The organism is Nonomuraea sp. NPDC059194 (assembly GCF_042754765.1).
Lineage (GTDB): Bacteria > Actinomycetota > Actinomycetes > Streptosporangiales > Streptosporangiaceae > Nonomuraea.
In genome coordinates this window covers 246,821-357,956 of record NZ_JBHZBH010000004.1, presented here as the reverse complement: position 1 = coordinate 357,956, position 111,136 = coordinate 246,821, and the positions used below count along the sequence as shown (strand labels likewise).

The 111,136-nt window shown below is 70.2% G+C and carries 107 protein-coding genes and 6 pseudogenes (1 of these 113 only partly in view); 52 read left to right on the top strand and 61 right to left on the bottom strand.

Translation table 11 applies throughout. The features are described 5' to 3' along the window. From ACFXJ8_RS08960 to ACFXJ8_RS08930, 7 genes are all read right to left on the bottom strand, one after another. Positions 1-1,178: the 5' portion of a cytochrome bc complex cytochrome b subunit gene (locus tag ACFXJ8_RS08960; RefSeq protein WP_379643266.1), read on the bottom strand. It extends 460 nt beyond the left edge of the window; 1,178 of the gene's 1,638 nt are visible here — the first part of the coding sequence; the start codon lies at positions 1,176-1,178; its stop codon lies off the left edge, out of view. Further along, positions 1,171-1,701 carry a hypothetical protein gene (locus tag ACFXJ8_RS08955; protein ID WP_379643265.1) on the bottom strand — a complete coding sequence of 177 codons (531 nt, stop codon included), beginning with the start codon at positions 1,699-1,701 and terminating at the stop codon, positions 1,171-1,173. Before ACFXJ8_RS08955 ends, ACFXJ8_RS08960 begins: the two co-directional genes overlap by 8 nt. Positions 1,702-1,775: 74 nt before the next feature. Further along, positions 1,776-2,690, bottom strand: a complete 915-nt coding sequence (locus tag ACFXJ8_RS08950) for an HAD family hydrolase (protein WP_379643264.1) — start codon at positions 2,688-2,690, stop codon at positions 1,776-1,778. After that, positions 2,687-3,694: a formylglycine-generating enzyme family protein gene (locus ACFXJ8_RS08945; protein WP_379643263.1), complete on the bottom strand. Its 1,008-nt coding sequence runs from the start codon at positions 3,692-3,694 to the stop codon at positions 2,687-2,689. The genes ACFXJ8_RS08950 and ACFXJ8_RS08945 overlap by 4 nt, the downstream gene beginning before the upstream one ends. After that, on the bottom strand, positions 3,691-5,223 hold the full coding sequence (locus ACFXJ8_RS08940; protein ID WP_379643262.1) for an arylsulfatase: 1,533 nt from the start codon (positions 5,221-5,223) through the stop codon (positions 3,691-3,693). The genes ACFXJ8_RS08945 and ACFXJ8_RS08940 overlap by 4 nt, the downstream gene beginning before the upstream one ends. 172 nt (positions 5,224-5,395) lie before the next feature. After that, the gene (locus ACFXJ8_RS08935) at positions 5,396-7,198 is read right to left on the bottom strand and encodes an LCP family protein (protein WP_379643261.1); all 1,803 of its coding nucleotides are present in this window, start codon (positions 7,196-7,198) and stop codon (positions 5,396-5,398) included. A 135-nt stretch (positions 7,199-7,333) separates the two neighbouring features. Continuing rightward, a complete protein-coding gene (locus tag ACFXJ8_RS08930) occupies positions 7,334-8,347 on the bottom strand; it encodes a neutral zinc metallopeptidase (RefSeq protein ID WP_379643260.1) in 1,014 nt (337 codons plus the stop codon). An 815-nt stretch (positions 8,348-9,162) separates the two neighbouring features. Between ACFXJ8_RS08930 and ACFXJ8_RS08925 the strand changes: the two genes are divergently transcribed. Both ACFXJ8_RS08925 and folP read left to right on the top strand, forming a co-directional pair. Continuing rightward, complete coding sequence (locus ACFXJ8_RS08925; RefSeq protein WP_379643259.1) at positions 9,163-10,032, top strand: LysR family transcriptional regulator; 870 nt, start codon at positions 9,163-9,165, stop codon at positions 10,030-10,032. 308 nt (positions 10,033-10,340) lie between these two features. Then, positions 10,341-11,198 carry a dihydropteroate synthase gene (folP, locus tag ACFXJ8_RS08920; RefSeq protein ID WP_379643258.1) on the top strand — a complete coding sequence of 286 codons (858 nt, stop codon included), beginning with the start codon at positions 10,341-10,343 and terminating at the stop codon, positions 11,196-11,198. Here folP and ACFXJ8_RS08915 read toward each other — a convergent pair. From ACFXJ8_RS08915 to ACFXJ8_RS08905, 3 genes are read right to left on the bottom strand one after another with little or no spacing between them, the layout of a single operon-like run. After that, a complete protein-coding gene (locus tag ACFXJ8_RS08915; protein WP_379643257.1) occupies positions 11,190-11,777 on the bottom strand; it encodes a TetR/AcrR family transcriptional regulator in 588 nt (195 codons plus the stop codon). The genes folP and ACFXJ8_RS08915 overlap by 9 nt on opposite strands. Before the next feature lie 30 nt (positions 11,778-11,807). Next, entirely contained in the window at positions 11,808-13,160 is a 1,353-nt protein-coding gene (locus tag ACFXJ8_RS08910; protein WP_379643256.1) for a sensor histidine kinase, read from the bottom strand. Continuing rightward, on the bottom strand, positions 13,150-13,824 hold the full coding sequence (locus ACFXJ8_RS08905) for a response regulator transcription factor (RefSeq protein WP_379643255.1): 675 nt from the start codon (positions 13,822-13,824) through the stop codon (positions 13,150-13,152). The genes ACFXJ8_RS08910 and ACFXJ8_RS08905 overlap by 11 nt, the downstream gene beginning before the upstream one ends. A gap of 129 nt (positions 13,825-13,953) precedes the next feature. On the opposite strand from ACFXJ8_RS08905, the gene ACFXJ8_RS08900 reads away from it, so the two are divergent. The 3 genes from ACFXJ8_RS08900 to ACFXJ8_RS08890 are packed head-to-tail and all read left to right on the top strand — an operon-like array spanning position 13,954 to position 16,995. Further along, positions 13,954-15,084 (top strand): outer membrane lipoprotein carrier protein LolA, encoded by a 1,131-nt coding sequence (locus ACFXJ8_RS08900; protein WP_379643254.1) that lies wholly within the window; start codon positions 13,954-13,956, stop codon positions 15,082-15,084. Positions 15,085-15,086: 2 nt separating this feature from the next. Beyond that, complete coding sequence (locus ACFXJ8_RS08895; protein WP_379643253.1) at positions 15,087-16,034, top strand: ATP-binding cassette domain-containing protein; 948 nt, start codon at positions 15,087-15,089, stop codon at positions 16,032-16,034. After that, a complete protein-coding gene (locus tag ACFXJ8_RS08890) occupies positions 16,021-16,995 on the top strand; it encodes an ABC transporter permease (protein ID WP_379643252.1) in 975 nt (324 codons plus the stop codon). Before ACFXJ8_RS08895 ends, ACFXJ8_RS08890 begins: the two co-directional genes overlap by 14 nt. Before the next feature lie 64 nt (positions 16,996-17,059). Here ACFXJ8_RS08890 and ACFXJ8_RS08885 read toward each other — a convergent pair whose 3' ends face one another. Further along, positions 17,060-17,797, bottom strand: a complete 738-nt coding sequence (locus ACFXJ8_RS08885; RefSeq protein ID WP_379643251.1) for a YcnI family protein — start codon at positions 17,795-17,797, stop codon at positions 17,060-17,062. Positions 17,798-17,839: 42 nt separating this feature from the next. After that, a complete protein-coding gene (locus ACFXJ8_RS08880) occupies positions 17,840-18,406 on the bottom strand; it encodes an MFS transporter (RefSeq protein ID WP_379643250.1) in 567 nt (188 codons plus the stop codon). A gap of 108 nt (positions 18,407-18,514) precedes the next feature. Between ACFXJ8_RS08880 and ACFXJ8_RS08875 the strand changes: the two genes are divergently transcribed. Beyond that, entirely contained in the window at positions 18,515-18,994 is a 480-nt protein-coding gene (locus tag ACFXJ8_RS08875; RefSeq protein ID WP_379643249.1) for a hypothetical protein, read from the top strand. A 120-nt stretch (positions 18,995-19,114) separates the two neighbouring features. On the opposite strand, the gene ACFXJ8_RS08870 is transcribed toward ACFXJ8_RS08875, so the two are convergent. From ACFXJ8_RS08870 to ACFXJ8_RS08860, 3 genes are all read right to left on the bottom strand, one after another. Continuing rightward, a complete protein-coding gene (locus ACFXJ8_RS08870) occupies positions 19,115-19,885 on the bottom strand; it encodes a class I SAM-dependent methyltransferase (protein WP_379643248.1) in 771 nt (256 codons plus the stop codon). Positions 19,886-20,041: 156 nt separating this feature from the next. Next, a complete protein-coding gene (locus ACFXJ8_RS08865; RefSeq protein WP_379643247.1) occupies positions 20,042-20,704 on the bottom strand; it encodes a response regulator in 663 nt (220 codons plus the stop codon). Next, positions 20,697-22,700, bottom strand: coding sequence for a histidine kinase (locus ACFXJ8_RS08860; RefSeq protein WP_379643246.1), 2,004 nt, complete (start codon positions 22,698-22,700; stop codon positions 20,697-20,699). The genes ACFXJ8_RS08865 and ACFXJ8_RS08860 overlap by 8 nt, the downstream gene beginning before the upstream one ends. Before the next feature lies 1 nt (position 22,701). On the opposite strand from ACFXJ8_RS08860, the gene ACFXJ8_RS08855 reads away from it, so the two are divergent. Then, the gene (locus tag ACFXJ8_RS08855; protein WP_379643245.1) at positions 22,702-23,382 is read left to right on the top strand and encodes a hypothetical protein; all 681 of its coding nucleotides are present in this window, start codon (positions 22,702-22,704) and stop codon (positions 23,380-23,382) included. Between the two features lie 68 nt (positions 23,383-23,450). On the opposite strand, the gene ACFXJ8_RS08850 is transcribed toward ACFXJ8_RS08855, so the two are convergent. Next, positions 23,451-24,395, bottom strand: coding sequence for a helix-turn-helix transcriptional regulator (locus ACFXJ8_RS08850; RefSeq protein ID WP_379643244.1), 945 nt, complete (start codon positions 24,393-24,395; stop codon positions 23,451-23,453). An 83-nt stretch (positions 24,396-24,478) separates the two neighbouring features. Between ACFXJ8_RS08850 and ACFXJ8_RS08845 the strand changes: the two genes are divergently transcribed. Then, positions 24,479-25,177, top strand: a complete 699-nt coding sequence (locus ACFXJ8_RS08845; RefSeq protein ID WP_379643243.1) for an alpha/beta fold hydrolase — start codon at positions 24,479-24,481, stop codon at positions 25,175-25,177. Beyond that, the gene (locus tag ACFXJ8_RS08840) at positions 25,174-26,241 is read left to right on the top strand and encodes an epoxide hydrolase family protein (RefSeq protein WP_379643242.1); all 1,068 of its coding nucleotides are present in this window, start codon (positions 25,174-25,176) and stop codon (positions 26,239-26,241) included. Before ACFXJ8_RS08845 ends, ACFXJ8_RS08840 begins: the two co-directional genes overlap by 4 nt. Before the next feature lie 163 nt (positions 26,242-26,404). Here the strand turns inward: ACFXJ8_RS08840 and ACFXJ8_RS08835 are convergent, their stop codons facing one another. The 3 genes from ACFXJ8_RS08835 to ACFXJ8_RS08825 are packed head-to-tail and all read right to left on the bottom strand — an operon-like array spanning position 26,405 to position 28,669. After that, positions 26,405-27,154 carry an ATP-binding cassette domain-containing protein gene (locus ACFXJ8_RS08835; RefSeq protein WP_379643241.1) on the bottom strand — a complete coding sequence of 250 codons (750 nt, stop codon included), beginning with the start codon at positions 27,152-27,154 and terminating at the stop codon, positions 26,405-26,407. A 2-nt stretch (positions 27,155-27,156) separates the two neighbouring features. Further along, entirely contained in the window at positions 27,157-27,945 is a 789-nt protein-coding gene (locus tag ACFXJ8_RS08830; protein WP_379643240.1) for an ABC transporter permease, read from the bottom strand. After that, the gene (locus tag ACFXJ8_RS08825) at positions 27,938-28,669 is read right to left on the bottom strand and encodes an ABC transporter permease (protein ID WP_379643239.1); all 732 of its coding nucleotides are present in this window, start codon (positions 28,667-28,669) and stop codon (positions 27,938-27,940) included. The genes ACFXJ8_RS08830 and ACFXJ8_RS08825 overlap by 8 nt, the downstream gene beginning before the upstream one ends. Positions 28,670-28,871: 202 nt before the next feature. Between ACFXJ8_RS08825 and ACFXJ8_RS08820 the strand changes: the two genes are divergently transcribed. The 3 genes from ACFXJ8_RS08820 to ACFXJ8_RS08810 all read left to right on the top strand — a co-directional run bounded on the left by ACFXJ8_RS08820 (position 28,872) and on the right by ACFXJ8_RS08810 (position 32,402). Then, the gene (locus ACFXJ8_RS08820) at positions 28,872-29,837 is read left to right on the top strand and encodes an alpha/beta hydrolase (protein WP_379643238.1); all 966 of its coding nucleotides are present in this window, start codon (positions 28,872-28,874) and stop codon (positions 29,835-29,837) included. Between the two features lie 47 nt (positions 29,838-29,884). Continuing rightward, positions 29,885-30,694: a siderophore-interacting protein gene (locus ACFXJ8_RS08815; protein ID WP_379643237.1), complete on the top strand. Its 810-nt coding sequence runs from the start codon at positions 29,885-29,887 to the stop codon at positions 30,692-30,694. 193 nt (positions 30,695-30,887) lie between these two features. Further along, the gene (locus ACFXJ8_RS08810) at positions 30,888-32,402 is read left to right on the top strand and encodes a protein kinase (RefSeq protein ID WP_379643236.1); all 1,515 of its coding nucleotides are present in this window, start codon (positions 30,888-30,890) and stop codon (positions 32,400-32,402) included. Positions 32,403-32,589: 187 nt separating this feature from the next. On the opposite strand, the gene aceA is transcribed toward ACFXJ8_RS08810, so the two are convergent. Further along, positions 32,590-33,870 carry an isocitrate lyase gene (gene aceA, locus ACFXJ8_RS08805; RefSeq protein WP_379643235.1) on the bottom strand — a complete coding sequence of 427 codons (1,281 nt, stop codon included), beginning with the start codon at positions 33,868-33,870 and terminating at the stop codon, positions 32,590-32,592. Between the two features lie 258 nt (positions 33,871-34,128). Between aceA and ACFXJ8_RS08800 the strand changes: the two genes are divergently transcribed. Next, positions 34,129-35,601, top strand: a complete 1,473-nt coding sequence (locus ACFXJ8_RS08800; protein ID WP_379643234.1) for a helix-turn-helix domain-containing protein — start codon at positions 34,129-34,131, stop codon at positions 35,599-35,601. Positions 35,602-35,731: 130 nt separating this feature from the next. On the opposite strand, the pseudogene ACFXJ8_RS08795 reads toward ACFXJ8_RS08800, so the two are convergent. The 3 genes and pseudogenes from ACFXJ8_RS08795 to ACFXJ8_RS08785 form a co-directional block, all read right to left on the bottom strand. Next, positions 35,732-35,803 (bottom strand): annotated as a pseudogene (locus ACFXJ8_RS08795) (2OG-Fe(II) oxygenase); the annotation flags it as partial. Between the two features lie 60 nt (positions 35,804-35,863). Then, positions 35,864-36,037 (bottom strand): annotated as a pseudogene (locus ACFXJ8_RS08790) (methylated-DNA--[protein]-cysteine S-methyltransferase); the annotation flags it as partial. A 44-nt stretch (positions 36,038-36,081) separates the two neighbouring features. Continuing rightward, on the bottom strand, positions 36,082-37,401 hold the full coding sequence (locus tag ACFXJ8_RS08785; protein WP_379643233.1) for an RNA-guided endonuclease InsQ/TnpB family protein: 1,320 nt from the start codon (positions 37,399-37,401) through the stop codon (positions 36,082-36,084). A 23-nt stretch (positions 37,402-37,424) separates the two neighbouring features. On the opposite strand from ACFXJ8_RS08785, the gene tnpA reads away from it, so the two are divergent. From tnpA to ACFXJ8_RS08770, 3 genes are all read left to right on the top strand, one after another. Further along, complete coding sequence (tnpA, locus tag ACFXJ8_RS08780) at positions 37,425-37,853, top strand: IS200/IS605 family transposase (protein ID WP_379643232.1); 429 nt, start codon at positions 37,425-37,427, stop codon at positions 37,851-37,853. Between the two features lie 444 nt (positions 37,854-38,297). Continuing rightward, positions 38,298-39,224 carry a glucosyl-3-phosphoglycerate synthase gene (locus ACFXJ8_RS08775; protein WP_379643231.1) on the top strand — a complete coding sequence of 309 codons (927 nt, stop codon included), beginning with the start codon at positions 38,298-38,300 and terminating at the stop codon, positions 39,222-39,224. Between the two features lie 457 nt (positions 39,225-39,681). Further along, complete coding sequence (locus ACFXJ8_RS08770; RefSeq protein ID WP_379643230.1) at positions 39,682-40,272, top strand: class I SAM-dependent methyltransferase; 591 nt, start codon at positions 39,682-39,684, stop codon at positions 40,270-40,272. A gap of 267 nt (positions 40,273-40,539) precedes the next feature. Here the strand turns inward: ACFXJ8_RS08770 and ACFXJ8_RS08765 are convergent, their stop codons facing one another. Beyond that, a complete protein-coding gene (locus ACFXJ8_RS08765; protein ID WP_379643229.1) occupies positions 40,540-41,115 on the bottom strand; it encodes a TetR family transcriptional regulator in 576 nt (191 codons plus the stop codon). 222 nt (positions 41,116-41,337) lie between these two features. Here ACFXJ8_RS08765 and ACFXJ8_RS08760 point away from each other — a divergent pair, with 222 nt between their 5' ends. From ACFXJ8_RS08760 to ACFXJ8_RS08750, 3 genes are all read left to right on the top strand, one after another. Continuing rightward, the gene (locus ACFXJ8_RS08760) at positions 41,338-42,549 is read left to right on the top strand and encodes an acyl-CoA dehydrogenase family protein (protein WP_379643228.1); all 1,212 of its coding nucleotides are present in this window, start codon (positions 41,338-41,340) and stop codon (positions 42,547-42,549) included. A 333-nt stretch (positions 42,550-42,882) separates the two neighbouring features. Then, complete coding sequence (locus tag ACFXJ8_RS08755; RefSeq protein ID WP_379643278.1) at positions 42,883-43,194, top strand: multicopper oxidase domain-containing protein; 312 nt, start codon at positions 42,883-42,885, stop codon at positions 43,192-43,194. 72 nt (positions 43,195-43,266) lie between these two features. Further along, complete coding sequence (locus tag ACFXJ8_RS08750) at positions 43,267-44,088, top strand: SAM-dependent methyltransferase (protein WP_379643227.1); 822 nt, start codon at positions 43,267-43,269, stop codon at positions 44,086-44,088. Positions 44,089-44,633: 545 nt separating this feature from the next. Here ACFXJ8_RS08750 and ACFXJ8_RS08745 read toward each other — a convergent pair. Genes ACFXJ8_RS08745 through ACFXJ8_RS08735 form a run of 3 tightly spaced genes read right to left on the bottom strand, consistent with a single transcriptional unit; the run spans position 44,634 to position 45,756 of the window. Next, on the bottom strand, positions 44,634-44,954 hold the full coding sequence (locus tag ACFXJ8_RS08745) for an aldehyde dehydrogenase family protein (protein ID WP_379643226.1): 321 nt from the start codon (positions 44,952-44,954) through the stop codon (positions 44,634-44,636). Then, positions 44,951-45,343 (bottom strand): hypothetical protein, encoded by a 393-nt coding sequence (locus tag ACFXJ8_RS08740; RefSeq protein WP_379643225.1) that lies wholly within the window; start codon positions 45,341-45,343, stop codon positions 44,951-44,953. Before ACFXJ8_RS08740 ends, ACFXJ8_RS08745 begins: the two co-directional genes overlap by 4 nt. Next, on the bottom strand, positions 45,340-45,756 hold the full coding sequence (locus tag ACFXJ8_RS08735; RefSeq protein ID WP_379643224.1) for a nuclear transport factor 2 family protein: 417 nt from the start codon (positions 45,754-45,756) through the stop codon (positions 45,340-45,342). Before ACFXJ8_RS08735 ends, ACFXJ8_RS08740 begins: the two co-directional genes overlap by 4 nt. 91 nt (positions 45,757-45,847) lie before the next feature. Here ACFXJ8_RS08735 and ACFXJ8_RS08730 point away from each other — a divergent pair, with 91 nt between their 5' ends. From ACFXJ8_RS08730 to ACFXJ8_RS08680, 11 genes are all read left to right on the top strand, one after another. Next, complete coding sequence (locus tag ACFXJ8_RS08730) at positions 45,848-46,366, top strand: MaoC family dehydratase (RefSeq protein WP_379643223.1); 519 nt, start codon at positions 45,848-45,850, stop codon at positions 46,364-46,366. Beyond that, a complete protein-coding gene (locus tag ACFXJ8_RS08725) occupies positions 46,363-47,370 on the top strand; it encodes an LLM class flavin-dependent oxidoreductase (protein ID WP_379643222.1) in 1,008 nt (335 codons plus the stop codon). Before ACFXJ8_RS08730 ends, ACFXJ8_RS08725 begins: the two co-directional genes overlap by 4 nt. Further along, positions 47,367-48,566, top strand: a complete 1,200-nt coding sequence (locus tag ACFXJ8_RS08720; RefSeq protein ID WP_379643221.1) for a CaiB/BaiF CoA transferase family protein — start codon at positions 47,367-47,369, stop codon at positions 48,564-48,566. The genes ACFXJ8_RS08725 and ACFXJ8_RS08720 overlap by 4 nt, the downstream gene beginning before the upstream one ends. Next, positions 48,563-49,903, top strand: coding sequence for an MmgE/PrpD family protein (locus tag ACFXJ8_RS08715; protein ID WP_379643220.1), 1,341 nt, complete (start codon positions 48,563-48,565; stop codon positions 49,901-49,903). The genes ACFXJ8_RS08720 and ACFXJ8_RS08715 overlap by 4 nt, the downstream gene beginning before the upstream one ends. Then, a complete protein-coding gene (locus ACFXJ8_RS08710) occupies positions 49,900-50,922 on the top strand; it encodes a Rid family hydrolase (protein WP_379643219.1) in 1,023 nt (340 codons plus the stop codon). The genes ACFXJ8_RS08715 and ACFXJ8_RS08710 overlap by 4 nt, the downstream gene beginning before the upstream one ends. After that, positions 50,919-51,401 (top strand): MaoC family dehydratase N-terminal domain-containing protein, encoded by a 483-nt coding sequence (locus ACFXJ8_RS08705; RefSeq protein WP_379643218.1) that lies wholly within the window; start codon positions 50,919-50,921, stop codon positions 51,399-51,401. Before ACFXJ8_RS08710 ends, ACFXJ8_RS08705 begins: the two co-directional genes overlap by 4 nt. Continuing rightward, positions 51,398-51,784 (top strand): MaoC/PaaZ C-terminal domain-containing protein, encoded by a 387-nt coding sequence (locus tag ACFXJ8_RS08700; RefSeq protein WP_379643217.1) that lies wholly within the window; start codon positions 51,398-51,400, stop codon positions 51,782-51,784. Before ACFXJ8_RS08705 ends, ACFXJ8_RS08700 begins: the two co-directional genes overlap by 4 nt. A gap of 67 nt (positions 51,785-51,851) precedes the next feature. Continuing rightward, positions 51,852-52,994, top strand: coding sequence for an acetyl-CoA acetyltransferase (locus ACFXJ8_RS08695; protein WP_379643216.1), 1,143 nt, complete (start codon positions 51,852-51,854; stop codon positions 52,992-52,994). Next, the gene (locus ACFXJ8_RS08690; protein ID WP_379643215.1) at positions 52,991-53,374 is read left to right on the top strand and encodes a Zn-ribbon domain-containing OB-fold protein; all 384 of its coding nucleotides are present in this window, start codon (positions 52,991-52,993) and stop codon (positions 53,372-53,374) included. The genes ACFXJ8_RS08695 and ACFXJ8_RS08690 overlap by 4 nt, the downstream gene beginning before the upstream one ends. Before the next feature lies 1 nt (position 53,375). Then, complete coding sequence (locus tag ACFXJ8_RS08685; RefSeq protein ID WP_379643214.1) at positions 53,376-54,539, top strand: acyl-CoA dehydrogenase family protein; 1,164 nt, start codon at positions 53,376-53,378, stop codon at positions 54,537-54,539. Between the two features lie 29 nt (positions 54,540-54,568). Beyond that, positions 54,569-55,384, top strand: a complete 816-nt coding sequence (locus tag ACFXJ8_RS08680) for an HpcH/HpaI aldolase/citrate lyase family protein (protein ID WP_379643213.1) — start codon at positions 54,569-54,571, stop codon at positions 55,382-55,384. Positions 55,385-55,686: 302 nt separating this feature from the next. On the opposite strand, the gene ACFXJ8_RS08675 is transcribed toward ACFXJ8_RS08680, so the two are convergent. The 3 genes and pseudogenes from ACFXJ8_RS08675 to ACFXJ8_RS08665 form a co-directional block, all read right to left on the bottom strand. Further along, on the bottom strand, positions 55,687-57,099 hold the full coding sequence (locus tag ACFXJ8_RS08675) for an MmgE/PrpD family protein (protein ID WP_379643212.1): 1,413 nt from the start codon (positions 57,097-57,099) through the stop codon (positions 55,687-55,689). 42 nt (positions 57,100-57,141) lie between these two features. Further along, positions 57,142-57,936 carry a cyclase family protein gene (locus tag ACFXJ8_RS08670; protein ID WP_379643211.1) on the bottom strand — a complete coding sequence of 265 codons (795 nt, stop codon included), beginning with the start codon at positions 57,934-57,936 and terminating at the stop codon, positions 57,142-57,144. Between the two features lie 186 nt (positions 57,937-58,122). Beyond that, a pseudogene (locus ACFXJ8_RS08665) lies at positions 58,123-58,281 on the bottom strand (CoA transferase); the annotation flags it as partial. A gap of 103 nt (positions 58,282-58,384) precedes the next feature. Here ACFXJ8_RS08665 and ACFXJ8_RS08660 point away from each other — a divergent pair. From ACFXJ8_RS08660 to ACFXJ8_RS08650, 3 genes are read left to right on the top strand one after another with little or no spacing between them, the layout of a single operon-like run. Then, positions 58,385-58,591 (top strand): hypothetical protein, encoded by a 207-nt coding sequence (locus ACFXJ8_RS08660; RefSeq protein WP_379643210.1) that lies wholly within the window; start codon positions 58,385-58,387, stop codon positions 58,589-58,591. After that, positions 58,588-59,439: an IclR family transcriptional regulator gene (locus tag ACFXJ8_RS08655; protein WP_379643209.1), complete on the top strand. Its 852-nt coding sequence runs from the start codon at positions 58,588-58,590 to the stop codon at positions 59,437-59,439. Before ACFXJ8_RS08660 ends, ACFXJ8_RS08655 begins: the two co-directional genes overlap by 4 nt. After that, the gene (locus tag ACFXJ8_RS08650; protein WP_379643208.1) at positions 59,381-60,820 is read left to right on the top strand and encodes a dihydroorotase family protein; all 1,440 of its coding nucleotides are present in this window, start codon (positions 59,381-59,383) and stop codon (positions 60,818-60,820) included. The genes ACFXJ8_RS08655 and ACFXJ8_RS08650 overlap by 59 nt, the downstream gene beginning before the upstream one ends. 213 nt (positions 60,821-61,033) lie before the next feature. On the opposite strand, the gene ACFXJ8_RS08645 is transcribed toward ACFXJ8_RS08650, so the two are convergent. Then, the gene (locus ACFXJ8_RS08645; RefSeq protein WP_379643207.1) at positions 61,034-62,278 is read right to left on the bottom strand and encodes a DUF4437 domain-containing protein; all 1,245 of its coding nucleotides are present in this window, start codon (positions 62,276-62,278) and stop codon (positions 61,034-61,036) included. A 147-nt stretch (positions 62,279-62,425) separates the two neighbouring features. Beyond that, positions 62,426-63,994 carry a class I adenylate-forming enzyme family protein gene (locus tag ACFXJ8_RS08640; protein ID WP_379643206.1) on the bottom strand — a complete coding sequence of 523 codons (1,569 nt, stop codon included), beginning with the start codon at positions 63,992-63,994 and terminating at the stop codon, positions 62,426-62,428. 124 nt (positions 63,995-64,118) lie between these two features. On the opposite strand from ACFXJ8_RS08640, the gene ACFXJ8_RS08635 reads away from it, so the two are divergent. Beyond that, positions 64,119-64,814, top strand: coding sequence for a FadR/GntR family transcriptional regulator (locus ACFXJ8_RS08635; RefSeq protein WP_379643205.1), 696 nt, complete (start codon positions 64,119-64,121; stop codon positions 64,812-64,814). Between the two features lie 36 nt (positions 64,815-64,850). Here the strand turns inward: ACFXJ8_RS08635 and ACFXJ8_RS08630 are convergent, their stop codons facing one another. From ACFXJ8_RS08630 to ACFXJ8_RS08615, 4 genes are read right to left on the bottom strand one after another with little or no spacing between them, the layout of a single operon-like run. Then, the gene (locus ACFXJ8_RS08630; RefSeq protein ID WP_379643204.1) at positions 64,851-65,450 is read right to left on the bottom strand and encodes an isochorismatase family protein; all 600 of its coding nucleotides are present in this window, start codon (positions 65,448-65,450) and stop codon (positions 64,851-64,853) included. Continuing rightward, positions 65,447-65,872, bottom strand: coding sequence for a hydantoinase/oxoprolinase N-terminal domain-containing protein (locus ACFXJ8_RS08625; protein WP_379643203.1), 426 nt, complete (start codon positions 65,870-65,872; stop codon positions 65,447-65,449). The genes ACFXJ8_RS08630 and ACFXJ8_RS08625 overlap by 4 nt, the downstream gene beginning before the upstream one ends. Positions 65,873-65,910: 38 nt before the next feature. Next, positions 65,911-67,107, bottom strand: coding sequence for a CaiB/BaiF CoA transferase family protein (locus ACFXJ8_RS08620; protein ID WP_379643202.1), 1,197 nt, complete (start codon positions 67,105-67,107; stop codon positions 65,911-65,913). Next, the gene (locus tag ACFXJ8_RS08615; protein ID WP_379643201.1) at positions 67,104-67,733 is read right to left on the bottom strand and encodes a GntR family transcriptional regulator; all 630 of its coding nucleotides are present in this window, start codon (positions 67,731-67,733) and stop codon (positions 67,104-67,106) included. The genes ACFXJ8_RS08620 and ACFXJ8_RS08615 overlap by 4 nt, the downstream gene beginning before the upstream one ends. A 66-nt stretch (positions 67,734-67,799) precedes the next feature. On the opposite strand from ACFXJ8_RS08615, the gene ACFXJ8_RS08610 reads away from it, so the two are divergent. The 4 genes from ACFXJ8_RS08610 to ACFXJ8_RS08595 are packed head-to-tail and all read left to right on the top strand — an operon-like array spanning position 67,800 to position 70,416. Beyond that, on the top strand, positions 67,800-68,699 hold the full coding sequence (locus tag ACFXJ8_RS08610; protein WP_379643200.1) for a hydroxymethylglutaryl-CoA lyase: 900 nt from the start codon (positions 67,800-67,802) through the stop codon (positions 68,697-68,699). Positions 68,700-68,731: 32 nt separating this feature from the next. Next, positions 68,732-69,013 carry a Dabb family protein gene (locus ACFXJ8_RS08605; RefSeq protein ID WP_379643199.1) on the top strand — a complete coding sequence of 94 codons (282 nt, stop codon included), beginning with the start codon at positions 68,732-68,734 and terminating at the stop codon, positions 69,011-69,013. Beyond that, on the top strand, positions 69,010-69,594 hold the full coding sequence (locus ACFXJ8_RS08600) for a hypothetical protein (RefSeq protein WP_379643198.1): 585 nt from the start codon (positions 69,010-69,012) through the stop codon (positions 69,592-69,594). Before ACFXJ8_RS08605 ends, ACFXJ8_RS08600 begins: the two co-directional genes overlap by 4 nt. Before the next feature lie 33 nt (positions 69,595-69,627). Continuing rightward, the gene (locus ACFXJ8_RS08595) at positions 69,628-70,416 is read left to right on the top strand and encodes an IclR family transcriptional regulator (protein WP_379643197.1); all 789 of its coding nucleotides are present in this window, start codon (positions 69,628-69,630) and stop codon (positions 70,414-70,416) included. Positions 70,417-70,473: 57 nt separating this feature from the next. On the opposite strand, the gene ACFXJ8_RS08590 is transcribed toward ACFXJ8_RS08595, so the two are convergent. After that, entirely contained in the window at positions 70,474-71,175 is a 702-nt protein-coding gene (locus ACFXJ8_RS08590; protein ID WP_379643196.1) for a hypothetical protein, read from the bottom strand. An 81-nt stretch (positions 71,176-71,256) separates the two neighbouring features. On the opposite strand from ACFXJ8_RS08590, the gene ACFXJ8_RS08585 reads away from it, so the two are divergent. After that, the gene (locus ACFXJ8_RS08585; protein WP_379643195.1) at positions 71,257-71,847 is read left to right on the top strand and encodes a DUF1579 family protein; all 591 of its coding nucleotides are present in this window, start codon (positions 71,257-71,259) and stop codon (positions 71,845-71,847) included. 161 nt (positions 71,848-72,008) lie between these two features. Here ACFXJ8_RS08585 and ACFXJ8_RS08580 read toward each other — a convergent pair whose 3' ends face one another. Together ACFXJ8_RS08580 and ACFXJ8_RS08575 are read right to left on the bottom strand one after the other, a co-directional pair. Then, positions 72,009-72,890 carry an alpha/beta hydrolase family protein gene (locus ACFXJ8_RS08580; RefSeq protein WP_379643194.1) on the bottom strand — a complete coding sequence of 294 codons (882 nt, stop codon included), beginning with the start codon at positions 72,888-72,890 and terminating at the stop codon, positions 72,009-72,011. 64 nt (positions 72,891-72,954) lie between these two features. Continuing rightward, the gene (locus tag ACFXJ8_RS08575) at positions 72,955-73,563 is read right to left on the bottom strand and encodes a hypothetical protein (protein ID WP_379643193.1); all 609 of its coding nucleotides are present in this window, start codon (positions 73,561-73,563) and stop codon (positions 72,955-72,957) included. Between the two features lie 160 nt (positions 73,564-73,723). Between ACFXJ8_RS08575 and ACFXJ8_RS08570 the strand changes: the two are divergent. Further along, positions 73,724-75,048: pseudogene (locus ACFXJ8_RS08570) on the top strand (MFS transporter). Positions 75,049-75,050: 2 nt separating this feature from the next. Here ACFXJ8_RS08570 and ACFXJ8_RS08565 read toward each other — a convergent pair. The 15 genes from ACFXJ8_RS08565 to ACFXJ8_RS08495 form a co-directional block, all read right to left on the bottom strand. Continuing rightward, the gene (locus tag ACFXJ8_RS08565) at positions 75,051-75,791 is read right to left on the bottom strand and encodes an arylmalonate decarboxylase (RefSeq protein WP_379643192.1); all 741 of its coding nucleotides are present in this window, start codon (positions 75,789-75,791) and stop codon (positions 75,051-75,053) included. Next, positions 75,788-76,483, bottom strand: a complete 696-nt coding sequence (locus tag ACFXJ8_RS08560) for an SDR family oxidoreductase (protein ID WP_379643191.1) — start codon at positions 76,481-76,483, stop codon at positions 75,788-75,790. The genes ACFXJ8_RS08565 and ACFXJ8_RS08560 overlap by 4 nt, the downstream gene beginning before the upstream one ends. Further along, entirely contained in the window at positions 76,468-77,382 is a 915-nt protein-coding gene (locus ACFXJ8_RS08555; RefSeq protein ID WP_379643190.1) for a hypothetical protein, read from the bottom strand. Before ACFXJ8_RS08555 ends, ACFXJ8_RS08560 begins: the two co-directional genes overlap by 16 nt. Then, positions 77,375-78,073, bottom strand: coding sequence for a hypothetical protein (locus ACFXJ8_RS08550; RefSeq protein WP_379643189.1), 699 nt, complete (start codon positions 78,071-78,073; stop codon positions 77,375-77,377). The genes ACFXJ8_RS08555 and ACFXJ8_RS08550 overlap by 8 nt, the downstream gene beginning before the upstream one ends. Next, a complete protein-coding gene (locus tag ACFXJ8_RS08545; protein WP_379643188.1) occupies positions 78,048-79,181 on the bottom strand; it encodes a Rieske 2Fe-2S domain-containing protein in 1,134 nt (377 codons plus the stop codon). Before ACFXJ8_RS08545 ends, ACFXJ8_RS08550 begins: the two co-directional genes overlap by 26 nt. Beyond that, positions 79,174-80,082: an alpha/beta hydrolase family protein gene (locus ACFXJ8_RS08540; RefSeq protein ID WP_379643187.1), complete on the bottom strand. Its 909-nt coding sequence runs from the start codon at positions 80,080-80,082 to the stop codon at positions 79,174-79,176. The genes ACFXJ8_RS08545 and ACFXJ8_RS08540 overlap by 8 nt, the downstream gene beginning before the upstream one ends. Continuing rightward, entirely contained in the window at positions 80,079-80,879 is an 801-nt protein-coding gene (locus ACFXJ8_RS08535) for an oxidoreductase (protein WP_379643186.1), read from the bottom strand. Before ACFXJ8_RS08535 ends, ACFXJ8_RS08540 begins: the two co-directional genes overlap by 4 nt. Next, positions 80,876-82,402, bottom strand: a complete 1,527-nt coding sequence (locus tag ACFXJ8_RS08530; protein ID WP_379643185.1) for a carbon-nitrogen hydrolase family protein — start codon at positions 82,400-82,402, stop codon at positions 80,876-80,878. The genes ACFXJ8_RS08535 and ACFXJ8_RS08530 overlap by 4 nt, the downstream gene beginning before the upstream one ends. 42 nt (positions 82,403-82,444) lie before the next feature. Further along, entirely contained in the window at positions 82,445-83,887 is a 1,443-nt protein-coding gene (locus tag ACFXJ8_RS08525) for an aldehyde dehydrogenase family protein (protein WP_379643184.1), read from the bottom strand. After that, positions 83,884-84,972: an FAD-dependent oxidoreductase gene (locus tag ACFXJ8_RS08520; protein WP_379643183.1), complete on the bottom strand. Its 1,089-nt coding sequence runs from the start codon at positions 84,970-84,972 to the stop codon at positions 83,884-83,886. The genes ACFXJ8_RS08525 and ACFXJ8_RS08520 overlap by 4 nt, the downstream gene beginning before the upstream one ends. Continuing rightward, positions 84,969-86,384 (bottom strand): aldehyde dehydrogenase family protein, encoded by a 1,416-nt coding sequence (locus ACFXJ8_RS08515; protein ID WP_379643182.1) that lies wholly within the window; start codon positions 86,382-86,384, stop codon positions 84,969-84,971. The genes ACFXJ8_RS08520 and ACFXJ8_RS08515 overlap by 4 nt, the downstream gene beginning before the upstream one ends. Then, positions 86,384-87,658, bottom strand: a complete 1,275-nt coding sequence (locus ACFXJ8_RS08510; protein ID WP_379643181.1) for an acyl-CoA dehydrogenase family protein — start codon at positions 87,656-87,658, stop codon at positions 86,384-86,386. The genes ACFXJ8_RS08515 and ACFXJ8_RS08510 overlap by 1 nt, the downstream gene beginning before the upstream one ends. Before the next feature lie 20 nt (positions 87,659-87,678). Continuing rightward, positions 87,679-88,851 (bottom strand): flavin reductase, encoded by a 1,173-nt coding sequence (locus ACFXJ8_RS08505; RefSeq protein WP_379643277.1) that lies wholly within the window; start codon positions 88,849-88,851, stop codon positions 87,679-87,681. Between the two features lie 236 nt (positions 88,852-89,087). Beyond that, a complete protein-coding gene (locus tag ACFXJ8_RS08500) occupies positions 89,088-90,047 on the bottom strand; it encodes an alpha/beta hydrolase (protein ID WP_379643180.1) in 960 nt (319 codons plus the stop codon). 121 nt (positions 90,048-90,168) lie between these two features. Further along, positions 90,169-91,410, bottom strand: coding sequence for a cryptochrome/photolyase family protein (locus tag ACFXJ8_RS08495; protein ID WP_379643179.1), 1,242 nt, complete (start codon positions 91,408-91,410; stop codon positions 90,169-90,171). A gap of 77 nt (positions 91,411-91,487) precedes the next feature. Here ACFXJ8_RS08495 and ACFXJ8_RS08490 point away from each other — a divergent pair, with 77 nt between their 5' ends. Beyond that, on the top strand, positions 91,488-92,411 hold the full coding sequence (locus ACFXJ8_RS08490) for a MerR family transcriptional regulator (RefSeq protein WP_379643178.1): 924 nt from the start codon (positions 91,488-91,490) through the stop codon (positions 92,409-92,411). Here ACFXJ8_RS08490 and ACFXJ8_RS08485 read toward each other — a convergent pair. From ACFXJ8_RS08485 to ACFXJ8_RS08465, 5 genes and pseudogenes are all read right to left on the bottom strand, one after another. Further along, positions 92,367-93,696: pseudogene (locus ACFXJ8_RS08485) on the bottom strand (SDR family oxidoreductase). The gene ACFXJ8_RS08490 and the pseudogene ACFXJ8_RS08485 overlap by 45 nt on opposite strands. A gap of 3 nt (positions 93,697-93,699) precedes the next feature. Next, positions 93,700-94,659, bottom strand: a complete 960-nt coding sequence (locus ACFXJ8_RS08480; RefSeq protein WP_379643177.1) for a YbgA family protein — start codon at positions 94,657-94,659, stop codon at positions 93,700-93,702. Next, positions 94,656-95,135, bottom strand: coding sequence for an RNA polymerase sigma factor (locus ACFXJ8_RS08475; protein ID WP_379643176.1), 480 nt, complete (start codon positions 95,133-95,135; stop codon positions 94,656-94,658). The genes ACFXJ8_RS08480 and ACFXJ8_RS08475 overlap by 4 nt, the downstream gene beginning before the upstream one ends. A gap of 161 nt (positions 95,136-95,296) precedes the next feature. Then, positions 95,297-95,914: a fasciclin domain-containing protein gene (locus tag ACFXJ8_RS08470; protein ID WP_379643175.1), complete on the bottom strand. Its 618-nt coding sequence runs from the start codon at positions 95,912-95,914 to the stop codon at positions 95,297-95,299. A gap of 31 nt (positions 95,915-95,945) precedes the next feature. Next, entirely contained in the window at positions 95,946-97,397 is a 1,452-nt protein-coding gene (locus ACFXJ8_RS08465) for a molybdopterin-dependent oxidoreductase (RefSeq protein ID WP_379643174.1), read from the bottom strand. Between the two features lie 28 nt (positions 97,398-97,425). Between ACFXJ8_RS08465 and ACFXJ8_RS08460 the strand changes: the two genes are divergently transcribed. The 11 genes and pseudogenes from ACFXJ8_RS08460 to ACFXJ8_RS08410 all read left to right on the top strand — a co-directional run bounded on the left by ACFXJ8_RS08460 (position 97,426) and on the right by ACFXJ8_RS08410 (position 108,245). Next, complete coding sequence (locus tag ACFXJ8_RS08460; RefSeq protein ID WP_379643173.1) at positions 97,426-97,725, top strand: hypothetical protein; 300 nt, start codon at positions 97,426-97,428, stop codon at positions 97,723-97,725. Positions 97,726-97,866: 141 nt separating this feature from the next. After that, positions 97,867-98,001 (top strand): hypothetical protein, encoded by a 135-nt coding sequence (locus tag ACFXJ8_RS08455; RefSeq protein WP_379643172.1) that lies wholly within the window; start codon positions 97,867-97,869, stop codon positions 97,999-98,001. 276 nt (positions 98,002-98,277) lie between these two features. Continuing rightward, positions 98,278-98,442 carry a hypothetical protein gene (locus ACFXJ8_RS08450; protein ID WP_379643171.1) on the top strand — a complete coding sequence of 55 codons (165 nt, stop codon included), beginning with the start codon at positions 98,278-98,280 and terminating at the stop codon, positions 98,440-98,442. Positions 98,443-98,454: 12 nt separating this feature from the next. Continuing rightward, positions 98,455-98,796 (top strand): annotated as a pseudogene (locus ACFXJ8_RS08445) (DNA alkylation repair protein); the annotation flags it as partial. A gap of 551 nt (positions 98,797-99,347) precedes the next feature. After that, entirely contained in the window at positions 99,348-100,409 is a 1,062-nt protein-coding gene (locus ACFXJ8_RS08440) for a LacI family DNA-binding transcriptional regulator (protein WP_379643170.1), read from the top strand. Continuing rightward, positions 100,406-101,665: a sugar ABC transporter substrate-binding protein gene (locus tag ACFXJ8_RS08435; RefSeq protein ID WP_379643169.1), complete on the top strand. Its 1,260-nt coding sequence runs from the start codon at positions 100,406-100,408 to the stop codon at positions 101,663-101,665. The genes ACFXJ8_RS08440 and ACFXJ8_RS08435 overlap by 4 nt, the downstream gene beginning before the upstream one ends. Before the next feature lie 2 nt (positions 101,666-101,667). Beyond that, positions 101,668-102,612: a carbohydrate ABC transporter permease gene (locus ACFXJ8_RS08430; RefSeq protein WP_379643168.1), complete on the top strand. Its 945-nt coding sequence runs from the start codon at positions 101,668-101,670 to the stop codon at positions 102,610-102,612. After that, positions 102,609-103,430 (top strand): carbohydrate ABC transporter permease, encoded by an 822-nt coding sequence (locus ACFXJ8_RS08425; protein WP_379643167.1) that lies wholly within the window; start codon positions 102,609-102,611, stop codon positions 103,428-103,430. Before ACFXJ8_RS08430 ends, ACFXJ8_RS08425 begins: the two co-directional genes overlap by 4 nt. Before the next feature lie 33 nt (positions 103,431-103,463). Next, complete coding sequence (locus ACFXJ8_RS08420; protein ID WP_379643166.1) at positions 103,464-104,987, top strand: glucoamylase family protein; 1,524 nt, start codon at positions 103,464-103,466, stop codon at positions 104,985-104,987. 37 nt (positions 104,988-105,024) lie between these two features. Next, positions 105,025-106,824 (top strand): hypothetical protein, encoded by a 1,800-nt coding sequence (locus tag ACFXJ8_RS08415; protein WP_379643165.1) that lies wholly within the window; start codon positions 105,025-105,027, stop codon positions 106,822-106,824. Next, complete coding sequence (locus tag ACFXJ8_RS08410) at positions 106,824-108,245, top strand: sulfatase (RefSeq protein ID WP_379643276.1); 1,422 nt, start codon at positions 106,824-106,826, stop codon at positions 108,243-108,245. Before ACFXJ8_RS08415 ends, ACFXJ8_RS08410 begins: the two co-directional genes overlap by 1 nt. A 350-nt stretch (positions 108,246-108,595) precedes the next feature. Here ACFXJ8_RS08410 and ACFXJ8_RS08405 read toward each other — a convergent pair whose 3' ends face one another. Both ACFXJ8_RS08405 and ACFXJ8_RS08400 read right to left on the bottom strand, forming a co-directional pair. Beyond that, positions 108,596-109,819 (bottom strand): MFS transporter, encoded by a 1,224-nt coding sequence (locus tag ACFXJ8_RS08405; RefSeq protein ID WP_379643164.1) that lies wholly within the window; start codon positions 109,817-109,819, stop codon positions 108,596-108,598. A 393-nt stretch (positions 109,820-110,212) separates the two neighbouring features. Beyond that, positions 110,213-111,136 (bottom strand): CAP domain-containing protein (locus ACFXJ8_RS08400; protein WP_379643163.1); only part of this gene is annotated, 924 nt, incomplete at its 5' end.

The following is a 111,136-nucleotide window of genomic DNA, read 5'->3' as shown; positions in this document are numbered from 1 at the left end:
ACGCCGTAGAACGTGACGGCCGCCATGCCGATCGAGGTGCGGTGCGGGTTGTTGCGGGGACGGTCGGCGACGTGGTGCTCGCGCCGGTCGCCGGTGATCCACTGTTCGAGGAACGGATACAGGGCGAGCCCCGTCATGATGATGCCCATCGGCAGCAGCGCCGGGATGATCACGCTCAACGGCAGCGTGCCGAACTCGTTGGTCCCGAACAGGTTGATCTCCCACGCGGGCATCAACCGCAGCGAGCCCTCCAGGAAGCCCATGTAGAAGTCGGGCTGCGAACCCGCCGAGATGTCGGCCGGGGTGTAGGGGCCGAATGCCCAGATCGGGTTGATCTGCGCGAAGGTCGCCAGCCCCGTGATGACCGCGAAGGTGAACATGAAAAATGCTCCGGCCTTGAGCATGAACGCCGGGAAGAACGGCGCGCCGACCACGTTGTGGTTGTTACGGCCCTTGCCGGGCATCTGGGTGTGCTTCTGCACCCACATCAGCACCATGTGCGCCGAGATCAACGCCAGCAGGATGCCGGGGATCAGCAGGATGTGCAGCGAGTAGAACCGGGCGATGACATCCTCGCCCGGATACTCCCCGCCGAACAGGAAGAAGGAGAGGTAGGTGCCGATCAGCGGCAGCGAGATCATCACGCCCTGGGTGATGCGCAGACCCGCGCCGGACAGCAGGTCGTCCGGCAGCGAGTAGCCGGTCAGGCCCTCGAACAGCGCCAGCGTCAGCAACATCACGCCGATCAGCCAGTTGAGCTCGCGCGGCTTGCGGTACGCGCCGGTGAAGAAGACGCGCAGCATGTGCACCATCATGCCGGCCACGAACAGCAACGCCCCCCAGTGGTGGATCTGCCGCATCAGCAGGCCGCCGCGGATCTCGAAGCTGATGTCCAACGTCGAGGCGTACGCCTCCGACATCATGACGCCCCTGAGCGGCGCGTACGCGCCGTCGTAGATCACGTGCTCCATGCTCGGCCTGAAGAAGAACGTCAGGAACGTGCCACTCAGCAGCAGGATGATGAACGAGTAGAGCGCGATCTCGCCGAGCAGGAACGACCAGTGGTCGGGGAAGACCTTGCGCAGGTTCCGTCGCAGGAAGGCGCCCGTGCCCGTCCGGTCGTCGACGAACTCCGCGGGAGCGCCGATGGCTTTGGGGACCTTCGTCAGTTCATCCATCGTCCTGCGCCTTCCTGCGCCCGGACACGGCGCGGTGGTATCGCCAGGCCACCCAGAAGCCCACGCCCACGCCGACGCCCGCGGCCAGCGCGTTGATGGTCCAGTACACGACGTCGGAGCCGTACCCGTAGCCGTTGCCGAGCACGAGGATCGCGATGACGATCGCGGCCAGCACGCAGGCGCCCACGCCCGAGGCCACGCCGACGGCGATCGTGCGGACCAGCCGGGAAGCCCGCGAACGCGGCCGCGGCGGCGTCGCCGCGGGCACCGCCAGGCGGCTGACGATGGCCTCCGGCGCCTCACCCACCCGGCCGAGGCAGCGCTGCGAGACCATGCCGGACCGGTCCTCGCCCACACAGATCCACTGATCCCCCGACACGTACAGGATCGAGCGCGTGGAGTCGGGAAGGCCCAGGCGGAGAAACTCCTCCCCCTCGGGGAAGTGCCTGATCCGGTACGGCACGGCAGGCAGCTGGGCGTCCAGCGCGTCGAGGAGTTCGGTCAGCTGGTGCATCCGGGTCATCGCCCCCTCACCCTCTTTCTCCCATCTTCGCGCGGCAACCTTCTGTGGAGGCACTTCCAGCCGTCAAAGATGCATCAGCCGGGGAAGACGGTCTCCCAGTCGTTGGCCACGCTGACGACGCTCCACCCGGCGCGGAGGGCGGTCTCGGTGATCGGCTCGGATTCCGTCAGGGTCCCCGCCTTGCCGGCGTAGGCGTACTCGCGCTCGGCGTCGTCATGGTCGACGAGCAGCGCCAGACCCGGCCGGTCCGCGCCAACGGCCCATTCGAGCATCTCGCGGTCACCGCCGGAGTTCCCCGCGGCCAGGATCGGGCGCCTCCCGAGCTGCGTCTGGATGTTGGTGACCTTGGCCGGTCCCTCGTTGGCGTCTCCGAGCACCCGGCCGGTACGGCGCAGCCCAGGACGCCCGGAGCGGTCGCGCTCGAAGTCGTAGGCGATGAGCGTGCCCACGACGAGCTCGGCCGGCACTCCGTAGAGGTCCTCGCTGACCGCGCGGACGAACTCGGTCCCGCCTCCGGTCACGATGCCGACGGTGAAGTCCTGCCGGCGCAGTTCGCCGATCAGCTCGAGCATGGGCTGGTAGACGGTCGCGCTCATCGGCCGGCCGAGCGCGGCGTGGGTCGCCTTCGCCAAGAAGGATCGGACCTCGGCGGCGAACGCTTCAGGGGTGAAGCCCTCGAACAGGCCGGCGAGGGCGAGCGCGACACGCACCAGGCCGAGTTCGCCGACCCGGCCCTGATCGCCGCTGAGGAGCGCGGCGAACTCGGCTCGCTCGCCGATCGACGGGTCGTCCGCCACGCGCCGCCGCAAAGCGCTCAGAAAGAACTCGAGCTGGACGTATGCCGGCCGCTCGCACCACAACGTGCCGTCGTTGTCGAAGTAGGCCACCCGATCGGCCCGCGGCACCGAGCGGGCGGCGTCGAGGAACTCGAGGAGCGTGTCCCTGGTCGCGCCCGGCCGCCACGATGGCAGCCGGGTGTCGGCGGTCACGACTCGACCTCCGTCACCTGCCCGGCCGTGGACGAGTCCCAGACGCACCGGAAGCCGATGTGGCTCATGCCGGTGTCGATCATCTGCGGCCGACGAGCGGCGGGCCGGTACCGCAGGCAGTAGGTGTCGGCGCACAGGTGGGATCCGCCCTTGATCACCTTGCGCGGAATGCGGAACTGGGGCTGCGCCCTGTCGTAGCTCGCATCGTGGTCACCGCCGCGCGGGTTGCGGGGGACGCAGCACGGTGCCGCGGCCTCGTCAGGGTGCCGTTCGCTCCACCAGTCGGAGGTCCATTCCCAGACGTTGCCCGCCATGTCGAACAAGCCGTAGAGGTTCGGCGGAAAGGAGCCGACCGGCGCGGTCCGCGACCAGCCGGACTCGCCCGTCGAGCGCCAGGGGAAGTCGTCTCCGTCCCAGGTGTTGGCCATGATGCGACCCTCAGGGCGCGGCTCGTCGCCCCAGGTGAACGCGGCGCCCTCGAGGCCGCCGCGAGCGGCGCACTCCCACTGCGCCTCGGTCGGCAGCGCGGCGCCGATCCAGGTCGCGTAGGCGGCGGCGTCTTCGTAGGCGACGTGCACCACCGGGTGGTCGAGGCGGTCGCCGATGTCCGAGCCTCTCCCCTCGGGGAAGCGCCAGCACGCGCCCGGCGTCCACCTCCACCAGAGGCTGAGATGCCGGAGGTCGACCGGTCCTGGCGTGGGCACGAACACCATCGACCCGGGCACCAGATTCTCGGGGGGAGCGCCGGGGAACTCGGCCGGGTCCAGCGGCCGTTCGGCCACGGTGACGTGGCCGGTCGCCGCCACGAACGCGGCGAAACGGCGGTTGGTGACGGCGAACGGGTCGATGGCGAACCCGTCCACCCGAACCCTGTGGGCCGGCGCCTCCTCGCGATAGTGGTCGTCGGAGCCCATCGTGAAGACCCCGCCGTCGAGGCGGATCGCGCCGTCGGCGCCGTGGGTCATCCATGCCGCGCGATCGCCGACACGTCCGGTGTCGCTCACGTGCTCGCTAGCCCGGCGCGCAGCTTGTCCATCACCCGGTCGATGCTGAAGCTCGCCGGCGCCTGTCGCGGCGGGAAGTCGGCGAAGGTCGAGAGCAGGCCCGCGACGTACGCCTGCGCCGGGACCAGCGCCCACGCCCGATCGAGCAACCAGTCGTAGTAGGTGTTGGAGGTGGTGTCGGCGCGCTCGTAAGGGTCGGTGCGCAGATTGAAGATCTTTGGGACCCGCAGCTCCGTGTACGGCTCGGCCCACACCCGCAGCGTTCCGACGGCACGCTGCTCCAGGAACACCAGCTTCCAGTTGGAGAACCGCAGCGCGGTGAGGTCTCCGTCGTCGGAGACGTAGAAGAAGTGCCTGCGCGCGCTCTCGTCCACCTCGCCGGTGAGGTAGGAGAGCTGGTTGTGGCCGTCCAGATGCACCCTGAACGAGGTGCCGCCGAGCTCCGTCCCCGCCTTGAGCTTGTCGGCGATGTCCGGCGCGCCCGCCGCGGCCAGCAGGGTGACGAACCAGTCGGTGTGGCTGACGATGCCGTTGAGCACGACACCCGCCGGGATCCTGCCCGGCCACCGCACGGCGGCGGGAACGCGGTATGCGCCCTCCCAGTTCGAGTTCTTCTCGTTGCGGAACGGTGTCATGCCGCCATCGGGCCAGGTGTTCATGTGCGGGCCGTTGTCGGTGGAGTACACGACGATCGTGTCCTCGGCGATGCCGAGTTCGTCGAGGACGGCGAGCAGGTCCCCGACGATGTCATCGTGGTCGAGCATCGTGTCGTGGTACTCCGACTGCCAACGCCCCGCGCGGCCTCTGCTGTCTGGCTTGCAGTGCGTGCGGAAATGCATGTGCGTGGAGTTGAACCACACGAAGAAGGGCGTGTCGGCCTCGGCCTGGCTGCGGATGAAGTCGATCGCCGCGTCACGGAACTCCTCGTCGCAGGTCTCCATCCGCTTCCTGGTGAGTGGTCCGGTGTCCTCGATGCGCTGGCCGCCGTCCTCCTTGGCCCATGAGCGGATCACCCCTCGCGGCCCGAACCGCTTTCTGAACTCGGGGAACTCCTCCTCGCTCGGGTAGTCGACGTGTTCCGGCTCCTCCTCGGCGTTGAGGTGGTACAGGTTGCCGAAGAACTCATCGAAACCGTGCGCCGTGGGGAGGAACTCGTCACGGTCGCCGAGATGGTTCTTGCCGAACTGGCCGGTGGCATACCCCTGAGCTTTGAGCGCGGTGGCGATCGTCGGGTCCTCGTGGCGCAGCCCGATGTCGGCGCCGGGCATGCCCACCTTGGTCAGCCCCGTCCTGTAGGGGTTCTGACCGGTGATGAACGCGGCTCTGCCCGCCGTACAGCTCTGCTCGCCGTAGTAGTCGGTGAAGCGCACACCCTCGTCGGCGATCCGGTCGATGTTGGGAGTGCGGTATCCCATCAGGCCGTCGCTGTAGCAGCTGAGGTTCGAGATCCCGATGTCATCTCCCCAGATGACCAGGATGTTCGGTCGCTCCGGCATGCGTTCCCCCAGGTCGACATCGCCGAGAGCCACGACACGCGGCTCCGTTCGACCAGCATCACCCGCGAGCCGGAACATCCGGACCATTGAGCGGTCAAGATTCCACAGTCCGTCGACGGACCGTGGACGGCAGGACCCGACCCGCTGGGGGTGCTCGACTGCGGCCCCGCCTCACATCAGCGTGGGCGGGGCACCGGCGGCCAGGTCAGAGGCCGCACAACTCCGACAGGCTCTTGGCCGAGCCGTTGTTGGCCGACTGCCCGTTCCTCGTCGGCGTCTGCGAAGGCGTGGCGGTACGGCTGGCAGGCGGCGTCGAGGGACGGCTGCCCGACGGGGTGGTGGTCGCCCCGGGAGAGGCCGTCACGTGCGCCGCCAGCGCCCGCCGCGACGGCTTCGCCGAGTCGTTCAGCGCCTTCACCGTCGCCCTGCGGATCTTCGGCCAGTCCGGCGAGCCCGTGTAGAAGTGCGGCGGCACGAACTGCAGGCTGGTGATCCGCGCGTCCTTCACCTTGAGCGCCAGGTTGGCCAGCGGCTCCAGCAGCTCCTGCGGGATGTTCGTCTGCGCCATGCGCTTGGCCGCGTGGGCGATTCCGGTGAAGTTGGTGAGGATCTTGTCAGGCGTCGCCTGCTGGGCGAACGCGCCGATCACGCACCGCTGCCTGCCCATGCGGCCGAAGTCGTCGTCGACGACGCGGGAGCGCCCGTACCACAGCGCCTCCTCGCCCGACAGCCGCTGGAAGCCCGCCTTGATCGTGCCCGCCGTGCCGAACTTGCCGCCCCACGGGATGTCCTTCTCCACCCGCAGCTTGATGCCGCCGATCGCGTCGACCAGGTCGACGAAGCCGTACATGTTGATCATGGCGTAGTAGTCGAGCCGCAGGCCGAGCGTGTGGCCGATCGCGTCCATCAGCGCGCGGGGGCCCTTGTTCTTGCCGCCCATGATCTGCGGGTTGTCGTTGGCGAACTTCCAGACCTCGTTCAGCAGGCCGCCGTTGGGCAGTTCGGCCATGAAGCCGTTGGGGAAGTGCTTGGCCAGCGGCGAGGAGGCGGGGAACCGTACGTGCTGCAGGTTCCTGGGCAGGCTGAACAGCACGGTGTTGCCGGTCTTGATGTTGACGCTGGCCACGGTCATGCTGTCGGTCCGCACGCCCTCGCGGTTGCCTGCCCCGTCACCGCCGATGAGCAGGAAGTTGACCCGGTCCTTGCCGTTCCACGGGTCCTCCTCCTTGATCGGCTGCACGTCCGGGTCGGCGGTCGAGGGAAAGATCCCCTTGACGGTCTCGCGGACGGTCAGCACCGTGCTGGCGGTCCACGCGAACGGCGCCATCACCGACACGCACAGCAGGCCGACCATGATTCCGGAAACGATCTGGCCCCGGCCGTTCAGGCGGTCGGGGCCGAGCGTGATGTAGGAGGTGAGCACGAGCGCGAACCACGCCAGCGCGGCGATCCCGGCGGCCACCGACACGGTGAGCATGGTGCTCTCCCGTGCGACGGCGCCGACATTGCCCAGGAAGGACAGGCCGTAGACGAGCACCGTGATCAGCAGCGCGCCGAAGGCGCCCATGAGGATCAGTCCGGTACGGCGCCGCCCGGCCCGCAGGTGCGCGGCGCCGGGGACGAGCGCCGACAGCGCGGTCCAGCCGACGATCGAGCCGACGCTCATCTTCGCGGCGAACCTGGGCGCCTGGACGGCCTTCGGCGCCCTCGGGGCCTTGGGCTGCTTGCCGATTCTGGGCCTGGGGTTGCTCGGATGCGTCGCACGCTCCTGGACCGGGTTGCCGTCCGCGGATCCGGCACCGGTCCGCCTGCGGCCCGCGCGACCGGACTCGGTGTGGCCCTGAGCCCGTTCCTGAGGGGCCTGACCCTGCGCCGCCCGGTCCTCTGCGGTGGGATCCGGGGCGGTGGGGTCCTGGGTCGAGCGGTCCTGCGGGGAGGACTCGGCACGCCGAGGAGCACGCCGTTTTCTGCCGCGCTCGGCGGAGTCTCCTCCAGGGCGCTTCGACACACTGGCTCCTTCGCACGTCGTACCAGGCCAAACCGTAGGGTTTGCCCCCCGTTGGTCACGAGATTGCCAGGATTCTAGCCCCCATATCGGGACATCAATGACAGATGACCAATGTGGGATGAACAGCCCATGAAGCTATGACGTTGTGGAAGCGGGAGCAAGCCACGTGTTGCACTGGAAGGTCTTGTTCTTCAGCCAGCCCTGCCGGAACCAGACATTGTTATTGGCCGGAGTGCCGTGGTCGCGGGGATATCCGGGATGATCGCCCACTCTCGAATAGAACCAGAAGAGCACGTCACGTTGGCGGGAATTCACCGGATACGTCCCGGACACCGCGCGCATGAACATCCCGCCGAAACACGTTGCCTGGAGCTCCAGTTTTCTGCTGAGCGCCAGCCGTCCGCTCTGGCTCGATGACTGGAGGTGCTTCTTCCAGTGCGAGTCCAGGATGCCGGTGATCTGCTGGATGTGGTGACCGTACTCGTGGGCCATCATGCTGATCGTCGCACCGTGCCACGGGACCATCTCGCCGTAGCCGATGGCGTTGCCATTGCCCCTGGCCAGCGCCGAGGTGGAGGCGTAGATGGTGTTGTTGCGCGGGCAGTAGTACGGCACCATGTTGCCCGGAGACGGGTAGTCGCCGCACGCGCCCCTGCCGCGCCTGGCGGCGATCGCGTAGTTCGGCGGGCTCCACGGCATGCCCTTCTTGCGCAGGATCGGACCCCACGCGGCGTCCATGCACTTGCCGGTCTTCAGGATCAGCGCCTTGAGCTGGCTGTGGCTGAACAGGCTGGCGTTTCCCGCCCTGCAGTTCGTGCGGGGCAGCCCGCCCGTGAAGTAGAGCGTGTTGGCCTGCAGGCTCGTGTTGAGCGTGACCTTGGCCTGCTGCTCCTGCGCGGGCTGCTCCTGCTGTGAGGGCCGTTCCGAGGCGGTCGGCCGTTCGGAGGCCGTGGGCTGATCGGAAGCGGTCGGCTCGGCGGAGGATGACGGCCGGTCGGTGGGCTCGATCGGCTCGTCGGTCTCCTCGTTCCACGGCGTGTACGTGGGCGGGGCGAAGGTCGGGATCGCCACCGGCGAGGTGGTGTCGGTCTTCGAGGAGCTCTTGAAGACGGCCGAGCCGATCACGAGCAGCACGAAGATCGCCGCCATGGCGCCGAACACCGCGCCGATGACCGCGCCCGCGTTCGACTTCCTACGATGCGGCGGCCGCTGCCACGGGCCGTACGGACCCTGTGGCGGCCCCTGGCGCGGCCCGTGCGGCCCCCCGTAGCCGGGACCCTGCCCCTGCTGCGGAGGCCAGCCCGGCTGCGGGTGGCCGTTCCCGTGCGGGTACGGCCCGCCCTGCCCAGGCCCACCGGGCCCCTGAATGCCGGGCCCGTGAGTGGGCCCATGAGTCCCGGGACCATGCGTCCCGGGCCGCTGAACGCCGGGCCCGTGAACGCCGGGCCCCTGCATCGGTCCTGGCGGCATGGTCGGCGGTGGCGGGTGCGGCTGACCGTAGGGCTGGGGACCTCCGGGCGGAGGCGGCGGTGGCGCGCCGTACGGGGGAGTGTGCGGGGGACCAGAGGGTGGCGCGTGGGGGTGCCCCTGCGGCGGTCCCGGGGGAGGGGGCGGGGCAGGCCGGTATCGCCGGGTGGAAGGCTCCTCGTACGGCTGGCCGTACCCCTGCTGCTGCGGAGGCGGGGGCGACTGGGGCGGCCATGGCGGAAAGGGAGGTTCGGGCTGTCCCTGATGTCCGGGAGGCGGCGGTGGGTATTGCCCGTTGCCTGTCACCCTGTCTCCCCCTTGGCCTGGTTGTCCGAAACTGGACACCCATTCCGGATCTTTGCCGAATTTGGGGCAGAAGCATACTGATTTATCACCCGTCACGGATGTCGCCGTACTCGGTCACAGTCCGAAATCATTCGAGGTGATCTCCGCTATGTCGCCGTCCGAGCGGCGGCCGTTGTCCTAGCTTCAATGCCATGAATCTGCAGCAGCTCCGCTACGTGGTCGCGACTGCGGAGCACCGCACCATGACCGACGCGGCCAGGTCGCTCTACATCGCGCAGCCTGCGCTTTCGCGCGCGATCCGAGACCTGGAGCGCGAGCTCGGGATGACCCTCTTCGCCCGCTCGGGGCGCGGGGTGGTCGTCACCGCGCAGGGCCGCAGGGTCGTCAAACTGGCCAGAGAGGCACTCGGCGCGGTGGGGGAGATCGAGGCGCTCTCCAGCCACGGCGGTGTCTCCGACGCCGAGCTACGCATCGCATCGACGGCCAACCTCGAGCCCGGCCTGGCGGGGCGGCTGCTTCCCGCCTACGCGGCCGAGCATCCAGGTGTCCGCGTGCACATCATCCGCTGCGACGGCCGTGAAGCGGTCGTCAACGCCATCAGGGACCAGCGGGCCGATCTCGGCCTCACCGACCTGCCGGTCCCGACCGACCTGATCACCCACCCGCTCGAACGGCAGGAGATCGTGCTCATCTCCCCGCCAGGGCTCGACCTGCCCGACCCCGTCCCGATGACCCGCCTCGACGGACTGCGCCTGGCCCTGCCCGCAAGGGGAAGCGTCAGAAGAAGGGAGCTCGACGCGATGTTCGGCAAGTACGCGGTCAACCCGATCATCGTGCTGGAGACCGACGAAAGGAACGGCTGGCTCAACGCGGTCCGCGCGGGCCAGGCGTCACTGCTGTGGTACCGCGGCATGGCCGAGCAGGCGGCGAGGGCGGGGCTGGTGGTGCGGTCACTCGAACCGGCCGTCCGCCGCGTGATCGCCGTCGTCCACGCCCGCCGGCGACTACCGCTGATCGCCCAGGACTTCCTTGCGACCGCCGAAAAGGGCTCGGCCGCCTAGGAACGTTCCCACATCCACCGATCCGTCCGCCCGGGGGCCACGCGCCACCCCCGGGACCCACCGGCGAATCGGTCACCCGCGAGATCCCCGCGAGATCACCCTCACCCGATGGGCCACCGCGACGGGCCGCCCCCATGAGATCGCCTCTCACCGGATCGACCACCGCGACTGGCCGCCCTACGATCACCCCTCGCCGGATCGACCACCCGCGGCCGACTCGCTTCGGGTGACCACTTCGCGTGACCGCCCCTCAGCGAGCCGGGCGGGCGATGTGCCAAGCCGGGGGATCTTCCGTAGGCTCGGAGGCGATGAGCATCTTGCGACTGCGCGGCAGGGAGTTCGGCCCCGGCGACTACGCGGTGATGGCCGTGGTCAACAGGACCCCCGACTCCTTCTTCGACAAGGGGAAGACCTACGGCTTCGGCGCCGCGCTCGAAGCGGTCGACGCCGCCGTCGAGGGCGGCGCCGACATCGTCGACATCGGCGGGGTCAAGGCAGGCCCCGGCGACACCGTCGACGCGGGCGAGGAGATCAGGCGGGTGGCCGACCTGGTCGCCGCCGTCCGCGAGCGGCATCCCACGCTGATCATCAGCGTCGACACCTGGCGGTCCGAGGTGGGCGACGTGGTGGCGGGAGCCGGGGCCGACCTGCTCAACGACACCTGGGGCGGCGTCGACCCGCTGCTGGCGGAGGTGGCGGCCAAGCACGGCGTCGGGCTGGTGTGCGCCCACGCGGGCAGGGTGGAGCCGCGCACCCGGCCGCACCGCATCGCCTACGCCGACGTGGTCGCCGACGTCATCGGCTACACGGTCGACCTGGCCGAGCGGGCGGTCGCGGCGGGCGTGCCGAGGGAGTCGATCCTCATCGACCCGGCGCACGACTTCGGCAAGAACACCTTCCACTCGCTGGAGGTCAGCCGCAGGCTCGACGAGATGGTGGCGACGGGCTGGCCGGTGCTGGTGGCGGTGTCCAACAAGGACTTCGTGGGGGAGACGCTGGGCGGGCTGCCGGTGGAGGAACGGCACGCGGGCACGATCGCGACGCTGGCGGTGTCGGCACTCCATGGCGCCAGGGTGTTCAGGGTCCACGACGCCGCCTCGGCCCGTACGGCGCTGGCGGAGGTCGCGCGGCTCACCCCCCTCGGCGAAGGGCGCCCGTCAGGCTGACGGCGGATCCCCGGGGAAGCCGAGCGAGCGGTGCAGCACCAGATGCATGCAGGAGCGGAAGCGCCGCAGCGCCACCCGGTCGTCGGCGCCCCTGCGCCTGCCCTCCTCGTCGAGGATGCCGCCCCTGACGAACCCGTTCACGCACCACACGACCATCCACAGCGCCATCTCGGTGTCGGCGCCCGTCACCTCGCCGACCAGTGACAGCAGTGGCCTGATGTACTGGCGTTCGAGCTCGGTGACGTCGCTGGCGTCCAGCAGCCACCGGTGCAGCCACAGGGCCGACACGTCGGGATTGTCGACGAAGAAGTCGAGGTAGCGGTCGGCGATCCGGTGGATGCGGTCGGGCAGTTCCATGCCCTCGGTCTCGGCGATGGCCTGCTCCAGCATCGCCCGTTCGCCCTGGTGGGCGCGCTCCATCACCGCCAGGTAGAGCTCGCGCTTGCCGCCGAGGTGGGCGTTGACGGTGGCGAGGTCGAGGCCGGCCGCCTCGGCGATCTGCGAGGTGGAGGTGCCGTCGTATCCGAGGGCGGCGAACAGCTGGGTGGCCGCCCTGAGGATCGCCTCGACCTGGTCCATAAGCCGAAACTACACTGCGCTCGGTCACGATCACTTGATGGAGGGCAGCGACACGACCGCGCGCAGGCCGGGCGCCGCGTCCTCCAGGTGGACGGCCCCGCCGTGCGCCATCACGGTCTCGCGGACGATCGCCAGGCCCAGGCCCGCACCGCCCTCGTCCCTGCTGCGGCCGTGGTCGAGCCTGGTGAAGCGGTTGAAGACCCGCTCCCTGTCCTCCTCGGGGATGCCGGGACCGTCGTCGGCCACGGTCAGCACGCCGTCACGGGTCAGCGCCACCTCGACCTTGGCGGCGGCGTGCCGTACCGCGTTGTCCATCAGGTTGGTCACGACCCGGCTCAGGTCGAGGGCGTCGCCGCGCACCATGACCGGGTCGCAGACGGTCAGCCTGGCCTCGCCGTATCTCTCCACGACCTGCCTGACGACCCCGTCCAGGTTGACGGGCTCGTTCCTGGCCAGCCTGCCGCCGCGCTCGTCGAGCCTGGCCAGCGCGAGCAGGTCCTCGGCCAGGCGCGACAGGCGCAGCGTGTCCTCGAGCACGCCCTCGGCCGTCTCCGGCCAGTCCTGGCCCTCGGGGTGGCCGAGCGCCACCTCCAATTGCAGCCTGATGCTGGCCAGCGGGCTGCGCAGCTCGTGCGCGGCGTCGGAGACCAGCGCGCGCTGGCGCGACTCGGCCTCCTCCAGCCTGGCCAGCATGTCGTTGAGGGTGACGGCCAGCGAGTGCACCTCGTCCCTGGCCTCGGGCACCGGCAGCCGCCGCGACCTGGCGGTGTGGGTGATGTCGGCCGCGCCCCTGCGCAGCGCGGCGATCGGCCGCAGCGTCCTGCCGATGATCAGCCAGCCGCCGCCCGCCAGGAACGCCACCAGCAGCGGCGTCCCGAACAGCAGCACCCGGCCCGCCGTGATCAGGCTCTTCTCGATCTCCCGTACCGGCCGCGCGGCCAGCACGGTCATGCCCTTGTCGCCGCTGACCACGACCACCCGCAGCGGTCCGGGGATCCCGTACGGCTCGCCGTCCAGGAACCACGCCTCGTCATGGCGCAGCGCCTTGCGCCGGTCCTCGGCGTCCAGCAGCGGCACCAGGCGGTCGGCGCCGTAGGTGCCGTGGGTGATCCGGCCGTCGGCGGCGACGACCTGCACGATCGTGCCGTCCTGCGTGGTGATCGGGTCGGTCAGCGTGCCGCTGTCGGCCTGCGCGCGTACGGCCTGCGCGTGCTGCGTGGTGGTCTCGTCCACCGTGTCCATCAGCGACCTGCCGAGCACCAGCATCAGCACCGAGGCCGACACGGCGAAGGCGAGCGTCAGCCCCACGGCCGACAGCGCCGTCAGTCGAAACCGGAGGCTCTTGCGCCGCCACCACTCGTGCCGCCACCGGTCAGCCGCCATCGCCGGCCAGCCGGTAGCCCGCGCCCCGCACGGTCTGCAGCGCGTTCCTGCCGAACGGAGCGTCGATCTTGCGCCGCAGGTAGCCGACGTACACCTCGACCACGTTCGGATCGGTGTCGAAGGTGTCCCACACGTGCTCCAGGATCTCCGCCTTCGACACCACCTCGTCGTGGCGGCGCATCAGGTACTCCAGCAGCGCGAACTCGCGGGGCGTCAGCTCCACCGCCTCCTCGCCGCGCTGCACCCTGCGCCTGGCCGGATCCAGCGACAGGTCGCCCGCCGTCAGCACCGCCGGACGCCGCCCCGCGTCGCGCCGCAGCAGCGCGCGGAGCCTGGCCACCAGCACCACGTAGGAGAACGGCTTGGTGAGGTAGTCGTCGGCGCCCAGGTCGAGCCCGTCGGCCATGTCGTACTCGCCGTCCTTGGCCGACAGCATGAGGATCGGCACCCAGTTCTCCTCCGCGCGCAGGTGCTTGCACACGTTGTAGCCCGACAGCCTGGGCAGCATGATGTCGAGCACGACCACGTCGTAGTCGCCGTGCCGGGCCAGGTGCAGGCCCTCCTCGCCGTCGTGGGCCAGATCCACGGCGAACCCCTCGGCCTGCAGCCCCCGCTGGAGGGCGGCGGCCATCCGCCGTTCGTCCTCGACGACCAGCACTCTCATCGGGCACCCAGAACTCTCATAGGGCACATAGTGCACCATCAGCGCTGAGAGGCCTCTCAGCTCGTCTCAGGATCGCCACAGCACTCTTCACGCACTGTTGAGACGTACGCAATACCGTGAAGGAGTGAGATGTCCAGAGGCAAACTCGTGAGGTGGGGCGTCCCCGTCGCGGCCGTCGCCGTGATCGGCGCCGCCATCGGCGCGGGCCCGGTGATCGCCGCAGTCAGCGGGAACCCGGTCCTTCCCGAACGCTCGGCGCAGCAGCTGCTGGCCGACGCGGCCGCGGCGGTGCAGAAGGACGGCCTGCCCCCGATGTCGGGGACCGTCCTGGAGACCGCCTCCCTCGGCCTTCCCGCCCTCCCGCAGGGCGCGGGCGCCGCTTCCCCGTTCAGCCTGCTGTCGGGCTCCCACGAGGCGAAGGTCTGGTACGGCTCCCGCGACCAGTTCAGGCTGGCCGTACCGGGGCCGATGAGCGAGACCAACGTCATCGTGAACGGCGACCAGGCGTGGCTGTGGGAGAGCCAGTCCAACAAGGCCACCCGCATCAAGCTGGCCCCCGGCACCGCCGACCGGCCCGACCGGACGCACGTGCCCGCCGCCCCCGCCATGACCCCGCAGCAGGCCGCCGAGCAGCTGCTGGCCAAGGTCGGCGAGCACAGCGTGGTCAGCGTCACCAACACCACCCAGGTGGCCGGGCGCTCGGCCTACGAGCTGGTGCTCGCGCCCAAGGAGGGCGGCTCGCTGATCCAGGACATCCGCCTGGCGCTGGACGGCGAGACCTACGTCCCGCTGCGCGTCCAGGTGTACGCCAAGGGATCGGCCGAGCCCGCCTTCGAGGTCGGGTTCACCCAGGTCACCTTCTCCGCCCCCGCGCCGGAGAACTTCGCCTTTACCCCGCCTGCGGGCGCCAAGGTGGAGGAGAAGACGTTCGGCCCCTTCAACGAGCCCGAGGAGCGCAGGGAGGACTTGAGGGGGGACTTCCGCGAGGGCGAGGTCAAGACCGTCGGCGAGGGCTGGACGACGGTCGCGGTCCTGCCCACGCCCAAGGCCGACGCGCCGAAGCCCCAGGCCGAGTCCGGCGGCCCGCAGATGCCGTCGCTCGAGACCATCCTGCGCTCCGCCACCCCGGTGAGCGGATCGTGGGGCAGCGGCAAGCTGATCACGACCAAGCTGGTCAACGCGCTGTTCACCGACGACGGCCGGCTGCTGGTCGGCGCGGTCACCCCGGAGGAGCTCACGAAGGCGGCAGGCGCCAGGTGAGCATGACGATGGAAGCGGGGGCGCCCTTCGGGGCGTCCCCGCCCTCCGATGACCACGCGATCGTCACGGAGGGCCTGACCAAGCGCTTCAAGGGCGGGCAGATCGCGGTCGACGCCCTCGATTTGACCGTGCCGCGCGGCTCGGTCTACGGCTTCCTCGGCCCCAACGGGTCGGGCAAGACCACCACCATCCGCATGCTGCTCGGCCTCGTCGCCCCCACCTCGGGCACCTACACGGTGGTGCCGCTGCCGCGGGTCGGCGCGCTGGTCGAGGGCCCGGCCTTCTACCCCTACCTGTCAGGCGAGGCCAACCTGCTGCGCTACGACGCCGCCGACCCCACCGCCTCGGGCCGTACGGCCCGCGCCAGGGTCGCCGCCGCGCTGGAGCGGGTGGGCCTGACGGCCGCCGCCGGCAAGCGCTACCGCAACTACTCCCTCGGCATGCGCCAGCGCCTGGCCATCGCCTGCGCCCTGCTCGGCCCGCGCGAGCTGCTCATCCTCGACGAGCCGACCAACGGGCTAGACCCGCAGGGCACCCGCGAGGTCCGCACGCTGGTCAAGGAGATCGCCTCCGACGGCACCACCGTGTTCGTCTCCTCGCACCTGCTGGCCGAGGTCGAGCAGATGTGCACGCACGCGGCGATCATGCGCACCGGCAGGCTCGTCGCCGACGGCACCATCGCCTCGCTGAGCGGCGGCCGCGCCCCGCGCCTGCGGGTCGAGACGCCCGACGGCGCCGACGCGGCACGCGTGCTGCGCGAGCTCGGCCTGACGGCCGTCACCCGCGAAGGGGTGGAGGTGGGCGCCGAACTCGGCGGCCACGCCCCCGAGCGGCTCAACGCCGCGCTGGTCGAGGCCGGCGTCGCGGTCAGGGGCCTGTCCGTCGTACGGCCCAGCCTGGAAGAGGTCTTCGTGGGCCTGACAGGGGAGGGGTTCGATGTCGAAGGTTGAGCCTGAGGTGGCGCCGGCGGTCAGGAGGACACCGGGCCTGGTGCCGGTGAGCGAGTCGAGGCGCACGGCCGAGCACGGCCCGCGCGCCGACCTGGCCGACACCGCCATCCACCAGGAGCGGACGGCTCCCGCCGCGGGCCCGGTCGGAGCCTTCCTCAGGTTGCTCGGCTCCGAGCTCGGCCTGACCTTCCGCAGACCGCGCAACCTGGCCATGCTCGCGGTCCTCGCCGTCGTGCCGGTCATCATCGGCGTGGTCCTGCGCATCGTGGGCGACGACCTGTCCGACGGGCCGGGCGGCATCCTCCAGCAGGTCACCGGCAACGGCTTCTTCCTGGCCTTCATCTCGCTGGGCGCGCTGGTCCCGCTGCTCATGCCGGTCGTCGTGTCCGTCGTCGCGGGCGACGCGCTGGCCGGCGAGGCGGCGGGCGGCACGCTGCGCTACCTGCTGGCCGCGCCCGCCGGCCGTACCAGGCTGCTGGCGGTCAAGTACGTCAACGCCGTGCTGTTCTGCCTGGCCGTCGCCTCGGCCGTGGCGCTCGTGGCGGTGGTCACCGGCCTGGTGCTGTTCCCGTCGGGGCCGGTCACGCTGCTGTCGGGAGTCGCGATCCCGCTCGGCGACGCGCTGCTGCGCATGCTGATCGTCATCGGCTACGTCACTGCCGGCATGGCCGCACTGGCCGCCGTCGCGATCGCGCTGTCGACGCTGACCGAGGTCCCGATCGGGGCCGTCGCGGCGACCGTCGTGCTGGTCATCGTCACGCAGGTGCTCAGAGCGTTCCCGCAGCTGGAGGCCGTCCAGCCGTACCTGCTGCCGAACCGGTGGGGCGACTTCGACGCGGTCCTGCGCGATCCGATCGCCTTCGAGGACCTCACCTCGGGGATGCTGGCCTTCGGCGCCTACATCGTGCTGTTCGGCTCGTTCGCCTGGGCCCGCTTCACCAGCAAGGACATCACGTCCTGAGGGATCTCCTGGGGCGCCGACGGACCCCGGCCCGTGAATGCGGAGGGCCGGGGTCGTCGATGCGTCAGGCGCCGCGGCGGCGCAGCCCCAGGAAGCCGATCACGACCCCGATGACCCCCACCACCAGCCCGGCCCCGCCGAGCAGCCGGGCCGTGCCGTCCGACGACGAGTCAGAGCCGGCGGCCACCGGCGCCACCTCGGGCGTGCCCGACGACGAGGCGGGCGCCGCCGACGGTGCGGCCGAGGCCGTCCCGTGCTGGTCGCCGTCGGCCGCCGCGGGCGTGAGCTTCAGCAGCGGCGCGGGGCGCTCCGCCTCGGTCCCGTCCGTCTTCGGCTCGTCGGCCCACTTCACCACCTCACCGCCCGAATAGGTCTGCGTGGTCGGGAACAGCAGCCGGTCGGTGTCGGTCGGCAGCTGCCCCATCGACACCTCGAACTCCTGGAACTGCCCGGGCTTGATCTCGCCGCCCGACCAGACGACCTTGGTGACCGCCTCGGTCAGGTCGCCGTACTCGGTCTTGACCGGCTTGGGCAGCTTGCCCTCGGTGACCTTGACCTCCCAGCCGGGCACCGGCTTGACCGAGACGAAGGCCAGCGGATGGTCGACGGGGAAGGCCACCTCGATCCTGGTCGTCGAGGCGTCGTCACGCTCGTTCGGCACGCGGAAGGCGACCTTGGTGAAGCCGCCCTGCTCGGCGGTGCCGGGGTTGACGGTGACGTGGGCGAAGGCGGGGATCGCCAGGCCGAGGGACAGGGCGGTGGCGGCGGCGAGCACGCCCGCCGTACGACGGAACTTGGACATGCGAAAACTCCACTTGACTGGAAAGAAGAAGGGGAAAGAGCGTCAGCAGGCGGGAAGCGGAGGACCGCGCCTGCTGACGATGTGGCGAAGGAGCGCGCCGCGGCCGGTGAGGCGGCGGGCCGCGCGCGCCGGCGCCTGCCGTAGCGGGGCGACGGCGGGCAGCGGCGGCAGCAGCCTGAGCAGGTGATGTCCGAGGCGGCGCAGCAGCGACCACAGCGCGGCCTCGCCGCGCGCCAGCCACCAGCCGGTGATGAGCGTGGCCGTCAGGTGGGCCAGCAGCATGCCCAGGCTCTCCCCGAGCCCGGCGTTCTGGGCGTGGCCGTGGGCCAGAGTGAGGACGGGGCCGCTGCCGTCGAGGCCGAACAGCTCGTGCAACCCCGTCTGCAGGGCCACGAGCGTGAGGTTGATGGTGGGGGCCGAGCGCTCCCTGCCCGACAGGGCCAGCGACACCGCCATGACGGCGGCGCCGCCCAGCGCGAACGCCCAGGTCTCGGGGCCGGTGCCGCCCGCGGCGCGGTGGCCGAGGGTAGCCAGCAGCACGCAGACGGCGGAGAAGGCCGCCGCCCGCGTCAGCCGGAGGGGAAGGTCGGCGCGCATGGGTGAGGACATGTTCTCACGGCAACGCCTGTTCGAGGCCCGGCCGATGTCATACGGCTCTGGTCAATATCTGGCTCAAATATCTGGTTTGTCGCTATGGTCGGGGCCGAGGTGATGTGAGTGCGGCATTTCGCGGGTTTGCTGCTCGGCGTGATCGTGGTCGGCGTCCTGCTGGTCGGAGGCGGCTGGGCGGTCCAGCAGGCGTCCATGGTCGCGCCCGGGACGGCCGCCCCGGCCGCGGGGCCGAAGCTGTGGATCGCGCTCGGCGCCATGGCGCTGATCGGCCTGGTGGTCGGTCTGGTGGTGGCGGGCAGGGTCTCGCCGCTGGCCACGTTCGTGCCCTCGCTGGTGCTGCTGTCCTGGACGGTCGTCTACGCCCTCGACGTCAACCGGGCGCTGTCGTTCGTTCCCGACGAGCCCTCCATGCACCAGATCGTGCTGGAGGCGGGCGCGGGAAGCAGGACACTGCTCACCACCGGCGTCTACGCGATGCTGGGCGTGGCGCTGTTCCTGCCGGTGCTGATGCCGTCCCGCTGGGCTGGCCAGCGGGACGACGAGGAAGACGACTACGACGAGGCCGAGCAGGGCGGCTACTACTGACAGAGATGATGTGGGTGAGCACCGCGAGGGCCTGACCGGCCATCTGACTGACTTCGGGTCTTCAACGGGATCTGTCGGCCTGGGGCGGGAGGTGCTTGGTCGGCGGCGCTCGCCGGAGGGTTAGTCGGCTTCAAGAACGAAGAACAGGAAGCACAGGAACCTCGTGCGGGTGAGCTCGATCTCGCGGAGCTCCTCGGGGAACAGTTCGCGGGCTTCCGGCACAAACGGCGGTTCGCTGATGACGCTGATGCGAAAGCCAGCCGCGGTGAAGGCCTCGGTCATCGCGTGCAGCGGCCGGTCCCAGAATCTCATCTGGGCGGTCTGCCCACCCATGGTCCATTCGTCGGTCCGGTTACGGGTTCCGAAATAGTTGGGCTTTTCCCCGGCCATGTGACGCATGAGGGGGATCACGAAAGGATGCTCGACCGAGATGAGGAGTCGGCCGCCAGGTCTCAGCACGCGTCGCAGCTCGGCCAGTGTCGGTCCCCAGTCTTTCAGGTAGTGCAGCACCAGGGACGCGATGACGTCGTCGAACGCGTCGTCGGGGAAGGGCAGTGGGCTGGTCAGGTCGGCGACCCGCAGGTCGGCATCGGCGCCCAGCCGCCGTCGGGCCAGCTCCAGCATTCCGGCGCTCGCGTCGACGCCGGTCACGATGGCGTCTCGATCGCGCAGTGCGGAGAACAGGGGACCCGAGCCGCAGCCGGCGTCGAGGATGCGTCGGCCGGTCACGTCCCCGGCGAGCTCCAGCATCGCGGGCCGCTCGTAGTAGGCGTTCAGGAGGCTGGCCTCGTTCTCGGCCGCGTACCCTTCGGCGATCCTGTCGTAGTCGTTGAATCGCGACGAATATCCGGTCTCAATAGGATTTTCGGGCGTCGTAGTCATGCGGGCCATTTTGTCCCACCGTTCACGGGCTGCGCAGACGTACGGCCCGTTTGCCGTGGCTGAGCGCTTCGAATGGCGGAAATCGCCACCTTGTTTAGTAACGGTCTGCTCCCTGAGCCCCGCCATCAGTGGCTTGCGGAGACCGGCCTGACGCGCCCGAGAACGCTACCTGGACGTCTCGGAGCGGCCGAGTCCTGCTTCGCGGGCCCGCACGATGGCCTCGGCGCGGTCGGCCACGTGCAGCTTGGCGAAGATGTTCGAGACGTTGTTGCGCACCGTCTTCGGCGACAGGAACAGCGCCGAGGCGATGTGCGCGTTCGGCCGACCGGCGGCGATCAGCGAGAGTATCTCCCGCTCGCGCGGCGTGAGCTGCGGGAAGACGGAGTCGGCCGCGGCCTTGCCGGCGAAGAAGTCGGCGACGCGGCGGGCGACGGCCGGACCGAAGATCGCCTCTCCGTGCGCCACCGCCGTGATGGCGCGGACGATCTCCGCCTGGTTCGCGCCCTTCAGCAGGTAGCCGCGCGCGCCCGCCCGCATCGCGGCGAACAGCGTGGCGTCGTCCTCCGACATGGTCAGCACCACCACGCCGATGTGCGGGCTGTCGGCGGCGATGCGCCTGGTGGCCTCGATGCCGTCGAGCCCGGGCATCCGCACGTCCATCACGACCACGTCCGGCTGCAGGTAGGCGGCCTGCTCGACGGCCTCGAGACCGTTCGCCGCCGTGCCGGCCACCTCGATGTCAGGCAGGGAGCCGAGCAGCACCGCCAGGCCGTCCCGGTAGACCGGGTGGTCGTCGGCGAGCAGCACCCGGATGACCTCGTCAGACAACCGCCACCTCCATGGGGAGCCGCGCGCTGACCAGGGTGCCGCCACCGGGCGGGCAGGCGACCCGACAGTCGCCGCCCAGCTCGGCCGCGCGCTCGCGGAGCGAGAGCATGCCCACCCCGGCGACCCTGTCCGGGGCGATGCCGGTGCCGTCGTCGCGTACCGCCACCTCGAGCCTTCCCTCCCGCACGCCCAGCGTGATCTCGCAGCGGGCCGCGCCGGAATGCCTGGCCACGTTGGCCAGTGCCTCCGACACGATCCGATAGGCCGCCACCTCGACCGCCGCGGGCAGCATATCCAGCGCCTCGTCGCCGGTGACCACGACGTCGAGCGCGGGCGAGCGGAACCTGTCGGCCTGCTGCTCGATCGCCCGCAGCACGCCCAGCTCGTCCAGGGCCGGTGGGCGCAGGTCGTGCACCAGCCGGCGGACGTCGGCCAGCACGCCGGTGACCTCCTCGGCTGTCTGGGCCAGGATACGGTCGGCCTCGTCCGGCCTGGCGCCCGCCAGGTTTCTGGCCGCCTGGATGCGCAGCGCCACCGCGCCCAGGCTGGGGCCGAGCCCGTCGTGCAGGTCTCGGCGCAGCCTGCGGCGTTCCTCCTCGCGGGCCAGCACCAGCCGGGCGCGGATGCGCTGCAGGTCGGTGCTGAGCTCGACAGCCCGCGCGGCCGCGGCGGCCTGCCGGACGAGGTCGCCGAGCAGGCGCTGGTCACGGTCGGTCAGGTCGGTACGGCACAGCACCAGCCGTCCCACCACCTCGTCACGGTAGGCGACGGGCAGCGACACGGAAGGCCCACGCGGCGAGCCGTGCTCCACCACGGACCGCTCGCCGCCCGGCCGCTCGATCTCCACCCGCAGGTAGGACAGCCGGAACGACTCGACCAGCGTCGTGGCCACCGCGAGCAGCTGCTTGTCCGGGTCGGTGGCCAGCTCCAGCCGCTCGGCCAGCGTCGAGACCGCGGCGTACGGATCGTCGCGCCTGCCGCGCACCAGCAGCCGCACCACGCGCCACAGCCGCGCCCGCAACGGAGCGTAGAGCACCGCCACGATGGCGACCGCGGCCAGCGCGGAGTCCCGCTCGCCCAGGACGCTGCCGGCCAGCGTGAACACCGCCACGTCGACCAGCACGACCAGCGCGGCGAGCACGCCGTACGTGACCGTGGCCGACAGCAGCCCGTCGATGTCGTACAGCCGGTACTTGGTCACCGCCACGACCACGGCGGCGGAGGTGAGCCCGATGGCCAGCCCGAGCAGCACGGCGGGGATCCGCGGCGGCAGGGTGAGCGGCATCAGCAGCACGATCATGTCGACCAGCGCCGCCCACATCAGCCACCGGATCTGCGCCCGCCGTTCGGAACCGGCCGCCCGGTGGCGACGGACCATCACCAGGAACGGCACCACCAGGCTCACCAGCACGGACGCGTACGCGACCCGCAGTACCGCCTCCCACACCGGATAGGGCAGCTCGACGGAGAAGGGGTCGAGTCCGAGCCGCATGATCTCCGGCGGCGGTGAGATCCCGTGAAAGCGCGCGAGCACGGCCACCGGCGCCACGACCAGCAGCGCCGGCAGCAACGCGGTCAGGCCGAGGCTGACGACCGACAGCCACCGCCAGACCCGCGCCGCGGGCAGCCGCCCGTCCGGGAAGAGCAGGATCAGCGCGGGCAGCCCGAGCAGCAACGTCGCCCCGAAGCGGGCGTAGAACCAGTACGCGGCGGCGGCCCCCGGCGCTCCGGGGGACACGTAGACGGCGTAGATCGCCCAGCTCGTGGCGAGCCCGTCCACCAGCCAGAGCAGCCCGAACCCGGCCAGCACCCAGGCCACGGGATGGCGGGGCAGCCGGCGCAGCAGCAGTATCCCCGGCACGAGCAGGGCCAGCCCGGACAGCGCGGACGACCACCCTGCCTCGAGCTCGGAGGCCGCCGGAACCGCCACTGCGGCGCTGCGGACGTCCAGCGCCACCGTCGCGGCGGCGATCGCCAGCGCGACGACGGCCGGCACCGTGGACGCGCACCTCAGCACCACCCCGGCCAGAGCCCGCACCGACGTGCCGGCCGACCAGCCCGCCCGCGCGGAGCCTCCCATCGCCCTGGCCACCGTCCGCCGCCTCGGCCTCGCGCTCACCGCGGGGACCGTCGCGTGGGCGACGAGCATCTACCTGTACGGCACCGTCAACGACGGCTTCGAGGGGCGTGTCGGAGATCTGACCGGTCTGGCGTTCCAGCTCGGCGTGTTCGCCCTGCTGACCGTCCAGTACCGCACCATGGCCACGGGCGTCACCCGGGCCTCCCGGATCATGCTCAAGGTCGAGGCCGTGCTGCTCGGGCTGGCGAGCGCCTGGTCGCTGCTGCACGGCGTGCTGCCCGAAACGGTCCAGGACGACACGTGGCTGGCCGTCCTGGACGTCTTCTGGCCGCTGTCCATGCTCGGCATGTTCGTGATCGGCGTGAAGCTCGCCGTGGCCGGCCGCTGGCGCGGCCTGCTGCGCTGGTGGCCCCTGGTCGCCGAGAGCTGGGCCCCGGTGACGGTCCCGCTGTTCGCCGTGGCCAGCGAGGAGGCCGGCCGCTGGGTCGGGGCCACCCACCTGCTCATCGGGTACGCCACCCTCGGCATCCTGCTCGCCCGGCACCCCGAGTGGGCACTCAGCACCGGTCCGGCGCGGCTTTCGCGGCCCACGACCTGAGTGGCTCGTCTGCTGCCATCAGGCCCCCGCCGCCCGAGCAGGAAGTGCTGAGCGAGAGGCGCCGGCAGCTATGGTGCGGGCTGGGAGCGGGCGACGGCTTGGGTGAGAGTGGCGACGTGCTCGGCGAGCGCCGTGGCCAGGGCAGGTGGGTTTCTGATGGTGAAAGGCCAAGGCAGGCCGGTAAGGATGCGCGCCATGGCCGGCAGGTCTTCTGCTCCGCAGACCAGAAGCACGCCGCCGTCGGGACAGGGACGCAGGTCGCCGAAGGTGACCGGCAGGTGGTCGCGGGCGGTCTGCAGGTCGGTGTCGAGCCACACCTCAGTGCGGTGGGTCCAGGCGCCGAGCGTCAACGTGTGCAGGACGTGGGTCACAGGGTCGAATCCCTCAGGCGGGGTGAACCGGCCGGGCAGTTCGGCGGCGCCACTGATCCTGTCCAGGCGGTACATGCGGACGGCGTCGCGCAGGTGGTCGTGTCCGACGAGGTACCAGCGGCGTGCATGCACGACGAGCCCGTACGGGTCCACCTCGCGTGCGCCGCGGGTGTGCTGGATCCGTACGGTGTGGCGCGCATGGACGGCTGCGGCCAGCGCCAGGATCAGGTGCGGTTCGGGGGTCAGCGGACCTGCCGTCGCGGAGGTGGCGCTGATCAGCGCGCTGACGCGCCGGCGCAGCGGTGCGGGCAGGACACGGTTGAGCTTGACCAGCGCCCGGTCGGCCGGGCCGGGCTCGCCCGCCCGCTGATCCTTGCCGGTGGCCAACGCGACCGCGACGGCGACCGCTTCGTCATCGGCGAGCATCAGGGGCGGCAGGCGTACGCCGCGGGCGAGCCGGTAGCCGCCGTGACGTCCCCGGACCGACTCGACGGGGATGTCCATGTCGCGCAGGGCGGTGACGTACCGGCGGACGGCGCGGGCGTCGACGCCCAGCCGCCGGGTCAGTTCGCCGGCGGGCACCAGGCCGCGGTCTTGGAGGATCTCCAGCAGTGCCAGGACACGGGTCGCCGGACGGGACACGATCACGATTCTAATGAGGGCAGAAAACGTCCACAATCCTTCCTAGCCTTGCGCCGCAGGAGATCGACGAAAGGAGTCGGCTGGTGTCGACCATCGTTCTTGTCGGCGGTTCGTTCCTTGGCGCGTGGGCATGGGAGCGGGTCACGCCGTTGCTCACCGCCTACGGCCACCAGGTGCATCCGCTGACGCTCACCGGTTTCGGTGATCGCGCGCATCTGGGCTCGCCGGCCACGACGCTCACCACGCACGCCCGCGACATCACGAACGCGATCGAGTACGCCGGACTGACCGAGGTGGTGCTCGTGGCGCACTCCTACGGCGGAGCCCCGGCCACGATCGCCGCCAACACGATTCCTGAACGGATCGCCCGCGTGGTCTACCTCGCCGCGCTCCTGCCCGAGCCGGGCAAGAGCCTGTTCGACATCACTCCCGCGCCCGTCGTCGAGGCGATCATGCAGACCGTGCAGGACGGGCGGATCCCCGTGATGAGCGACGAGATCATCGACGCCGGTTTCGGCGAGCACGGCCTCACCTCTGAGGACCGTGCCTGGCTGCGGGCGCGTGGCGTCGGCCAGCCCATCGGCACCTACCAGGATCCGGCACCGGCCGACCTCATTGCGGTGCAGAGGCTGCCCCGCGCCTACATCGCCTGCGCGGGTGACCCGGGCGGCCCGCCGCGCCTGCCGGACCTCGGCCTGATCAGGTTGGCGGCCGGACACTGGCCGATGATCACCGAGCCGGCGAAGCTGGCCCGGGTGCTGGACGAGGCGGCCCGGTCATGATGCGGCCATACCGAGTGAGTATTCCGCAGGAGAGCCTGGACGACCTGACCGCCCGGCTGGCCAGGACCCGCTTCACCCACCCGCTGGCCGGCCGCGGGCTCGGCGTGCCCGTCGACCGCGTCCAGCAACTGGTGCAGTATTGGCGCGACGGCTACGACTGGCGCGCCTGGGAACGGCGGATCAACGCTCATCCCCAGTTCACGACCGAGCTCGACGGAATCGACGTGCACTTCCTGCACATCCGTTCGACCCGGCCGGACGCCTTGCCGCTCATCCTTACGCACGGCTGGCCCATGTCGGTCGTGGAGTATCTGCCGCTGATCGAGCGACTGAGCGACGCCTTCCACCTCGTCATCCCCTCGGTGCCCGGCTTCGGGTTCTCCGCCGTGCCGCGAGAGCCGGGCTGGAACCGCCGCAGGGTCGCCGCGGCGTGGGCGGAGCTGATGCGCCGGCTGGGCTACGAGCGTTACGGCGTGCACGGCAACGACGTCGGCTCTCTGATCTCCATCGAGCTCGGACGCCTGGATCCGCACCGCATCGTTGGGGTGCACGTCACCCAGATCTTCTCCCTGCCCTCCGGCGATCCAGCCGAGCGCGCCCTGCTGCAGCCGGAAGACCTGGCGAAACTGGCCGCGCTGGAACGCTTCATGACCGACAGGAGCGCCTACCTCAGCCTCCAGTCCACCCAGCCGCAGACCCTCGCGCACGCGCTCGCCGACTCCCCGGCCGGTCAGCTCGCCTGGAACCTGCAGCTCTTCAGCGACTCGGTGAGCGACGACTACATCCTCACCAACGCCACGATCTACTGGCTGACCGACACCGCCGGCAGTTCCGCTCTGATCGGCTATCACGGAAACCGGCCGCCGACCGAGCCGTCATCCTTCCCCTTGGGCCTGGCGCACTTCGCCGACGACTTCTTCCCCTCCATCCGCCCGCTCGCCGAACGCGACCACAGCGCCGTCGCGCACTGGAACGAGTACGGCAAAGGCGGGCACCATGCCGCGCAGGAGCAACCGCAACTCCTCGCCGACGACATCCGCACGTTCTTCGCCGCCCGCCGATGACATCGCCAGGGACGCTCGCGCCGGCAGCAGCGTGCCCGAGGCGTCGGCGGCCACGGTGGCGGACCTGGTCAAGCGCGGAGTTGATGGTCGACGCATTGCGAGCCGCCGCCCGCGAGCTCTACCAGGTCATCGCCAAGAATGATCAAGACCTCGCCGCTTGACGTCAATACGAGCGTCCTGAGTGGGTGTAGAGCCTGGTCACGACCTCCTCGAGGCTCTCGTCGGGAGCGGTGGCCATCAGGTCGTCGAGTGAGCCGTCGAAGGTCAGCCTGCCGTGGTCGATCAGCATCACTCTGCGGCACAGGCGCTCGATGTCGCCGAGGTCGTGCGTGGTCAGCAGGACCGTGGTGCCGCGCTCGGCGTTCACCCGCCGCAGGAACGCGCGGATGCTGTTCTTGCTGACCACGTCGAGCCCGATCGTGGGCTCGTCCAGCACCAGCACGTCCGGCGCGTGCAGCAGCGCGGCGGTCAGGTCGCCGCGCATGCGCTGGCCGAGACTGAGCTGGCGCACCGGCGTGCGCATGAACGCGGCCAGGTCGAGGGTCTCGACCAGCTCGTCGAGCCGCTCGGCGAACACCTTGCGATCTACTTTGTAAAGGAGCCGGATCAGGTCGAAGCTGTCCCTGAGCGGCAGGTCCCACCACAGCGTCGTCCGCTGCCCGAACACCACGCCGATCCGCCTGGCCAGCGTCGTCCTCTTCCGCGACGGATCGAGGCCCGCGACGCGGACCCTGCCCGAGGTCGGGGTGAGGATCCCGCACAGCATCTTGATCGTGGTCGACTTGCCCGCGCCGTTCGGGCCGAGGTAGCCGACGAACTCTCCAGGCGCCACCCTGAAGGACAGCTCCTGTACGGCGTGCACGACCGTCCGCTTGACCTTGAACGAGCGCCCCGCGCGCTCCAGTTCGATCATTGCTAACTCCCCGTCGATCGGTAGCGGCGAATGCCCTGACGCCAGGCGAAGGCGGCCAGCAGGGCCAGAAGCAGGGCCGCGACGGGCCCGAGGAAGCGCAGGAACCCCGGCGTCCCGAAGGGGTCGTCCTTGCCCAGGACGTACAGGCCCGGCTGCCAGTTGATGAAGGCGAGCGGCAGCACGTAGGTCACGCCGCGCACCAGGTCGCGCCCGTAGACGCTGAAGGGGTACTGGGTGAGCTGGCCGCCTCCGTAGGTGAAGGCGTTGACCACCTCGGGGGCGTCGGTGAGCACGAACTGCACGGCCCCGGCCAGGGTCCACAGTGAGGCGAAGATGACGATCGCGGTGGCGATCATCACGGGGATCATCCAGGCGCGCTCCCACGGCACGTCGATGCCGGTCAGGGCCACGGCCAGGACCACGACGGCCTGCAGCACGCGGCCGATCCTGGTGGGGGTGAACCTGTCGACGGCGGCCTGCACCCAGGCCGAGGCCGGTCGGACGAGCATCGTGTCGAACGTGCCCGCCTTGATGTGCTGGCTGATCTTGTCGAGGTTGCCGACGCACATGTCGACCAGGGAGAAGGCGGTGTTGGCCGCGCCGTACAGGAAGAGGACCTCGTCGCGGGTGAAGCCGGCCAGCGCGGTGGTGTTGGCGAAGACGACCAGGATCACCGCGACGTCCACGGCCGCCATCAGGAAGCCGAAGGCGACCATGAGCGCGAAGGAGACGGGGTAGGCGGCCGCGGCGCGGGTCCAGGTCCACGCCAGCATGGCGTAGGTCCTAACCACCCTGGATCACCACCTTGTGCCTGATCGCCCGGGTGCCGGCCGCGCCGAGAGCGAGCAGCGCGGCGGCCCAGAGGGCCTGGAAGAGCACGGCGTCGAGGACGTCTGTCGTGCCGAGGTAGACGTCGGCGGGCACCTGCACCATCGCTGCCCAGGGCAGCGCGGCGGCCAGGTCGCCGAGCCAGCCGGGGAAGATCGTCAGGGGCAGCATCATGCCGCTGAAGAACGTGGTGAGGACCAGCGACACGGTGACGACGCCGCGGTCGTCGGTGAGCCAGCACACCGACAGCGCCACCAGGTAGCGCCAGGCGAAGCTGACCAGCACGCCGAGGGCGAAGCTGACGGCGAAGGCCGCCCACTGCCCGGCGCCGGACGGCACGACGATGCCGAACAGCAGCGCGCCGATGATCGTGGGCGGGATGCCGCGGACGAGGAAGAGGTAGCCGGCCCTGCCGAGGTCCTCCGACAGGGCCCAGGCCTGCAGGGAGGCGGGGCGGACGAGGTCGAGGGCGATGTCGCCGGTGCGGATGCGTTCGGGAATGGTCAGGCCGCCGCCGAACAGCTGCATCGGGCCGATGAAGGCCTGGGTGATGAAGCAGAACGTGACGGCGTCGATCACGTCGTAGCCGGCCAGGCCCGGTCTGGCCTGCCAGAGCGCGATCAGGACGTAGGCGCGCAGGATGCCGAAGACGCTGTTGGTGAAAGCGCCCGCGATCGCGGCCCACACGTAGGTGGCGTGTTTGCGGAAGCCGAGCCGGACGAGCCGGAGATAGAGAGGAATGCGTCACCTCCGCTGAGTGATGGCATGGCGACAGCCCGTGACCGAGGGGCGGCACGGGTGTTCGGAGCGGTAATTATCCGCTCAGGGATCATCGGTCAGCAAGGCGATAAAGACGGTAGAACGATGCTCTGGAGGGAATTACCTAAGTGTGCGGCACGAGATCGACCTGGACGTCGTCCCCGACTATCCGTTCAGCTGGCAGTCCCGCGCGCTCAACGGCCTGCTGCGCGGCACCCTGAAGCCCGCCTCCAGCCTGTTCCTGCGCCACCCCCTGGCCATCACGGCCTGCTCCCGTCTCGGCGAGCTGACCAGGCTCGTCCCGATGCGACCGCCGAGCCACGTCGGAATCGTCCCGCACCGGGCGGGGGAGTGGGTGCGGGCGGGGCAGGGCCTCGACGAGCGCAAGGCGCTGTTGTACTTCCACGGCGGCGGCTACTTCAGCTGCTCGCCCGCCACCCATCGGCCGATCACGTGGCGGCTGTCGGTGGTGGCCCGCCGTCCCGTCTTCGCCCTCGACTACCGGCAGGGCCCCGTCCACTCCCTGGCCGAGTCGTTGCAGGACGCGCTCGACGCCTACGGCGAGCTCATCGAGCGCGGCCACGACCCGGCCGACATCCTGTTCGCGGGCGATTCCGCGGGCGGCCACCTCACGCTGGCCACGCTGCTGGCGCTGCGCGACCGGGAGCTGCCGCTGCCGGCCGCGGCGATCTGCCTGTCGCCGTGGACGGACCTGAGCGACACCCCACGCACGGCCAACCGCTGGCAGGACCCGATGCTGCCGGTCGGGCGGGTCGAATGGCTGGCCAAGCGGTGGACGTCGGGTCTCGATCCGCGCGACCCGCTCGTCTCGCCGGTCTTCGGCGACTACACGGGCCTGCCGCCGTTGATGATCGTCACCGGCTCCACGGAGGTGCTGCGCGACGAGGGCCGCAGGGTGGCGTTGCGGGCCCGGGCGGCGGGCGTGCCGGTGACCTACGAGGACTGGCCGCGCATGCCGCATGTCTTCGCCATCCTGGCCGACGTGCTGCCCGAGGCCAGGCTGGTCTACCGGCACATGGCTCGCTTCCTGGCCGCCGTACGCGCCTCGGGTGAGGAATCTTCTCTCGCGGCCTGACGTTCCAGCTGTAGGTTAGGTTCGCCTAACTACATCTGGAGGGTTTCATGTCGGAGCATCGGGGCGTCGTGCTGAGGACCGAGCGGATCACCCCGCACATGGTGCGGGTGGTGGTCGGCGGCGAGGGGCTGCGCGACTTCGCCACGGAAGGGCTGACCGACCACTACGTGAAGCTGGTCTTCCCCTGTGAGGGCGTGCAGTACCCGACGCCGTTCACCGTGGCGAGCTGCCGGGAGAGCCTGCCGCGCGAGCAGTGGCCGAAGCTGCGCACCTACACCGTGCGGGCCTGGGACGCGGCGGCCAGGGAGCTGACGCTCGACTTCGTCGTCCACGGCGACGAGGGGCTGGCCGGCCCGTGGGCCGCGGCCGCGCGGCCCGGCGACGTCATCCACCTGCTCGGCCCCGGCGGCGGCTACGCGCCGAGCCCGGAGGCCGACTGGCATCTGCTCGTCGGTGACGAGAGCGCTCTTCCCGCGATCGCCGCCTCCGTCGAGGCGCTGGCGCCGGGCGCCAAGACGCACGTCTTCATCGAGGTCGAAGGCCCCGAGGAGGAGCAGAAGCTCGACGTGCCCGTGGTGTACGTGCACCGCGAGGGCGCCCCGCGCGGCGGCAAGCTCGTCGAGGCGGTGCGCGGCCTCGACTTCCCCGAGGGCAGGGTGCACGCGTTCGTCCACGGGGAGGCCGCCTTCGTCAAGGAGCTGCGCGGCTTCCTGCGCGTGGACAAGCAGATCCCGCTCGACCAGCTGTCGATCTCCGGCTACTGGCGGCTCGGCGTCGACGACGAGGGCTGGCGCGCGGTGAAGAAGGACTGGAACCGTCAGGTCGAGGTCGAGGAGAGCGCCGCCCTCGACGGGTGAGCCCCTTCTTCACCTGAAACCCCAGGTACCTCACTTCTTTCTCACTCCTGCGGAAGATTCGCCTTACCTTCGATACCCCTTGTGACAGTCCCGGAGAAATGCCTCACCCGCTCCGGTCACAGTGTGCTGTGGCCGTGTCCCAGAGCGAGAGGCGACCCGGATGGCACGTGGTTCGAGCGGAATGCCACCAGGCGTGCGACCGCTGACGGTGGGCGACCCGGTGATCATCGGCAGGTACCTGCTGCTCGGCCGCCTGGGCACCGGCGGGATGGGCGTGGTCTACCTGGCCGAGCAGCCGCGCGGCGGGCTCGTGGCGCTGAAGACCCCGCACGCCGTCCACCTGCGCGACGCCACGCTGCGCGCCAGGTTCGCCGAGGAGGTACGGCTCTCGCGCAGGGTGGTGCCGTTCTGCACGGCGGCCGTGATCGAGGACGGCACCGACCGGGACCGCCCCTACCTGGTCTGCGAGTACATCAAGGGTCCCGCGCTGTCGCAGGTCGTGGTCGCGCGCGGCCCGCTGACGCCCGACCTGGCCTACGGCGTGGCGCTCGGCGTGGCCGCCGCGCTGGTCGCCGTCCACGACGCGGGGCTGGTCCACCGCGACCTCAAACCCGGCAACGTGCTGCTGTCGCCGGACGGGCCGCGCGTCATCGACTTCGGCATCGCCCGCGACATCGACACCGCCGCCGCCCACACCCAGGCGGGGCAGGTGATGGGCAGCCCCGGCTGGGTGGCGCCCGAGCGGCTGACCGGCGGGCCCGCGCTGCCCGTCTCCGACGTGTTCGCCTGGGGGTGCCTGATCGCTTTCGCCGCCACCGGGCACCACCCGTTCGGCGCCGGCGAGGCCGACGTGCTGACCAGGCGCATCATGCTGGAACCCCCGCGCGTCGACGGCGTGCCCGCGCTGCTGCGGCCCGCGGTGGAGGCGGCGCTGGCCAAGGACCCGGCCGGCCGTCCCTCCTCGGCCGAGCTGCTGCGGGCCCTGCTGGCCGCGGGCGGCGTGGGCGATCCGTGGGACCTGCGCGAGGCGGTCGCCGGGGTGCTGTCGGAGATCTGGACGCCGGTGCCGTACCCGCCGGGCGGGGGCAGGGTGCGTCTGACGGACCCGCCGCGCGACGGCGCCGAGACCGAGGCGCCGAGGCCCGCCGCGCGCCGCCGCCGCGCCAGGGCGGGCGCGCAGTTGTCGCACGCCAGCTTCGCAGCGCTGGCGACGGTGTCGATCGCGGCGCTGACGGTCGCCGCGGCCGGCGGGGGAGCGGGGGTGCGGGCCGGCGGCACGGGGCTGCCCGAGCCCGTTCCGGTCGTCGTCCCGAACGGCACCGCCGCGTCCACGATCAATCCGGCCGCCACGCCGACGAGGTCCAGCGTCGAGCCGTTCCGCGCCGGGCCGTCGATCACCCCGACCGTCGTCGTCACCCACACCAGGACGGTCGAGCCCGCCCGGCTGCGTCCGACGCGCTCGAAGCTGGAGGAGCGGACCTGGCCCGAGCGCCGCGGCAGGGCGCCCGACCTGCCGGGCAACGGTGATCCGGGCGACTGCGTCAACCCCGCGAGCAGGAAGCGGGCGCGCGACTGCCCGCAGCCGTCCTCCAGCGTCACCACGATCCCGCAGGAGGGGCCGGGCGAGACGCCCGATCCCACGGCGTCGGCGTCCGTCACCCCCACCGACCCGGCGTCCCAGACGCCCACGGGGTCGTCATCGGGTTGACGGGCGACGTCGGGGGCGGGGGCGTCGCGGCTGGAGCGGCGTGATGGACGGGCGGTCAGCGGTGACCACGGTGGCCTTGACCCGGCGTGCCGTACAGAAGAAGAAGACGCCCCGGTCCCGCGGGCGCGCGGGGCCGGGGCGGTCGCCGGGGAACCCTCCCATGCCCATAGGAGGAAACGGCGAGTCTTTAGTGGAACTGCTCCTCTTCGGTGGAGCCCTTGAGGGCGGTCGTCGAGGAGTCGGGCGCGATCGCCGTGCTGACCAGGTCGAAGTAGCCGGTGCCGACCTCGCGCTGGTGCCTGGTGGCGGTGTAGCCGCGCTGCTCGGCCGCGAACTCGGCCTCCTGCAGCTCGACGTAGGCGGTCATGCCGTCGGCGGCGTAGCCGTGGGCCAGGTTGAACATCGAGTAGTTCAGCGAGTGGAAGCCCGCCAGCGTGATGAACTGGAACTTGTAGCCCATGTGCCCGAGCTCGCGCTGGAACTTGGCGATCGTGGAGTCGTCCAGGTGCTGCTTCCAGTTGAAGGAAGGCGAGCAGTTGTAGGCGAGCATCTGGTCCGGGTACTTCGCCTTGATCGCCTCGGCGAACTCGCGGGCCACGTCGAGGTCCGGCGTGGAGGTCTCCATCCACAGCAGGTCGGCGTAGGGAGCGTAGGACAGGCCGCGGTCGATGCAGGCCTCGACCCCGTTGCGGACCCGGTAGAAGCCCTCGGCGGTACGGTCACCGGTGACGAAGCGCTGGTCGCGGGGGTCCACGTCACTGGTCAGGAGCGTCGCGGCCTGTGCGTCGGTCCGCGCGATGATCAGTGAGGGGACTCCTGCCACGTCGGCGGCCAGGCGGGCGGCGTTGAGGGTCTTGATGTGCTGGCCGGTCGGGATCAGCACCTTGCCGCCGAGGTGGCCGCACTTCTTCTCCGAGGCGAGCTGGTCCTCCCAGTGCACGCCCGCGGCGCCTGCCGCGATCATGCCCTTCATCAGCTCGAAGGCGTTCAGCACGCCACCGAAGCCGGCCTCGGCGTCGGCCACGATCGGAGCGAGCCAGTGGGTCTCGTCCGACCCCTCCGACCAGGTGATCTGGTCGGCGCGCAGCAGGGCGTTGTTGATGCGGCGCACGACGGCGGGCACCGAGTTGGCCGGGTACAGCGACTGGTCGGGGTAGGTCTGCCCGCCGAGGTTCGCGTCCGCCGCCACCTGCCAGCCGGACAGGTAGATCGCCTTCAAACCGGCCTTCACCTGCTGCACGGCCTGGTTACCGGTCAGCGCGCCGAGCGCGTGCACGTAGTCCTCGGTGTGCAGCAGGTCCCACAGCCGCTCGGCGCCGAGCCTGGCCAGCGTGTGCTCCTCCTGCACGCTGCCGCGCAGCCTGACGACGTCTTCGGCGGTGTAGGTGCGTTCGGTGCCCTTCCAGCGGGGGTCGTTCTTCCAGGTGTGCCGCAGCTGCTCAGCCGCTCCCTTGAGGCGATCGTTCATTTTTCACTCCTTTGTCGTCCCCTGGGGTGCTTGCACTTGAGTGTCTGCCCGGGTGGAGCTGTCCTAGTAGGGGCAGGGGAGGAGAAGAATGCTGAAATTTCCGTTTCTGGGGATACTGGCCGGTATTCGATGCAGAAGAAATCGCGACTTTTCTCTATGGACTAGACCAATGGCCGTATGCGCCGCCGTGTCGCGGATCTTGGGCGTGGCGAGGCCCGGCTATAGAAAAAACATGATTCTTCCGCCTATGATGCGCACATGGCCCCCTTGCTCAGCGAAGAACCGCTTTCTTTGACGCAGGAGCTCGATCTCATCGCCTTCGGCCAGAGGCTGCGTCACCTGCGCAAACAACGCGGACTCACCCTGTCCGACCTGGGCGAGCGCGTCAGCAGGGCGCCCAGCCAGCTCTCCCTGCTGGAGAACGGCAAGCGCGAGCCCAAGCTGTCACTGCTGAAGTCACTGGCCACCGCGCTCAACGTGCCGATCGAGGAACTGCTGCGCCGCCAGCCGCCCAACCGCCGCGCCCAGCTCGAGATCGCGCTCGAAGAAGCCCAGCGCGACCCGCTCTACGCGGGGCTCGGCCTGCCGCGGCTGAAGGTCTCCGCCCGCGTGCCCAACGACGTCCTCGAACACATCCTCGGCCTGTACGGCGAGCTGCGCGCCAGGCAGGCCCGCGGCACCGCCACCCCCGAGGAGGCCAGGGCCGCCAACGCCGAACTCCGCCGCAGGCAGCGCGAACAGGGCAACTACTTCCCCGACATCGAGAAGGCCGCCGCCGAGGCGCTGGCCGCCGTCGGCTACCGCTCCGGCGCCCTGTCCCAGAGCACCGTCCAGGCGCTGGTGACCCACTTCGGCTACACCGTCCACACCGTGCAGGACCTGCCGCGCTCCGTGCGCTCCATCACCGACCTGCGCAACCGCCGCATCTACGTCAAACACGAGCAGCTCGGCATGCACACCCCCCGCACGATCCTGCTGCAGACCCTCGGCCACCTCGCCCTCGGCCACGGCAAGCCGCGCGACTTCGCCGACTTCCTGCTGCAGCGCACCGAGGCCAACTACTTCGCCGCCGCCGTCCTCGTGCCCGAGCGCACCGCCACCCAGTTCCTCCAGGAGGCCAAGCACGACCGCGCCCTGTCGGTGGAGGACCTGCGCGACGTCTTCGCCGTCTCCTACGAGATGGCCGCCCACCGCTTCACCAACCTGGCCACCCACCACCTCGACCTGGTCTGCCACTTCGTCCGCAACGACGCGGGCGGCACCATCTACAAGGCCTACGAGAACGACGGCATCGTCTTCCCCGCCGACGAGCAGGGCGCCATCGAGGGACAGCGCATGTGCCTGCAGTGGTCGGGCCGGCAGGTCTTCCAGTCACCCGACCGGTTCTCCGTCTTCTACCAGTACTCCGACTCGCCGACCGGCACCTACTTCTGCGTGGCGCACGTCGACCCGTCCCGCGAGCGCGACTTCGCGATCACGCTGGGCGTGCCGTACCGGGAATCGCGGTGGTTCCGCGGGCGCGAGACCACCAACAGGACACGCTCGAACTGCCCGAACGGCGACTGCTGCCGCCGCCCGCCCACCGAGCTGGCACAGCGCTGGGAGGGTTACGCGTGGCCGTCGGCGCGCGCCAACTCCCACGTGCTGGCCGCGCTTCCGCCCGGGTCGTTCCCCGGCGTGGACGAGGCCGACGTCTACACCTTCCTCGAACGGCACGCGACCCTGGGCTGACGCGCCTTCTTCTTGTACGGCCCGCCGTCCCTCTTGCCCTCTTGTGCCGCCCGCCGTCCTCGACAATGTGGGCGGGCGCCCCCGGGGCTGGGCTCGGTGTCCTCATCGACGTGGTGTGCGCGCGCATGGCTCAGGCGGCGTCGTGGAAGACCAGACCGAGAGTGTGCCGCGGGCCGCGCCGTACCGTGCTGACGCCGTGCCTGACCGGGGCTGTTTCGCCGGGCTGAGGGCTGTGTTCACTGGGCTCAGGGGCTGGCCGGGCTCAGGCGAACAGCGGCTGCAGGGCGCTTTCATGGGTCAGCAGGTACCGCTTGCGTTCCACGCCGCCCGCGTATCCGGTCAGCGACCCGTTCGCGCCGATCACCCGGTGGCACGGCCTGACGATCAGCAGCGGGTTGGCGCCGATCGCCCCTCCGACCGCGTGGTGGCTCTGCTCTTTGACGTGCTCTCCGCCATGAATGACGGAGATTCCTGTGCTGCTTACGCAGCAGCTCGCGGCGCGGATGCGGGCGAAACTATGGGACAGGATGCTTGACGCTTCACGGACCCGCCTACCGGCGAGTCTCCACGTCCTGTGACCGCCCGTCCGGCGGCAGAGTTGTACCGGTGGAGCTGGTTTCTGGCGGCGTTGGTATCGGCGTTGCCGATCCAGCCGCACGCCGGGTTCTTGCACGCGAACCGTGACTGTGTTTCGCGTGAGCCGGGGATGGTGGTGTGACAGCGGTGGCATTCCTGGGAGGTGCCGTGCGGTGCGACCTTCTCGACTTGGCCGCACCGGTCGGCGCTCTTGTAGGTGAGGAAGTCCACCGTGCGGCCCCAGGCTTCCCCGGCGATGGCCCGGTTCAGGCCCCGCTTCTGGGCGACGTTCTTGCCCGGTTCCTCGATCGTCCCGGACGCCGATGCCATCATGTTGCCGATGTTCAGGTCCTCCACCACGATCACGCTGAATCGTCGCGCGAGATCGGTGGTGGTCTGGTGCTGCCAGTCGAGGGCTCGGCGCTTGGCTGTCGCGCGGAGTTTCGCGATCTGGTCGTAGGTGCGCTTCTCCCGGTTGGAGGGCGGGGTGCCCCTCTTGCGGGTGGCGCGCTGGCGGGCAGACTTACGTTCCAGCCGCAGGAGCCGGGCCGCTTCGCTGTCGGTGAGCCACTGGTCATGCTTGAGGTGCTCACCGGTGGAAAGCGCGAGGGGGACCGCGATGCCCCGGTCAATACCGATCTCCGGCCCGGCGTGCGGGGCGGGGGCGGGGGCGGGGGCGGGCAGTTCGGCACGGAAGACGATGTGCCAGCCCAGCGCGTCCTTGACCAGTCGCGCCCCAGTGATCCGCCCTTGCGGGCCACCCTTGGTCACGCCGGGCAGGTTTTTGGTCCACCGGAACCTCACCCGGCCGACCTTGGGCAGGTTCACCGAGCCCCACCGCCGGTTGATCCGGATGATGTTCAGGTCCCGCGCCTGGGGGACATCGATCGCCATCCGGGACCGGAACCGGGCCTTGAAGGCAGGCCGCTCGGCGGGGTGATCGGGGTTGAAGAAGTTTGCCCACGCCTGCCGGTAGGTCTTCAGTACCGCCTGGGCGGCTTGGGCGGGCAGGCCGCCCAGCCAGTCGATCTCGCGGCGTGCGGTCCGGATCGCCTCATCGCACTGCTTGAGTGAGGCGAGCCGGTCCGGACGGAAGGTCGTGTACTCGTGGAGCAGGTTCCACAGGGCGCGCGCGGTGTGCGCCTGGGCGTCCAAGGCGGCGGACTGCCGCTTGTCCAGGTCCAGGCGCGCGACGTGCGCACGCACCCGCTTCACCGTCTCCACATCGCGATTGTATCGTTTGGTTTATGTCACCGCGATGGAATACCAATCCCGATGTGCGCATGGGACGCCACGTCGTTTACCACCTTCATGCGCATTTGGTTTTCGTCACCAAGTACCGTCGTGGAGCGTTCACCGACGCGATGCTGGTGCGCTGCGAGGAAATCATGCGAGAGGTGTGCGCCGACTTCGAGGTCGAGCTACGCGAGTTCAACGGCGAGCACGACCACGTCCACCTGCTCGTCCACTACCCGCCGAAAGTCGCCCTGTCCAAGCTGGTCAACTCCCTCAAGGGCGTCTCGGCCCGCTACCTGCGCCAGGAATACGACGCACACGTGCGCGAGCATCTGTGGGGCGGGCACTTCTGGTCCGGGTCCTACTTCGCCGGATCGGTGGGCGGCGCACCCATCTCGGTCCTGCGCCAGTACATCGAGCAGCAAACCCGACCTGTTTAGAGCACGCTCAGGCGCCAGAGCGCCTTCTCGCGTGGGCCTTCACCCTCCGGCGTAGACGCCGGAGCACTGGCCCACATCTCGGTAGAACACCGGAGGCGCGCAAACGGTTGGCGGTTTTCGGACCTCGCGCTGAGCCGCCCTACCGGACGCCATTGCAGCGCCCTTCGCCATGCAGCGCCCTTCGCCATGCGGGGTCCTTCTCCGGGCGGGGCCCGCTCGTCACCTGGAGTCCCTTGCCGGGCGGGGCCGTTTGCCCGCCATACCGGGTCCGTTGCGAGGCGGGGCCGCGTGGCATGGGGTCCTTTGCCGCGCGGGCCCTTGACGTGCGCGCTCTGTTGCCGACGTGGGAATCCTTTGCTGAGCGGGGATCGCGTACCCGTCGTCTGGCCGTCCCGCCCAGGGACTCTAAGCTGATGACCGGTGACAATGACGGGGGAGGGGCTTGTGCTGCCTGAGGTAGAGGCGTGGCTGCGGAGCCGTACGTCCTCGGTCGCCGACTGGCCGCTCGACGCCCTCCTGGAACGCAAGGGCGGCACCACCATCAGCGTCGTCCTCCCCGCCCGCGACGAACGCGAGACCGTCGGCGAGATCGTCGGGATGATCAGGCGAGAACTGCACGCCCTGGTGGACGAGATCGTCGTGATCGACTCCCGTTCGACCGACGACACCGCGGCTGTGGCGGGCAGGGCGGGCGCCGCCGTCCACGCCCAGGACGAGATCCTCCCCGACCTCAAACCCCTCGACGGCAAGGGCGAGGCGCTCTGGAAGTCGCTGGCGGTGACGTCAGGCGACCTGCTGACGTTCATCGACGCCGACCTGCGCGACTTCCGCGCCTCGATGGTCACCGGCCTGCTGGGCCCGCTGCTGTCCGACCCGTCCGTCGTCTACGTCAAGGGCAGCTACGACCGTCCCCTGCTCGGCGCTCCCACCGGCGGCGGCAGGGTGACCGAACTGGTCGCCCGTCCCCTCATCAACCTCCACTGGCCCGAGCTGGCGGGTTTCGTCCAGCCGCTGGCCGGAGAGTACGCGGGCCGCCGCTCCGCACTCGAACGCGTCCCTTTCCTCACCGGCTACGGCGTCGAACTCGGCCTGCTGCTCGACCTGCACGACCTCGCCGGTCTCGACGCCCTGGCCCAGGTCGACCTCGGTTCCCGTGAACACTCCCACCAATCCACCGAGGCCCTCGGCGGCATGGCCGGCCAGATCATGCTGGCCGCCTGGTCCCGCCTGGAACGCCAGGGCAAGATGATCCCCATGCACGAGCCCTCGGTACGGCTGGCACAGTTCCACCGCACGGAGGTGGGCCACCAGGTGCGGACGAGAAACGTCTCGGTCGGCGAACGCCCCCCGATGATCACCGTGACCACCTGACGGCCACCGCCCCCTCCCGCCCCCTCACGTCTCATGTCCCGGCGGCTCCGCCGTGATCACGCTCAGCCCTTCCCGGTGTCGCCGCCCTAATCACGGCCCGCCCGGATGGTGACGGCCGGTGTGGCCACGCCTGCCCTTGCTGGTGGCGGCTGCGTGGCCATGCCTGCCCCTCCCGGTGGCGATCGCGGGCCCATGCACAATCCTTCCGTCGCACAGCGGGCCTCGCTCTCCCGGAATCACACCCGCCGACGGCGACCCTGTCGCGCGACGATCCAGCCCACCAAGATCGGCGTCACACACAGGGCGGCGGCCAGGTGGTGCGGGGTCTGTCGAGTGGCGGCGGGTCGCCTGGCGCAGTGTCGCCCGCTTGGCGGCGGCGAGTGGGACGGCGTTCCTCGCTCGAAGGCGGCCAGGGGTGGCGTCCGTTGCGTGGCGGCGGGCCGTACAGAATGGGCGCATGAGCAGATGGAGTGACCTGACCGGTGGAAACCTGGGCAAAACCTACGACGGCCGGTTCGCCGCGCTGGCCGCCAGTGGTGCCGACGTTCATGGAGAGGCCCGTTTCTGCGCCGCCCTCGTCCCGCCTGGGTCGCGGGTCCTGGACGCGGGGTGCGGCACGGGCAGGGTGGCGATCTGGCTGGCCGAGCAGGGCTACGACGTGGTGGGCGTCGACCTGGACTCGTCGATGCTCGCCGTCGCCAAGGACCGCGCTCCCCACCTGACCTGGATCGAGTCCGATCTCGCCGCCCTCGACCTCGAGCCGATCTTCGACCTCGTCGTCGCGGCAGGCAACGTGATCCCGCTGCTCGCCGAGGGCACCGAGCCACAGACCATCCGGAACCTCGCGAACACGCTGGCGCCAGATGGCGTGCTGGTGGCCGGGTTCGGACTCGACGCCATGCATCTGCCGGTCCGGCCGACCTTCACCTTGGACGAATACGATGCCTGGTGCGAGGCCGCCGGGCTGCGGCTGGACGAGCGCTTCGCCACCTGGGACGGCGTGCCGTACGAGAACGGGGGCTACGCGGTCAGCGTCCACCGCCGCTGACGTCGGGCGGCTGCCCGATGAGATCAGGCGGCTGCCGGATGGGGTCAGGCGACCGCCCGGTCAGGCACCACACGGTCAGGCGACCGCCCGGTCAGGCACCACACGGTCAGGCGACCGCCCGGTCTGGCGCCGTCTGGTTAGGGGACCGCGAGGTCAGGCCGCCACACGGTCAGACGACCGCCAGGCAGACGATCGCCCACTCGGACGATTGCCCGGTCGGATGACTGTCCGGTCGGGCACCCCCCGCCTGGGCAGGGAAGCGCCGGGTCAGGCGCCGCCTTTGAGTGCAGCGGCGACAAAGGCGGCGGTCTGGTCTCGCCCCGCCTCCGCGTCATCCACGGCATCTCCCAGGAAGATGCGCCCGAGCTGCGTCATCATCGACGGCCACAACGCCAGCCCCGTGAGCGTGAACAGCAGCCGCGCCACCTCCGGCGAGGCTTTTCTGCCCAACCCCGCGGCCAGCGACTCGGTCTTCTGGCCGCAGCGCTCCACCCGCGCGTCGAAGCCCGGCAGTTCGGGGCCGCGGAAGTTCAGCGCCTCCCACATCAGCAGCCGCACCAGGTCGGGGTGCTCGCGGTAGTAGTCGGTCAGCTTGGCCACGTACTCGACCGGATCACTGGGCAGCGCGATCCGCTCGGTAAGGTCGTTGAGCGCGTCACCGACCACGGCGTCGAACAAGTCCACCTTGGTGCCGAAGTGACCGTAGATGCGCTCCTTGTTGACGCCCGCCCGTGCGGCGATACGGTCAACGCGCGCTCCTGCCAGGCCGTGCGCGGCGAACTCCTCTCGCGCGGCCTTCAGCAGGGCGGCGCGGGTGGCGGCGGTCGAGTCCTTCGTTGCCATGTCCCGCATCCTACCTCGACCAACTGGTTGGTTGGCTTGTTGCGCAACAGGCGCTCGACCTCGGCGAACGTCGCGGAATCCGACCGTCCCTCCGTCGTCGGCGCATGGGGCCGGGATCGACCGCCCGCGTGGTGGCGGCTCCGCCGTACCGAAGAGTAGAGTCAATCGGTGTTACCACCGGTAACGCGCCCGGAAATATCATTATGTGAGCGGAGTAGTGGTATGAGCGGCTTCTGTCCAGAACCCAGCGCCGACGTGCTCGACGTGCGCGACTGGGTCCACGCGTTCGCCCGGGACGTCATCCGCCCTGCCGGTGCCGAATGGGACGAACGCGAACAGACTCCCTGGCCCGTCATCCAGGAAGCCGCCAGGATCGGCCTGTACTCCCTCGACTTCTTCGCCACCCAATGGTTCGAGGAAAGCGGCCTGGCCCTGCCCGTGGCGTTCGAGGAGATCTTCTGGGGCGACGCGGGGATCGGCCTGTCGATCGTCGGCACCGGACTGGCCGCCGCCGCCCTCTCCTCGGGCGGCACGCCGGAACAGATGGGGGAGTGGCTGCCTCAGATGTTCGGTACGGAGAACGACGTCAAGCTCGGCGCCTTCTGCGCGTCCGAGCCCGAGGCCGGTTCCGACGTCGGCGCGATCCGCACGCGTGCCGTACGGGATCCATCGGGTGACTGGGTCCTGAACGGCGTCAAGACCTGGGCCACCAACGGCGGCATCGCCAACGTGCACGTCGTCGTCGCCACGGTCGACCCGGCCCTCGGCACGCGCGGCCAGGCCTCGTTCATCATCCCGCCGGGCACGCCTGGCCTGTCGATGGGGCAGAAGTTCCGCAAACACGGCATCCGTGCCTCGCACACCGCCGAGGTCGTCCTCGACAACGTCCGCGTTCCCGCCTCGTGCCTGCTCGGCGGCCAGGACAAGCTCGACGCCCGCCTTGCGCGCGTCCGCAACGGCGAGCGAGCGGGCGAGCAGGCCGCCATGCGCACGTTCGAGACGACCCGCCCGTCCGTCGCCGCCATGGCCGTCGGGATCGCCCGCGCGGGTTACGAATACGCCCGCGACTACGCCCGTGAACGCGAGCAGTTCGGCCGCAAGATCGGTGAGAACCAGGCCATCGCGTTCCTGCTCGCGGACATGGCGACCCGCGTCGACATGGCCCGGTTGATGACGTGGCGCGCGGCGTGGATGGCTCGCAACGGCAGGCAGTTCGAGCGCGCGGAGGGCTCGATGTGCAAACTGGTGGCGGGCGAGACGGCGGTGTGGGTGACGGAACAGGCGATCCAGGTGCTGGGCGGGGCGGGATACACGCGCGAGCACCCGGTGGAGCGCTTCCACCGCGACGCCAAGATCTACACCATCTTCGAGGGCACGTCGGAGATCCAGCGGTTGATCATTGGGCGGGCGGTCACCGGCCTGCAGGTTCGCTGAAAAGTCAACGCCGGTGCCGACACCGCGTTCCGGGTGGCCACTCGTTCACCGTCACCCACACCGACGGATTCCCGGTCGTGCCGGTGCAGGCGGACACGGTGCTGATCGGAGCGCTACGACGTGCTTGCCACGTTGAAGGACGGGTTGTTCGCTGAAGGAAGGGGCGGCCGGGCCTTCGCTGTGGTGCGGACCGGTCCGGGCGCCGCCCCCGCCCCCACCGTCACGGTGCCCGAACTGTCCGGTCGGCGGCCTGCCCTCGCCGATCTCGCCGCGGCGCCCGCGGTCGATCTCCCCGTCCGGACTCCGGCGCGTACCGTCGACCTGTTCCTCGGTATGGGACCGCTGCGCATGACCTGGAGTCTGGGTACCACGCCCAGCGGCACGACCGCAGATGTCCGGGTGCGCGTGGAAGCCGGTGAGCGAAGCCGGTCGAGATGCATCAACGCGACGCCCATCTGGCATCCGATGCACGTGCACGGTCACACCTTCCGAGGGCAGGGGTCCCCGCGAGGACACCGTGATCGTGCGGCCCAACGAGACCGTCACTCCGACAACCTGGGGGCGTGGATGATGCACTGCCACAACCTCTACCACAGCGAGCTCGGCATGATTGGCCACGGTGGGCTGTGGAGCCGCTCCGGCTGACCAAGATCGATACAGGGATCCCGCTCTGGCGTTGATCGCAGTACTATTCAACGAGGGTTGATGAGAGGCCTGATGGACGCTGAATCCGCTCCCCCCGGCGTGGACCCGACGGTGCCGAACGCCGCACGTATGTACGACTACTTTCTCGGTGGCAAGGACCACTTCCAAGCCGACCGTGACCTGGCCGAGCTCGTTCTCAGCGTGCTGCCGGAGACCAAAGTGGGCACACGCGAGAACCGCAAGGTGATCGGCCGGTTCGTGGAGTATCTGGTCCAGCAGGGCGTGCGGCAGTTCCTCGATCTCGGATCGGGACTGCCCGCCCAGCAGAACGTGCACGAGGTGGCTCTCCGGCTGGCTCCTGAGACCCGGGTGGTGTACATCGACCGTGATCCGGTCGTGTGCGCCCACGGCCGGGCGCTGCTGGCCGAGCCGGAACGGGTGGCCATGGTTCAGGGCGATGCCGCCCGGCCGTCGGAGATCCTCAGCCATCCAGAGGTGACCAAGCTGCTGGACTTCGAGCAGCCGGTGGCGGTGCTGATGATGTTCATTCTCCATCTGGTGCCCGACAGCGACGATCCGCAGGGGTTCGTGGCCGCTTACCGCGAAGCGCTGGCGCCGGGCAGCTACCTGGCCCTGTCCCATGTGGGTAGCGATGCGGCTCCGGAGCGAGTGGCCCAGGTGAGCAAGCTCTACGGGCAGGCCAACGCGCCATTTTGCCCGCGCACAGGCACCGAGATCGGCCGCTTCTTCGGTGATCTTGAGCTTGTGCCCCCCGGCCTGGTCACCGGGGACATGGAGGATGTCGGCTGGCCGTTCGCCGATCCCGAGACGCAGCCTTTCGTGGATCGGGAGATGGCGCGCATGGCTTATCTGGGCATCGCGCGGAAGACGTGAACCTCGGCGGGCCTTCAGGGCCTGGACGCGTTCGAGGTCTGACCGGCTGTCCCTCCAGGTCGTCGGCCATCTTGGCGACGGCCTGGAGGTACTCGGCGCCATAGGTATCGGCGAACGGCTTGACCGCGCCTGTTCTCGGCGTTCCAGATCTCCGCCACAGCCTTTCTTGGCGCCCAGGGTGGTCGACGGAGCCAAACGGCGCGCCAGTCAGCGGGTCAACGCTGCTGCGGGCGTTGCCCGATCCGGAGAAAGGGCGGTGCTGGGTGTCGACTACTTCGCGAAGAAGTGCGGAAACTCCGATCGGCTGGACGGCCGGACCGCAGACGACCCGGCGCGGTTCAACCACGTCCTGGAAGTGAATCCAGCCGCCCGGGTGCCGCCGCACGGTGGCGGGGACAACAGCCGACGCGAGCGACCGCCCTCATTGATGAGCGTGCGCTGGAAGCAGACGCCGTCCTTCACCCACTGCCAAACCCGGCTGCGGTTGTCGCCGTCATCGCTCAGTACGATCAGCTCGAACAGCCGCAGGTCGGTGCCCTCGGCGCCTAGTAGGTGAGCACGATCGCGGGGTTCTTGCCGCCCAGCTCCAGGAAGGCGGGGATGAACGCCCGACTCGCCGCCTCGGCGACCAGTCGCCCGGTGGGCACCGAGCCGGTGAAGGCGACGGCATCGATCAGCCCCACCATGGCCGCCCCCGTCGAACCGTCGCCCTCGATCACACGCAGCGGCAGCTCCGGCGGGACCAGGCGCGTCAGCGGCTCGATGAAGCGCGGGGTGACCTCGCTGGGCTTGACCAGCACGGCGCAGCCCGCGGGGATCGCGTCGATGAGGCCGAGCAGCAGCGGGAAGTTCCAGGGGCTGATCACGCCGGCCAGCTCGTAGGGGCTCCAGGAGCCGCGCAGCGCCACCGACGGCAGGCCTCCGGCTCAAGCATCGCGGGCGCCAGCCGTACCCATCGCTCGATCATGTCGACGACGAGCCGCCGCTCCAGCTCCGACTCCACTCGTCGTCCGGTGTCGGCGGTCAATGCCTCGACCACCGCGGTGTCCGAGGCGAGCGCCCTGGCGAGCTCGACGGCGCGGGCGCGGCGGGCGACGGCCTTGCGGCAGCACGACCAGGCGCAGGTCGGGCCCGATCCAGGCCCGTGCCCCCGCGAGGTGGCCGTCCACCCGCCCGATCGCCGCGCGCGGATCGGCCGCCCGGTGACGGCCCGTGTGGCGACCTGCAGGGCCAGGGCCCGGAACGCGGCGGTCATGAGCGGTGCAGCCAGTCGCCGCCGATGCCCCACGGATCGGGAACGGGCTGGGAGGCATGCTCATGCACCACCAGCCAGCGGTCCTCGGCCCTGGTGAGCACCCAGGTGATCCGGAGCCGCGTCGCCTCCTCGTCGCGGCCGAGATGCACGATGCCGTTGACGACGGCGAGGTCGCCGTCCTGGCGGACGTTCGGACCCGAGACCCAGGAGTGGCCGGTCGTCGCGGGAGAGTCGGCGAAGGCCCGCCATCCCTGGGCGACCGCCTCCTTGCCGACCGGCTGCCAGCGCGGTCCCTCGATGAAGACGAGCGTGTCGCCGGCGGAGCCGGAGATCCGAGCGGTCGACGACGGCGCGGCAGAGCGTCTCGGCCGTGTCCAGAGGGTCAGGCATGCTCGCTCCCTATTTGAAACCATGTTTCGCAAAATGGAACATAGAGCATTGACCCCTGAAACATCAGACCATTAGCGTAATGGTCTGACGTTTCAGTGAGCCGGGGAGACACCCGTGACCGTGCACGAAGCCCGCATCGGCCGTTACTACGAGGACTTCGCGGTCGGCGACGTCTACCAGCATCCGCTCGGCCGCACGATCAACGACGCCGACAACACCTGGTTCACGTTGCTGACCATGAACACCAACCAGAACCACTTCAACGTCCACTTCGCCGTACGCGCCCCCTACGGAAAGATCATCGCCAACTCCGGTCTGACCGTGGCGATCGTGCTGGGCCTTTCGGTCATCGACATGAGCCAGACAGCGATCATGAATCTCGGCTGGGACGAGATCAAGCTCATCCATCCGGTGTTCGTCGGTGACACGATCTACGCCGAGTCGCTCGTGCTCGACAAGCGCGAGTCGGGCTCGCGGCCCTACGCCGGCATCGTCACCTGCCGCACCCGCGGGCTGAACCAGGACGGTGACGAGATCATGTCGTGGAAGCGGACCGTCATGGTCTACCGGCGCGACGCGCCCCACGACAAGGACTACTTCCCCCAGGCCAAGAACGGACCGCTCGCGTCATGAGGATCACCTACGGTCCCTGGGGCGAGACGCTGGAGGAGCTGGCCGCCGCCGCCCGGGCAGCCGAGGCCGCCGGTGCCGAAGTGATCTGGCTGCCCGAGTTGCACCGCAGCGCCACCGTCAGCGCCGCCGCGGTCGCCTCCGCCACCTCCCGGGCGGGCGTGGGTACGGCCATCGCCCTCGCTTTCACCCGCAGCCCGATGATCATCGCTCTGGAGGCCCTTGACCTCGACGAGCTCACCGGCGGCAGGTTCACGCTCGGCCTCGGCTCCGGAGCCAGACGCCTCAACGAGAACTGGCACAACGCCCGATGGGAGAAGCCGCTCGCGCAGCTCCGCGAAACGGTCGAGGTGATCAGGACGATCGTCGCCAAGGCGCACACCGGGGAGCCACTGGAGTACGACGGGGAGTGGCAGCGCCTGCGCGTGCGCGGCTTCCGCCGGCCGTACCAGCCGGTTCGCGAAGCGATCCCGATCTACCTTGCCGCCGTCGGCCCGCAGCTCACCCGGCTCACCGGGCAGATCGCCGACGGGTGGATCTCCCATGAGCTGTCGTCCCCCGCCTATCTGCGGCAGCACGTGCTGCCCAACCTGCTCCACGGCCTGGAGCGGGCCGGGCGGGACCGCGACCGGCTGGACGTCGTCGTCTCCGGCTGCTGCTCGATCGACCCAGATCCGGCTGTCGCCCGGCGGCGGGCGGCCGGCGTGCTCGGGTTCTACGCCTCGGTCGCCACCTACAAGGACTTCTTCGCCTTTCACGGCCTGGCCGAGGAGCACGCCAAGGTGGTGGCGGCCTTCCGCGCGGGTGAGCCGCCCGTCGTGCCGGATCACCTGATCGACCCGCTCGTCCTGGCGGGGACACCCGAGCAGGTGGCCGAGCGGTTGGCCGCCTACCGAGGACTGGCCGACACGGTCAAGCTCACCCCCGCGGGGTACGGCAACGCCCCCGAGGAGATCCGCGCCAACCAGTCCCGCATCATCGCCCTCATCAGGGAGCTGACCTCATGAGACCGCTGGAGGACGTCCGGATCGTCAGCCTTGAGCAGTACGGCGCGGGCCCGTTCGGCAGCGTGCACCTGGCCGACCTGGGCGCAGAGATCATCAAGATCGAGGACCCGCGAGCCGGTGGCGACGTGGGCCGCTACGTCCCGCCGTACGCCGAGGGCGAGGACTCGCTATTCTTCGAGACCTTCAACAGGAACAAGAAGTCGATCTCGCTCGACCTGGGCACCGCCGCGGGCCGGGAGGTCTTCGAGGACCTGGTACGGCACGGCGACGCGGTCTACTCCAACCTCCGCGGAGACGTGCCCGCCAAGATGCGCATCACCTACGCGGACCTGGCGCACCTGAACCCCAGGATCGTCTGCTGCTCGCTCACCGGCTTCGGCATGAGCGGGCCGCGGGCGAAGGAGCCGGGCTACGACTACATCCTGCAGGGCCTGGCTGGATGGATGGACCTCACGGGGGAGCCCACCGGGCCGCCCGCCAAGTCGGGTCTTTCGGTGGTGGACTACTCGGGCGGGTTCGTCGCCGCGATCGCGCTGCTGGCCGGGGTGCACGCGGCCCGTCGCGACGGGGTGGGCATGGACTGCGACCTGTCGCTGTACGACACCGCGATCAGCATGCTGACCTACGTCGGCACCTGGGCGCTCAACAGCGATTATGAGCCCGCCCGGATGCCGAACTCGGCCCACCCGTCGCTGGTGCCGTTCCAGAACTTCGAGGCCAAGGATGGCTGGCTGGTGGTCGGCTGCGCCAAGGAGAAGTTCTGGCAGCGGCTGGCCGCGATCCTCGGCCCGGAGTTCACCGAGGATCCGGGCTACGCCACCTTCGCCGACCGCCGGCGCAACGCCGGCACGCTGCTACCCAGGCTGGCCGAGATCTTCCGCACCCGGACCGTGGCCGAGTGGCTGGCCGTCCTCTACCCGGCGGGCATCCCCTGCGGGCCGGTCAACGACGTACGGCAGGCGCTCGCAGAGGAGCACACGACCGCTCGCGACCTGGTGGTGGAGACCGAGCATCCGCGCTACGGCACCGTGCGTCAGCTCACCTCACCGGTGCGAGTAGGCGCCGAGTCGGTTGTACACCGGCGGGCTCCCCGGCGCGGTGAGCACTTCGAGGAGATCGTCCGCGGCCTGCTCGGCTACTCCCCGGAACGGGTGGACGAACTGGCCGCGGCGGGCGCGTTCGGAGCGCCACGATGACGGCTGCTGACGTTCTGGCCGAGTGGGGGCTGGGGCTCACTCTGGATCACGTGCCCGGCGCCGCCCGCGACGCCGCGCTCCGCCACCTGCTGGACGGTCTCGGTTGCGCCGTGGCCGCCGGGCCGGACATCCCCGCTGTCGAAGTGGCGCGCGGGCTGGGCGGACCGCCCGAGGCGACGATCATCGGCACCTCCTGCCGGGTCGGCGCGCCTGCCGCCGCCCTGGCAGGCGGCGCGCTGGCGCACATGCTCGACTTCGACGACACTCATGCGGGCGGGCTCGTCCACGCCACCGCCCCGGTGCTGCCCGTGGCGCTGGCCGTGGGGGAGGAGACCGGGGCGAGCGGCGCCGAGGTGCTGACGGCCGCCCTGGTGGGGTACGAGACGATCTGCCGTCTTGGCGCCGCCGTACCGCACGGTTTTCACTCGCGGGGCCTGCACGCCACGTCGGCGTGCGGGGTGTTCGCCGCCGCCCTGGTGGCCGCGCGGCTGTACGGCCTGAGCCATGGCCAGGCCGTCCATGCGCTGGGCATCGCGGGAAGCCAGGCCGGTGGGCTGCTGGAGTTCCTGCACACCGGATCCTCCACCAAGCAACTCCACCCCGGACTCGCCGCGCACTCCGGGATCCTCGCCGCCCGCCTCGCCCGAGCCGGGGCAACCGGGCCCGCGAGCGTGCTGGAGGGCGAGTACGGCCTGTACGGAGCGCTGCTCGGACGGCCGGGCACGGATCCCGCGCGGGGGTTGGGGGAGCGCTGGGAGGTCACCCGCATCACGATCAAGCCGTACCCCGCCTGCCAGCTCGTGCACGCCTCTCTCGACGCCGCCAGGGGCCTGGCCGGCCGCGCCTGGAAGATCGAGGAGATCGTGGCCGAGGTGCATCAGGACACCGCGCCGATCGTCTGCGGGGCGGGCAAGGCGCGACCGCGCACGCCGTACGAGGCGAAGTTCAGCCTGCCCTGGAGTGTCGCCGCGATGATCGTCGACGGCGACGTCACCGTGCGTACGTACCAGGACATGAATCGCCCGGAGGTGGCCGAGCTGGCCGAACTGGTCGGGCACCAGGTGGTGCCCTTCCCCGGCGTCGCGGCCGACCAGCCGGGACGGCTGCGCGTACGGTTCACCGACGGCTCGCACGCCGTGACAGAGGCGCCGCGCAGCGCGGGCGGCCCGGACGATCCGGACCTCGACCACCTGGCCCGGACGAAGGCCATGGGCAACGGCCTGAGCGAGCGGACGGTCGAGCGGGCCCTCGGCCTCGCCGGTCTGAGCGACCTGGGGCCGCTGATGGCGGACTTGGTGGACGTATCCGATGACGTACGGGAGGAGTTGCAGAGATGACCGTATCCGTCGCACACGGCACCGCGCGGCTGTCCGCCGTGGCCGGCGCCACCGCCGGTGACGCGTATGTGCGAGCCCGGGAGGCCCTGACAGCGGCAGGGCTGTCGGAGGACGACATCGTCCAGGTCGTGGAGTACGTGACGGACCCGGCGGCCGGCTGCGGCGAAGCGCGCCCGGCCGGTGTGACGGTCTCCACCGTGGCCGTCGAAGGACTCCCTGAACCAGGGGCCACGGTCGCGGTCGAGGTGACCGCTTACCGGGGAGGCGGCGAGCGGATCGCCACCGGCAGCGGCGTGGTCACGGTGGCTGACGAGATCGTGTACGTGCCCGGCATCCTCCCTGCCGACCTGTCGGCGGGCTTCCGGGAGCAGTACCGCTCATGCCTGGAGGTCGCAGGGGAGTTGCTCAAGGCGGCCGGTCTGGGCCTGGACGCGCTGGTGCAGACGACCGACTACACCGCCACGGCCACCCGCGCCGAGTACCCGCACTGCGGCCGCCCCCGCAGGGAACTCCTCGGCGGCACCGGCGCCGACGGGCGGCCGGTGCACCCGGGCGCGGCGGGCATCCTCGTCGACCGGCCGCTGACCGAGGGCGCCATGGTCTCGCTCGACGCGATCGCGTCTCGACGCCCCCTCCGTACGGTCAACCCCGGCTGGCGACGCTACGAGACCCTGACCTACAAGCCGGGCATCGCCGCGGGAAACACGCTGTTCATGTCCGGGTTCGGCGCGTTGGAGCCCGCCACGCAGCGGGCGATCTTCGACGGCGACCTGCTCGCCCAGGCCGAATACACCTACGCCGCGATCGCGGCCGTGCTGCGCGAGGCGAGGCTGGCCGGGAACGCAGTGGTGCGCCTGGTGGAGTACGTGACTCCGGCCGGAATCGCGGACTACGACAAGGTAGCCGAGATCAGGGCGAAGTACTTCGGTGGTCCGGTCGCGCTGACGTCGGTGGTCTGCTCGGCGCTGCTGCGGCCGGAGTTCCTGATCGAGGTCGTGCCCACGGCGGTGTTCCCGTGACGCTGCTGACCGACGAGATCAAGGCGCTGATCGGCCGGGAGATGTCCTACACCGCCCCCGAGGAGCTGGGCCGGGCCTCGATCCGCTACTTCGCGCTGGCGGTCGGCGACGACAACCCGCTCTACACCGACGACGCCTACGCGCGGGCGCACGGCTACGACGGGATCGTCGCCCCGCCCACGCTGATCTGCGAGAGCAACCAGTACGCCGGGCTGCCCAGGAACGAGGACGGCTTCGCGGGACACGTGTGGCACCTCGACATCCCGAAGACGCGGCTGGTCCGGGGCGGCAACGCCTACGAGTTCCACGAGCCGGTACGGCCGACCGACGTGATCACCGCGACCTGGCGCGTCGAGGACGTCACCGAGAAGGCCGGCAAGCTCTTCGTGATCTCCTGCGCCACCTACGTCAACCAGCACGGCGACTTGCTCGCCGTGAATGAGGAAACCCTGATCTACGTGCCCCTGGAGTCGTTGTGATCGAGGTAGGCGCCGAGGTTCCGGCGCTGGAACGGCGCATCGAACTGCCCGACATGATCGCTTATGCCGGAGCCACCTGGGACTGGCACCGGCTGCACTACGACCCCGCCTACACCGCGGGCCTGCCCGGCCCGGTAGTGGACGGCCAGGTGTTCGGCGCGCTGCTGGCCGAGCAGCTCCAGGACTGGCTCGGCCCCCGAGCCCGGATCGTCCGGCTGCACTTCCGCTTCAGGAGCATGGTGTTCGCCGGCGAGACCGTGCGCTGCACTGGCCGGGTCACCGCCGTCGAGGACGGTGTGCTGGCAGTGGAGCAGCAGGTCGAGGTGACCGGCGACGGGCGCGTCGCGGTCGCCTCGGCCGGGGCCACGGTGGTGGTCCGATGACCGGCGCGGCCCGCATGGGCCGGGACTGTGGTGGTCCGATGACGCGCTCGGAAGGCGGGTGGTGGCCGTGACCGTGGCGATCGTCGGGGCGGCCGAGTCCGACCTCGGGGTGACGAACAAGTCGATCCTGCACCTGCAGGCCCAGGCCGTCACCCGGGCGCTGGCCGACGCCGGGCTGGCCCTTTCGGACGTGGACGGCCTGGCCACCGCGGGGGTCTCCCGCTTCTCGGCCACCCAGGTGGCCGAGTACCTCGGGATCGAGCCCGCCTGGACCGACTCCACGTTCGCCGGGGGTTCGGCGTTCGAGATGTACGTGGCGCGGGCCGTGCAGGCGATCGAGGCCGGGCAGTGCTCGACCGTGCTGATCTCCTACGGCTCCAACCAGCGCAGCGCCCGGTCCCGGTCGCTCGCCGGAGTGCTGGAGACGCACACGCCCGAGGCCCAGTTCGAGACGCCGTACGGCCCACTGTTCCCGCTGTCGTACTACGCGATGGTGGCCCAGCGCTACCTGCACGTGTACGGCGTGGGGCGCGAACACCTGGCCGAGGTCGCGGTCGCCGCGCGCGCGTGGGCGCAGCGCAACCCCGCCGCGTTCCGGTACGGGGCGGGGCCGCTCACCGTGGACGACGTGCTGGCCGCGCCCATGGTGTCGGCGCCGCTGACCGTGGCCGACTGCTGCCTGGTCACCGACGGCGGCGGGGCGATCGTGCTGACGTCGCTGGAACGCGCCCGCGACCTGCGCCGCGATCCGGTCGTGGTGCTCGGCTACGGCGAGTCGACGACCAACACCGGCATGATCGCCGCGGACGACCTGCTGCGGCCCGGCTCGATCGACTCGGGCCGCAGGGCCTTCGCGATGGCAGGGCTCGGCCCTGAGGACGTCGATGTGACCGAGGTGTACGACTCCTTCACCATCAGCGTGCTGATGACCTTGGAGGGGCTCGGCTTCTGCAAGCCGGGAGAGGCGGCCGAGTTCGTGGGCGGCGGCCGTATCAGGCCGGGCGGCGGCTTCCCGCTCAACACCACCGGCGGCGGCCTGTCCTACTGCCATCCCGGGATGTACGGCCTGCTGTTGCTGGTCGAGGCCGTGCGCCAGCTCCGCGACGAGTGCGGCGACCGCCAGGTCCCCGGCGCGGAGGTCGCGCTGGCCCACGGCACCGGCGGCATCTTCTCGACCCACGCGACCGTGCTGCTGGGGGTGGACCGGTGACGATTCCCTTCGACGAGATCACCGAGCCGTGGTGGGCGGCCACCCGCGAGGGCCGGCTGCTGCTCCAGATGTGTACGGCCTGCGGCCACCGCCAGCACTACCCTCGCGCGCTGTGCACCGCCTGCGGGTCGATGGACCTGTCCTGGACCGAGTCGGCCGGAAGAGGCGTGGTCGACTCCTTCACGGTCGTGCACCGGTCACCGTTCCCCGAGTTGACGACGCCCTATGTCGTGGCCCGGGTACGGCTGGCCGAGGGCCCGATCCTGCTGACCAACCTGGTCGGCGCCGCCCCGGATGGCTGGCGCTGCGACGAGTCCGTCCGGCTGGCCTGGCGCCCCCTCGACGACGGCCGCCGCCTTCCCGTGTTCGAAAAGGAGTGACATGGACTTCGAGCTGACCGACGAGCAGCGGGCTTTCCGCGAGACGCTGCGCGCGTTCGTCGACAAGGAGATCGTGCCGGTCGCCTCGGAGTGGGAGCACTCCGGCCGCTACCCAGCCGAGATCGTCGACAAGATGAAGCGGATGGGGCTGTTCGGGCTGACCGTGCCCGAGGCGTATGGCGGCCTTGAGGCGGACAATGTCTCGTTCACCCTGGTCTTCGAGGAGATCGCCCGGGGCTGGATGGGCGTGGCCGGCACGATCGGCTCGCACTCGCTGGCCTGCTGGATGATCGCCAGGCACGGCACCGACGAGCAGAAGAAGGCTTACCTGCCGGACCTGGCCACGGGCGCCCGCCGTACCGGCATCGCGCTCACCGAACCGGGCGCGGGCACCGACCTGCAGGGCATCACCACGACCGCCCGTCGCGAGGGCGACCACTACGTGGTCCGCGGGACCAAGACGTGGATCACCAACGCCCGCCATGCCGACCCGCTGCCTGTGCTGGTCAAGACGTCGCAGACCGCCCCTGCGCACAAGGGCATGTCGGTGCTGCTGGTGGACGCCTCGTCCGAGGGCTTCAGCGTCAGCCGCGACCTGCCCAAGCTCGGCTACAAGGGCACCGAGTCGTGCGAGGTCGTGCTGGACGACGTGCGGGTGCCGGTGGCGAACCTCCTCGGCGGGGTCGAGGGGCGTGGCATGCAGCAGGTCCTGTCAGGCCTGGAAAGCGGCCGGCTCAACGTCGCCGCGCGAGCGCTCGGCATCGCCCAAGCGGCCTACGACGCGGCGCTGGCGTACTCGCAGGAGCGCACCGCCTTCGGGCAGCCGATCGCGGAGTTCCAGGCGATCCAGCTCAAGCTGGCGGATATGGCCACCGAGATCCAGGCCGCCCGGCTGCTCACCTACTGGGCCGCCTCCAGGGCCGACTCGGGCGAGCGGGTCGACATGGAGGCGGGCATGGCCAAGTACTTCGCCTCCGAGGTCGCGATCAAGGCGTCGCTGGAGTCGATGCGGATCCACGGCGGTTACGGCTACTCGCAGGAGTTCGTCGTCGAGCGGCTCTACCGCGACGCGCCACTCATGGCCATCGGTGAGGGCACCAACGACGTGTTGCGCATGGTCATCGCCCGAGCCCTGCTCTCCGGCAAGGGGAAGGTCGGCTGGTGACGTACGGCGCGGCAGATGGATCGGGCACGATGAGGTCGGCCCTCTACGTCCCCGGCGACCAGCCGGACAAGCTGGCCAAGGCCCTCGACCGGGGCGCCGACGCCCTGATCGTCGACCTCGAGGACGCGGTCCCGCCCTCCGCCAAGGAGCGGGCCCGTGGGACGGTCGCCGAGTGGCTGCGCACGCTCTCCGGTGCCGGTCCCGAGGTCTGGGTCCGGATCAACCCCGGAGAACTCGGCCACGAGGACCTGGGAGCGGTGGCGCTGCCCGGGGTGGCCGGAGTGTGCGTGGCCAAGACCGAATCGGCCGCCGAACTGGCCGCCGTTGACGAGGCTCTCGGCGATGCCCCCTGGATCAAGGTGTGCCCGCTGCTGGAGAGCGGGGCCGCCGTGCTGGCCGCCGCCGCGATCGCGCGGGCGCCCAGAGTGGTCCGGCTCCAGCTCGGCGAGGCCGACCTGCGCGCCGACCTCGGCGTGGAGCCCGGGCCCGACGAGCGGGAACTGCTGTGGGCGCGATCCCAGGTGGTGCTGGCGAGTGCGGCGGCGCGGATCGGCCCGCCGCTCGGCCCGGTCAGCGCCGACTTCCGCGACCTGGACCGGTTACGGGAGTCGACAAGGGCGTTGAAGCGGCTCGGCTTCCACGGCCGGGCCTGCATTCACCCCGCCCAGGTCGCGATCGCCAACGAGGTGTTCACCCCGACCGCCGAGGAGATCGAACGGGCGCGGTCGCTGATCGTGCGCTTCGAGGCGTCCGGCTCAGGGGTGGTGCTCGACGACGCGGGCCGCATGGTCGACGAGGCCGTGATCCGCCAGGCCCGCCGGGTCCTCGACGCTGCCTCTCGATAATCTCATGCCGCCTTCGAAGCACCCGGTCGTGGCGACGGGGACCCCGGCTCCGGTCCTCTCCCGGGGTGATGCTCGTGATCCGTCTCGGCGACGACCTGCTGAACCGCGATTTCGCCATCCCAGGCTCGACGGCGCCGGTGCGAATGGCGCGGCTGCACGCCTACCCAGACGGGCGATCGCTCTCGCTGGTGCGCCTGATGGGCGGGTCGGCAATCGGCCCGCTCGCCGTGGAGGTCGCTTACCGTTGGCGGCGGGATGTCGCTGGTCCACTGCCACTCGTCGTGCAGCGAGCGGAACGTTCCTCACAGTGGAACAGAAGGTGTGGCCAAACCGAGGAGGCCTGCGACAGTGTCGGATGCCTCCAGCCGCCGTGCCGCGTCGACCAGTGCCGCGACCCGTTCCTCCGGCAGTGCCCGCCCGGCGTTCGTCCGGAACTTCAGCGCCAACTCTTCCGGCGAGAGCGGGTGCCCGGGGCCGCCCCGCGAGCAGTCCACCCGGTGCTCCGGCGTCGAGCCGTCGCGCAGCCGCAGTCGCAGCACCGCGGCGAACGCCTGGGGGAAGATCTCCGAGGCGCGCTCGTCGGCCACGCACCGCACTTTGGCGGCGAGCGCCAGCCGCACCGGGTCGAGTTCGGCGAAGTCGTCCAGAGCCAGCCCGAGCCCGCCGCCGCCGAGCAGCGCGGCCGCGACCGTGTAAGGCCCCGAGAATTTCGCGTGGTAGGGCGAGCGCGGCCGCGTCTTCTCTTCGTACGGCTCGGCGATGGTGCGCAGCACGGGAGCGGGGACGCCCAGCTCGATCTCCTCGATGTCCGCCGGATCGACCCCGCGCTCCCGCAGGGCCAGCGCGCAGTCGATGGCCGGGTGGGTGAAGTGGTTGGACGGGTAGGGCTTGTAGACCGTGCGCAGCAGCTCCCACCGCTCGCCCAGGCCGGACAGCAGGGCATCGGCGTCATAGCGCCCGTCGATCCACGCCCGGAAGAAGCCGAACCGGCCCTCGAGCACGGTCGGTGGCCCGGTCAACCCCTCCAGCGCTAGGACGGCGGCCGATACGCCCGCGTGGGCCGCCCAGCCGCAGTGCGCCCGCTTGATCGTGCCGCCGGTCCGATTGGCCTCGATCAGGCCGGAGCCCATGCTCGCGGCCACCCCCGCGGCGTGCGCGATCCCCTCGGCGGACAGCCCGTACACCAGCCCGGCGGCGACCGCGGCGCCGATCGTGCCGCAGATGGAGGTGGCGTGCTGGCCCTTCTCGAAGAACAGCGAGTTGCGCGCCTCTGGCAGGTAGGAGGCCATGCCGAGCCGGTTGCACACCTCGATGCCCGCCGCGACGGCGGCCACCAGCATGGCGCCGGGAGCGCCGGTGGCCTCGGCCGCGGCGAGGGCGGCAGGCACCACGGGCGCGCTCGGGTGCAGGACGGACGGCAGATGAGTGTCGTCGAAATCCAGGGCGTGCGCGAGGGTGCCGTTGACCAGCGCGGCCGACGGCGCGGGCAGCCGGTCGCCGCTGCCGATCGCCGTGGCCTCGGGTGTCCCACCCCAGCGGCGCACGGCGCGCAGGACGGCGGGTGCGGCGTCGCCCTCCGGCTCGGCGTAGGCGGCCAGGCAGTTGCCGAGCACGTCGAGCACCCGGCCGGTCACGTCGTCGCGCACCTCGCCGGGCAGACCCTTGTCGCGGCAGCTCGTGGCGAACTCGGCCAGGCGTCGCACATGGGTTGTCATGCGGCTCGTCCTCCAGGAGGGAGAGGGAAGGGGGCGCCGGGCTCAGCCGACGATCGCCAGGGGGCGGACGGGGGCACCGGTGGCCCCGACGATGGGCAGGGGGCCCAGGACGAGCAGGAACTCGCGGGCGCCGAAGTCGAGCAGCTCGGCGAGCCGCATGGTCTCGACGATGTTGACCCCCGCCTCCACCAGCAGGATGCGGTGCACGGGCAGTGTCGCGTGGCCACGGCCGGGGGCGATGTGCTCGAAGGCGATGCTCTCGCCGCCGACCACGCGTGGCCTGCGCTCGGCCAGCCAGCGCCCCGCCTCGGCGCCCGGCCCCGGAACGCCGTCCCGCTGTCCGACGAACGCCTCGCGGTCGTGCCACAGCCGGGACCAGCCGGTGCCGATCAGTACGGCGTCGCCCTCGCGGATCTCCATGGTGCCGGCCGCCTTCTCCAGGTCCTCGGCGGTGATCTCGTGACCGGGAGGAAGCGTCGCCACCTCGTGGGCGGCGGCGACGTCGAGCAGCACGCACCGGCCCACGTAGGGCGCGAAGTCGTCGATGCCGAGCGCGCCGAACCCCTCGTGCGACATGACGTCGGCCGCGCTGCGCCCGCCGTACAGCAGCCCCTCCTGGGAGACGTGGGCCAGCGCGTCCACGTGGGTGCCGACATGCCCGCCGGTCACGATGATCTCGTTGGCCGCCGAGCCGCCGTCCGCGCGGACCATGTCGCCGTGCCGGCGCTCCAGCACCATCCGGAACGGCGGGTGGTTGGGGGACTGCGGCATACCCGTGCGCATCGGCTGCGCGAGGTCGAACACCCGGGCCCCGTCGAGGGCCTTCCACAGGGACAACTCAGATCACGCCCTTCTCGCGCAGCCGCGCGATCTCCTCGGCGCCGAGCCCGTGGGCCCCATCGGGGGCCGGCCCAGCGGATGGAGCCGGGGGTGCGCGCTGGGCGGAACAGCACGTTCTGCATGCGCAGCGGCCCCAGCTCGGTGTCGTCGACTGTGGTGATCGTGTCGAGCGCCCGGTACTGACAGGCCGACACCGTGCTTGGTGTGGCCGTGCTTGCGGGACGGGTCGCCGTGCCGGGGGTGCTCCACCTTGATCACCTCGGCGCCGTAGTCGCCGAGGATCGTCGCGGCCAGGGGGCCGCCACTGAGAGGACCTTCCGCTGTTCCGTTCTCCACAGGCAACTCCGGCTCAAGTGTTCCTATTTGCGGAATGATGTTTCAAACTGTAACTCAACAGTTGGCGGAGCGCCCACCAAAAGGAAACCTCGTCACCTGATGGGAAACGATGCTTGTGATCTATCTCGTCTACCGAATGCGGCTCTCGGGGCGGGCGGCGCGCCGGAACATGAAGGAGTTCTGGACCTGGCTGGAGGACCGGGAGCGCTGGTTCTACCAGGAGCTGCCGATGGTCAGGGAAGTGCGCTGGTACTACAGCGACCGTCGGGCTCCGGCGCGAGTGACGGGCCGCCCGAACCGAAGGAGTCCACGATGACCACCCGCGCCGCATCCGACGTCGGTAGCCAGACCGTCGCCACCGTCGAACGGGCCGCTGACATCCTCGTCCTGTTCGCCGAGTCAGGTGCTCTCACGCTCGGCGTCACCGAGATCGCCGAGAGCCTCGGCATGTCCAAAGCGGCCGTCCACCGCGTGCTGGCGTCGTTCCGCACCCGGGGGCTGGTGGAGCTCGACGAGGAGAGCAGGCGCTACTCTCTCGGACTGACCGCGATGCGGCTCGGGCTGGCATACCTCGACCGCATCGACGTCCGCCGGCTCGCCGGGCCCGAGCTGATCGAACTGAGCCGGCGCACCAACGAGACGGCCACGCTGTCGATCCGCACGGGCGACTCCCGTGTCTACATCGACCAGGTGACCCCGGAACGCGAGGTCATCATGTCCGTCTCGCTGGGCGTGCCCTATCCCCTGCACGCCGGCGGGTCGTCCAAGGCGTTCCTCGCCTTCCTGTCCGACGGCGAGATCGTCGAGTACCTGCGTCAGCCGCTCACGCGGCTGACCGCGTCCACCGTCACCGACCACGACCGCCTGCGCACCGAGCTCGCGCTGATCCGCCGCCGCGGCTACGCGATGTCGATCGCGGAACGGCAGAGCGGTGCTGCCTCCGTCGCCGCCCCGGTCCTCGACCACCACGCCCGGCCCGTCGCCGTGATCAGCGTGTGCGGGCCCGCGGAGCGCTTCGTCGGCGAGGCCGACGCCTGCGCGGCCGCGCTGCTCGAGGTCACCGACCGCCTCTCCGCCCAGCTGGGCAATCGAAAGGAATCCCCCGATGCACCGCTACGACCTGCTCGTCAAGGGCGGGCTGCTCGTCCTTCCCTACCACGGTGAGATCCGCGCCGACCTGGCCGTCTCCGGAGGCCGCGTCGCCGCGACCGCCCAGGACATCCCCCCGGCGGAGGCCGCCGAGGTGGTCGACGCATCCGGGAAGATCGTTCTCCCCGGCGCGATCGACGCCCACTTCCACATCGGCATCTACCGCGACCTGGCGCTCGACGCGTTCGAGGAGACGCGATCCTCGCTGGTCGGCGGGGCCACGACCGTGCTGTCGTACTTCCGGACCGGCCAGCACTACCTGGACAGGACCGGGCCGTACAAGCAGATCTTCCCCGAGGTCCTGGACGCGGTCGCCGGCCGGTGTTTCACCGACTACGGGTTCCATCTGGCGCCGATGACGGTCGAGCAGATCGGCGAGATCCCGCAGCTCGTCGAGGAGCACGGGATCACCTCGTACAAGTACTACATGTTCTACAAGGGTTTCGACCTGGCCGCCAACAGCAGGGACGCCCGGGCCTTCACCATGGGCGACGAGTACGACCTCGGTCATCTGCTTTTGATCATGGAGCAGCTCTCCGCGGTCCAGGCCGCCCGGCCGGACGTCCGGCTGTCGTTGTCGCTGCACTGCGAGCAGTCGGAGCTGATGCGGGTCTTCATCGACCGGGTGCAGCGCAGCGGCGCCCCGCAGAACCTGCGTGCCTACAGCGAGGGCCGGCCGCCGCTCACCGAGCGGGTGGCGATCGCCGAAGCCACCACCCTGGCAAGCCACACCGGCACCAACCTCAACCTGCTCCACCTGTCGAGTGCCGAGGCTCTCGCAGCCGCGACGACCGCCCGCGAGCTGTACGGGCACGTGGACATGCGGTTCGAGACCACGCTGCACCACCTCTGCCTCGACCACGACGAGCTCGACGCGCGCGGCGGACTGGGTGGCAAGGTCAACCCGCCGATCCGGACCAGAGAGCACAACGAGGCGCTCTGGCGCGGCGTGCGCGACGGCGTGGTGGGCTGGGTGGCCTCCGATCACGCCTGCTGCATGGAGGAGCACAAGGGCGACGAGCTGTGGCCGGCCAGGCCGGGCTTCGGCGGCACCGCCCTGCTCTACCCCGTGCTCGTCTCCGAGGGACACCTCAAGCGGGACGTCCCGCTGACCAGGATCGCCGAGGTGGCCTCGGCCAACCCGGCCAAGGCGTACAACCTGTGGGGCCGCAAGGGCAGCCTGGCGGTCGGCTTCGACGCCGACTTCACCGTGGTCGACCCGGAGCTGACGCGGACCGTCACGCCCGACCTGCTGCTGTCGGGCCAGGACCACTGTCCGTTCGAGGGCGTCGAGGTGACCGGCTGGCCGGTGGCCACGGTGGTCGGCGGGCGCGTCGCCTACCGCGACGGCGAGGTGGTCGGGGAACCGCGCGGTTCGTACCTGCGCCGTAGCTGAATCCTCACCTTGAACGTCGAGGACCTGAACATCGAGTTCCGCCGCCTCCGGGGCCTGAGCGCCGGCGGCTGCCGACATCGACCCACCACCAAGCGTGGCCGACTGTCCTATCCCTGGAGGCTCCCGCGTGGAGGGGCCGCCTGTTCGCGTGGGCCGCGTCAACCTCTTCGTGTCAGTGCGAGCCGCACGGGACAGGTGGCCGCCTGCGCTGGGTCACATGCCGTCGCCGTCCCAGCGGCCCCGGGAGCGGCTGCGGACCGGGATGCTGGAGACGATCGGGGCCGGGATCGGGTCGCCGGCCTTCCACGCGCGGCCCTGACCCCGGTTGTGGGCGCCGGCGTCAGTGCGCTCATCGGCGTGTTCCAGCGAGTGCGCGTCGGCGCCCCAGTCGAGCGCCCCGTCGTGGTCGTGGTCGTGGTCGTCGTGGTGGTGGTGATCGTGGTGATGTGCGTCGTCGTGACCGCCCTGCAGGCGGGCGGCGTCCATGGCCTTGGCGATGGCGATCAGACTCCGGTCGGTGCCGCGACCGTGCGGGATGTAGTCGGCGTCGTCGGCGCCCTGCTCGCGCTGGAAGCGTACGGAGGCGGCGAGGTCGGCCAGGTCGCGGTCACTGCGCGGGGTCGAGCCGCGTCCCAGGTCGTGGGTGGACTGGGACCAGCGCATACGGCCGCCGTTCGGTCCGTAGTTGACGGCTTCGCCGCCCCAGCGGACCCATTCGTGCTGGGTGTACCAGTTGTGCAGCTCGCCGTCGGAGCGCAGCAGCCAGGTGGCGCCACCCTCCATGGTGGTGAAGTGGCCGTGCTTGACGCGGGCGGGCCTGAAGAAGTAGGTGCCCAGGTCCAGGGTGCCGAAGTTGTACTCCATGTGGCCCTGGGTGGTGTAGGCCTCCTCGTAGCAGGGGTGGTGGGCCAGCCGGTGGTCGGCCCAGCCTTCCTGGGCGTGCACCAGCCGGGTGTAGAACCCGGTGACCGGGTCGACGTGCAGGTACTTGATGAACAGGCCGGGCATCGGGCCGGCGTTCGGCACGGCGTCCCACCGCATGGCCGCGGAGTCGATGACGATGACGTCCTCGCGCGCGCCGTCCCATCGGGGGACGCTGAGGTTGTCGACGGGGTCGAACCCGGCGTCGCCGTACTCACGGTAGTGAAGAATCTTGGTGCCTTCGGCAAAGGTGATGGCGTCGGCCGGCACGCCCTTGGGGACGTAGACGTAGCCGCCCTTGCCGATCTCACGCCCGCCGTAGGTCATCGAGCCCTCGAGCACGTAGTACTCGGTGTTGGCGTGGTGGATGCCGGGCCCCCGGCCCCAGCGGGTGTGGAAGTCGACGCGCAGCGAGGACGAGCCGTCCTCCTCGTCCACCGACAGCCGCCGCTCGCTGGCCCGGCCCTCCCCGCCGACCAGTTCGGCGGCGTGCCAGATGTAGTCGTTCTCCTGGATCAGCTCGACGTGGGGGCGCATGAAGCTTTCTCCTTCGGTCGCGCGCCCGCAGGTTCCCGTCCGCGACGGTACGAGAGAGGGGACAGACGTCGAGACGATTCGGTGTCCCAGGGGCGCGAAGGTTCTTGTTCCACTTTGAGGAACAAGGTTTCAGGAAACGTCTGAAGTTTACGCCTCCCTTGGATCGCATCTCAAGAGACCGCCCACAGCGGGGCCCGCGACGTCGCGGAGTTCGCGCTTGAGGATCTTGCCCGCGGCGTTGCGCGGGAGGGCGGGGACGAACTCGAGGCGCCGGGGGAGTTTCGGCCCGGCGAGGCGGGCGCGGCAGTGGGCCTCCAGCGCGGCCGGGTCCACCGAGGCTTCGGGCAGGGTGACCACGAAGGCCGCGACCTGCTCGCCCCAGCGGTCGTCGGGCAGCCCCACGACGGCGGCCTCGGCGATGCCGGGAAAGGCGGCAATGACCTCCTCCACCTCGCGCGGCGCGATGTTCACCCCGCCTGAGATGATCATGTCCTTCTTCCTGTCGACGACATAGATGTAGCCCTCCTCATCCCGGACGACGATGTCGCCGCTGGTGAGATAGCTGTCGTCGGTCACGCAGGCCGCGGTGGCCTCCGGGTCGTCCAGGTAGCCGTTCATCAGGTACGGCGAGCGGCTGAACAGCTCACCCCGCTCACCGGGGCCGACGGGATCGCCCTCGTCGTCGAGCACCCGCACCTCGGTCATGAACCACGGCCGGCCGACGGAGCCGACCTTGCGCCGGGCGTCGGCCGGGCGGCAGTTGCTCACGATCCCGGCCTCGGTCGAGCCGTACAGCTCGTGCACACCGACGCCGGGGAAGGCGTCGAGCACCCATTCCTTGAGCGGTCCCGGCAGGGCGGCCGCGTTGAAATAGATCGTGTCCAGGCTGGACAGGTCGTATCCGCGGAGCGCGGCCTCGCCCAGCGCCCGGATCGTGTGGGCGTGGGTGGGCACCAGGAAGATCGACTGTGCCCGCTCCCGGTCGATCATGGCCAGCAGCCGCTCGGGATCCCATGAACGCAGCATGGTGACCGTGCCGCCGGTGTGGACGGGTGCGTAGCCGAAGGCGAAGCCGGCGCCGTGGTACATCGGCGCGACCGCGATCGTACGGCGGCCGGTGCCCAGGCCCCATTCCAGGGCGGAGGCGTAGAAGGTGAGCGCGCGGGACCGGTGGCTGATCACCACGCCCTTGGGCCGGCCGGTGGTGCCGGAGGTGTAGGCGACGCAGAACGGGTCGCGCTCGTCCACGGGAACGCGCGGGTCGGTGCCCGGCACCCCGGCGAGCGCCGCCTCGTAGGAGGGGCCGAGCTCGGTGGCGCCGATCGCCAGCACGGTCTTCGGTGCGCTGTCGGCGACGACCGCGCTGAACGTGCTGTCCAGGATCAGGGCCCTGCTGCCCGAGTGCTCGAGGATGTAGGCCGCCTCGGGCGGCGTCAGACGCGGGTTGAGCGGCACCATGACCAGCCCGGCCTTGGTGATGCCGCAGGCGACCTCGGGGTACTCCATCCGGTTGCCGAGCAGGACGGCCACGTGCTCGCCGGGCCGCAGTCCCGCGGCTAGCAGCGCGTTGGCCAACCGGCTCGACCGGTCGTCGAGGCCGCGGTAGCTCAGCCGCCGGTCGCCGTCGGTCACGGCGACCGCTCCGGGGGTGGCGACGGCGAACTCGCGCACGCCGCCGGCGATGGACAGGGCGGCACCACCGGGCTGCAGCGGCATCGGAACACCTTCCCTTCCAAGCTGTTCCACTATGAGAAACGCTATTTCAATTCCCTCACCGAGGGTGTCGCAGGGGATCGCCGGCGTCAATGGAAAGTCTGACGTTTCCCCTACGATCTCTGATGTGCCTACTCCCGCTTATCAGAGCCTCGCCGCGGACCTGCGTGACCGGATCATGGCCGGGGAGTTCCGCCCCGGTGACCGGCTGCCTGTCGAACCCGAGCTGTCGGCCGCCTACGGTGTGAGCCGCAGCACCGTCAGGGAGGCACTGCGGCTGCTGGCCAGCCAGAACCTCATCGCCACCCTCCGGGGTGTGAGCGGAGGGAGCTTCGTGGTGGCGCCGCGGCCCGAGCAGATCAGCGACTACCTGCGCACCAGCCTCGACCTGCTCGCCGTGGACGCCCGGATCACCGTGGACCAGCTGCTGGAGATACGGGACCTGCTCGAGGTGCCGGCGACCGGCCTCGCCGCACTCCGCCGCAGTGAGTCGGACCTGGCCGACCTGCGGGCGACGCTGTTCGACCCGGCGGCGCTGGAGCCGGAACAGATGTACGAGCCGAACAAGCGCTTCCACGCCGTGCTGCTCCAGGCCTCCGGCAACCCGCTGGTCGAGGTCGTGGCGCGGCCGGTCTTCCAACTGCTGGACGAGCGCTTCCTGCGCGGACGGGCGCCTGGGCGGTTCTGGCACGAGGTCGACCGCGACCACCGGGAGATCCTGGCCTACGTCGAAGCGGGCGACGAGGAGGGGGCACGCGAGGCCGCCCATGCCCACCTGGGGCGCCTGCGTCCCACGTACCTGTCCATCGACCGGACGCGCTGACCGCCTGGCCGTCCGCCGAAGGCGTGGCACCCGGCGTCACCCCCGCAGCCGGGCCACCACGTCGCCCTCCTCCCAGACCTCGCCGTACTTGGCCTGGATGTCGAAGAGATTGGCCTCATGCGGGCGGGGATCGCGGTCGCCCACCGCCTGCCGTACGACGATCGGCACGAAGCCTTGCTGGATCGCGTCGACGGTGGTGGCGCGGACACAGCCGCTGGTGGAGACCCCGGTGACGACGAGTGTGTCCACGCGAAGGGCGTGCAGGGTGGACGCCAGCGTGGTGCCGAAGAACGCGCTGGCGTACTGCTTGACGATCACGAGTTCGCCGGGGCCCGGCGCCACCTCGGGCATCAGTGCGCCAAGCGGGCCGCCGCCGACCAGGTGCCGTAGGGGGGCGACCTTGCGGAAGAACAGACCGCCGTCCACGCCGTCCGGGCCGAAGGCCACCCGGGTGTGGATCACCGGGATGCCCGCCACGCGGGCCGCGGCCAGAACCCGGGCGGCCGACTCCAGGCACGCCCGCGAGCCGATGTACAGCTCGGCGCCCGGCTCGAAGTAGGCGCGCATGAGGTCGACGAGGACCAGCGCCGGGCGCTCCCCGAACGGCAGAGATCGACCGAAGGGGTTCCCGGTCATGCCCGGACCGGCGGCAGCGGGGCGGGCAGCCCCTCGACGGTCACCAGGCCGCGCCGTACCTCCAGACCGACCAGCTCCGGGTCGCGCTCCAGCGGGTCGACCCACCCGCCGCCGCCCCAGGTGACGAAGTGCAGCACGTCGCCGGGGGAGACCGGCACCGAGCCGTCGTCGGCGACCCGCTCGACCGCCTCGACGGTGTCCTCCAGCGCCGCCAGCGGCTCGGGCTTCGGCCAGATGATCCAGCCGGTCAGGCCACCGGGCACGAAGGAACGGGCGATCTTCTCGGTCCCGGCCAGGACGCCGACCGACTGGTCGTGGGGAGTGGAGGGGGCCTTGGCGCGGAAGGTGCGCCCGGTGTCCTGGTCGATGAGGTGGATGTCGGTGAACGTCCCTCCGACGTCCACTCCCAGCCGGTAGCGCATGGTGCTCCTTTCAGAGCGGGGGTGCTTGCGGTAGCCCGTCAGATGACTCCGGCGGCTGCCAGGGCGGTGATCTCCTCGTCGGACAGGCCGAGCAGACCGCGGTAGACCTCACCGTTGTGCTGGCCGAGCTGTGGCCCGGCGCTGCGCACGCTGCCGGGGGTGGCCGACAGTTTGGGCACGACGTTCTGCATGGCCAGCTCGCCGAAGTCGGGGTGCGGGACGCGGACGATCGCCTCGCGGGCGGCGAAGTGGGGGTCGGCGAACATGTTCGCGGCCGTGTAGATGCGGCCGGCGGGGACGCCGCTGTCGTTCAGGTGGGCCAGCAGATCGTCGGCCGGCCGCTGCGCCGTCCATGCGGCGATCAGCTCGTCGAGCTCGGCCATGTGCTCGCCTCGGGCGCTGTGCGTGGCGTAACGCGGGTCGTCGGCCAGCGCGGGCGCGCCCATCGCGACGGCCAGCCGGCGGAAGACGCTGTCCTGGTTGGCGGCGATGAGCAGGGAGTCGCCGTCCTTGGTGGGATAGACGTTGCTCGGCGAGACGTTGGGCAGCACGGGCCCGGTGCGCTCACGCTGGTAGGACGCCTGCTGCCATTCGGGCAGCAGCGACTCCATCATCGCCAGCACGGCCTCGTAGATCGCCGAGTCGACGACCTGGCCCTTGCCGCTGCGCTCCCGCTCGTGCAGCGCGACCAGCGTGCCGACGCAGGCATGGGTGGCGGCCAGCGAGTCGCCCAGGGAGATCCCTGTACGCGACGGCGGCCGGTCGGGATCGCCGGTGACGTGGCGCAGGCCGCCCATCGCCTCCCCGATCGAGCCGTAGCCCGCCCGGGGCGCGTACGGTCCCGTCTGCCCGAAGCCGGTGACCCTGGTGATCACCAGCCGGGGGTTGATCGCGTGCAGTTCCTCCGGTGACAGTCCCCAGCGCTCCAGCGTGCCCGGCCGGAAGTTCTCCAGCAGCACGTCGGACGTGGCCACCAGCCGCCGGACGAGGTCCTGGCCCTGGGGAGTGCGCAGGTCGCAGGTGACCGACTTCTTGTTGCGGGCCACGACCGGCCACCACAGCGACTTTCCGTACGGCTTCTCCCGCCCCCACTGCCGCATCGGATCGCCCTTGCCGGGGTCCTCCACCTTGATGACCTCGGCGCCGAAGTCGCCGAGGAGCTGTCCGCAGAACGGCCCGGCGAGCAGCTGCCCGAGCTCGATGACCCGGATGTCGCCGAGGGGAAGGCCTCTCATCTGTTCTCCTGGTTGCGGGGACCCAGCAGCGACGCCCTGGCGGAGAACAGGTGGGCCCGCATGACCGCCTCTGCCCAGTCCGGATCTCCGGCGTGTACGGCTGCCGCGATCTCGATGTGGTGGTTGACGCTGCGCCGCATGGCCTCGTCGTCGAAGGAGCTGTACGTGCGCAGCAGGACGGGCGAGTGGATCAGCGAGCTGATCGACTGGGCGAGGACCGTACTGCCGCCCAGCCGTACCAGAGCCTGGTGGAATTCGGCGTTGAGCCGGTAGACCTCGTCGAGGTCGCGCCGCTCGGCGTGATCCCTGATCGAGACGGCGACCTGGTGCAGGTGGGCCGCATCCTCGGGGGTCGCGGCGGCGGCCGCCTGACGGGCGGCCAGCCCCTCGATCCGCGCGCGCAGCTCGAAGATCGTCTCCAGGTCCTCGCCGGGATACTCCACCACCCGCGCCCCCCGGTTGGCGACGACCTCGACGAGCCCCTCGGCCTGCAGACGCCGCAGCGCCTCGCGGACCGGGGTCCTGCTGACGCCGAGCATCTCGGCGAGCTCGACCTCGCCGAGCCTGCTCCCGGGGGCGTACTGGCCGCCAAGGATCAGGTTTCTGAGATCGTCGACAACTGGCATGTGTACATTCCTTCGGTTGAGCTGTCACCATGATGGGGAAACACCTGCTTTATGACAAGAGGTTGTATGCAATCCATCGATGTCGAGGTGATCGAGGTAGGCCCGCGCGACGGCCTGCAGAACGAGCCGGTGATCGTGCCCACCGCCGCCAAAGTGGCCTACATCGAGGCGCTCGTCACGGCCGGGCTGCGGCGTGTCGAAGCGGTCAGCTTCGTCCATCCGCGCCGGGTGCCGCAGATGGCCGACGCGGAGGAGGTCATGGCGCGCGTGCCGCGGGTCTCCGGGGTGCGCTACGCGGGCCTGGTGCTGAACGAGCGGGGCCTGGACCGGGCGCTGGCGGCAGGAGTGGACGAGGTCAACGTCGTGGTGGTGGCCACCGAGACCTTCTCGCGGCGCAACCAGGGCATGTCCGTGGACGACGCGGTCCGGAGCTTCGGCGTGATCGCCGAGCGGGCGAGCAGGGCCGGGCTCGGCGTGACACTCACTGTGGCGGCGAGCTTCGGCTGCCCGTTCGAGGGTGAGGTGGAACCGGCCCGGGTCGCCGAACTGGTCCGGCGCTGCCCCGGCGCCGATGAGGTGGCGCTGGCCGACACGATCGGCGTCGGCGTCCCCGCGGACGTGCGCCGCCTGGCCGCGGCGGTCGGCGAGGCGACCGCCGCGCCGCTGCGCTTCCACTTCCACAACACCCGCAACACCGGCTACGCCAACGCGGTCGCCGCGCTGGAGTCGGGCGCCGCGGCTCTGGACGCCAGCGCGGGCGGCATCGGCGGCTGCCCCTTCGCGCCCGCCGCGACCGGCAACATCGCCACCGAGGACCTGCTCTACCTGCTGCATCGCTCCGGCGTGCGAACCGGGGCCGACCTGCCCGCGACCCTCGCCGCCGCGGCCCTCATCGAAAAGCAGCTCGGCGCGGCGGTCCCCGCGCAGCTCGGCCGCGCCGGAATGTGGCCCGAGGCCGTCAGTTGAGGTTGGTTGCGTCCACAGAAGAGGAGGCGGGCGTGCTCACCCACGTCGTGCTGATGAAGTTCACCGATCCGGGCGATGCTTCTCACGCCGAGCACCTGCTCGCGGGCTTACGCGGCAGGATTCCGGAAATCAGTGCTCTCACTGTGAAGCTGGACGAGCTGCGAACGCCCGTCTCCTACGACCTGTGCCTGATCACCGAGCACGACACGGCCGAGCACCTGCGGGCCTACCAGGAGCACCACGCTCACCTGGAGGTGGCGCGATGGCTGCGTCCGCGTCTGGCCGCCCGCGCCGTCGTGGACTTCCAGACATGATCTCCCTGCTCTACGGCCTCTTGGCCGTGGTTCAGGCCGGTCTGGCGGTACGGCTGGCCGCGCAGAAGCTGGCCCTGCCGGCGATCGTGGCGGTGGGAGTCTCCGCCGACTCGGCCATCGTGGGCGTGGGTTCCCTCCTCGGAGTGGGTGAGCCGCTGGAAACGCTCACGCTTGCCCGGTTCGCCGCCCACGCCGTACTGACGCCACTGCTGATCGTCTACGCGGCCGGCGGAACCCGGCTTGTGCCAGGAGCGTGGCTGCTGGCGGCCGCCCTGATCGTCCCGGGCACGGTGGCCCTCTGGGGTCTGCGTTTCGAGCCGCGCCGCTGGGCCGGCACGCTCCGCTACGTGGACGCCGAATCAGGCCCTCCGGTCGCGGCGCTGATCACGACCGTCGCACTGCTCGTGGCGGGAATCTTCGCGTGGGTACGGCATCGCCGTCCGTGGTTGTTGCTTGGTGGAGTGACGCTCCTGGTCGCCTCGGCCGCCGCGGTGGCGGTTCCGATCCTGGGAAACGCGGGGGAGGCGGTGTTACTCGCGGCGATCTCGGTCCCCGGCCCGCCGGATGCCGCGTCGAGGTGACGATGTTTCCCGTGGGGAAATACACTGAGCCCCGTGACAGTTCAGGCGGACTCCGAGAACCAGAGCCGGTCGATCGCCGCGGTGGAGCGTGCGATGGACGTCTTGCTGCTGTTCGGGCGCAGCTCCCGGCCCGACCTGGGGGTGACCGAGATCGCCACCGAGCTGGACCTCACCAAGGCGGCCGTCCACCGCATCCTCACCGCCCTGCGCAGCAGGGAGCTCATCGCGCTGGACCCGGTGAGCAGGCGCTACTCCCTCGGACACGCGGCCATCGCGCTCGGCCGGGCGTACCTGGCCCGCACCGACCTGCGGGCGATGGCCGGTCCCGAGCTGCGCCGACTCTCCGCCCGCGCCGGGGAGACGGCGACGCTGTCGGTACGACGCGGCGACACCCGCCTGTACGTGGACCAGGTGGTCCCGGACCAGGAGTTGCGGATGGAGGTGTCTCTGGGCATCCCCTACCCCCTGCACGCGGGCAGCTCCTCCAAGGCCATCCTTGCCTTCCTGCGGGAGGAGGAGGTCGAGGGCTACCTGGTCAGGCACAAGCTCGACGCGCTGACCGCCAAGACCATCACGGACCCGGACAAACTGCGCGCCGAGCTGGCAGCCATCCGCAAGAAGGGCTACGCCACCTCCCTTGGCGAGCGCCAGGAAGGCGCCGCGTCGGTGGCCGCGCCGGTGCTGGACCATGACGGGCTGGTGATCGCCGCCGTCAGCGTCTCCGGCCCGAGCGCCCGCTTCAAACCCCACATGCAAGGGCTCGCCCCTGCCGTCGTCGAGGCGGCAAGCAGGCTGTCGGCTCAGCTCGGCTACGGCGGCTGAGCCCCGCCACTTCGCGCGCCACCGCCTGGAGCTCCCGGTCCTGGCGTGGGAGCCCGTCTACAGGGTCGCACCTGGTTTGAGCACACCCAGGATGGCGGCGGCCAGAACGCTGCCCCAGATCGTCCAGACGTACGGCAGGCAGCCGTCGACCGAGCGCCGCAACCTCAGCTCCACCTCGGACGTCGATCCCGAAGCGTGCAGCATGGCGAAAGCGGGCCCGAAGGAGCGAAGGGTGAGCCGGATGCCCAGCCCGGCGACGATCGCGACGGCGTACAGGGCCAGCTTCGCGCCGAGCCAGCGCGGGTTGGTCTCCACGCCGAAGGGCTCGGCCGCGGTCAGGGTGTAGAGCGCCGCAACGCCGATGGCCGCGACGAGCCCGACTCTGATCGCCCAGTCCGCCCGCTTGACCAGCAAGGTCGGATTGGTGTGCGCCACAACCGTGAGCGCGAGCCAGCCAAGCGCGAAGGCCCACACCAGGATCACAGACCACAGCGGGAACAGGGGGACGCCGAACAACGTCGCGCCGTGCGGATCGAGCGCCATCAGGGTCACGCCACTGGGCAGAAAGAGCACCAGACAGATCTTGGGCGCCAGATCGAGCCCGCTCATGATTTTCAAGGCTGTGGTCCTGGCCTCCACGCTCAGTGATTCGCGCAGCACGTACCGGCTGGAGTAGAAGACTCCGAGGTCGCCACCGAGCCAGAAGACGAACAGCGCGAGGTGCAGGATGATCCACCAGCCGTGCGAATGAGCTGCCATGTATCCCTCCGGCCGACGTGAGGGAAACAACGTTACACTGTGTGAAACGAGGACGGAATGGGGTGCGCTCCCTCAAGCCACATGGGCTGGTCGCGGCCTGACAGGGACCGCGGAGGCCGCCGGTACGGCTCGCGCGGCGGTGACGGTGGTCGCGCCAGAGGATGCCCTGCAGCCCGGGCCCTATCACCGCCGCTGGAGCTCCTGGTCGGCACGTGGAAGGCCACCAAGACCAACTACGTGATCGGCAAGGACGGCAGGCCCGTCGTCTCGGGCGACATCACGGTCAAGGTGCGCTGGCTCACCAAGACGGGCAACCGCTACCTGCAGGAGACGACCGCAAGGCTCGGCGGCAGGCCGTACCACCGGATCGGCGTGCTGGGCTTCTCCAACATCGACAAGCGCCACGAGTGGACCACGTTCGACAACGTCACCCCGCAGGCGATGACCTACCGGGGCGAGGCGGTGGAAGGCCACCCGAAGGTGCTGTCGATCCCCGGCCAATTCACCGACCCGGGCATGCTGGGACCCGAGTACGTCGGCAAGGCCATCCCGATGCGAACGGTGATCACCATCAGCCCGAAGGGCCGACACACCCTCGACATGTACTTCACACCGCCGGGACAGCAGGAACGCCTGGCGGACAGAGTGGTCTACACGCGTCGGACCGACTGACACCCACCTTGGCCCTCGGCGGTGGCTGAGCACCGCACGAGGGCCGGGGCGCTCGCCGTTGCCCAGCCGGCCGCAGGTCGTGCGGCGATCTGGGTCAGCAGGGGCAAGCCGGCGGCTCCGAGCCGGTGGTCCCCGTGGTGGCTCGTTCTACAGTCCGACCGTCATGCCCCGCCTCTCTCGTGGACGACGGTGACCCGGTGATCGGCGGAGTCGCCGAAGCCGTAGACGTAGGCCTCGGCCAGCTTGTCGCCCAACGAGGCACGCAGGAACAGGGCGCTCCATTTGGCGGCGGTATCGATGCTGTCATCCTGGGAGATGGTCTGCTGCGACGGGTCCGGGCGGGCGCCCGGCGGGTTCTGGGTGTCGGTCAGGCCGTAATGGTTGGCGCCATGGATGGTCACGTAGGCCTTCGGCGGAGAGGCGAGCCCATCGTAGGTGGCGCGTGCGGCCGCCGGAACGTTCGAGCCGTCCGCGTCACCTTGCACGAGGGCCACGGGCACGCCGCCGTTGGCGATGGGCGCACCCGTGCTCGCGCCGTAGAAGGCGGCCGCGCGCAGGGTTGCCGGCCGTTGGTAGACGGGTCCGAAGCAGAACGGCGGGGTGCAGGTGTTGCCGATCGAGAACAGGCCGGCCGCGGCGCCGAAGGAGTGGCCGAGCAGCACGAGGCGGCCATGGTCCACCCGTCCCGCGAGCGGTGAATCGGCGCGGCCGTTCTCCTCGGCCGCCCATTGTGCTGCGGCGTTGATCTGCAGGCTCTCCGGGAAGAGCCCGGCCACCGGCCCGACGGCCCGCCGGTGGTCGGGCACCGCGACGGCGAAGCCGAACCCGGCGACGGTCCTGGCGAAACGGCTGTAGCTCTCCTTCGGCACGTTTCCGCCCTGAAGCAGCAGCGCGACCGGGAGGGGGCCATGGCCGGGAGGGAAGTAGACGGTCGCCGGATCGGCGCCGATCTGGGTTTCGTACTGGCTCACCCAGTTGGGTGTCGACGCGTGCGCGGGCGTCGCTGACAGCACGGCGATCGCGGCGAAGGCGACGGCGCACATGCGCCTCATCATGGTAAGGATGATCTTTCTCCTTTCGGAAACGGTGAAAGTGGTCCCTGCCTGATCAACGAATCCGCTCGCGCTCCTTCGCCAGCCGCCAGACCGCCACGGCGAACGCGGCCCAGACGAGCGTGTTGAGCGACTCCTCCACCCACTGCACCGCGATCGTCTGATCGGGACGAGCGGCCAGCATCCCCATCGCGTAGGTGCCCAGGAGGTTGAACCCGAACAGGAATCGCTCGGCTGGATGGCGCGAAAGCAGGAGTAGCCGGATGGACAGGAGCGTCGCGCAGACAGTCGAGATCAACAGCAGCGGCCAGGTGGCCCCGATCGCGACGGCGGCGACGAGTCCAGCGATGGCGAACGAGACGAACGCCCACAGCGGTGCCGTGGCGCTCAGCACCGCCCACGCCAGGAGTGCGAAGCCGGGCGCGAACAGGAAGAACTGGACCTTGGCCAGGACGACGATGTCGGGGCCACCGGCCGCCACCAGCAGCTTCCACGTCGCCTTCAGGCCGCCGCCGAGTACGACGATCGCGCCGCCCGCACCCGCGACGCGCCCGACGGCCGGCCCGGCGGTTCTGGTGAGGTACGGCACGAGCAGGGTGATGCCTGCCGCCATTGCGAGGACCGGTAGGAAATCGACGAGCGCCAGAGCGAGCGGATAGTCCATCAAGCCCCCAGTGCTGGAAACGTTGTTTCCAAACTAGAGGGCAACCCGTTGACGGGAAACGGCGTTTCCATAACGATGTGCCGCATGAGCGCGGATCCGCCCGACGGGAGCCGGTTGCTCGCCTCGCGGTCGGTCCCGTCGCAGTAGCCGAGGAGAGCACATGAGCGCTGACGAGTACGTCGACATCCAGATGGCGGGACGATCAACCTTGCGGGTACGGCTCGACTCCGCCGCTCCCTTCGGCTGGTGGCCCGCGATCTGCATCGCCCTGGTCGCCTTCGTGGACCGGGTGGAGTTCAATCTCATGGCGGGGGCGCTTCCCGTCATCCAGAAGGAGCTCGGCTTCGGCGACACCGCAGGCGGCGCCATCGCCTCCGCCGCGGCCCTGGCCGGGATCATCCTGCTCATCCCCGCGGGACGCCTGGCCGACAGAGGCCGGAGAACGTGGATCGTGGCCACCGTCGTGGCCGTCTGGTCGCTGCTGACACTCGGCAGCGGCCTGGTCACTTCCTACGCGCTGCTGTTCATCGTCAGAGTCCTGCTCGGCGGCGCCGGGCTGCTCTACAACCCGGCGGGCTCCAGCCTGCTCGCCGACTACTTCCCTGGCAGCAGCAGGGCACGGGCCTACGCGATGGAAAGGTTCGGCTACTTCGCCGGTCCGGCCGTCGGCGTCATCGCGGGCGGGCCCTGACCGGTCTGTACGGCTGGCGCACGATGTTCTTCCTCATCGCCGTTCCCGGTCTGGTCATCGCCCTGCTCTGCCTCACCCTGCGCGAACCGGCGAGGGGCACCGGTGACCGCATCGAGCTGCTCCGCACGGGGCAGCGACCCGCACAGCAGAGCCTGGCGCCGCGTGGCTCCACCCTGCGGGCGATGCGTGACCTGCTTTCCATCAGGACGCTGCGCGCCATCGTCATCGGTCTGAGCACACTCTTCTTCGGCCTCGGCGGCCTGATGTTCTGGCTGCCCACCTTCTACGCGCGCAACTTCGGCCTGCCCAGTGGCACCGCCTCCGCCATGGCTGGTGGAGTCGGGCTGGCCGGCATGATCGTCGGCGCGCTGGCCGGCGCCCGTCTGGGAGACAAGTGGTCCCACAGGCGCGTGCTGCTGGGCGCCGCCGGCCTGCTGGTCGGCGCGGTGAGCCTGGCCTGTTCCGTGAGCGTGCTCGTGCTGCCCGTCCAGCTCGCCTGCCTGGCGGTGGCGAACGCCGGCATCATGCTGGCCATTCCCGCCCTCACCGCCGCCACGGCCGATGTGGTGCCGGCGGCGCGCAGGGGGTTGGGCTTCGCCCTCCTGCAGTTCATCGTCTCGTTGGCAGGCGCCTTCGGCCCGCTGCTCGTGGGAGCCGCCTCTGAGGCGACCGGCTCGCTACGGGTGGCCTATGCCCTGCTCGCCGTTCCATTGGTGCTCGGCGCGCTGCTGACGCTGAGGGGGCGGTCAAGCCTGGAAGGAGACAGGCGGGCCGCGCTGTCAGGCCTTCAATGATGTCAGTGCTCTCTTAGCAGGCTGCCCGCGCCGTACACCTGGTCATGGATGCCGTTGGCGCGCAGCGCCATCCACCAGGTGGCGGCGTTGATGGCGATGACCGGCAGGCCGAGCCAGCGCTCCGCCTCGTCGGCCAGCCCCACCATGGACAGGTTGGTGCCGCACTGGACGATCGCGTCCACGCCTGGCGCGACCTCCACCAAGGCCTCTCGGAGCGCGCCCTCTGTGACGTGCGCGATCGAGACCGCTGTCGGGCACGTCAGCCCCTTGATGGCGGTCACCTCGAAGCCGATCTCGGAGAAGAACCTGACCACGTTCTCGTCACCGACAGGCTGATAGGGGGTGACGACGCCGATGCGGCGCGCCCCGTACAGCGTCAGCGCCTGCTCGCAGGCCTCGGCGCCGGTGGCGACCTGGAGGCCGGTGAGGTCGTGGATCTGCTTGACGAACTGGCGGTTGCCCTCGACGCCGCCCCAGAACGTCTCGGCGGACATGCCCATCACCATGTAGTCCGGCTCGCACGTCATGACCCGCTCGCACGCGGCGCCGATCTCCTCGCGGATCTGGTCGAGGAGGCGTTCCATGCCGACGTTCCCCGCCATGTTGCCGTCGCGGATATGGATGCGGCTGAAGTGCGCCGTCACTCCAGGGACGGTCATGCGGTAGAAATCAGGCTCGACGATCGTGTTGGTGGAAGGGGCGATCACGCCGAACTTCCGGCGCCACCCGAGCGCGTCGGTCATGGAACCACCTTTCGCTTGGTGAAGGGGGCCGTGGCGAACCGGGCGATGACCTTGCTTGTCGTCAGCCACCTGACATGCGCGCCGTTGGCCGCTTTCGCGATCGCCTGCTCGGCCAGCCAGGGGGTCACGGTCTCCACCCGGTCGGCCAGGATGTCGTACACCTTCCTGGTTCGCGGGGTCAGGTCGCTCAGCAGCAGGTCGGTGATGACCATGCCAGGGCTGAGCAGCCCGACGGAAACGCCCTTGGGCACCTCCTTGGCCAGCGCCCTGGTGAGATATGTCAGCGCTCGTTTGGTCGCGCCGTACACGGCGAGTCCCGCTACCGCGCGCCCGTCGCTGCCGAGCCCCTCCATGTTCCACACATGGCCGTGCCCCTGCACCGTCATACCGCTGAGCGCGACCGAGCAGCCGTTGATCACGCCCAGGAGGTTGACGTCGACGACCCTCTCGGCCTCGTCGGCAGAAAGCTCCCACAGCGGCAGGCGGGACTGGGTGATCCCGGCGTTGTTGATCCACATGTCCACACGGCCGTGGCGCCGCACCGCCGCGTCCCACACGGCCTGGACCTGCCGGCGATCGCTCACGTCACCGTCCTTGGACCCGCAGACCACGACCTGGTGGCCTTGCCCGGTGAAGTGTTCGGCGAGCCCGCGGCCGATGCCGCGGGTGCCGCCCGTCACGACGATGACCACGTCAGCACCCCGTGAACCACCGCCGCCGGCGCGCCGCCCTCGAACAGTTCGTAGGCGACCGCGAGGGTCTTACCCGCACCCATCCCTTGCGTGGCGTCCACCATGAACTCCCGGCCCTTGAGCTTCCACACGTCCGTGAAGTGCAGGCTGGGATAGCTCGCTCTGCCGTACGCCTGCGCGTTGCCCCAGGCGTCCGGGCCCTCGTAGAAGGAGCGGAAGCCGTCCCTGCGGACTTCGACGGTGTAGCGGCGATCGAGCGCACCCGCCCAGGTGACATGGTGGCGGGTTCGGAGCAGGTTGATGGGATCGAGTTCGACCGTGACGTTCACGGTGCCGCCCGGCTTCTGGTCGGCGCCGTACAGCTCGCACGTGCCGCTGTAGGCTCCCGCGTTCTTGGTGGGCAGGATGTACGACGCGGGGCCGTTGGCGCTCTCGTCGGCTGTCCAGCGTTCGACCTTGGCCGGGTCACGGGTGTACAGGCCGTTGAAGCAGGCCACGATCGACGGTCCCTGATACATCAGCGACGAGTAGACCTGCATGTCATCGATCGTCTGGTTCCAGGTGTTGAGGTCCACCTGCCAGCCGGGGCTGTAGTAATGGGCGTCCACGAATCCGCCGTACGGCTGGCCCGTGCCGTAGAAGTCGGGCCCGGTGTAGACGCGGTTGACGTCGGAGTCGTCCACGCCGAACTCGAACGGCGCGCCGAGCCTGAAGCGACCCGCCAGGGGGCCGCCGGCCTCGAGGCCGCCGTCCATGTAATAGGTGGTCACGCCGTCTTCGAAGACCGAGGAACGGCTGACCTGCTCGTAGCCCACCCAGGTGCCCGAAGCGTCGAACAGGGAGGGCTTGCCGTGCCACTCGCCCTGGATACGGCGTTGCCACGCGCTTGGCTCACTCATCGACCAGTTCCTTTCTGACGCGCTCTGCCTGCTCCTCGCCCAGGAGCTTGGTCACCTGGTGCCAGACGGGGTCCACGTCGGGGCTGAACAGATTCGCCCTGTTGGCCTGGTCGCGCGCGGCCAGATCGCCGGTCGTCGGTGGGACGCCCCGGATGACGAGGGTCAACCAGTGCTCCAGGTAGGTCTCCACCGTGGGGCCCAGCTTGGCGAAGGCTTCATCGGTGGCGCGGCAGACCAGCATCCAGGGCGACATCATCGCCCGCTGACGGGGTCCGACGGCCGCGGGTGAAAGGCCGTCGATCTGCCACGCGCGCTCCAGCGGCTCGGTCAGCGGCAGGAAGCAGGCGTCCAGGTAGGCCAGGTGGGTGGCCAGTTCCACGCGCGGGACAAGGTCCAGGTGCATCGCGTGGTAGCCGGCCGACGCCACCGAGTCCAGCGTGAAGTGCGGGATCGCCGATCCTGGCCGCGTGAAAGCGAAGATCATGTGACTGTCCAGCCCGATCGCCGGCACCACCAGGCTGACCGTCACCACTTTGGCCACCTGCGTGCTGCCGGGGCGCAGGACGCGGAGGCGGCCGACAGGTGTGGGGGACATCGTCGAGACGAGCGGTACATCCTCGGCGACGTCAAGTGCCAGGGCCGCGGTGAGCCGGTCGAGGGTGCGGTCACTCAGTGTCGCCGGCAGGCTCATCGCCGCCTCCTCTGGTCTTGTGGACCCACGCGCGGGCCAGTTCCGGGTTGTCGCGCCGGGCGGGCGAAGGGATCACGGTGGCCCGACGGCGGGGGACGTCACCGGTCACGACGTCATCGTCGCCGACCCACCAGCCCCGCTCGATGAGTTCTCGGCGGCGCCGCCGGTAGGCGACCTGCAGGGCGTCACTACGGATGTGCAGCTCGGCTGACAGGTCGAAGGGCAGCAACTCCGGCCGTTGCGCCTCCACCACGACCCGGTCCTGCTCCAAGATCTTGCTGATCCGCTGGACGGCGTTCTTGTCGGCCCACTTGCTGGTGAGGAAGTTGCGGTAGCCGATGATCTTGATGAGCGTGCGGTCCTGTGTCAGCGGGATGTTGAAGTCGTACAGCAGCATGTCGCCGAAGGGCAGGCGCACGTGCAGCTTGACGACGTTCGGGAGGTACCAGCCGTTGGTCACGACGACCTGCTCGGGCTTGTCCTTGTAGAGCCGCTTCCACCGGCCCTTCGCCGGTGGCGGGCTCATCAGGATGTCGGCTTCGCACCGCCACTCATCCTGGCTGAGCTCGAAGTCGGGAATCTGGGGCTTGTCCGGGTTGCCGAAGGCGGTGCCGTGCACGAACGGCGCGTGGGCCGCGTCCACGACGTTCTCCATCGTGCGCTCGTAGTTCGCCTCGATCGTCGTCTCGAAGTAGACCGCCCGGTAGGAAGGATCGTCGTGCTCGGGGATGTGCGGGATCGGCGGCCGCTGCTCCTCGGGCAGATCGCCGAGGAACGCCCACACCATGCCGTACCGCTCGATGACCGGATAGGCGTCCACCCGCGCCTTCTTGGGTATGCCGCGATCGACGGGGTTGGCGGGGATCTTGACGCAGGTGCCGTCCGGCTCGTACTCCCAGCCGTGGTAGGGGCAGGCGATCCGGTCGTCGCCGACCAGCTTGCCCATCGACAGCGCACCGCCCCTGTGCACGCACAGGTCCGACAGCACGGCCACCTCGCCGTTGCGCCGCCGCCACACCACGAAGTCCTGGCCGAGACAGGTGATCTTGCGTGGCTGCCGTTGTACGGCGTGGCTGAACTCGACGGCGTACCAGAAGTTCTTAAGCATCGCTCCTCCTGAGATCCATGCCGTCCAGTACGGCTCGCGCCTCCGCATCACCGTGCAGGTGGGTGCGCAGGAACGAGGTGACCAGCCGGGCCAGCTCCGGACGCGGGTGTGAGGTGGCCGGCAGGTCCAGGAAGGCGCGGGCCGCTGTGTGGTCGACCGGGTCGGCGACGGCGAAGTGATTGGCGCCGTCGAAGACGGCCAGCAGGTGCTCGCCCTTGCCGAGAGCCTCTTCGAAGGTGCGGGTGACCGGGTCGTTGACGTGTTTCTCCTGGCCGTAGCGGTCGGAGCTGCCCATGATCACGCCGTCGCGGGTGCCGACGGACAACAGGACAGGGCAGTCGACGCGCGCTGGGACGACCGTTCCCGCCGGCCAGCCGAGCATGGTCGCCACCATGGTGTGCGCGCCGTAGGCGAAGACCGCCTTGACGTTGGGGAAGTGGCCGGCGGACTGGAGGACGACCGAGCCGCCGGCCGAGTGGCCGCCGAGCGCCACCCTGTCCAGGTCGATGGCGCCCTTGAGCAGGTCGATCTCCTGCAGCGAGGCCAGGATCCGGCCGATGGCCGGGCACGTCGGGCGCGAGCCGTACGCACCTGGCCGGGCCGCGTCGAGGTCCACGCCGGGTGTGAGCCCGTACTCGCCGCCGAACAGCTCACCCACCCGGTCGAACGTCACGCAGACGAAGCCGGCCGCGGCGATCTCGACGGCCAGCCAGCGGTAGGCGTCCTGGCCGACGTTGATCCCCGAGACGAACAGCACCACCGGGTAGGGGCCGCCTTCGGGAGCGAAGCGGCCCGTCATCCGGTCACCCTCTGCCGCGGCCGGGTAGTAGATCTTCAGATGGGCGGTGTCGAAGGGCGGCTCGCCATCGGTCTTGGCCGCCCACCAGAGGGAACGGATCATGACGGTCTCGGCAGTGTGCGGTCGCCGCCCCAAAGCCCTCTGACCAGGCGCTCGGTCTGCTCCGAGCCGAAGTAGCGCACGCCCATCACGTTGGCGGGGTCGCGTTCGGCGATGTTGCGTCGCATGGCGAGATCGGCCTCCGCCAGGAGCGGCTGCTCGTCCGCGGGTACCGGCTCAGCCTCGTCCACCCACTCCAGCCAGCGATCGACGCGGTCGTGCAGCACGTCGCGCACGGTGTCGAGGTGCTGCTGGGCGCGGGGGAAGGAGTAGCAGAAGGCGTTGGGCGACAGGCTGGCGCGGATGAAGGAGGTGCGGCTGGTGAACCACACGAAGTCCGCGTTCTTCTCTCTGAACGACAGCCAATCGGCTTCGAGTGGGGTGTAGTAGCTGTCGAAGTAGTCGCCGTCCCGGGGGAGGCTCGTCCGGGGCATGTAGTCCTGGTAGAACCACCCCTCCGGCCATACCAGCAGCGCGATGCCCAGATGCGGCACCCGGATGTGCGGCCCGAGCCATACGGTCAGGTGCAGGTTGGCGAAGCTCGCGGTGGGGTTGCCGAGCCAGGAGTGGACCATCCAGTCGACCTCCGGCCCCGCGTAGGCGTCCAGCCGTCCGCCTGGGCCCTGGGGATGCGTACCGTAGTCGCCGGGCGAGGCGGGATCGCGGGTGAGCTCGAACCTGGCGTCGATCTTTGCCTTCAGCTCGGTGAGGATGCCTTTCATCCGCTCGAACGTCTCGGTGACGTCGATCACCGGCGACTCGTCGAGCATCTGCTCCACGTGCTGCAGCGTTTCCTTCACTGACGGGGTCCTTCCAGGAGTGCTTCCGCCAGCCGCCACGGTCGTCCGCCCACCAGATCGGTGTTGCGGGAGACGAGCCGGTTGACGCTCTGGGCGGGGGAGAGGGTGCCCTGCACGAGCAGGTCGGTGTTCTTGACGTGGGTGACGACGGGGTGACTGATCTGCCCGGTGAACGGTCCCTGCCATGCGGTCCACAGAGTGAAGTCGGGCGAGAGGTCGAGGATCGCCCCCGCCAGCCCGTCCGGGCCATCCTGCCCGGCGGCGACGATGTTCAGCCGGTTCTCCGCCGCCCGCTCCAGCAGGCCGAGGCGCAGTTCCCATGGTTCGCGCGGGGTGAACGGCACGGCCACCACATCGGCGTCGGCCAGCGCGGCCAGCCTGAACTCCTCGGGGTGCCGCGCCGCCTCACCTACGATGACCTTCAGCCGCCCCCACGGCAGGCGGTAGATCTCTGCGGCTGCTATCCGTCCGTCACGCCCGACGAGGGTTCCGTTGCCGGTCACGACGTGGGCCGCTGATTCCCGTACGGCTTCGGCGGCCTCCTCCACGGTGACCGGGCAATCTTCGGGAAGCACGATGAGCAGGGCGCCTTCCGCAGCGGCCTGCCGTACCAGCGGAGCGGCGCCCCGTACCACCGCGACCGGAAGGGTCGGCGCACCGGCGGGTGCCGCGCGGCCGAGAGAAGGCGCGGCGATGGGGCCGTAGCGGGAGGGGCGACGGGTGGCGAGGTGCCGGGCCCGCTCGGCATCAGCAGCCGCGGGGTCGATGTCAGCCACCACAACCGCCTCGCCGGTGCGGGGAGCGCGGGCGACCACGCTGCCGTCGGGGGCGACGATCTGGCTCTCACCGGCTCCGTGCAGCCACTCGGGCGGCACGCCGAGCCTCTTGCTGACCGAGGCCTGCTGGTCGGTGGGGATGAGCGGCCCGACCTTGTTGGCGGCGACGACCCAGACCTTGTTCTCCGCGGCGCGGACCGGGATGTGCAGGCCGGCTTCGTCGGTGGCGAAGGAGTTGAGGCTGTTGAGCAGCACCTGCGCCCCGCGCAGCGCAAGCCCGCGCGTGACCTCGCAGATCACGCCCTCCATGCACGCGTACATGCCGAGGCGGCCCACCGGAGTCGCGATGATCGGGCCGACAGCGGTGCCGGGGGAGAGGTGATCGTTCTCCGCGCCCATCAGCACCTGCTTGTCGGCCTCGCCGAGCAGCTCGCCGGTGGGGCCGTAGAGGAGAGAGGTGCCCGTGGTGCGGTCGCTGGTGCGGGCGAGGGTGATTCCGATCTTGACGTGGACGCCATGCGTGGCGGCTCGCGCGGCGATCGCGGTCAGGAAGGGGTCGCCGTGGCGGCAGGCCAGCCTGTGGGCCCGTTCGGGGCTCTCGTACCAGGACAGGTGGTTGCAGAACTCGGGCAGCACGATCAGCGCGGCGCCCTCCGCGGCGGCTGAGTCGATCATGCGCAGGCTGGTGGCGAGGTTGGCGGCGACATCTGTACCCACCTCGTACTGCACAGCGGCGACGCGTACCACGCAGACCTCCTGTTACGTATAGAGAAACGCCGTTTCCAATAGTCAGAATCTCGCGAAACCCTGGGCAATGTCCAGAGGGGTCGGCTCGGTCGCCGGCAAGTCAGCCGGGTAGGCGTTGGCCGCCATGCCGGCGCCGCCGGGCCGGAAGGCGGCCGGGGCGTGCACCACGGTGCTCTGGACGTACTCCAGCAGGCCCTCCTCGCCGTATTCACGGCCGTAGCCGCTCCGTTTGACCCCGCCGAAGGGGGCGCGCAGCGACATGCCGGTGCGGTTGTGGGTGTTGACGAAGACGAACCCCGCTTCGAGCCGGTCGGCCACGGCGAAGGCGCGCTCCTCGTCGGCCGACCAGACGGAGGCCGCCAGCCCGAGTTCGCTGTCGTTGGCTCTGGTGACCGCCTCGTCCTCCGTGTCGTACAGGAGCAGCGGCACGGCGGGGCCGAACTGCTCCTCGGCCACCAGCGGCGCGTCATCCGGCAGGTCCGTCGCAAGGACGGGGGTCACGAAGTGTCCGGTGCCGAGGTCCCCGGTGGACCGGCCGAGCGGCACCGCCGTATCAGGGATGAGCGCTCTCATCCGGTCGACGGATGCTGCGGAGATGACGGGTCCCATGGTCACGCCGGGGGTCAAGGGGTCGCCGACGAGGAGGACCCTCTCGGCCGCTCGGACGTAGGCCGCGATGAACTCGTCGGCCCTGCTACGCGGGACATACAGGCGTTTGGCGGCCATGCACACCTGGCCGCTGGTGGCGAACGACGCCATGACCAGGCGCTCGTAGTCGCTTTCCGTCAGGGAGAAGTCGGGCAGCAGCAGAGCGGGATCGTTGCCGCCCAACTCCATGACCGTGGGCGTGAGCATCGCCCCAGCGGCCGCCGCGATCTGCCTGCCTGCCGAGTCGCCGCCGGTGAAGGCCACCTTGCGGACCAGGGGATGGCTGACGAGCGCCTGCCCCGCGGTCGCACCGCCGTGAACGACCTCGACACAGGGCAGCGTGGCGGCCACCTCGCTCACCGCCAGCGGGGCGAGGGGCGAGGGCTTGAGCACGCAGGTGTTGCCCGCCACCAGGGCGGGGGCGAGTTTGAGCATCGCCAGGATGATCGGTGCGTTCCAGGGTGTCAGACAGACCACGACGCCGTACGGCCTGCGCCGGATGACCAGCCTCCCGGCGCTGTCGTCGAACCTGCTGTCGTCGAGCAGCCGGGGAGCGTGGTCGCAGACCCACCGCAGGTAGGCCAGCGCGAACATGATCTCGCCCCGGCAGTCGGCAAGGGGCTTGCCCGACTCCCTGGCCAACAGGACGGCCAGTTCCTCGACCCGCGTTCCCACCGTGTGGGCGCTCTGGCGAAGGGCGGCGATCCGCTCGGTCAAGGCCAGCGCCGACCAGTCTCGGCCGGCGACCTCGGCTCGACGGACGGCGGCATCAGGGTCGGTCACGGGGACGCTGCCCACCACCTCCGTGATCCGCGCCGGGTTCTCTCGGTTGATCATCCCGGCTCCCTGAGCGAGGAGATCAGGCAGGCGCGCAGCAGGTACGCCCGGGCCGCCTCCCCGTCAGCCGCCAGCGCCCGCAGCTCGTCGTGGCGGTCGGGGGAACGCATCCTCTCCCAGTTGCCATGACTGATCATTTGTACGTGCCCCAGCGCCACCTCCCTCCGCTTCTCGGCCACTTCCGCGAGCGAGGCCTCGCCCAGCAGCGCACCGGCCATCAGGACGGCGTCGTGGATGCCGCTGTTCATGCCGAGCCCGCCGAGCGGATTGTTCACATGTGCCGCGTCCCCCGCCAGCAGCACCCGGTCATGCAGGAAGCGCGCCGCCACCCGCTGATGTACCCGGTAGAGCGTGGTGTGCCGTACCTTCCAGTCCCGCCCAGGATCGGCGACGGCGCGCAACCGGTCCTGCAGCTCACCCGGGCCCGCAGGCAGCAGTACCCGCCAGTGGTCGGGGGTGCGCAGCAACACCAGCCACTCCTCGGGATCGAAGACGTAGTTGATCGGGGCGATGCCGGGCAGCAGCGCTTCCAGGTCTTCGTCGACCGACGCCACGAGAAAGCTCTCCGGATAGGTCATGCCCTCGAAGGGAATGCCGAGCGCCTGCCGTACCGCCGAATGGGCGCCGTCGGCCGCGATCAGCCAGTCACCCGTGAAGCGAGTGCCGGCGGCGGTCGTCACCACGCGATCCTCGACCTCGCGTACCTCCTGGCCGAAAAGGACCTTACCCCCGTGCCGTCGCACGTGCTCCAGCAGGATCGGGGTGAGCTTGCTCTGCTCACACTGCACGCGAAAGGGGTACGGCGTGTCGCCCGCGAGCACGCCCAGATCAAGCGTGGCGATCGGGCCGCCACGGCGATCGCGGTACTGGAAGGTCCTGGCGAGCAGGCCCCGCTCCATGAGCTCGTCCGCGACTCCGAGCGTGGCGAGCATCTCCAGCGTCGGCGGGTGAAAGGTGGAGGCCCGCGAGTCGGCGGACAGTCCTGCTCCCGCCTCCAGCACGGTGACCGGCACACCGCCCCGCGCCAGCGTCAGCGCGGCGGTCAGCCCCACGGGCCCCGCTCCGGCCACGATCACCCTGGTCATGCTCTGCCCTCGACGCCGACCACCCTGGCCCCGGTGAAGAACAGGATGGTCTCAGCCGTTCCCTCCTCGCCCAGACCTGACAGGCCCCAGGCCGGACGCGGAGTGAACAGGTGCAGGCTCATCACGCTGGAACCGTTGACCTTGACCTCGCCCGCCCGCACCTGACGAGCGACCGCGAGCGCACGCTCCTCGTCACCGCCGACCACATATCCCTCCAGTCCGTACTGCGTGGCATTGGCCAGCGCGACGGCCTCCTCGACCGTGTCGTACGGCACGACGGCGGCGACGGGCCCGAAGATTTCGTCGGCAAGATCGGTCCCGTTGATCAGTGTGGGAGCCAGGAAGCTTCCCTTGTCTGGAACGTGGCCATATGGGGCCGCCTGGCCGCCGGCCTCGGTGATAGCCGTCAGGACGCGGCTCAGGTGAGCCGAGTGGACGAGCGGACCGTACTCTGTCTCCTCGACGAGCGGGTCGCCCACGCGGAGCGCGGCGAGCCTGCGTCCTGTCGCCTCCACGATGTCACCGAGGAGGGTGCGGGGCACGATGAGCCTGCCGAGCGCCCTGCACCACTGACCGTTGAGGGCGGTCAGCAACTCGGCTGCGGCGTCGGCGGCGGCAGTGACGTCGGCGTCGGGCATGACCACGAGCGGGTTGTTCCCACCCAGCTCCAGCTGTGCCGGCCGCAGGTGGGTTGCGGAGAGGACGGCCACCGATCGGCCGCCCGCGAGGCCACCGGTGAAGGAGACCGCCCTGATCCGCGCATCCTCTGCCAACTGCGCGCCGGTGCGTGCCCCGCCATGGACCAGCTGGAAAACGCCTGGCGGTAGCACCTCATCCAGCACCTCGGCGAGCGCCTGGGTCCCGTAGGGCGCGTACTCGCTCACCTTGAGGATCACCGGGCAGCCCGCCGCCAGCGCGCTGGCGGCCTTGTGGGCGGCCATCGGCGCGGGCGCGTTCCACGGCACCAGGCAGAGCGCGGGGCCCCACGGCCTCCGGCGCACCTCGACGCCGTCCCGAGTGGAGGCCAGCAGGCCCGCTCGCACCTGGGCGGCGGCCAGGGCGAAGGCGCCGTGGACGATCGCCGAGAGCGAGGTGGTCTGTCTGATCGGCACGCCTGTCGCGAATGCCTCCAACGCGGCGATCCGCTCCACCCGCGTCGTTGTCTTTCCCGGTTCGATGGGCTGGACCAGCTCGGCGGAGACCCTCTCCAGCAGCGTGGCCCGCTCCTCCGCCGAGGTGGCCGCCCATGATGCGGCCACCCGGTCGGCGGTCGCGAGCGCCGCCTCCACTCGCGTGTCGGAGGAGCCGAGCGCCCTGGCGAAGGACTCACCCGTGGCCGGGTTCTCCAGGTCGAACCCGAGGTCCTCGGTACAGGGCGCCCACTCGCCGCCGACCAGGTCGGCGGGCCTCATCACCGCTCCGCCGTGGCGAAGAGCTCGTTCTCCTTGGCCTGCGTGACCATCTGCGCGGCCTCCAGCCGCCCACGCTCGGCGGGAAAGGTCATCACCAGCCCCATGGCCAGATCCCGCAGCGCCCGCCCGACGACTCCGCCCATCATCGCCCCCGACGTTCCGGACGCTTTGAAGGCTCCGAGCGCCACCTGGTAGCAGGCCTCGGTGACCGCTCCCTTGCCCAGCCGCCACTGCCGGAACACCTCTGCCTTGGGGCGAAGCGGAGGTTCGGAGGTCTCCAGCAGCAGCTGCCTGCGCAGCCACAGGTAGGCCGTCTCCAGGTTCGCGGTCATGTCGCCGATGAGCTGCTGGTGCATGGGGGAGGAGGCGATCGGCCGCCCGGTGTCGGCGAAGGTCTTGCGCGTGAGCTGTTCGATCACGACGTCGTAGACGTTCTGCGCGCACCCGGCGTAGACGGCGGCGATAGCCAGTTGGTTGCCGACGAAGCTGCCCCGGCTCATCTGCAACATGCGCGTGAACGCCCCCGGGATGGCCAGGCCCTCGTCGTCGGAAACGAACACTCCGTCCAGTCTGATGCCGTTGTTGGCGGTGGCCCGCATCCCCAGCCCGTCCCAGGGCGCCCGGGTGGAGACACCCGGTGCGTCACGTGGCACGAAGAAGGTCACCAGTCCCTCGGCGGTCTGCGAGCCCTCGAGTTTGGCCGTGGTCAGGTAGTAGTCGGCGACCCCTGTCGCGCATCCGAAGGACTTCTCGCCGTCCAGCGTCCATCCTCCGGCGCTTCGGCGGGCCGTGGTGGCGATGGTGATGTTGGCGCTCGAGCTCTTGACCGACTCGGAGGCGAAGTTGGCCAGCCATGCCCCCGACGCCATCCTGGTCAGCACCTTCTCGGCGAAAGCACGCACCACCGGAATCTCATCGCCGGAAAACAGCCCCGCCTCGATCGCCTCCAGAGGAAGCAGCCCCCGCGAGGCGCTGGTGTTGTGGAAGAAGTAGGCCAGCGCGGTCGACGGGCACGCAGTGCCCAGGGCGAAGGTCGCCGCGGCCAGGTCACGCAGTGTCCCGCCGAGCCCGCCGTACTCCTCCGGCACGACCAGCCCGAGCAGCCCCGCATCCCGCAGCATCGTGACGTGCTCGGCGGGGAAACGAGCCTCCTCGTCGGCCTTGGCCGCGGCGGCGCGCAGTGCGGGCAGTACCGATTCCACCCGCTCGGCACGGGCACGTTCGGCGCCGCTCATGTCGTCGACGAGCCGTTCACCCGTCAGTCTGTCGTTCACGCCTGTCCCCTTCAGCATGTTCAGCATGTGAATCGATAGGTTCGTCCGGGCAGGACAGAGCCCCACGAGCTCTCCAGCTCCGTGGCGCTGGCGATCAGGGCGGCGCGGTCGACGGAGCTGTCGACCTCGAGCTGGCCGGCCAGGAACAGGATGTCCTCGGCGGGCAGAGCGCCGTCCACACCGCCCAGGGTGGTGTCGAACCGCCAAACACCGCTCTTCATCGCCACCAGTGCGTTCACCAGGCCGATGCCGTGCCGTTCCCGCAGCCCGACACGGAGGGCCGCCCCGTCTGCGGCGGCCGCGGCGTCCTGGAGGAGGCGGCGGACCCCGACCGGGGTGGCGGGCGAGCCGCCTTCCTCAAGGGTGATCTCGTCACAGCCGAGCGACGCGAGCCGCGCGACCATCGAGACCACCCGATCCGGCTCGGCGAACGCGTCAGGGAGATGCGCCACCGTGGCCAGCCCCGACCTCTGTGCCTCCACCACGATGCGGTCCTGCGAACCCGCCATGAACTCCACGACACCGACCCCGGCTCTGACCACGCCCGCGACCTGGTCGGCCCGGGCGATCAGGGCGGAGGCGGTGGCCGGATCGAGCTCGTCGCGCGGCGGCGCCTCGCCGTGCAGGTCCGCCAGGCGCACACGCATGCCCGCTGCTCGCAGTGTCCGCGCGAGCCGCGTCACCTCGAATCCCCGAGCACGGAGTACGGCGAGCAAGCCTGTGTCCGCCACGGCGATGTGATCGGGCAGCGGGTCGGCCAACTGGCTCCAGGTCCGCGAGTGGAACAGCACCGGCGCCACCCGCCGTGGCGTGGCGGCGGCGAGCACCTCGCCGACGAAGATCGTGTGGTCGCCGCCCGGGTAGGCGTGCGCGACCCGGCAGTCGAGCCACCCGACGGAGTCCATCAGCACCGGTGATCCGGTCGGTCCTGCCGCCCAGGCGTTGCCGGAGAAGCGGTCGGGCTCGTGCCCGGCGAACCGGCGGCCGAGCGCGGCCTGGTCCTTGCCGAGGATGCTGACCGCGAAGCTCCCGCGTTCCGTGACGAGGTGGTGGGTTCTGGTGCCGCGGGCCAGGCAGACCAGCACCATGGGAGGGTCCAGGCTGACACTGGAGAAGGCGCTGGCCGTCATGCCGTGCCAGTGTCCTGCGTCCCCCGTCGTCACGATCACCACGCCACTTGGCCACTGTGCCATGACCGCCCGGAAGTCCGTTTCCACAGCACCTCACTGTTTCTTCAATGGAAACGCTGTAACGCTGAAGGTAACAATTTGCCATTTCTCTGTCAACGTGACGACGTTTCCATCAGAGAAACTTTCGCCTTGCGTGCCACCGTCCGGCAACCCGCTCGCCCTTGGGGTCGCCGTCAGGCAAGGCGGCCGGCTGGCTGAAACGGTGCCGGGCGGCGGCGCCGCCTCCCGGCACCGCCGGATCAGCTGAGCGTCTGGATGACGCCGGCGCCGCGCAGTCCTTCGTAGTAGGCGCCGCCAGGGTAGAGGCCGGGGTCGGGAGAGCCGGAGACGTACCCGCCGGCCCATCCGGTGGCCAGCGTCTGGAGGGCGGCGACGTTCTGGGGCTGGGGCGTGCCGCAGGTCACCTTGCCGATGCCGTCGGCGCTCTCGCCCTCGGCGTCGGTGTGCGCCCCGGTGGTCAGTCGCACGCCGACGAACGGTTTGTGGATCTGCTCGATCAGCTCCGCGGTGCCGCTGGCGTTGCTGTTGCAGCTGTACGGCGGTGAGGAGATGGCCTGGATCGGGAGCTGTGTGTTGTCGAGGTGGTTCAGGGCGCTGCTCAGGTTGTTGCCTACCGGCGACTTCACCGGGTCGAGCAGCACCAGCCCGGCCAGCTTCGGCCAGGCGGACGGGTAGCCGCTCCGCAGTTCCTGCGCCACGTAGCTGACCGCCTCGCCGCCCGCCGAGTGTCCGACGAACACGAATTTCTCCGGCAGGTTCAGCTCGGGGCGCCCGGCCTTCGTCTTGGCGTCGGCGAAACTGCGCCCGAGCTTGTCGCGGGAGTCGGCGGCCTTGCCGAACAGGTCGGCGACGTTGTGCAGGAAGTCGGTGTTGTTGCCGATGTTGTTCACCGTGCAGCCGAACATGCTGGCCGAGGGCAGGGTCGGGGCGAAGACGAGGAAGCCCGCCGCGGCGTATTCGCCGGCCAGGTCGTTGAGGTGATCGTTGGCCCGGCTGAAGCCGTGCTGGAGCCAGACCAGACCCTTGGGGGTTCCGCTGGGGAAGTACCAATCACTGCTCTGCCGGTAGGTCAGGAAGGCGCAGCGGACCTCCACGGTGTTCTCGATCTTGGTGGTGGCGGCGTGTGCGGGAGGAGGGGTCAGTACGGCTGCAGCCATGGTGGCGGCGATCAGAGCGGAGGTGGAGCGGGGGGTGCGCATTCGGCGCCTCCGTTGCCCTGCTGTTTCGCACAATGAAACAGCGTTACCAGTCGGTCAACGCACAATGTGCACCAGGACGAGGCAGGAGTCAATGGCGGTCGCGAACCACGGCACCGTCTGCTCAGAACAGGGGGGCGGGGTAGGCGCGGACCGGCCGGTCGGCCTGCCACGGCTCATGGACGAGGGATGGCGGGGCGTCGGCGAGTTCGGGCACGTACCTGCGCACGTAGTCGCCGTCGGGGTCGAAGCGCCTGGCCTGGCGGATCGGGTTGAAGGCGCGGTTGGGGCGGGTGTCGTTGCCGGTGCCGGCGACCCACTGCCAGTTGCCCGAGTTGTTGGCCACGTCGCCGTCGAGAAGGTGCTCGAAGAAGTGGCGTGCGCCTTCCCGCCAGTCGATCCGCAGGTGTTTGACCAGGTAGGCGGCGGTGATCAGGCGGGCGCGGTTGTGCATCCAGCCCTCGGCGAGCAGCTGGCGCATGCCCGCGTCCACGATCGGAACGCCGGTCATGCCCGCGGCCCAGGCCTGGAGAGCGTCGGGGTCGTCGCGCCAGTGAAGGTTCCGCGGCCGGTAGTCGTCCCGCCCGATGCGGGAGAAGGCGTAGGTGACCTGGTGGTGGAAGTCGCGCCAGCACAGCTGCCTGGTGAACGCCGCGTTGCCGTGCGCGGCCAGTTCCAGGGGCGACAGGCAGCCGAAGCGCAGGTAGGGGCTGAGCCTGGAGGTACGGTCGCCGGCCAGGTCGTCGTGTCCGTCGGCGTAGCCGTCCAGGCAGTGCCGGGTCCACGAGCGCATGCGGGCGCGGGCGAGAGTCTCGCCGCCGCGCAGGTGGCTCCGCGGTGGTCCGTCGGGAAGGGCGCCGGGTTCCAGCACGCCGGGTGTGGTTACCGTGGCGGGAGCGGGTGCCCGATCTCGCCACGGCGTCTGGGTCCAGGCTCGCCAGTACGGCGTGAAGACCTTGTAGTGGTCGCTGCCGGCGGGCCGCAACTGGCCGGGCGGGACGACGGTGAGGCCCGGGAAACGACGCAGGTCGATGGGCTCGGCGGAAAGTCGCTGCTCCCTGCCGCGGGCCAGCGCGCTCACGTCGGCGCTGGTGTAGACCGCTTGAGCGCCGAGGTCGCGGGCCAGGCGCATGGTCTGGGTGACGGTGTCGCCGTGCCGTACGAACAGCTCGCCACCTCGGGCGCGCAGCGAGGCGCGCAGATCCGCCAGGCAGTCGAGCAGGAACCCCGTGCGGCAGCCGGCGGGTATCGCGGGGTCCAGCACGAACAGAGGGACGACATGCCTGGCCGCGGCGCACGCGGCGGCCAGCGCGGGGTGGTCGTGGACGCGCAGGTCCCGGTTGAACAGTACGATCACGGTCTCCATCACCGAGGTATTCGTGGCGGAGGCACCGCCGGTTGCAACCGCGGGGGGTCCGGCGTCCGAAAGAATGGCCGGGAGCGATGGCTGATCAGCGGGAGACGGCAGGGCAGGCGGGATACGGCATCGGTGCTGTGGCCCGGCGGCTCGGCGTGCCCGCGCCCACGCTGCGCACCTGGAACCTGCGCTACGGCATCGGCCCGAGCGGCCGCAGCCCCGGTGGTCACCGTCGTTACGACGAGGCGGATCTGCGCCGGTTGGAGGAGATGAACCGGCTGATTCACCAGGGGGTGGCGCCGGCGGACGCCGCGCGGGCGGCGCTTCGGCTGCGGCTGGAGGAGGTGGCGCGGCCGGCTGTCGCAGGAGCCGATGACTCGGGTGCGGTGTCGGCGGGTGCACCGGTGCCGTCGGCGGCGATGCTGGTCAGGGCGGCGACGGTGCTCGATGCCGGGGTGGTCGACGCGGGCGTCGCGGCGGCGATCGCGCGTCATGGCGTGGCGTGGACGTGGCAGCGGCTGGTGCTTCCGGTCTTCGAGGCGATCAGCGCGCGTCAGGCGCGCACCGGCGTGGGCGTCGAGGTCGAGCACGTGTTCTCCGACCGGGTCCTGGCGGCGCTGCATCCCCTGGTCGAGCGTCCTGCCGCGCCGGTCAACGGCCGTCCCGTGCTGCTGGCCTGCGCGGAGGACGAGCAGCACAGCCTGCCCGTGTACGCGCTGGGGGCGGTGCTGGCCGGGCCGATGGGGGTGGAGGTGCGGGTGCTGGGGGCGCGCACCCCGTACGTCGCGCTGGCCGACGCGATGCGGCGGCTGGGGCCGTGTGCGGTCTTCGTGTGGTCGCAGCAGGAGGTGACGGGCGATCCGGCCCCGTTGGGCGAGCTGCCGTCGTCGCGGCCGCCCTGCCGGGTGGTGGTGGGCGGGCCGGGCTGGTGGAGCGGCCTGCCGCGCGGGGTGGTCAGGGTGAGCTCACTGGACGAGGCGGTGAGGTGTCTGCTCGCCGCGACGAGCTGAGGCCGCGGCGAGCACGTTCCGCGGCATGCGTCCGAAGATCAGCCCGTGGAAGGGTGCCAAGGCCCACCAGTAGAGGTGGCCGAGCAAGCCGTGCGGATGGAAGATCGAGCGCTGGACGTAGACGGTGCGGCCGTGCCGCTCCCGGACGCCGAGCTCCAGCCAGGCCAGCCCGGGCAGCAGCATCTCGGCGCGCAGGCGCAGCAGGCGTCCCGGTTCGACCTCCTCCACGCGCCAGAAGTCGATGGAGTCGCCGACCCTGAGCCGGCGCGGGTCCCGCCGACCCCGGCGCAGGCCCACACCGCCGGCGATCCGGTCGAGCACGCCGCGTGCCTGCCAGGCGACGGGAAGCGAGTACCAGCCGTTGTCTCCGCCGATGCCCTCGATGATCTTCCACACCGCTTCCGGTGGAAGGTCGCAGGTCAGGGTGCGCCGGTCGATGTACAGGCTGCCGCCGGCCCAGTCGGGGTCGGTGGGCAGCGGGTCGCTGGGCGCACCCGGTGTGGAGGCCGAGGACCAGCGCGTCGCGACGTCGGCCTCCTTGATCTTCTGCAGGGCCAGGGTCAGCGCAACCCGGAAGCCGGTCAGGCCGTCCGGCGGGTCGGCGACGTAGGCCGCGATGTCGTGCTCACGGCACACGGCCTCGTTGCGCAGCGACTCCACCAGGGGGCGCGCGATGTTCGCGGGCACCGGGGTGACGAGTCCGACCCAGTGGCTGGACAGCCAGGGGCTCAGCAGTGGCACCGGGATGATCAGGCGGGGCGGCAGCCCGGCGGCCGCGGCGTACCCGTGCATCATGTCGGCGTAGGTCAGCACGTCCGGGCCGCCGATGTCGAAGGCGCGGTCGACCTCGCCGGGAGTGGATGCCCAGGCGCGCAGATAGTGCAGTACGTCGCGAACCGCGATGGGCTGGGTACGGCTGCGCACCCAGCGCGGCGTCGTCATCACCGGCAGCCGCTCGGTCAGGTGGCGCAGCATCTCGAAGGAGGCCGAGCCCGAGCCGATGATCACCGCGGCGCGCAGCACGACGGCGGGCACCGGGCCCTGGAGGAAGATCCGGGCCACCTCGGAGCGGGACCGCAGGTGCGGCGACAGCTCCTCGCCGGCGGTGAGCCCGCCCAGGTAGACGATCCTGCGGACGCCCGCCGCCGCCGCCGCGGCCGCGAACACCCGGGCCGCCCGGCGGTCGGACTCCGCGAAACCCCTGCCGCCGACCGGCGGCGAGCAACTCGGGGACCAGGCGTCCGCCGATGTAGCCCGTCGCTCCCGTCACCAGGCACGATGCCATCGTTCACGCTCTTCTGTCCGCGACGGCGGGGACATGATTACGCAGGCGGAGCGCGTCGGGATAGGGGGAGAAATAGCTCTGCTCCCGCACGTAGGAGGCGTCCTGGCCGCGCGCGTGGTGGCGGATCAACGTGGCCGGGACGCTGAGCGGCACCAGGCCCGCCTTGTAGGAGTCGATGACGGCCAGCAGATCGGCGCGGTGTGCGGGGTCGAGAAAGAGCATGCCCAGGCAGTGGTGAAGCACGTTGACGTTCCGGCCCGGGCTGGCCTTGGTGGCCAGGGCGCGCTGGAAGGTCAGCGCGTACTCGGCGGCCAGTTCGGCGCGCGGGCGGGAGCCCGCGCCGGCCACGATCCGGCCGGCCTGGCCGTAGAGCTCGGGGTTGTGGGCGAGGAGCTGCATCTTGTGCCGGGCGTGGAAGGCCACCAGGTCGCGGGGCCGCCAGTCGCCGTGCAGGAGCTCGCGCAGCCGGGCGTGGGCGAAGACGCGTTCGACGAAGGACTCGCGCAGCAGTGCGTCGTTGAGGCGCCCCTCGTCCTCGACGGGCAGCAGCGGATGCGCGGCGATGACGACGCCTGCGAACAGGCCGCGGTTGCGGCGGTCGAGCGGCGGGCCCTCCGCCCGGTAGAGAGGGACGCCATGGATGCCGCAGCTCGGGCTTCTGGCCTTGAACACGTACCCGTCCACCCGCAGGGCGGCGGCCCGCTCGTGCGCGAGTGCGCTCATGCGGTCGGTGAGGTCGGCGTGGGTCGTGCGCGTCATCAGGCGCGGGCCGCCGGGGGAGCTCTCCAAGCGCAGCGTCTCGCGGGGCGTGCCCAGCCCGGCCTCCATCTCCGGGCAGATGGGCACCCATTCGACGTAGGGGTCCAGCTGTCCGGTGAGGAAGCGGTCGCGGCTGTGGCCGCCGTTGAACCTCACGGGCTCGCCGAGCAGGCAGCTGGACACCGCGATCCTGGGCCGGGTCATGCCGCCGCCAGCAGCGTGTGCAGGCGGTGCAGGCCGCGGGCGGTCCTGGCCTTGACCGTGCCGATCGGCACGCGCAGGCGCTCGGCGATCTCGCGCTGGCTGAGCTCGCCCCAGTAGGCCAGCTCGATCGCCTGGCGCTGGACGGCGGGCAGCTCGGCCATGGCCCGGCCGAGCAGGTCGCGGTCGGCCAAGTCGTCGCTGTCGCGGCGGCCGTCGTGACCGGGCGGGTCGGCGACCGAGTCCAGCGACACCGTGGCCAGACGGCGGACCCGCAGGTGATCGACGGCGCGTCTGTGCGCGATGGCCAACACCCAGGCCTCCAGACTCCTGGCCGGGTCGAAGCGGTCCCTGCAGCGCCAGACCTCCGTGAAGACGACCTGGGTCACGTCGTCGAGGTCCTGCGGCGGAATCAGCCGGCGCAGGTAGGACCGGACCAGCGGCGCGTGCGTGCGGTAGCAGTCAGCGAGTATGTCCATCGTCATTTCCCCGAGCAAGATAACCTATTCAAAACTTATTCAACCTCGATGTTCGGGGACCGGACAACCAAACGCATGAAGATTCCCGGGCTCGGCCAAGCCTTCTCGAAGACGCGTGAGCCGGGGGCTCCCCTTCCTGGAGCCCCCGGCTCGGGTGAGCGCTATTCGGGCATGAGGACCTTGTCGATGATGTAGACCGTGGCGTTGGCGGTGGGCACGTTGCCGCAGACGACCTTGGCGCCGTTGACGGTGTAGTCCTCCCCGGAGCCTGTGACCGTCAGTTCGCCGCCCTGCAGGGTGACGAGCTTGGCGTCGGCCAGGTCGGCGGGTGCCTTCTTGCCCTTGACCACGTGGTAGGTAAGGATCTTGGTGAGCGCGGCCTTGTCGGCTAGCACCTTGTCCAGGGTCTCCTTCGGAATGGCGGCGAAGGCGTCGTTGGTGGGCGCGAAGACGGTGACGTCCTCGGCCGAGTTGAGCGTGTCCACCAGTCCGGCCTTCTTGACGGCGGTGACCAGGGTGGCCAGGGCCGGGTTGTGGCCGGCCGCGGTGGCGACCGGATCGTCGGCCATACCGGTGAAGCTGCCCTCACCCTGCGCCGGTACCGCCGAGCACGCTGGGCCGAACGGACCGTCGGCCATGCCGGCGGTGGTGGCCGGGGCGGGCTGGCTGGTGGTAGGGGCGGCACCGGTCATGGCCATGCCGGCGGTGGAGCCGGAGCCGCATCCGGTGACCAGGATCAGCGTGGTGACGGAAATGGCGAGGACGCCTGCGTACCTCATGGGATCTCCTTGATCGTGGTGACAGTGCTGGTCACACGACGGTGACCACGACCGAGTGCCAGCCGGTCGCCCCATCGGGGAACGGCGGGACCCGGGTCGGCGGTTGGGCGCGGCCGGTGCCGTCGGTCGCGCGGACTTCGAGGGTGTGAGTGCCGGGTACGGCCTGCCAGGTCCAGGCCCACTGGACCCAGGTGTCAGCGCTGGGGACGTCGGCGAGCCGTACCGGATGCCAGGGGCCTTGGTCGACGCGGACCTCGACCGCGGCGACACCGCGGTGCTGAGCCCACGCGAGGCCGGCCACGACGACCCGGCCGGGCTTCAGCTTGGCCAGTGCGGCCGGCACGTCGATCCTGGACATCGTCTTGATCGGAGCGTTGGTCGCCCAGCCGCGCTCGGTCCAGTACGCCCGCTCGGCTGCGTAGCGCGTCAGGCGCAGGTCGACAACCCATTTGGTGGCCGAGACGTAGCCGTACAATCCGGGGACCACCAAGCGGGCCGGATGGCCGTGCTCTGGCGGCAGCGGCTCGCCGTTCATGCCGATGGCCAGCATGGCGTCGCGGCCGTCCATGACGATGTCGAGCGGCGTGCCGGCGGTCCAGCCATCGGCCGATCTGCTGAACAGCTGGTCCGCGCCGACCGGGATGCCCGCCTCGCGCAGCAGGGCGGCGAGGGGGAGGCCGAGCCAGCGAGCGTGGCCCGCGTACGGGCCGCCTACCTCGTTGGAGACGCAGGTCAGGGTGATGTCGCGCTCGATCAGGCCGCGCTGGAGCACGTCGGCCATGGTGAGCTCGAGCGTGCGGACGCCGTGCACGCGCAGGGTCCAACGCGCCGCGTCGATTCTGGGGACTGACAGGGCGGTGTCGACGCGGTAGAAGTCAGCGTTCGGGGTGGTGAAAGGTGACAGGCCGGGAATGCGAAGGTCAGTGCCGACCGGAAGGGGTTTGGCCGGACTCGACGGCACGGGCAGCATGAACCTCGTCCCTGGCGATGCGGCGGGCAGCAACCGGGCGGCCAGCCCGCCCAGGCTCGCGAGCGCGACGACACCCAAGCCCATGCGCAGCACGATCCTGCGGTCCCGCATGGGCGCTTCCGCCGTGCGAGCCCCGGCCAGGCAGGTGAGCGCGGTGAGGGTGAAGGCGGCGGTGAGCGCGGCCACGAAGGCGGGCAACACATCCGACGGCACCGCTGCGGGCCTGCTCACGGCCGCCAGCGACGACACAACCCCGAGCGCGGCCACTCCTGCCAGCGCGAGCGCACGGTGGCGGACCGCGAGCACCCCGAGCCCGGCCGCAACGACCAGCAACGCCGACACGATGCCGCCGACGAGCACGGCCTTGTCCGCTGTGCCGAACGTCCGGACCGCGAACTCCTTGACCGGTTGCGGCGCCAGATCGATCGCGACGCCGCCGACCGTCACCACCGGTGAACTCTGTCCGCCGGTGTAGCGCGCGAGGAGTTCCGCGACCGCCAATGCGGCGGCCACGCTCAGCAGCCCTGTACAGGCTGCACCGATGGAGTGGTGTCGTGCTCGTCTCACACTCGGTATTTCGGAGCCCGGCGCCGTCCGGTTTGGTCGTGCGGCATGTGAGGGCGTCCCGCCGTCCGATACCTGCCGGGACCCTGAGCTGCGACATTCAGCTGCGCAAGGGTCGCCCGACGATCTTCTGGATCTGGCGGGCCGGGGGGATCAGCAAGCGTTCGCGCGCCTGTACGACCGGGTCGCCGGTTCGCTCTACGGCCTCGTGCTGCGGGTCGTGCGCGATCCCGGCCAGGCCGAAGAGGTCGCGCAGGACGCGTTGCCGGAGATCTGACGGGCCGCGCCCCGGTACGAGCTCGGCGCGGCACAGATCGCCGAGAAGCTGAACGCCACGACGTCACGTGACGAGCTGATCGTGTTGTGGTCGGCGATAGGTGAGGCGTGGGCAGCTCGCTGCCGACCCGATCCGAAACGGTTGACGCCCGCGGTCGAAGCCGCCGTCGGCTCGGTCGAAGGAGAGGTCGTGCCGCTCAACCGGTACACGAAGGACCGTGCCTACCGGAGTGAGCAACTCGACCTCGACCACCTGTCGCCGCCTAAGCCGATGTAAGGGCGGCTTCAGAACAGGGTCCCGTCGGGAGGGAGAGGCCATCCTGGAACGGCTCTGAATCGCGTCCGGCTCCCTGCTTCCGCGCGACCCTGCTGCGTCAACGACTTGCTCCGCTTGTTAGGAGTTGGATGGCTGCTCGGAGTGAAGGCGAGGGTCAGTGCTGATAGCTGCTGCACATTTGTGAAGGCGCGGGATTTCGTGTCGGTGGCTGCCGCCGAACCGGCGTGTGACTTCCGTCGTAGGCTGACTCCCGCACGTGACGGACAGGAGGCTGAGGTGGCCGAGACGACGCTGACCGAGACGATGGTGGCCGAGGTGATGGCCGAGCTGGCCGAGCTCGAGGACCCGAAGGCACGCGAGGTGAACGAGAAACACGGTGACGATCACGGTGTGAACCTCAGCAGGCTGCGCGCACTCGCCAAGCGGCTGAAGACGCAGTAGGAACTCGCGTGCCGGCTCTGGGAGACGGATGACACCGCGGCGAGGCTGCTGGCGATTCTGATCTGCCGCCCGAAGGCGTTCGAGCGTGACGCGTTGGACGTCATGGTGCGCCAGGCTCGCACACCCAAGGTGCACGACTGGCTCGTGAACTACGTGGTGAAGAAGAATCCGCACGCCGAACAGCTGCGCCTGGCCTGGTCCGCCGATCCGGATCCAGTGGTCGCGAGTGCCGGCTGGGCGCTGACCACCGAACGCGTGACGAAGCAGCCCGAGGGCCTTGACCTCGCAGGACTGCTCGACGTCATCGAGGCGGACCCGTCCTGCGGCGCCGGGTGTCGTTGTGCTGGACGGTGATCTCGTCCCGACCTGGAAGCCGGAGGACCACCACTTCTTCAGCACCGGCACCGCCTGGGGCACCTTCCCCCAGAAGCGGGCGGGCGTCACCCAGGATGACCGGCTCACTGTGAAGCAGGGCGCCGCCACCCTGAAGACGGTCGGCCTCGCCCTGCCCCAGGCGGGGAACCCCGAGCACATCAAGGTCTACCTGGACGGCAAGAAGATCGCGGGGACAACCTACGCCGTCGACGGCGCGACCACTGACGGTCACCCTCACCGCTGTGGGTCTCGCCACCACTACCGAGCTCGCCGGTTCGGCGTTGCGGGTGCACGTCATCCGTTGACCAGCCCGCGGCCCGGACGCTTCCCTTCATCCATCCGCCCTTGGGGAGCGTCCGGGCCGTGCTCTGCGGTCCGGTGTGATGCTGTCATCCGATGAATGACATCCGGAATATGGGTCTTTACGGGATGCTTGCGGGATGCCACACTAGCGCCAACCCCAATGGAAGCGCTTACAGCGCATGACGGTCAGAACTGTAAGCGCTTCCAGTTCATCAACAGGAGGTCGGGTGCACGACGAGCCGCGTCCCGAAGGGCAGGCGGACGACCGATCGGGCCCCACGGGAACGTCAACCGGTCCGACCATTTACGAGGTCGCCGAGCGTGCCGGGGTGTCCATCGCGACCGTCTCGCGCGCGCTGCGCGGCACCGGCCCGGTGTCGGGCAGGAGCCGCGAGAAGGTACTGAAAGCGGTCGAAGAGCTGCGGTTCGTGCCCAACCGCCGTGGGGTCTCGCTGGCCGAAGGGCGTCACGCGGCCAACGGCGTGGTGTTCCCCGCCCTGTCCGGGCCGTACTACGCGGAGGTCGTCCTCGGCTACGAGGAGGCCACCTCCGAGCTCGGCCAGTCGGTGATCATTCTGTCCACGGACGGCCGCGGCGACGTCGAGAGCCTCGTCCGCGACCTGGCCGGACGCGTCGACGGGATGGTCATCTTCGGCCGGACCGTGCCGGACGAGACGGTCGCCCAGCTCGTCGCGTCGGGCCTGCCCGTGGTGCTGCTCGCCCGCACTCCGGTCGAGGGGGCCGACACGCTCTCCGCGGAGAACACCGCGACAGCCGTACGGCTCACCGAGCACCTGCTCGCCCACGGTCACCGCCGCTTCGCGCTGCTCGGTGACGACGCGGGCGGCGACATCGCCGAGCGCTGGGACGGGGTACGGCAGGCACTGGCCGGGCACGGCATCGTCCCGGATCCGCCCGTCCCCAGCGAGTTCAGCGTCGAAGGGGCCTACGAGGCGGCCCAGGCGCTGCTGAAGACCTCGAACCGGCCCGACGTGATCGTCTGCGCCGACGACGAAATGGCGCTCGGCGTGCTGCTGGCCGCAGAGGACGCCGGCCTCGACGTGCCGGGCGACATCGCCGTCACCGGCTGGGACGACATCATGGCCGCCCGGCACGCCCGGCCCGCCCTGACCACCGTCCGCCAGCCCATGCGCGAGCTCGGCAGGCGGGCCGCCGCGGCGCTCGACGAGCTCGTCACCGGGGCGCGGACCGACAGACGCCACCTGATTCTTCCGACCGAGCTCGTGATCCGTTCGAGCTGCGGTTCCCACCCCCTGGAGGACCAGTGAACAACCACACGCGCCGCGCGGCCATCGGCCTGCTCGCCGCCGCCCTGCTGACCGGCTGTGGCCGTAGCGCCGGCCAGGCGCCGGAGCAGGCCAAGGACGCCGGGACCGGGAAGATCTCCGGCGAGGTCACCGTCTGGGCCATCGGCGAGGAGGGCAAGGCGCTCGGCGCCTTCGCCAAGGACTTCGAGGCGGCCAACCCCGGCGTCAAGGTGAACGTGACCCCCATCGGCTGGGACGTCGCCCACGACAAGATCACCTCAGCGATCGCGGGCGGTGCCACGCCGGACGTCAGCATGATCGGCTCGACCTGGTCGGGCGAGCTGTCCAAAACCGGCGCGCTCGACCCCACCCCGGGCAACCTCTTCAACAAGTCGGCGTTCTTCCCCGGCGCATGGAGCACCGTCGACGTCAACGGGACGGCGTACGGCGTGCCGTGGTACGTCGAGACCCGCGTCATGTACTACCGCAAGGACCAGGCCGAGAAGGCGGGGATCAAGCCGCCGACCACCTGGGAGGAGTTCACGACCTTCGTCAAGGCGCTCAAGGAGAAGGGCGGCGCGAAGAACGGCTTCAACCAGGGCTACACCGAGGGCTCCTGGCAGGAGTTCCTGCCGCTGGTCTGGCAGGCCGGTGGCGAGATCGTCAAGGACGGCACGTACACCTTCGACACGCCCGAGGCGGTCGCCGCACTCAACCAGTACCAGTCACTGTTCGCCGAGAAGCTCGCTCCCAACGACACCCCCAAGGGCGCCTTCCCGCAGAACTTCATCAAGGGCGAGGTCGGCGGCTTCTTCTCCGGGCCGTGGATGGTCGGCGTGCTGAACAACGACGGCGGCGCCGACTTCAAGGACAAGTTCGACCTGGCGCTCTACCCCAAGGGCCCGGTCGCGGCCACCAGCTTCGTCGGCGGCGCCGACATGGTCGTGTTCAAGAAGGCCAAGAACCGCGACGCGGCGTGGAAGTTCGTGCAGTGGCTGACCGACCCGAAGGTGCAGGCCAAGTGGTACACCACGGTCAAGGCGCTGCCCAGCGTGCAGTCGGCGTGGCAGCAGCCCGAGCTGACCGCGGACAAGCAGCTCGCGATCTTCGGTGAGCAGCTCAAGGACGCCAAGACCCCGCCGCCGTTCCCGACCTGGGAGCAGGTCGCCAGAGTGCTGGAGGGCGAGCTGGAGAAGGTCGCGCTCGGCACGTCCACGCCCGAGCAGGCGGCCAAGGCTATCCAGTCGCAGGCCGACACCATCGGGACCGGCCTGTAGCCATGGCCGTGCTCACGGAGGAGCGCGCGGGTCCTGCCGCTCCCACCCCTGCCAATGTCAGAATCCGCGGCCCGCTCAGGCGGGCGGGCCTCGGCTGGGTGTTCGTGCTGCCGTTCGTGGTGATGTTCGTCGTGTTCCACCTCGGCCCGCTGCTGGCCGGGCTGGGCATGAGTGTCACCGACCTGCGCAGCACCGACGTCGCCGACCCGTTCGGGGTCGACCTGGTCGGCGTGGAGAACTACATCCGGCTGGCGAACGACGAGGCGATGCGCAAGGCCGCGGTCAACACCGCGATCTTCGTGGTCACGGCGCTGCCGCTGACGATCGCGCTGGGCCTGGCCGCGGCGGTGGCGCTCAACTCCGGCATCGCCCGGCTGCCGGCCGCGTTCTTCCGCCTCGGCTACTACCTGCCGCACATCACCAGCATCATCGGCGTCGCGGTGGCCTGGAAGTTCCTGCTCGAACCCGACGCGGGCCTGGTCAACAGGCTGCTCGAACTCGTCGGCGTCCAGGGGCCCGCCTGGCTGCAGGACGAGACGACCGCCCTGCCGTCGATCATCGTGATGACCGCCTGGCGCAGCTTCGGCTTCGACATGGTCGTCTTCCTCGCCGCGCTCCAGGGCATCCCGAAGGAGCTCTACGAGGCGGCCGAGGTCGACGGCGCGACCCGCCGGCAGCGGTTCTGGAACGTGACCGTGCCGCAACTGCGCCCGGTGCTGCTGTTCTGCACCGTCTACAGCTCGACCGGCTTCATGCAGTTCCTGGAAGAACCTCTGGTCATGACGGGCGGTGGCCCGCTGAACTCCACGCTGTCCGCCTCCTACGCCATCTTCGAGCAGTTCGGCGTGGGCAACTACGGCTATGCGGGCGCCGCGGCGACCGTGCTGTTCACCGTGATCGTCGCGCTCGCCGTACTCCAGCTCAGGATCGGGAGGGAGCGGACGTGAGACGCACCCGCCGCCAGAACGTCGTCACCTACCTCGGGCTCGGGCTCGGCCTGCTGCTGGTGATCGGCCCGTTCCTGTGGGCCGGGCTGAGCTCGTTCAAACCGGAGGCGGAGATCAGGCGCGATCCGCCGACTTTCTGGCCGGAGACGTTCACCCTCGGCAACTACGCCGAGCTGTTCGACCGGGTCGCGATCGGGCAGGCGTTCCTCAACAGCCTCCTTGTCGCGCTGATGATCGTCGCCGGCAACCTGCTGTTCTGCTCCATGGTCGGGTACGGCTTCGCCAAGCTGCCGTTCCGGGGAAGGAACGCGGTGTTCGCCCTGGTCCTGGTGCAGATGGCGGTCCCGGCGATCGTGCTGATGATCCCGCAGTTCGTGTTGATCGCGAAGCTCGGCCTGGTCAACACGTTCCTCGGCATCATCCTGCCAGGCCTCATCACCCCGCTGGGGGTGTTCATGATGCGGCAGTTCATCGCCGACCTGCCCGACGAGCTGATCCACGCGGCCAGGGTCGACGGGGCGGGGGAGTTCCGGATCTTCTTCGGGATCGTGCTCCCGCTCTGCAGGCCGGCCATGGCCACGCTCGGCCTGATCACCTTTCTGGGCGCGTGGAACAACTTCCTCTGGCCCGCCGTGGTGGCCCAGTCGGAGGACATCTACACCCTGCCCGTGGCCCTGAACATCCTCAACGGCCACGAGGGCACCCACTACAACCTGCTGGTCGCGGGCGCGGTCATGGTGGTCGCCCCGATCCTCGTCCTGTTCGTCTTCCTGCAGCGCTTCTTCGTCCAGGGCATCGCGACCTCCGGTCTCAAGTAGTCCCGGTCTCAAGTAGTCAAGGAGCACCCCCCCATGCGTAAGACGCTTCTCACCGGCATGCTCACGATCAGCCTGCTCGCGGCCTCGACGCCCGCGAGCGCCACGAGTGGTCCTTCGTGGAAGGACCGGGTCACCCTCTGGAAGTACGCCGCCGACACCTGGCGCTCGATGAACGCCATGGTGGACCCGGTGACCGGCGTGCCGTCCGACAAGGTCTCCGGCGACCTGAAAACCAGGGCGAAGGTCACCTCGCCCACCAACCTGGCCACCTACCTGTGGAGCGTCATCTCGGCCCGCGACGTCGGCCTGATCGGGTCGTACGACGCGACCAGACGGGTGCGCAGGGTGCTCGACGCGCTGGAGAGGATGGAGCGGCACACGCCGAGCGGCCAGTTCTACAACTGGTACGACCCGGCCACGCTCCAACTGGTCCGCACCTGGCCGGACAACGGTAACCCCGTCCACCTCTTCGCCTCCAGCGTGGACAACGGCTGGCTGGCCAGCGCGCTGATGATGGTCCGCTCCGCCGTACCCTCCCAGACAGAGAAGGCGCAAGCCGTACTGTCTCGGATGAACTTCGCCTCCTACTACGACCCGGACGCCCGCCCGGACGCCGGCACCGGCCTGCTGCGCGGCGGGTTCTGGCCCGAGAAACCCGAGGGCTGCTCGATCGAGGGCGACTACGCAGGAACCGGGGCCAAGGTCTACTACACCTGCCACCACTACGGCGCGCCCGGCGAGACCAGGATCGGCACCTATGTCGGCATCGCGCTCGGCCAGATCCCGCGCGAGCACTACTACGGCCTGTACCGCACCTTCCCGGACAACGGCTGCGACTGGGCCTGGCAGGACCAGAAGCCGGTCGGCTCGTGGAAGGAGTACCTGGGCGTGAAGGTCTGGGAGGGCACGTACGGCTACCGCGGCATGCGGGTGATGCCGACCTGGGGCGGCAGCATGTTCGAGGAGCTCATGGCCGACCTGGTCGTGCCGGAGCAGACCTGGGCGCCCAAGAGCTGGGGCCGCAACCACCCGGTGTTCGTCAAGGCGCAGATCGAACACGGCCTGAACGAGGCCAGGTACGGCTACTGGGGCTTCTCGCCGTCCAACGATCCGCACGGCGGCTACCGCGAGTACGGCGTGGACGGTCTCGGGCTGCAGGCCGAGGGCTACACCTCCGACGCCGAACGCACCCAGGTCGACCCCGGCTACGAGGGCTGCAGGCCCGCCCAGCCGGAGCCGACGGCCTACGGCGACGGCGTGGTCACCCCGCACGCGACCTTCCTCGCCCTGCGCTACGCCCCCGAGCAGGCCCTTTCCAACCTGGCCCGGCTGAAGAGGAACTTCGACGCCTACGGGCCCGGCGGCTTCTACGACGCGGTCGCCGTGCGCTCGGGCAAGGTCTCGAAGTACTACCTCGCACTCGACCAGGGCATGATCATGGCCGCGCTCGGCAACGCGCTGGCCGGCGACAACATGCGGCGCTATTTCGCCACCCAGGCGGTGGAGGCCGCGCTGCGGCCCGTGATGGAGCCCGAAGAGTGGGACGTCCGTGGCTGAACGAACCAACGCAATCACCTATCGGGGAGATCGAAAGATGACGACGGCCGAGACCGCACGGCGTGACTGGCAGGAGCGAATCCACCTGGCGTCGGGGGAGGCGACGGCCTACGCCGAGGTCGAGCTGATCGCACCCGCCGGGCTGCGCGCCGCGCCCGGCGCCGGACACGTGACCCTGGAATGGGACCCGGTGCCGGGCGCCATCGGCTACCTGGTGCACCGGGACGGCGTCTCGGTCGAACAGCCCGATGTCGACGTCCCGGCCGTTCCCGTGTGCCGGTACGTCGACACCGGCCAGGGCCCGGCGAGCTACGCCGTGGCCGCGATCGCCACCATGAACGTGACGGGCCCGTTCTGCGCGCCGGTCGAGGCCGCACCGCTCGACGCCGCCTCGCCCGCGGTGACAGTCCGGGTGGACGCCGCCGCCGTCACGCGGGAGCTGCCGCGGCCGTGGAAATACATGATCGGCGCCGAGCACCTGTCCCACATGCTGAGCGCCGATCTGACCGGGGGCAGGCCGATCGGCGCCGAACTGACCGAGGCGCTGCGGACCATGCGGGAGGAGATCGGGGTGGAGACCGTGCGGGCGCACGCGATCCTCTGCGACGACCTCGGCGTCTACCGCGAGGTCGACGGCGAACCCGTGCACGACTTCGCCAAGGTGGACGAGGTCTACGACACGATCATGAGCTTCGGGCTGCGGCCGATCGTGGAGCTGTCGTTCATGCCGCGCGACCTGGCCGCCGACCCGGCCAAGACGGTGTTCGGCTACCAGGCGATCATCTCCCCGCCCAAGGACTACGACCGGTGGGGCGACCTGGTGCGCGCCCTGACCGCGCACCTGGTCGAGCGGTACGGCGAGCGCGAGGTGATCGACAACTGGGCGTTCGAGGTGTGGAACGAGGCCAACCTGGAGGTGTTCTGGTCCGGCACCCCCGAGGAGTTCTTCCGTCTGTACGACGTCACCGCCGCGGCCGTGAAGTCGGTTCATCCGGACCTGCGGGTCGGCGGCCCCTCCTCGGCGGCCAACGGCTGGGTCGAGGAGTTGCTCACGCATGTGGACGCCTCGGGCGCGGCGCTTGACTTCGTCTCCACCCACACGTACGGCAACGCCCCGCTGGACTGGCGGCCGGCGCTGGAGCGGCACGGCCGTACTGGGACCCCGATCTGGTGGACCGAGTGGGGGCCCACCCCGACGCACTTCCACGGCATCGGCGACGGGCCGTTCGGCGCGACGTTCCTGCTGCACGGCATGAAATCGGCCGCCGGGCGCATCGACGCGCTGGCGCACTGGGTGGCCTCCGACCACTTCGAGGAGCTCGGCCGCCCGCCGAAGCTGTTCCACGGCGGATTCGGCCTGCTGACCGTCGGCAACCTGCGCAAGCCGCGGTTCTTCGCCCTGTCGCTCGCCGAGCGGCTGGGCCCGCAGGAACTGGCCGCCGAGGTGAGCGGGGACGTGGGCGGGGTCGAGGTGTGGGCCGCCAGGCACGAGGATGGCCGGATCGGCGTCCTCGTCTGGAACGGCACCCTCAACCAGGCGCAGTCCGACGGCGCCCCGGAGCTGACCCGCACGGTCACGCTCAGCCTGGAGGGCCTGCCGGCCGAGCCGTACGAGCTGCGCCACCTGCGCATCGACGAACAGCACTCCAACATCCGCGCCGCGTGGCGGGCGATGGGCGATGCCGACTGGCCGAAGGACGAGCAGTGGGACGAGCTCACGGCGGCCAACACCCTGGAGGAGTACGAGCCCTCCCGCACGGTCACGCCCCCAGCCGTGATCACCTTCGACCTGCCCATGCCGGGCGTCTCGTTCCTGGAATTGACGAGGCGGCCGTGATGGTTGCGGGGACGCATCACGTGTCAGACCGGCGGCCGAACATCCTGTTCATCATGGCCGACGACCACGCCGCACACGCCGTGAGCGCCTACGGCAGCAGGATCAACGAGACCCCGCACATCGACCGCATCGCGAACGAGGGCATGCGCCTGGACAACTGCTTCTGCACCAACTCGCTGTGCGCGCCAAGCCGGGCCACGATCCTGACCGGCACCTACAACCACGTCAACGGCGTGCAGACGCTGTCGACCGAGTTCGACGCCCGCCAGCCGGCCCTGCCCGGCCTGCTCCAGGAGGCCGGGTACCAGACCGCGATCGTCGGCAAGTGGCACCTGGGCCACGGCGGCGTGCACGACCCGCGCGGCTTCGATCACTGGACCGTGCTGCCCGACCAGGGCCGCTACCACAACCCGGTCTTCATCGACATGGACGGCACCCAGCGGGTGATCCCGGGCTACGCCACCGACATCATCACGGACCTGTCGATCGAGTGGCTGTCCCGAAGGCAGGCCGACCGGCCGTTCTTCCTGATGGTGCACCACAAGGCGCCACACCGGAACTGGGAGCCGGACGCCAAGCACCTGGACATGTACCCCGGCGACCTGCCGGTCCCCGACACCTTCTTCGACGACTACACGGGCCGATCCACCGCCGCTCGCGCGGCGAAGACGCGCGTCGCCGACGACCTGCGCCTGGACGATCTCAAGCGGCTGCTGCCGCCCGGGCTGACCCAGGACGAGCAGGCGCTGTGGAAGTACCAGACCTACATCAAGGACTACCTGCGCTGTGTCGCGTCCGTGGACGACAACGTGGGCCGACTGCTCGACCATCTCGACGAGCAGGGCCTGGCCGAGGACACGATCGTCGTCTACACCTCCGACCAGGGGTTCTTCCTCGGCGACCACGGCTGGTACGACAAGCGGTTCATGTACGAGGAGTCGCTGCGGATGCCGTTCGTCATCCGCTACCCGCGGGAGATCCCCGCCGGGTCGGTCGGTGAAGCCCTGGCGACGAACGTGGACTTCGCCCAGACATTCCTGGACTTCGCCGGGGCCGAGGCCCATCCCCGGATGCAGGGCCGGTCGCTGCGCCCGCTGCTGCGCGGTGAGCGCGTCGCCGACTGGCGCACATCGGTCTACTACCGCTACTGGGAGCACGACGACGGCATCCACCACGTGTGGGCGCACTACGGCGTGCGGACCGAGCGGCACAAGCTCGTCTACTACTACGCCGACGGCCTCGGCCTCCCCGGCACCTCGAACCAGGTGTTCGCCCCCGAATGGGAGCTGTTCGACCTGGAGAGCGATCCCTGGGAGCTGCGCAGCGTGCACGACGACCCGGCCTACACCGACGTGCGACGGGAGTTGGCGGCGGAGCTGGCACGGATCCAGGCGGAGATCGGAGACAAGCCCCATGCGTGAGCCGTACGAGGCGACACTCGAATCGTTGCGGCGCCACGAGGTGCCGCAGTGATTCGAGGACGCCACCTCAAGGCGTACCGGCCGTGCGGTACGACGACTCCCTGCACCGATGGCGGGCCGAACGCTTCGCTTCCAGGGGAGACCACGCACCCGGCTTGTTCGGCGATGCTGGAGGTCGGATGCGCCCGGCGGACGATCTTCCTGGCGCGGCGGCTCCGAGATCGCGACCTCCAGGACGAGGCCGAGTCCGGGTTGAACATGGTGGACACCAGGCCGGTCGCGCCGCGGCGAACGCCTCCGGCCGGCAGGTCACGTTGCTGCATGTCTGACCTTGGCAGACCAGCCGGAGTTCACCCCTGCCGGGCGGTCTCGGGTTCGTCATGGGTGATGTGCATGAGCTGACGCCAGAGCGCCACCACGAACACGGCGGAGCCGGCGAAGGCGAACCAGAAGGGGGCGGTCACGCCGTAATGGGCGGCCAGCCCCCCACCGATGAGCGAACCGGCGACCAGGCCGCCGAAGACGCAGATGGTGTTTACGCTGCCGACCCGGCCCTGCAGTTCGGCCGGGACGGCCCGCTGGCGGACGGTGACGGAAGTGGTGCCCCAGATGAACGCATGCGCGCCGAATGCCAGGAAGATCACCGAGGCTACCCATGGGGAGGTGGTGAGTGCGAGGCCGAGATGGGTGAGCGTCTCGAGGATCAGTCCGACGCGCATGATCACCCCGAGGCTGAACCGGCGGGTGATCGCCCCATAGAGGGCGGTGCCGATGAGCCCACCGATCGCGCCGATCGTGGTGAGCAGGCCAAAGCCAATCGAGCCGAGGTCGAGCCGCTCCAGGCTGTAGAGGACCAGCACTGACCAGGCGGCGCCGAACGTGATGTTGAAGATCAGGATGGTGAGAGCCAGCGTCCGTACGGCGGCGTGCCGGATCGTCCAGTCGAATCCTTCCCTGAGGTCGTGCCAGAGGCCCGCGCCGCCGGCGCCGCTTTCCCGCCCATGCGGCGGCAGCACGACCCGGGAGATCATGACGAGCCCGGCCGCGACGAGCAGGAGTTGCCCGGCGAACGGCCAGGTCGCTCCGGCGGTGAAGAGCATCGCGCCCAATGGCGGCCCGGCGAGCTGGTTGAGGGTGAGGAACCCGGTCTGCAGCCGGGCGTTCGCGACCACGAGATCGTCGCGGGCGACCAACATAGGGGTGAGCGTCGACGTGGTGTTGTCGGCGAACACCTCGGTGATCCCGATCAGCGCCAACGCGATCAATGCCCCCGTCACCGTCACGGTCCCGGTGGCGATCATCGCGACCAGTCCGGCCAGGATGGCCAGCCGTACGGCATTGGCCACCAGCACGATCCGCCGCCGGTCCAGCCGGTCCGACAGCACCCCCGCGTAGAGGCTGAACGCCAGCGGCGGCGCCCAGCCGATCAGTGCCCCCAGTGAGATCAGGAACGGGTCGCGCGTCAGCGATGCGATGAGCAACGGCGCCGCCGCCATCGCCACGCCATCGCCGAAGTTGGTCACCCAGCTCGATCCCAGCAGCCACCGGAACGATGGCCCCAGCCGTTCGGGCACAAGTCGCCCAATTACTCTCGGTATCACAGTCCCAGGACCTTACGCCCCACCTTTACCAGCAGCAACGCAAATACGAGCGCCCCGGCGACCCCCGTTATAGCGCCCGCCGGATGCCCGATACCGGTGAGACGAGCGGGCTCTGGCCGTGACCCCCACTCCCGCCGGCAGAGAGCGACGAGCGTGGCGCGTCTCGGTATGGACATCGGTCGTTGATGCGAGTGATCGCGGCAACACACGGTGTCAACGAGGCCACACCGCAAGACTTCTGATGGGGCCAGGTGGCGCTCCGACCGCGATCGACGGCCGTCGCCGGGACGCAACCTCAACGAGAGCTGAGCATGGCGGCTGCTGCGAGCTGCCATGCTCAGGCCGGCGTCGCACGCCTGCATACGGTCAGCGCGCTCCGAACATCAACGTGAAGGTCGCGCCGCGGTTGCCGGAACCATCGGCGTAGCGACTGACCCCAGGACCGGCGTCCCTGAAGCCAGGATTAAGGATGGCGGCGCGGTGCCTGTTGTCGGCGTAGTTGTTCTCTGGGTGGTGATTCATCCACCAGTACACAGCGGACCTGGCGGTACCCCAGGCCCATCCGGCGGGCACCACATTCGTGCCGTCGCTGGTCCCGACACCCCACTGGGTGTTCTCGCCCAGCGTGATCGGCCCGTATCCCGAGGCGGCGAAGCGCTTTTCCGGCCAGTCGAGTCCAGGACGGGAATCCCAGTGGCCGCATTCCCAGTTCGGATTGGGCGGGCAGCCTCGCGTGGGGTTGAGAGCCCAGTTCTCCGAGTGCGCTCGCGCCGCGGCCGCGAGTTGCCGGCTGTAGCAGAGCGGCTGTAGACCACGCTGCGTTCGCTCCACGTTCACGAGGTGAAGTACCGCATGCTCGACGGTGCCGACGTCGGCGGCGCTCTGAGGCACCCTGTCGACATAGGCGGCGTACGGCTCTTCCGCCGCCCGGCAATCCCGGGGCGGGATTATGGGCGACTCCGAGTCCCACCACGATACGCCGCCGTCGTACCAGAACGTATGCCGCAGCGGGTCGCCCGGCCCGATCCAGAACACCTCCATGGTGTTCGGCATGCGCGAGACAGCGGCGATACCCGCCTGCGGCGCCGCGACTCCGGCCGGAGCAATTCTGGGCTGGTTGCCCTGCGTCCATGCGCCGCCTTCGTTCCAGAACGCGTGCTGGACCGATCCGTCCTGTCCGATCCAGAAGACCTCTATGGTGCCGGGTTTGCGGGCGAGTGCGGCGATGCTCGTCTGTGGTGCGGCGACCTGGGGTCCTGTGATCTTGGACTGTGGCTCCAGCTTCCAGCG

Excerpts from the sequence above, each read along its gene's own strand:
- ACFXJ8_RS08955 (WP_379643265.1), bottom strand. The coding sequence starts at position 1,701 with ATGACCCGGATGCACCAGCTGACCGAACTCCTCGACGCGCTGGACGCC.
- ACFXJ8_RS08930 (WP_379643260.1), bottom strand. The coding sequence starts at position 8,347 with ATGGCGGCGATCTTCGTGCTGCTCGTGATCGGCTCGGCCGTCTTCAAG.
- ACFXJ8_RS08925 (WP_379643259.1), top strand. The coding sequence starts at position 9,163 with ATGAATCTGCAGCAGCTCCGCTACGTGGTCGCGACTGCGGAGCACCGC.
- folP (WP_379643258.1), top strand. The coding sequence starts at position 10,341 with ATGAGCATCTTGCGACTGCGCGGCAGGGAGTTCGGCCCCGGCGACTAC.
- ACFXJ8_RS08915 (WP_379643257.1), bottom strand. The coding sequence starts at position 11,777 with ATGGACCAGGTCGAGGCGATCCTCAGGGCGGCCACCCAGCTGTTCGCC.
- ACFXJ8_RS08910 (WP_379643256.1), bottom strand. The coding sequence starts at position 13,160 with ATGGCGGCTGACCGGTGGCGGCACGAGTGGTGGCGGCGCAAGAGCCTC.
- ACFXJ8_RS08905 (WP_379643255.1), bottom strand. The coding sequence starts at position 13,824 with ATGAGAGTGCTGGTCGTCGAGGACGAACGGCGGATGGCCGCCGCCCTC.
- ACFXJ8_RS08900 (WP_379643254.1), top strand. The coding sequence starts at position 13,954 with ATGTCCAGAGGCAAACTCGTGAGGTGGGGCGTCCCCGTCGCGGCCGTC.
- ACFXJ8_RS08895 (WP_379643253.1), top strand. The coding sequence starts at position 15,087 with ATGACGATGGAAGCGGGGGCGCCCTTCGGGGCGTCCCCGCCCTCCGAT.
- ACFXJ8_RS08890 (WP_379643252.1), top strand. The coding sequence starts at position 16,021 with ATGTCGAAGGTTGAGCCTGAGGTGGCGCCGGCGGTCAGGAGGACACCG.
- ACFXJ8_RS08885 (WP_379643251.1), bottom strand. The coding sequence starts at position 17,797 with ATGTCCAAGTTCCGTCGTACGGCGGGCGTGCTCGCCGCCGCCACCGCC.
- ACFXJ8_RS08880 (WP_379643250.1), bottom strand. The coding sequence starts at position 18,406 with ATGTCCTCACCCATGCGCGCCGACCTTCCCCTCCGGCTGACGCGGGCG.
- ACFXJ8_RS08870 (WP_379643248.1), bottom strand. The coding sequence starts at position 19,885 with ATGGCCCGCATGACTACGACGCCCGAAAATCCTATTGAGACCGGATAT.
- ACFXJ8_RS08840 (WP_379643242.1), top strand. The coding sequence starts at position 25,174 with ATGATGCGGCCATACCGAGTGAGTATTCCGCAGGAGAGCCTGGACGAC.
- ACFXJ8_RS08835 (WP_379643241.1), bottom strand. The coding sequence starts at position 27,154 with ATGATCGAACTGGAGCGCGCGGGGCGCTCGTTCAAGGTCAAGCGGACG.
- ACFXJ8_RS08815 (WP_379643237.1), top strand. The coding sequence starts at position 29,885 with ATGTCGGAGCATCGGGGCGTCGTGCTGAGGACCGAGCGGATCACCCCG.
- aceA (WP_379643235.1), bottom strand. The coding sequence starts at position 33,870 with ATGAACGATCGCCTCAAGGGAGCGGCTGAGCAGCTGCGGCACACCTGG.
- ACFXJ8_RS08800 (WP_379643234.1), top strand. The coding sequence starts at position 34,129 with ATGGCCCCCTTGCTCAGCGAAGAACCGCTTTCTTTGACGCAGGAGCTC.
- tnpA (WP_379643232.1), top strand. The coding sequence starts at position 37,425 with ATGTCACCGCGATGGAATACCAATCCCGATGTGCGCATGGGACGCCAC.
- ACFXJ8_RS08770 (WP_379643230.1), top strand. The coding sequence starts at position 39,682 with ATGAGCAGATGGAGTGACCTGACCGGTGGAAACCTGGGCAAAACCTAC.
- ACFXJ8_RS08765 (WP_379643229.1), bottom strand. The coding sequence starts at position 41,115 with ATGGCAACGAAGGACTCGACCGCCGCCACCCGCGCCGCCCTGCTGAAG.
- ACFXJ8_RS08760 (WP_379643228.1), top strand. The coding sequence starts at position 41,338 with ATGAGCGGCTTCTGTCCAGAACCCAGCGCCGACGTGCTCGACGTGCGC.
- ACFXJ8_RS08755 (WP_379643278.1), top strand. The coding sequence starts at position 42,883 with ATGGGACCGCTGCGCATGACCTGGAGTCTGGGTACCACGCCCAGCGGC.
- ACFXJ8_RS08750 (WP_379643227.1), top strand. The coding sequence starts at position 43,267 with ATGGACGCTGAATCCGCTCCCCCCGGCGTGGACCCGACGGTGCCGAAC.
- ACFXJ8_RS08740 (WP_379643225.1), bottom strand. The coding sequence starts at position 45,343 with ATGACCGCCGCGTTCCGGGCCCTGGCCCTGCAGGTCGCCACACGGGCC.
- ACFXJ8_RS08735 (WP_379643224.1), bottom strand. The coding sequence starts at position 45,756 with ATGGTTTCAAATAGGGAGCGAGCATGCCTGACCCTCTGGACACGGCCG.
- ACFXJ8_RS08725 (WP_379643222.1), top strand. The coding sequence starts at position 46,363 with ATGAGGATCACCTACGGTCCCTGGGGCGAGACGCTGGAGGAGCTGGCC.
- ACFXJ8_RS08720 (WP_379643221.1), top strand. The coding sequence starts at position 47,367 with ATGAGACCGCTGGAGGACGTCCGGATCGTCAGCCTTGAGCAGTACGGC.
- ACFXJ8_RS08715 (WP_379643220.1), top strand. The coding sequence starts at position 48,563 with ATGACGGCTGCTGACGTTCTGGCCGAGTGGGGGCTGGGGCTCACTCTG.
- ACFXJ8_RS08710 (WP_379643219.1), top strand. The coding sequence starts at position 49,900 with ATGACCGTATCCGTCGCACACGGCACCGCGCGGCTGTCCGCCGTGGCC.
- ACFXJ8_RS08685 (WP_379643214.1), top strand. The coding sequence starts at position 53,376 with ATGGACTTCGAGCTGACCGACGAGCAGCGGGCTTTCCGCGAGACGCTG.
- ACFXJ8_RS08680 (WP_379643213.1), top strand. The coding sequence starts at position 54,569 with ATGAGGTCGGCCCTCTACGTCCCCGGCGACCAGCCGGACAAGCTGGCC.
- ACFXJ8_RS08675 (WP_379643212.1), bottom strand. The coding sequence starts at position 57,099 with ATGACAACCCATGTGCGACGCCTGGCCGAGTTCGCCACGAGCTGCCGC.
- ACFXJ8_RS08660 (WP_379643210.1), top strand. The coding sequence starts at position 58,385 with ATGCTTGTGATCTATCTCGTCTACCGAATGCGGCTCTCGGGGCGGGCG.
- ACFXJ8_RS08655 (WP_379643209.1), top strand. The coding sequence starts at position 58,588 with ATGACCACCCGCGCCGCATCCGACGTCGGTAGCCAGACCGTCGCCACC.
- ACFXJ8_RS08650 (WP_379643208.1), top strand. The coding sequence starts at position 59,381 with ATGCACCGCTACGACCTGCTCGTCAAGGGCGGGCTGCTCGTCCTTCCC.
- ACFXJ8_RS08645 (WP_379643207.1), bottom strand. The coding sequence starts at position 62,278 with ATGCGCCCCCACGTCGAGCTGATCCAGGAGAACGACTACATCTGGCAC.
- ACFXJ8_RS08640 (WP_379643206.1), bottom strand. The coding sequence starts at position 63,994 with ATGCCGCTGCAGCCCGGTGGTGCCGCCCTGTCCATCGCCGGCGGCGTG.
- ACFXJ8_RS08630 (WP_379643204.1), bottom strand. The coding sequence starts at position 65,450 with ATGACCGGGAACCCCTTCGGTCGATCTCTGCCGTTCGGGGAGCGCCCG.
- ACFXJ8_RS08625 (WP_379643203.1), bottom strand. The coding sequence starts at position 65,872 with ATGCGCTACCGGCTGGGAGTGGACGTCGGAGGGACGTTCACCGACATC.
- ACFXJ8_RS08620 (WP_379643202.1), bottom strand. The coding sequence starts at position 67,107 with ATGAGAGGCCTTCCCCTCGGCGACATCCGGGTCATCGAGCTCGGGCAG.
- ACFXJ8_RS08615 (WP_379643201.1), bottom strand. The coding sequence starts at position 67,733 with ATGCCAGTTGTCGACGATCTCAGAAACCTGATCCTTGGCGGCCAGTAC.
- ACFXJ8_RS08610 (WP_379643200.1), top strand. The coding sequence starts at position 67,800 with ATGCAATCCATCGATGTCGAGGTGATCGAGGTAGGCCCGCGCGACGGC.
- ACFXJ8_RS08600 (WP_379643198.1), top strand. The coding sequence starts at position 69,010 with ATGATCTCCCTGCTCTACGGCCTCTTGGCCGTGGTTCAGGCCGGTCTG.
- ACFXJ8_RS08590 (WP_379643196.1), bottom strand. The coding sequence starts at position 71,175 with ATGGCAGCTCATTCGCACGGCTGGTGGATCATCCTGCACCTCGCGCTG.
- ACFXJ8_RS08585 (WP_379643195.1), top strand. The coding sequence starts at position 71,257 with ATGGGCTGGTCGCGGCCTGACAGGGACCGCGGAGGCCGCCGGTACGGC.
- ACFXJ8_RS08580 (WP_379643194.1), bottom strand. The coding sequence starts at position 72,890 with ATGTGCGCCGTCGCCTTCGCCGCGATCGCCGTGCTGTCAGCGACGCCC.
- ACFXJ8_RS08575 (WP_379643193.1), bottom strand. The coding sequence starts at position 73,563 with ATGGACTATCCGCTCGCTCTGGCGCTCGTCGATTTCCTACCGGTCCTC.
- ACFXJ8_RS08565 (WP_379643192.1), bottom strand. The coding sequence starts at position 75,791 with ATGACCGACGCGCTCGGGTGGCGCCGGAAGTTCGGCGTGATCGCCCCT.
- ACFXJ8_RS08555 (WP_379643190.1), bottom strand. The coding sequence starts at position 77,382 with ATGAGTGAGCCAAGCGCGTGGCAACGCCGTATCCAGGGCGAGTGGCAC.
- ACFXJ8_RS08550 (WP_379643189.1), bottom strand. The coding sequence starts at position 78,073 with ATGAGCCTGCCGGCGACACTGAGTGACCGCACCCTCGACCGGCTCACC.
- ACFXJ8_RS08545 (WP_379643188.1), bottom strand. The coding sequence starts at position 79,181 with ATGCTTAAGAACTTCTGGTACGCCGTCGAGTTCAGCCACGCCGTACAA.
- ACFXJ8_RS08540 (WP_379643187.1), bottom strand. The coding sequence starts at position 80,082 with ATGATCCGTTCCCTCTGGTGGGCGGCCAAGACCGATGGCGAGCCGCCC.
- ACFXJ8_RS08525 (WP_379643184.1), bottom strand. The coding sequence starts at position 83,887 with ATGATCAACCGAGAGAACCCGGCGCGGATCACGGAGGTGGTGGGCAGC.
- ACFXJ8_RS08520 (WP_379643183.1), bottom strand. The coding sequence starts at position 84,972 with ATGACCAGGGTGATCGTGGCCGGAGCGGGGCCCGTGGGGCTGACCGCC.
- ACFXJ8_RS08515 (WP_379643182.1), bottom strand. The coding sequence starts at position 86,384 with ATGAGGCCCGCCGACCTGGTCGGCGGCGAGTGGGCGCCCTGTACCGAG.
- ACFXJ8_RS08505 (WP_379643277.1), bottom strand. The coding sequence starts at position 88,851 with ATGGCACAGTGGCCAAGTGGCGTGGTGATCGTGACGACGGGGGACGCA.
- ACFXJ8_RS08500 (WP_379643180.1), bottom strand. The coding sequence starts at position 90,047 with ATGCGCACCCCCCGCTCCACCTCCGCTCTGATCGCCGCCACCATGGCT.
- ACFXJ8_RS08495 (WP_379643179.1), bottom strand. The coding sequence starts at position 91,410 with ATGGAGACCGTGATCGTACTGTTCAACCGGGACCTGCGCGTCCACGAC.
- ACFXJ8_RS08490 (WP_379643178.1), top strand. The coding sequence starts at position 91,488 with ATGGCTGATCAGCGGGAGACGGCAGGGCAGGCGGGATACGGCATCGGT.
- ACFXJ8_RS08480 (WP_379643177.1), bottom strand. The coding sequence starts at position 94,659 with ATGACCCGGCCCAGGATCGCGGTGTCCAGCTGCCTGCTCGGCGAGCCC.
- ACFXJ8_RS08475 (WP_379643176.1), bottom strand. The coding sequence starts at position 95,135 with ATGGACATACTCGCTGACTGCTACCGCACGCACGCGCCGCTGGTCCGG.
- ACFXJ8_RS08470 (WP_379643175.1), bottom strand. The coding sequence starts at position 95,914 with ATGAGGTACGCAGGCGTCCTCGCCATTTCCGTCACCACGCTGATCCTG.
- ACFXJ8_RS08460 (WP_379643173.1), top strand. The coding sequence starts at position 97,426 with ATGGAGTGGTGTCGTGCTCGTCTCACACTCGGTATTTCGGAGCCCGGC.
- ACFXJ8_RS08430 (WP_379643168.1), top strand. The coding sequence starts at position 101,668 with ATGGCCGTGCTCACGGAGGAGCGCGCGGGTCCTGCCGCTCCCACCCCT.
- ACFXJ8_RS08420 (WP_379643166.1), top strand. The coding sequence starts at position 103,464 with ATGCGTAAGACGCTTCTCACCGGCATGCTCACGATCAGCCTGCTCGCG.
- ACFXJ8_RS08415 (WP_379643165.1), top strand. The coding sequence starts at position 105,025 with ATGACGACGGCCGAGACCGCACGGCGTGACTGGCAGGAGCGAATCCAC.
- ACFXJ8_RS08410 (WP_379643276.1), top strand. The coding sequence starts at position 106,824 with ATGGTTGCGGGGACGCATCACGTGTCAGACCGGCGGCCGAACATCCTG.